Consider the following 92,489-nt stretch of genomic DNA (forward strand, 5'->3'; position numbering starts at 1 on the left):
ACGGTCTTGGAACCCGGAGCCAGGGAGCTCTTCACCCACGGCTTGCGGGTCAGGCCCAGCTTGTTGGCGTTACGGGCAATCAGGCCGGCCGCGACCATGTTGCGCGGGTTGGAGGTGTTGGTACAGCTGGTGATGGCCGCGATGATCACCGCGCCATCCGGCATTTTGCCCTCTTCCAGTTCCCAGTCGCCGGCGATGCCGCGCTTGGTCAGCTCGGAAGTCGGCAGGTGCGCGTGTGGGTTGGACGGGCCAGCAAGGGTGCGGGTGACCTTGGACAGGTCGAACTTCAGCACCCGCTCGTACTCTGCATTCTTCAGGCTGTCGGCCCACAGACCAGTTTCCTTGGCGTATTTCTCCACCAGAGCAATCTGGTCGTCTTCGCGGCCGGTCAGCTTCAGGTAGTCGATGGTCTGACCGTCAATGTAGAACATTGCGGCGGTGGCGCCGTATTCCGGGGTCATGTTGGAGATGGTGGCACGATCACCCACGGTGAGGCTGTCAGCACCCTCGCCGTAGAACTCCAGGTAGGCACCAACCACCCGCTCTTTACGCAGGAACTCGGTCAGGGCCAGCACCATGTCGGTACTGGTAATGCCCGGCTGGAGCTTGCCGCTGAGCTCGACACCCACGATGTCCGGCAGGCGCATCATGGAGGCGCGGCCAAGCATGACGCTCTCCGCTTCCAGGCCGCCCACGCCGACTGAAATGACGCCCAGGGCATCAACCATGGGGGTGTGACTGTCGGTACCGACGCAGGTATCCGGGAAGGCCACGCGCTTTCCTTCCCCATCCGGCCGAGCCTGAACCACCGGAGACATCTTCTCCAGGTTGATCTGGTGCATGATGCCGTTGCCCGGCGGGATCACGTCCACGTTCTTGAACGCGGTCTTGGTCCAGTTGATGAAGTGGAAACGGTCGTCGTTGCGGCGATCCTCGATAGCACGGTTCTTTTCGAACGCGTCCTTCTCGAAACCGGCGTGCTCAACGGCCAGGGAGTGATCCACGATCAGCTGGGTGGGAACCACCGGGTTGACCTTGGCGGGATCCCCGCCCTTCTCGGCGATGGCATCACGCAGGCCGGCCAGGTCCACCAGGGCGGTCTGGCCCAGAATGTCGTGGCAGACCACGCGGGCGGGATACCATGGGAAGTCCAGGTCTCGCTTGCGCTCGATGAGCTGCTTCAGGGAGTCAGTCAGCACCGCCGGATCGCAGCGGCGAACCAGCTGCTCGGCCAGGATGCGGGAGGTGTACGGGAGTTTGTCATAGGCGCCGGGCTGGATGTCTTCGACCGCCTGGCGGGTGTCGAAGTAGTCCAGGTCGGAGCCCGGGAGTTGTTTACGGTATTCAGTGTTCATGCTTAGTCGCGCTCCTCGATCGGCAGCCACTCAGCGTGCTCCGGACCGGTGTAGTCCGCGCTCGGGCGGATGATCCGGTTGTTGGCGCGCTGCTCTTTCACGTGGGCGGTCCAGCCGGACACCCGGGACATCACGAAGATCGGGGTGAACAACTCGGTCGGGATGCCCATGAAGTGATAGGCGGAGGCGTGGAAGAAGTCGGCGTTACAGAACAGCTTCTTCTCGCGCCACATGACTTCCTCGCAGCGGACAGAAACCGGGTACAGCACGGTGTCGCCCACTTCCTCGGCCAGCTTCTCGGACCACTTCTTGATGATGGCGTTGCGCGGATCGGACTCTGTGTAGACCGCGTGGCCGAAGCCCATGATCTTTTCCTTGCGCTCCAGCATGCCCATCAGGCCCTCTTCGGCCTCTTCCGGGGTCTGGAACTTCTGGATCAGCGCCATGGCCGCCTCGTTGGCACCACCGTGCAGCGGGCCACGGAGGGAACCGATGGCACCGGTGACGCAGCTGTGAATGTCAGACAGCGTGGAGGCACAGACGCGGGCGGTGAAGGTGGAGGCGTTGAACTCGTGCTCCGCATACAGGATCAGGGAGACGTTCATCACGCGCTCGTGCAGCTCGCTCGGCTTCTTGCCGTGCAGCAGCTCCAGGAAGACGCCGCCGATGGAGTCACTTTCAGTATTGGCGGTCTCGATGCGAACGCCCTCGTGAGCAAAGCGGTACCAGTAGGTGATAATCGCCGGGAATACCGCCAGCATGCGGTCGATCTTGTCGTCCTGCTCGCTGAAGTCTTCTTCGGTTTCCAGGTTACCCAGCATGGAGCAGCCGGTACGCATCACGTCCATCGGGTGTGCGTTCTTGGGGATCTGCTCAAGCACGGTTTTCAGCGCTTCGGGCAGGACGCGCAGGCTCACGAGCTTCTTCTTGTAGGCGTCCAGTTCCTGCTGGTTCGGCAGTTTGCCGCGCAGAAGTAGGTAGGCCACTTCCTCGAACTGGGCGTTGTTGGCCAGATCGGTAATGTCGTAACCACGGTAGGTCAGGCCGGTACCGGTCTTGCCGACGGTACACAGGGCAGTTTCACCGGCAACCTGGCCACGCAGGCCGGCGCCACCTTGTTTCTTTGCTTCAGCCATTGTTGTTCTCCCTCGTTCTCATCTTGAACTTGATCTTGAAGATGGGGTCAGATGAAGGCTTTCATCAGACCCCTTAAATTCAGGGGACTGCACTGGGGTCTGAAGAACGCTTTCTTCTGACCCCTTTCTTAGTCGGTAACCCGGGGTCAGAAGAAGGTTTTCTTCAGACCCCTTGCTCACTGACCCCTTTTTAGCGGGAAACCCGGGGTCAGAAGAACAAGTTCTTCAGACCCCTACTTATCAGACCCCGACTTCTTCAGCCTTTGCTCTGCTCGAACAGCTGGTCCAGCTTCTGCTCGAAGTCGTGGTAGTTCAGGAAATCGTACAGTTCCATCCGGGTCTGCATCAGGTCTACCACGTCTTTCTGGTCGCCCTTCTCCAGGATGTTCTGGTAAACAGTCAGGGCGGCCTTGTTCATGGCGCGGAAGGCGCTCAGGGGGTACAGGACCATACCGGCGCCGGCGTCAGCCAGCTCTTTTTTGTTATAGAGCGGGGTTGCGCCGAATTCGGTAATGTTGGCCAGGATGGGCACATCCAGGGCCTCGGCGAAGGCTTTGTAGTCGTCCAGCTCGTGTACCGCTTCGGCGAAGATGCCGTCGGCGCCGGCTTCAATGCAGGCCTTGGCACGATCGATGGCCGCTTCCAGGCCTTCCTTCTGGAAGGCGTCGGTACGGGCCATGATGAAGAAATCGTCGTCCTGGCGGGCGTCAACGGCGGCCTTGATGCGGTCTACCATTTCTTCCTTGGAGACAATCTCTTTGTTCGGGCGGTGGCCACAACGCTTCTGGGCAACCTGGTCCTCAATGTGGACCGCGGCGGCGCCGGCACGTTCCATCTCGCGGATGGTTCGGGCGATGTTGAACGCGCCACCCCAACCGGTGTCGATATCAACCAGCAGCGGCAGCTCGGACGCAGCGGTAATCCGGCGCACATCCTCGACCACGTCATTCATGGTGGTCATGCCCAGATCCGGCAGGCCGTAGGAAGCGTTAGCCACACCACCGCCGGAGAGGTAGATGGCCTGGTGGCCCACTTTCTCTGCCATCATCGCGGCGTAGGCATTGATGGTACCCACAATCTGCAGTGGCTGGTTGTCTTTCAGGGCCTTGCGGAAGCGGGCTCCCGGGGAGAGTTTGTTGGACATGGTGTTGGCCTCGTGTTGTTCGGAATTTTGCGTTGGGTTCGTGAAGATGGGGTCTGACCCCGTTCGGGGTCAGACCCCATCTTCAAATCGTCAGGACGCCTTCCTCGATCTTCTTCTCGATGTTTATGCGCGCAGCATTAATGTGTCTTTTCATCAGGAATTCGGCGAGTTCACCGTCCCTCTGGGCGATGGCCTCGACGATACGGCGATGTTCGCGGAGCGCCAGGTGCGGGCGCCCGGCGGAGGTGCTCAGTCGGTACCGGTACATCCGGACCATGTAGTAAAGGTCTCCCAGCAGCATCTGGGCAAGCTTGGCATTGCGGCTGCCGGTGGCGATACGGTGATGGAAATCGTAATCCCCTTCGGCCTGGTAATAGGCCTGGCCCTGGGCTTGTTCGATCATCTTCTCGTGGCTGTCGAGGGTCGCCTGCAGTTCGGCGATTTCCTCGTCGGTCATCCGTTCGGCAGCCTGGCGAGCCGCGAGCCCTTCCATTACCTCACGAATCCGGTACAGCTCCAGCAGTTCAGCGGCGCTGACCGAAACCACCTTCACACCCGCATGGGGCCTGCGTACCAGCAGGCCGCGGGATTCCAGGCGGCCAAGGGCTTCCCGCAGGGGCCCACGGGTCAGGTTGAACCGGGAACAGAGCTCAACTTCACCGATTTTCTCGCCGGGAGCAAGCTCACCCGTTACGATGGCCGTTTGTAAACAATCAAACGCTTCATCAGCTCGGGTCTGGGATTGGAGAGTAACTTCAGCCATGCCTTGTCAACAATAGTTGCTGGATTGGGCACAAATTTACGCCCAGGGGCATTTATTGTCAACAAAACCTCCGAGACTAATGCTCGATTGTTAACATACCCCTGAATTCTAATAGAGTTTACGGTCTTCCGGGGCAGGCGGGGAATACTGGTAGAGCCAGGTTTCGGTAATGGACTCGCCATTCAGGCTCAGATATAGCCGCAGCTCGATCGGTTCCTCGGATTCATCCGGTACCAGGTCAAACATGGCACGGTATCCGTCGGTTGCTGACAAGGGCCGTGCCGCGGTGATCTCCACCCTGCCCCGGCTGACAGAGATCTCGGGAGTGACCTCGGCTTCCTCCGCCAGCATCGGCAGAGACCCTCCGGCAAAATCGACTACAAATCGCCAGGAGAAATACTTGCGCTCCTGCCCGACCACACCGCCGAGGCCGGTCCGGGTTGCCACTGCCGAAGCAAACTCGTAGGGCCGAACCGGCGCCCTCTCTCCCCAATGAAGTCGATAGGAAAAGAGGTATTCCCTTCCCGCCTCCAGGGGCTGCTCGGGATGCCAGAAGGCGACGATATTGTCGAAGGTTTCATCGACGGTGGGGATTTCAATCAGATCAATGCTGCCTTTGCCCCAACTCTCCCGGGGCTCGACCCAGACACCGGGCCTGCGATCGTAAAACACGCCATCGTCCTGGTAGTGATCAAAATTCTGATCCCGCTGGAGCAGGCCGAAGCCCCGGGGGTCCCGGTCGGTGAAACTGCTGAAACCGAGCCGCCGGGGATTCCTCAAAGGTCGCCACATCCACATCCATGACCAGGTTGCGCCCGGGATCGATGGTGAAGGCATAGGCGCCCGTGGTACTGGGCGAATCCAGCAATGCCCATACTCTCATCACCCGCTGGTCTTCGGCCGGCCGCTCCAGCCAGAACGCGGTGAACCTCGGGAACTCCTCTTCTTTACCGGTCCCCGTGTCGATGGCCAGTCCCCTGGCCGAGATACCGTATTGCAACTGCGCACCTACCGCCCGGAAATAGCTCGCGCCAAGGAAGGAAGCCACGTCCAGCTGAAAGTTGGCGTGGTAGTGAATCCGGAAGCCGGCAAACCCCAGGTCCTCGGGAAGATCCCCGAGCGGCTGTTCACCCTCATAGTCAAAGTAATCCGGGTTGTAGGCCAGCTCGGTCGCCCTGCCGTCCTTCACTTCATGGATTCTGACCGGCGCCAGGAAAAACAGGCCCAGGTGGAATAGCTGGACCTGAAAAGAAGATGCCGCCTCATTCCACAAGGCATGATCTTCCCGGAACCGGATCGCCTGATAATCATCCCAGGAGATGTTCTTCAGAACGTCGGGGATCTCCCCTTCGTGATCCTTGTAGGGGCGAGACGCGAGATTTCGGGCCTGCCCCTTGAGCCAGGCATAGCTGAATGGCGTTCCGTCGGCCTCACCGGATGCGCCCGAACCCTCGGGCGCCGCGAACACCAGGGGTGGCAGGCCGTAGCTTCCCGCAGTTGCCAGTAACGCCTTGAGCAAGGTTCTCCTGTCCACAACATTTTCCTCCCCTACAATTTAAGAGTCTTACGCTAGGAATCGTTGTCCTGGGCCAGTCGTTGAATACACCTTCCCCAGTGGCCTGACGGCGGGGCACACCAGGCCTTGCGATGTAACTCGGCGAGCGAGCCCCGGTCCTGCAGGACCTGACTGAGTTCTGCCGCAGAGAGCGCGTCCGGCCCGTTCTGAATACACCGGGTAACGGCGGCCTCGAGATGTCCGGTACGCACACCCTTTCGATGATCTCTGGCCAGTGACCAAAAAAGGCGGTTGAAGCCCGGGCTCAGAACGGCTCGATCGACCGGCCGGAGTCCGGTGTCTGATGGCGTTTGTGAACGGGCCGCGCGGGCATCCTCAAGAATCTCCAGCGGCGCCTGCTCTTCGGGAATTACCAGCAGGCGCCGGACCTTCAGGCTCCGCCCGATGGATACCCTGCTAAGCAAAACAGAGGTTGGCACCGCCAGCACCAGTGGCAAGGCAACCGGAAGGGACCAGAGAAAGAACAAACGATCCAGGGACCAGGCAAAGGCCGACCAGCCTACTCCGATAACCATCCCCGGAAGCTGGTTGCGCAGGGCCTGCGACCAGGTTGTTTCCTCGGTCCGGTTTTGCCCCGCCCATTTGAGGGAGACATTGAACAGTGCCGCCAGCACAAAACGGCTGTGGGCAAGCATGCGCAGGGGTGCCAACAAGACTGACACCGCAATTTCGATCAGTACGCTGGCAGTCAAGCGCACCAGACCGCCGAAACCGCTGGCCAATCGGTGCAAAACGGCATCAACCAGGGCCAGGAGTTTGGGCAGGAACAACAGCGCCACCGTACTCAGGGCCAACGCCAGGGCCCACTCCGGTCGCCATTCGGGCCAGAGGGGAAAGAGTCCCTGGCGCCCGTCGGGAAAGTAATCAATGGGTGCCAGGGTCATCCGGGCGGCCTCGATGGTGGTACAGATCAGGAACAGCAACCACAATGGTGAAGCCACATAGGCCATGATGCCGTTCAGGAAGGCCATCCGATGGGCAAACCGGAGCCCGGGTTCCGTCAGCATGATCCACAGGTGCTGGAGATTGCCCTTGGCCCAGCGGTTGTCCCGGACCAGCTCATCGGACAGAGTCGGCGGCGACTCCTCGAAACTCCCACCCAAACCCGGCTCGAGCCATACTTCATACCCGGCGCGGCCCATATAGGCGGCTTCGACAAAATCGTGACTCATGATCGGGCCACCGAAAATGCCGGGGCCGCGCAACTTTCTCAGGCCGCAATGACGCATGAAGGGTCGAACCCTGAGAATGGCGTTGTGCCCCCAGAAAGCGGCATCGCCCATCTGGATCGCGGCCAGCCCGGTCGCAAACAAGGGGGAATAGAAACGGTTGGAGAATTGCTGGAGGCGGGCAAACAGGGAATGGCCGTTTATGACGTTCGGATTGGTCTGCAGGATGCCAACCCGGGGCTCGAGTTCCATGAGCCGCACCATCTTGACCAGGGTGCGGGCGCTGACCAGACTATCGGCATCAAGCACCACCATGTACTCGTAGCGGCGACCCCACCGGCGCAGAAAATCGGCCACATTCCCGCTTTTGTAGTTCAGGTTCAACGGGCGCCGGCGATAGAACAGCCTGCCCTCGGCCCCCAGTTCCCGGACCAGTTCGTGCCATGCCGCCTGCTCCGCGAGCCAGGTATCGGGATCGCGACTGTCGGAGAGAATGAAGAACTCGAAATGATCGAGTTCGCCGCTTCGTTCAAGATCCCGGTAGACCGCTTTCAGGCCGCTGAATGTCCAGTGCACCGGCTCATGGTAGACCGGCATCACGATGGCGGTCCGGGCAAGAGGAACCGACCCGAGATCCCGCTCCCGATGGCGCCGTAGCAACGAATACCGGTCACCACCCCTGAGTCTGAAGACGAATCCGAAAACCGCAACCCAGAAGCCCACAGCAATCCAGGCGTAGAGCACGGCAAACAGGCAGAGTATCGCCAGCTCCAGCCAGGTTCCTCCATGGTAGGGAAGCACCCACAGCAGGTAATAGCAGGCGACCAGGGTCTGACCAAAAACAAGAATAATCAGAAGTGCCCGGCGAAACGCGGCAACCAGCCGCCACCGGGGGAAGCTTTCTGTGGCCGGAGCTTCACAGAGATCAGGCATCACGGCCATACCCGATACTGCCCCGGCACATTGCAGGGGTAGCCTCCGGAGAAACTGTCTCGGGCAAATCAAAATAGCCGGGGATACGCTCCATGACTGACTCGAGGAGCTGGTCCTCCTGCCCCTCCTTACCCGCCAAGGCAACAGACTCCTCGATCAGATGCAGGAGGGTACGGTATCTCTCCACCGTCATTTCCACTTCGGAGGCCCGGAGATAGGTGAAGGCCCGGTTAAAAACAGCCTGTAAGGAAATGTCCGCCATGGCCTGGTTCCTCCCTGAAATTGGCTATTGCAGCTGTTGTCTCAGCCCCGTGGCGGGGCCGAGCTGATAGGTCCAGGTTTCACTGACCGGTTTCCTGTCGGCCGAAAGGGAGCCCCGCAGCGCCAGCCCCTTCCCTTCTTCCGGCTTGGCCAGTACCGACAGGCGCCAGCCGTGCCGGGCCTCGATGTATTCGGCAAAGTGCTCGATGATCTCGCCCTCGCCACTGACACTGACTTCGCTAACCACGGCTGCATCACGATCCAGCTTATCCATGGCTCCGCCCTGGAAATCGACAATGAAGCGATAGGCTCCTTCGACCTCACCTCCGCCGGGCTGCGCGCCGTCGCCGACAAATGTCCTCGCCGCCTGCCCCAATGGGTGCCCGCTGATGTCTGGTGGCCCGAACGTCAGTGCGTAGGTCAGGTACCGGCTGTCTCCCGCAGCAACCTGCTGGCGGGGCTTCCAGAAGGCAACGACGTTGTCATTCACCTCGGAGTCGGTTGGAATTTCCACCAACACCACCTCACCATTACCCCAGTCTTCTCCCGGCTCGATCCAGGCACTGGGCCTGAGATCATACCTGGCCTCGCTGTCCTCGAACCGGGCGAACTCCTGGTCACGCTGGATCAGGCCAAAGCCACCGAGATTGCGGACCTGGTGAAAGCCCAGCTCGAGTTCTGCCGGATTCAGCAAGGGACGCCACAACCATTCACCGGATTCCTGATCGTGGATCAGCAACCCGTCGGAATCGTGAACCTGGGGCCGCCATTGCCCCCGGGGGCGCAGGGTGTTTTCACCGTAATAGAACATCGAGGTAAGCGGGGCCAGCCCCAGCTGGTCAACCTCCGCCCTGAAAAACAGACGGGCGCCGACCTCAAGCTTCAACGTCGTCCCGGGATGAACCACGAATCGATAGGCACCGGTGAGACTGGGACCATCCAGCAGGCCGTAGACCACCATGGAATCGCTGCCGGCTTTCGGTCGCTCCAGCCAGAACTCCCGGAACACAGGGAATTCCTCACCGGAGGCCAATCCGGTGTCGATCGCGATGCCACGGGCGGACAGTCCAAAACGCTGCCCAGCCCCGACACCGCGAAAATAACTGGCACCACCAAAGACCAGGAACTGGTTATGGGTTTCCGGGTCTTCCAGCGGATAGGTGAGCTTGAAACCCGCGTAGCCCTGGTCCGCCGGCACCCGTTTGGACAGTTCCGTTGACGGATAATCGAACTGGGTTTTATCGAAATCGATTGGATGTACGCCTTCACCATCCACCACGTTCAGGGCCACCGGGTGTCGGTAGAAACTTCCGGTGGGCATCATCATCACCTGGAATTGCGAACGCCCACCACGCCAGAGACTGGCATCGGGCCTGAACCGGATGGACTGGTACTGCTCATAGCTGAGGGTTTGCAGGAAGTCGGGCACTGGCTCAGGGGCCTGGTATTTCTCGGCCGCCAGCGCCTTGGCAGTGGCAGTGACATCGTCAAACCCGAATGCGCCAGCCTGCCCTGCGAGGGCAAACAGCACGATAGCCATGAATGCAGATCTGAGATTTCCGTTGCGGACCATTCTGAAAACTCCCTGTTTTCCGTCTCTTGAATGTAACACTTGTGGCACAAACGGCCACAAGTGACATCTTAGTAACGGCTACTTGAGGATTTTCAGATGCCCATGTGCAGGGACAGCGCAACATCCGGGGCTGAGGGAACGACCACGTCGGAACGGCTGGAATCGAGCAAACGGCCAACGGTCATATTGGCCCGGAACCTGTCTGAATTGATGTTCAACGAGATCTCACCGGCACTGACTGCCGAGAGTCTGTGGTCATCATCTGTATCAGATGGCGCCCAACCGCGCATCACGGACAGGGACAGGGAGGACTGGAAACGGGATGCGAAAGGCACGTGCCAGGACGGGCTCGCCGCGTTGAGCCTGAGCCATCCTCCTTCGGTGCTGGAGACTGACTGGCCGTTGAAACCGGAGATCAGGGCTGACCCGCCGACGGTAATATGCTCCGATCCGGGCAGGTCCTCTGGCGCGAACTGATAACGACCACCCAGGTCCAGGTCCCAGTTCAACACCTGCCTCTGGAACAAAGCTGCAAGCTCGATGCGATGAAACTGGGCCCGGTCTTCCGTTTCACCATCGACATATTCCGTGCTGTGGTATTCCATCCCGCCGACGGCAGTCATGTGGGTCGAGGCCCGGAGGCCACCGATCAGCTCTCGCTCACTGGAAGATTTCAGGCCGATACTGGATAACTGGTGCGAGGAATCGTGAACCCACTCGGACTCCTCGTAGACGCTCCGGGTGCTGCCGGTGTGCCGAATAACCTGGTGCATATCGAGACCGAGGAACGATCCCAGTGACCGGGTCGCCGTTAATCGATAGAAACTCCGGTCTCCACTGGTATCCAGTTGCTGACCCGGCTCTTTGAGCACACCCCGGAACTCGCTTTCCTCGACTTCAAGCTCCAGATGATTCCCGATCAGAGGCATGGCATAGCGAAGTGCGAGGGACTGCTCCCCATCACCTTCCTTTCGGGACGCCGTATCCCGGAAACGAAGCCCCAGCTCATGCCGGGACCAGATGATCCCGTTACCCGCCAGTGCCAGATGACCGGCGGAGCGATCGTTATTCTGAGTGGAGCTGCCGGACACATCGATCCGGTTGGAGAGATAATCTGTCACCGAGTCGAGCATGCTGGCAGCCTGGAACATCCAGGCGCCAGCCGTGCCTCGGTCCTGGGCCGCGAGCACAGTGGCAGGCACAAGAGCGCACAAAAACAGTGCAGCAATGGTCAGCGCTCGCAAACTCCAGCCCTCTTCGATAACCCGAAAAATTACGGTTACGTTATATAAGAGAGGCGGGCTTTCTTACAGCCGATGTTGCCAAACTTTACAATTTTAATCCTGCAATCAGGGCCATATAAACAAAACCTCACACCTTATGTTAACAATCTTGTTGCTTACCCGACGGTAACCTGCGGATTTTCATGTCCATTGTTTCTATACCTGCATTTTGCCCCCTGAATTGGGTTAAACTCGGCACACTTCGTGTTTGTACTGGATCACCCCCAACTCTTAAGGACGACTGGAATGATCAAGAAATGCCTGTTCCCCGTAGCCGGCTACGGCACCCGCTTCCTGCCGGCCACCAAGGCCATGCCCAAGGAGATTCTCCCGGTAGTCAACAAACCCCTGGTGCAATACGGGGTTGAGGAAGCCGCAGAAGCAGGGATCCATGAATTCGGATTCGTCACCGGCCGGGGCAAGCGCGCCATCGAGGACCATTTCGACATAAGCTACGAGCTGGAGCACCAGATTGCCGGCTCCGGCAAGGAAGATCTGCTGACCTCCATCCGGGATCTGATTGATCACAACAGCTTTGCCTTTACCCGTCAGAACGAAATGAAGGGCCTGGGCCACGCCATCCTGACCGGCCGTAACCTGGTGGGTGACAACCCCTTTGCCGTGGTCCTGGCGGATGATTTCTGCCTCGGGCCCGAAGACGGCGAAGGCGTGCTCGAGCAGATGGTGAAACTGTATAACCAGTTCCGCTGCTCCATTGTGGCGATCGAGGAGGTGCCCGCGGACGAGACTCACAAGTACGGGGTGATCGCCGGTGAATCCATGAAGGACGGGCTGTTCCGGATCACCGACATGGTGGAAAAACCGGCACCCGAAGACGCTCCGAGCAACCTGGCCATTATCGGCCGCTACATCCTGACGCCGGATATCTTCGACATCCTCGAGCGCACTCCGGCGGGCAAGAATGGCGAGGTGCAGATCACCGATGCCCTGCTCGAGCAGGCAAAGAACGGTTGTGTTCTCGCCTATCAGTTCAAGGGCCGGCGCTTTGACTGCGGCAGCATCGACGGGTTCGTCGAAGCCACCAATTACGTCTACGAGAACATCTACAAGAAGAAAAAATAAGGTGGGTACGGGCCCTCAGCGGCCCAGCAACTGAAACACCATGCGCCGGTTTTCCGTGGAGGTTCTGCGGAACCGGCGCAGCAGTTCGCTTTCCTCGTCCGTCAGCTGGATGCGTTCGAGCTCCTGCTCCAGCTCCTTCAGTGCCACCGACAGATCATCGCTGTTACTGAATGCCAGGCCCGGCAGTTCCAGTTGACCACCCTCACCCTGGGCTTCCGGATCCAGCAGGTGTTCCAGCGGTGTCTCGGTCTTCAGGCACAGGTCCAACAACTCGACCACGCCCGGGTAACCGCGCTGCCGCGCATCCGTGGCTTCCCAGCTGATCACCCTCGCCTCGTCCACACCACACATTTCGGCCACATCCCAGCAGGATAGCCGACCCTGCTCCCGGAGCTGTCGCAGCCGACGGTTGAACGATTGAAGGTACCGCATAGTTGTTTCCTCTCACCCTTACCGCAGCATCCGATCCGATTTGGCAGACCGCACAGTGAATCAATTGAAAAATGTATCGTACAAATAGCTATACACACAATGAGCCTATACTGGATAAACGACAAAAGTGACGGGAAAATTATGGCTGAGCAGCACCTCGACACAGACCTTGCCTGGCAACTGGTACTGGATGCGGTAAACCGCAGTAACGTCACCCTGCCCCTGCCCGGCGGCGAACCGGCCATCAAACTGAATGGCCGGGGCTGGCAATTGCTGAACGATGCCACCCGCGATGCCCGGGATCTGTTCGAGCTGTTCCTGCCCCTGTGCCGGCCGATCAGTGAGGGGGAATCTCCCAGGGTGATTGGCCAGCTTGGCCAGAGTCTGGATGGACGGATTGCCACGGTCACGGGTTGCTCACGGTTTATCAATGGTGATGACGGGATTACCCATCTTCACCGCATTCGGGCTGTCTCCGATGCGGTAGTCGTTGGTGCCGGCACAGCGGTTGCCGACAATCCCCGCCTGACGGTCCGACGGGTAGCCGGGCGCAATCCGGTGCGGGTGGTGATCGACCGTCGCCGCCGGGTGCCGGACAGTCATCATCTGTTTACCGACGGGCAGGCACCGACTCTCCGACTGGTTGCCGGAGACTACCGCAAAGGTGCCGGCGAGATTCCCGTCAAAGGCGTGCTGGAAATCCCCTGTCTCGGCGATACCGACAGCAACCAGCCCGTGGATCCGCGACTGATTCTCGAGGTGCTGAATGACTTCGGGTTGCGTAAGGTCTTTGTCGAGGGCGGAGGCTTGACCGTATCGGGGTTTCTCAAGGCCCGGTTGCTGGACCGGCTGCACGTGATGGTGGCACCGATGATCATCGGTAGTGGCCGGCCTGCTTTTTCCCTGCCCGAGATCGACCTGCTCGACGACGCCCTGCGCCCCAGGGCCAAGCTGGTGAACCTGGGAAGCGACATGCTGTTCGATCTCGATTTCAGCGATTGATGTCGGTGCCCCTGGCCAGGACCACAAGTCCCGGGAGGCTCGAGATCAGCACCACCACACCATAGCCCACGCTGATGGCAACGCCCTGCTCCGCCGGCAAACCGGCCATGGGCCAGAGAACCGCTGCGGCTCCTTCCCGGACACCCCACCCGGCCACTGTCAGCGGTACGACCATGCTGAGCAGCAGAAAGCTCCCCAGCGCGGCCCAGAGCAGTAAATCCACCGCCCCGGTGACAAACCCGGCACTGGCCGCCAGCAAGAGAAATACCGCCAGGTAACTGGCAAGTACCAGGCATGAACTCAGCACCTGCACCGGCAGCGCAGGCCATTGCCACAGGGCCAACCGGAGGTGCTCTGTCAGGCGGCGAACATAGGCCGCCACCTTCCCGCCCGAACGGAATAACCAGACGGCTGGCACAAGAATCACCAGACCCGCCCCTATCCATAACAAAGCATTCGGGCTGTCCGGACCGGTAACAGTGACTTGCAGAGAACCGGATACAAGCAAACCGGCCAGGGCCACAACCACGACCACAGCCAGTGTTACTTGTCCGGACAATCGCTCAATGGCAACCCCGTGCACCGCCGCAAGCCGCTGGCCCGTCTCCAGGCTACTGCGCCAGGCGCGGTTTATGTCGCCAGCCACGCCACCGGGCAGAATCTGGTTGAGGAAGGTCGCCAGGTAATATTCGCGAACGGCTTGTCCCAGCGGCAGCGACAGGCGCAACCGCGACAAGGTAAAACGCCACCGCCACGCAGACACCACTACCTGCACGACGGTCAGCAGAAACACCGGCAGCAGAATCATTGGCGAGATGGTTCGCAGAACAGCCCAGATCCTGGCCTGATCCAGGTGCCAGAACACCGCGACAATCAGCGCCAGGGTCACCACCCAACGCAACATAAGGCGCAAACGGTCAGGCATCCTGGCCATCGCTCCGGTCGGCTGGCAGTGCCAGGAGGTCCTGATGGGCGACTGACACCTGCAATTCGCCCGATGCAATCTGGCCGAGGCGCCGTTCGAGCCAGGCATCCAGCCAGGCCCAAGCGTCCGGCGCCTGTTCACGTGCTGCCCCCACCCAGCCACGCAGGAGGGACTCAATGGCGACAGCATCATTTTGATCAAGGTGCCAGGGACTTTCCTCGACGTGGACGGTATAGCCCGCCATCTGAAGCAGCTGACGGAACCGGTTTGTGGCTTTCGGCCCCAGCGCGCTGCCACTCCCCTTGTCCCGGTGCTGATGGCTGTTGACCAGTTCCTTCAGCCTGGCGTCATCGGCATCGGGTGGAGACAGGTCAAATTCTCCCGCATAGCTCAATACCATCAGAACAACGGCCTGCCGACGGACCACGGCATTTGTGAGCGACCTCAGCCAGTCTTCGGAGACCAGGTCAATCAGGGCCGAGGCGGTCAGGAGATGCATTGGCGCGGGCAACTGCTGTTCCATTTCGTCAGAGGTCAGCGTGAGGTTATGGCACACAACTGCCTGACCAATTTGCCTGAGGCGAGCCTCACCCAAAGCCAGTAACCCGGCGTCCTGCTCGATCAGGTGCCAAACCCTCGGTACCGATAGTCTCGAAGAAAGATACAACGAATTGGACGCGCGGCCGGACCCGATATCGGCCATCACCAGGGGTTCGGCTTCAGTGGCCCCCACAGGATTTTGGGTTTGCCGCTCAAGCCACTGGTTCAGGCGACCGGTCAGCGCTTCGGAGCGGGCGCGATGGTCCGCCGGTTCCCTCGCTTCAAGCCATTTCTTATCGAAAAGGCTGTCCGGGTCCGGACCCAGCAGGCGCTGCAGAGCCCCCTGGAAGTCGGCCGCGGTATCCCTCCAACGCCGGGCACCCCCGGCAGCCGACTCGGCGTACCTGTGTTCTTCCTGCAGTGTTTGAGGAGACGCCAGCCAACGTAGCAGCTGACGCCTTAATGCCGTGGTATCTCCCGCCGGGTAGAGGGCTACGCCCTCCCGCCCGGTCATTCGGGACAGGGCTCCGCCATTGGAACAGATCACCGGTAGCCCCGCCGCCAAGGCTTCATCCACCGCCATGCCATAACCTTCGTATAGCGAAGGAAAAACGAAAGCATTAGCGCGGCTGTAGCAGGCCGCCAGAGCGTCCTCATCTAATTCACCGGTCAGCTCGAAACGATTCTCAAGACCGCAGGATCGGATCATGTCCCGGAGACGGGAGGCGTACTCCGCATCCCGTTCTGTCGATCCCACCAGAACACAGTGCCAGGGCAAATGCTTCAGTTCGGCGAGTGCCTGCACCAATTGATGTTGTGCCTTGCGGGGGGAGAGCTGAGCCACGCTCAGCAGCAAAGGTTCCTGTCGGTTGGCGGGCCTGTGACGGCGCTGGTTCAACACGTCGATAAAAACATCATCAACCCCGGGTTCCGCGCTACCAATGCGCGCAGATCGCACCCCGAAATCCGCCAGCCTTGCCCGGGTGTAGGGGCTGGTGGTGACCACGGCACGAACCTGCCCGAGAGCTTGACGTTCGCTGTTGAAAAACCATTCCCGGTCCGCCTCTGCCAGACCGGTCTCGTCCGCCAGCGGATGATGCACCAGAGCCACCAGCCTCAGGCGAGCCGAGTGATCTGCCACAACCTCCGGCAAGCCGCCCATGGCCAGGCCATCGAGGACGACCACCTGGCTGTCGGGGCATTCAGCCAGCGCCCGATCCAGGGCAGCGGCGGCTTCGCGGTCAGGTTTCGGGAACTGTCCTGCCACCCCGGCAACCTCGGCGAAAACGCCCTGCTCGTTCAGGACCCGGACCAACTGGCGAACGTACCGGTAGCCACCGGTATTCTGGTCAGGGTCGCCCGGAACCAGGAAGCGAATCTCCCGGATATCAAACGCCGGCATGGTAGCTCGCGTGGGCCACGTGGGACTCGGACAGGGTCACCTTCATGCCGGATATCTCCCTGGCGCCCTCCCCGAGCTTCCCGGCATGGATAGCGGAGGCCATGCGGTCAAAGACCACACCGGCCATGAATTCGGTGGTGGTGTTACGCCCCCGGAACGCCTCGATCTCATCAAGATTCTGCATGTTGAATTCGGCCAACACATCCTTGAGTACCTGCGAGGCCAGACCGATATCCACAACCAGATCGTCCTGATCGAGCTGCCGGCGCTCAAACGTGACGTCCACCACGTAGGTGGCACCGTGCAGCTTCTGCGCCGGTCCGAATATCTCACCGTGAAAACTGTGGGCAATCATCATATGGTCCCGGACAGTGAGGCTGAACATGGGAGCTCCTTGTTGGTTGGGTCGATCAGTAGACGATTCGATGGCAGAGGGTATCCCTGCCGTCGGTCAGGATTCGCGCCATGGTCTCCGGTATGGCAGCAAACCGGGATTCTCCGGAAATCAGGGCATCAAGGCACGGGGCACACAGCAGCGACAGGGCCAGCTCCAGGCGCTGACCATGATTCCAGCGCGGCTGGCGGTGCGGGGGAATCCGCCCGACCTGACTGGATCGCAAATGCAGCCGCCGGGAGTGAAACTGGCCACCCAGCGGAACGGCTACCGGCTGATCTCCGTACCAGCTCATCTCGATGATCCGCCCCTCGGTTCCGGTTGCTGCAAGCGCCGTTTCCAGGCCAGCGGGGTGGCCGCTGGTGTGAAACACCACATCGTGGTCGTCCCGCTCCAGGGCCACGCCAAAATCCAGCCCCAGGGCCTTTGCCACGGCTTCCCGGCCGGGATTGGTGTCAACAACGGTCACGCGGGTACCCGGAATCTGGTTTGCCAGCCAGCCAACCAGTAGGCCCACGACTCCCAGGCCGATAACGGCAATACGGTCACCGATTCCGGGGCCGGCATCCCACAGGCCATTAATTGCCGTCTCCATGTTTGCCGCCAGGACCGCCCGCTCCGCCGGCAGCTCATCGGGTAACGGCGTCACCGCGGAGGCAGGCACCGTGTAACGGTTCTGGTGGGGATACAGACAGAACACCTGCTTCCCCATCAAATCTGTCGGGCCTTCGACAACCTCGCCGACACTGGCATAACCGTACTTTACCGGGAACGGAAAATCGCCTTCCTGGAAGGGCGCTCGCATCCTCTGGTATTCGCTCTCGGGAATGCGACCGTGGAAGACCAGGGACTCAGTCCCGCGGCTCACGCCCGAATAGAGCGTCTGTACCGTGACCATACCGGAGGTTCTTTCCTCCGTCCGATCGACCGGGGCAGAGCGCAGCTCCCCGAGCCCGGGTGCAACACTCCAGAATGCTTTTACATCAGGCAATTACTTTCCTCCCTTCCAGTCGGCATTCCCCGGCCACGGGGCTTTGGCGGTCCGATCTGTCAGCCCTATCGTAAGCAAGAACAGGCCATGCAAACTATAGTCATAGTTGACCGGACTAACCTAAAAACCTATACGCTGGAGACCGGTTATGGATTCCTGCCCACAATCCCGGCAACGGCCGATTCCGCTATGGCTGGACCTGACTTTCGGAATGGCGGTCGCCCTGGTTCTCGCCATGGCCGCCGCCTCCCTGGTCAATCTGCCCGGATCAGCGGTGGCCATTGCAGTGGTCCTGCAAGGGATCATCACAGCCCTGGTGGTGCGCTTCTGGCATACACAGGAAGATTTTGGCTGGGCCAATCGGGCCACGCTACTCCGGGCATCACTGGTGGTGGTGCTCCTGGCCCTTGTTCCCTGGCTTGACCAGCTGGAGAGCTGGCTTTGGGGCTTTGCCGTTATGGCGCTACTGGCACTTATCCTGGATGGCGTGGACGGCAAACTTGCCCGTGCCACCGGCAACAACACGGCCTTTGGCGCCCGCTTCGATATGGAACTGGATGCCCTGTTCATCCTGGGACTGAGTATTGCCGTTCTTGTCCTCGACAAAGCCGGCCCCTGGGTACTTGCCCTTGGCCTGATGCGGTATGCCTTTGTGGCTGCCTCGTGGTTCTGGCCCTGGCTCAACGACCCTCTGCCGGAAAATTTTCGCCGGAAGACCGTCTGTGTGTGGCAGATCGTCACCCTGATGGTCGCCCTGCTTCCCCCGGTTACGGATGGTTTCGCAACCCTGACACTGGCCACGGCACTGGTGCTGCTTGGCTGGTCGTTTCTGGTGGATATCCGCGGGCTTTATCAAAGGAGATACAGCTATGAGTAACCCTCGATACCTTATGGGCACCACACTCGGTGCATCGATTTTTACCACGTTTCTGGTAACACCGCTGGCACAGGCGGAACCAGCAACGTTTACCGTGGATGATGAGCACTTCTCCATGGCCTTCGAGATCATGCATGTTGGCTATGCGCCGGTGATGGGCATGTTCCGGGAAGTCGAAGGCCAGTTCGTCTATGACGAGGAGGCCCGCGAGCTGTCATCAGGCAAACTGGTCTTCAAGAGTGACAGTGTCTTTACCAACCACAAGAAACGGGATAATCACCTGCGGGATGATGATTTCCTGGACTCCTCCGAGTATCCCGACATTACCTTCACTGTTACCGATTTCGAAACGACCGGTGAAAATACCGGCAAGGTGACCGGTGATCTGACCATGCTCGGCATGACCAATCCCGTTACACTGGATGTAACCCTGAACAAGGCGGCGGTATACCCTTTCGGCCACGAGAAATACACCCTCGGGATTAGCGCAATGACCACTCTGAAGCGCAGCGACTGGGGCATGACCTACGGCCTGGACCCCGCCATGGTAGGCGATGAAGTTACCCTGCGATTCGGCTTTGAGGCCTACACCGAGTCCGACTGACTTTGCCCCCGGTCGCTGATGTCCTGAGGGATTGAAGGGAAACCTCCCGGCTCAGGGACGAGCCGTCCTGCCTTCGACTAAACGCCACTTCCTTTTTTAGTTCGCAAACTATACATTGGGCCGTTTTCCTCGTTGAACAAACCGGGTACCCAATGACCGACGCCCATAAATCAGACCTGCTCCTGGTGGTTGTCACCCTGCTTGCCGCCGTCAGCTGGATCTTCTCGAAAGAAGCCATCCTGCTGATGCCACCGCTCATGTTCATGGCGGCGCGCTTCCTGATTGCCGGGATTTTTCTCGCCATCTTCGCCCACAAGGCGATACTCGCCCTGAACGGCGACCAGATCCGTCGAGCCGTGGGCGTGGGCCTGGTGTTCGGTATCGCCATGAGTTTCTGGATCATGGGCCTGGTCAATATCGAGAGTATGGGCGAAGGCGCTTTCCTGACCAGTCTCGGGGTGGTCATCGTGCCTATCATTGCCCGGCTGGTGTTCCGTGAGCCCCAGCCGGCCAGCACCTGGCTGGCTATTCCGATTGCCGTGGCCGGCCTGGCCCTGCTGTCCCTGCAAAACGGTTTCCGGCCTGAGGCGGGGCAGCTATTTTTCGTGGTGGCGGCCACCATTTTCGCCCTGTATTTCACCTTGAACACCCGGGCTGCCAACCAGCGAACCGTGATTAACCGCCGGGGCGAAACCGTCGAAAAGCAACGGGTTCCCGCGCTGCCCCTGACCGCCCTGGCGCTGCTTACCGTGGGTATGGTGACCCTGGTTGAGTCTGCACTAATGGAACCCTGGCAACCCACGCTTTCCGAGCCGGCTCCCCTGTTGATCTGGTGGGTGCTTGCCAGCGCCATCATCGGCACCGCCGGCCGCTTCCTGGTACAAACCTTTGCCCAGAGTATGTCAGTCCACAGCCATGGTGTAGTGATTCTGGTGCTGGAGCCCGTATGGGTCGCCCTTTTCGCCGCCGGGTGGTTCGGCGAGACCATGGAACCCCTGCAACTGGCCGGCTGTGGCCTGATCTTCGCGGCATTGATCGTGAACCGCTGGAACGCCCTGAGCCGGGCCTTGAAGGACTGGATGCGCCGGCGCCGATCCGGAGAAAAATCCGTATAAAAGTGGTTGACCACCACCGTCAAAATCCGTATCTTACGTCCCCGTTGCAGGACACAGGACCATAGCTCAGTTGGTTAGAGCGCTACCTTGACATGGTAGAGGTCCCCAGTTCGAATCTGGGTGGTCCTACCAATCCTGCCAGAGATTCTGAAAGCCGCGCCGGGGAACCAGCGCGGCTTTTTTCTTATGCGTTCTTGCCTTGCGCTCGAGACCACCTCATTCTGTAGCTCATGAAAAAACACGAGATAAAAGCCCTGCGGGAAAAAAGTCAGGTCGACTCCGTCAAGATCGTCAGATCACCCTCGGATGCATGCGAGTGGGTCGTACTCATTAAAATACTCGGCGGCCAAAGCTTTTTCCTGATTTCTGACGACGACGAGGTGTGCAGCTTCGTCTCCCTGGACACTGCCGTCGCGGAACTGGATGAGCTGGGATTTGCTCGGGCTGAGGTTCTCTTTTAATCAACGGGCAGCCATGAGGTTTCTATTTCTGGTCGCTCGCTTGCATCTCCTGCCCGACCAGAATCAATTCCCTCAGATCGAACCCTTCTGCCTTCGCTCGATTTCTGAACGCCTCCAGCGCCTCCTCACTTACCTCCGGTGTGCGTGACAGGAACCACAGATAATCCCTGTCATATCCGGTGACGTAAGCGTAGGAGTAGTCTTCCTTATCCAGCTCGAATACCACGTAGGAAGCGTAGAAGGGTCCAAAGAAAGACACCTTGAGATGACCGGTGTTCTCTCCCTCTACAAACACCGCCCGGCCATCCGCTTCCTTCCACTTGCCGGCCTCGGCATCGTAGCCCCGGTTGATAACCTCGATACTGCCATCGTCATTGAGGCTGTACCGGGCACTGACGTTGCTCAGACCCTCCTCGAATGAGTGATCCAGCCGGGCGATTTCATACCAGGTGCCCAGATAACGCTGGGTGTCGAACCCGGTCACCGGCTCAATGCCCTCCGGGACACCGGTGCAACCGGCCAGTGCCAAAGCCGTGATTCCTGCCAAAATTGTTCTCATGGTCCTTCTCCTGTTCCATGGATTTGAATGTAACTACGCTCAAGACCTCAGGCGGTTTTCTCCGGATGGTATGCAATTTCCAGTATAATCCCGAGAATTATCAGCCCCGTTCAGAGCCCTGGCTTACACCATGCGAACCACCATCGACCTTACTCTTGACCAGGACCAGACCGCCGTAGATGCCCTTGCGGGGGCCTCCGGCTTGCCCAAACAGCGCATCAAGGACGCCATGGCGAAAGGTGCCTGCTGGTGGACGGTGAAGGGCAAGCAGGTTCGCCTGCGAAAGGCCAAGCGCGAGGTGAAGGCCGGCACACGATTGCAGCTGTTCTACGATGATGCCGTCCTGGGGCGAAAGCCGGAGCCGGCGGAGCTCCTGGAGGACTTCGGACGTTACTCGGTGTGGTTCAAACCCCACGGCATGTTGGCCCAGGGCTCCCAGTGGGGAGATCACTGCAGCCTGTTGCGGTGGGCGGAGGTATCACTGAAAAAGCCCTGCTTCCTGATTCACCGCCTGGATGCAGACGCAGCCGGATTGATGCTGATAGCCCATGATGCCAAGGCCGCCGGGGCATTATCACAGTTATTCTCGGGAAGATCGGTTACCAAGGTGTATCAGGCACGGGTGACGGGATTACTGGAGGCCAAAGACCGAACCATTGACGCACCCGTGGAAGGAAAAGCGGCCATCAGCCACATCACCACTCTGGCGCAGGATGACCAACAGCAGACCACCCTGCTCCAGGTCCGGATCGAAACCGGCCGCAAGCATCAGATCCGCCGCCACCTGGCCGGCATCGGCCACCCTATCGTGAGTGACCGGCTCTATGGCAACGCCGCCCCGGTTCCCCTGCAGCTGCTCGCCTGTCTTCTGGAATTCGACTGCCCCATATTCCGACGCTGGGTGTCATTCCGCCTTCCCGAAGCACATCACCTACAGTGATGCGGCCGAACGTGCGGCCTGGTCGTAAAGCCCCGAGATGCCCCGCAGGAAGCTGGCAATGGAGCCAAGGTCGGTATTGGAAAAGCCAAGTGTCCGTAGCGAGTCCACCAGGCAGTTTTCCCGAATCTCGGCATAAGCCTGGCAGATCGCCTCACCCTTGTCGGTGATGGAATAGAACGTTTCCTTGCCACGGCGCTCCGATACAACCACCTCATGCTTCAGGAGCTTCTTGAGAGCGTAGGTGACGGTGTGGGTATCCTCCACATTGAGCACAAGACAGATATCCGCGGATTTTTTTGACCGGCCCCGATGGTTCACGCTGTGCAGCACCAGGATATCAAGGGGGCTCATATCAGGAAGGCCCGCCGCGTTCATGCAGCGCACCATCCAACGGTTGAAGGCATTTCCTGCAACAATCAGCCCGAATTCAAGCTCTGACAGTTCAGCTGCGCGGCCGGAGAGGTGTGCCGAGGACACGATCGGCCCTACGCTTCTTGCGCCTGGCTGCTCTTCCCTGCCCTGTTCGGTCAATTCCTTGTCTGCGCTTTTCTTCATAGGCCCACCACGACAATCCTGTTCGATACCACAAATAACCTGCCCCGCCACTCGGAGCAGGCCGTGAGTCTATCAATTCCCCATTTGACTGGGTAGGTAGGTAACAATCTCCGGGAAGATCGTGATTAACAGCACCCCGGCTAGCAGCAACAGGAAATAAGGTAGTGCGGCCAGTGCCACCCGGATAATGTTTTCACCGGTCAACCCCTGAATAACAAAGAGATTGAACCCCACTGGCGGCGTTATCTGGCTCATTTCCACCACGATGACCAGGTAGATCCCGAACCACAGCGGATCGATCCCCGCCGCCTGCACCATCGGCAGGATGACGGAGGTGGTCAGCACCACGACCGAAATACCATCCAGAAAGCAGCCCAGGAGGATAAAGAACACCGTCAATGCCAGGAGCAGCAGATAGGGGGACAGCTCCAGTGTATTGATCCAGGCCGCCAGGTTCCTGGGAATGCCCGTGAAGCCCATGGACACTGTCAGAAAATGGGCGCCCACAAGAATGAACGCAATCATGGTGGACGTTTTTACCGTCCCCATCATAGCCTGGCCGAACGTTTCCCGGCTCAGGGAGCCGCCACGCCAGGACAGCAGGTGCGCCAATGCCACGCCCACCGCCGCTGATTCCGTGGGTGATGCCAGCCCGGCATAGATAGAGCCGATAACACCAACGATCAGCAGAACAACCGGGATCAGAGGCTTGCTACGCCGAATCTTCTCCGCCAGCGGCAGAGCCTCCTCCTCGTCAGCGGGTACGCCAGATGGGTTCAGCTTGGACCAGATGGCAACGTAGCCGGCGAACAGCACCATCAGCAGCAAACCGGGAAGAATACCGGCCACGAACAACCGTGCAATGGACTGCTCGGTAGCGACACCGTAAACGATCAGAATGATCGACGGGGGAATCAGCAATCCCAGGGTTGCCGAACCCGCCAGCGTACCCAGGATCTGTTTGCGATCGTAGCCACGCTGGGTGAGCTCCGGCACCGACATTTTACCGATCGTCGCTGCGGTGGCGGCCGACGAGCCGGAAATCGCCGCGAAAATACCGCAACCGATAATGTTGGTGTGTAGCAGCCGGCCAGGGATACGACCGACCCACGGGGCAATTCCGGTAAACATTTCCTCGGACAGGCGGGAACGGAAAAGGACCTCGCCCATCCAGATGAACATCGGCAAGGCGGCCAACTCCCAGGAAGCGCTGGCACCATAAAACGATGTCGCCAGGCTATCGCCCACCGGGATGTTACTGAAGAAATGCAAGGCTGCGAGGCCAGTGGCCGTGAGAGCAAAAGCGACCCACAGCCCGGCTCCGAGAAGAATCAGGAGTCCTATCAGGAGCACCAGGCTCATCCAGATCATGTCCATGGTGTTACTCCTGCGGGGCTTCGTCTTTGATGCGGGTAATGCGGCCGGTGATCAGTCCGATCAGCGCGTCGAGCAACGCAATCAACAGCCAGACCAGCCCGACAACCATGACCGTTTGAGGTATCCAGAGCGGCACCGGCACCATACCGATAGACAAATCCCCGAAGTCATAGCTGTCATAGGCCAGCAGTACGCTGAACCAGATACCGTAACCGGTGATCGCCGAAGCGATCACCGTTACCAGAATGTCCAGTGCTCGCTGGACACTCTCCGGCAGAGCCCTGTGCAAGAGGTCCACGCGGATATGACCACCCACCGTCAATGTGTAGGCCAGACCAGTAAACGTGGCCCCGAGCAACAGAAACCCCGCCAGTTCCGCCAATCCGGGAACCTGCAGGCCCAGGGATTTCATCCCCAGGGTCAGCAGGGCCTTGTCGAGAATTCGCCCCGACACCTGCAACACCACCATCACCATGATGATGAAAAGCTGCAGGGCCGAGATATACCCGCCAAGGCGGTACAGAGAGTCCAGAAACCTGCGCATGTAAATGCTCCCGGATTGTTCTTTTCAGGCTGATCAGTAATCAGCGAGCGCGATAGGCTTCGATCAGGGCTTTGCCATCCTCGCCGGCGCGCTCCAGCCATTCCTGCTCCATGGTGGCGCCCACTTCCTGTAGCCGCTCGACCAGTGCCTCACTCGGCTCGGAAACCACAATGCCGTTGTCTTCCATGATCTTGATCTTGGCATCGGTTTCGGCCTTGCTGGCCTCCCAGCCCCGCTTTTCCGCTTCAGTTGCTGCGGTCTTGATGGCTTCCTGCACGGACTCCGGGAGCCCCTCAAAAGTCCGGGTATTGATGATCACCATGTTCTTGGGCAACCACAGCTGGGCATGGTTGAAGTGACTGAGGTAATCCCAGGCCCGGGTGTTGGCACCGGTTGATGGCGATGTGATCATTGCGTCCACGCGACCGGTTCCGAAAGCGGTCGGGATATCCGGAACCTCGACCTGGGTCGGAACCGCACCAAACAGCTCGGCCAGGCGTTCACTCGATTTGTTGTAGGCGCGCATTTTCACACCCTGGAGCTCTTCACCGGTTTCCACGGCGAATTTGGTGTAAATACCCTGGGGCGGCCAGGGCACTGCAAACAGCAGGGTCAGCCGCTGCCGTTCCAGACGCTCTGCCAGCATCTCCTTGGAGGCCTGCCAAAGCTCCCACGCCTCGTCGTAGTCACTCGCCAGATAGGGAACCGAATCTGCCTCGAACAATGGGTCTTCGTTGGCCAGGCGGGACATGATCAGTTCACCAATGGGAACGAGGCCACGGCGAACGGAATTCTTGATTTCGGGGTGTTTGATGAGAGAACCACCGCTGTGAACCGTGATGTTCAGCTCACCATCGGTCGCCTCCCGCACATCTTCTGCAAATTCGCGAATATTGACAGTGTGGAAATTGGAATCGCCATACGGCGTCGGCATATCCCAGTTTGTTTCCGCCTGCGCGGTTCCGATAGAAGCAGTCAGCGCGACTGCGGCAAGGTATTTCGCTTTTATTTTCATCTTTGCCTCCTCTTGGCCCGGTCACATTCGGGCTATTCGTGGTTGTTGTTGTGACAGCGTAAGGGACACACATCGCACGACGCGGCACATGTGCCTGTGCTTAATTTAGCCAAGTTAGTCGCCACTGGCAGCGCTGTCAAACTTTTTACCGCAAAACAATACGTGTTTTACCACCATTTTATCGACATTTTGTATTTATTTTATTTTCAAAGATCAATTTTGATAGAACTGCCCCACGGCAGAATAGAAAATTCTGAAAATCGTATCGTCGAGATTGCGGCTTACTGCAGCAGAGCGGTGGGAAGCTATTCAGGTGCCCGGGGACCAGGCTTCAGGAGAAAGAGGCGGGGAAGCAAAGGTTCCTGGATTTTTCTCCAGGAACCTTTGAGTCTTCTTGAACAGAGAGAACGCTCTGGAATCAGACCTTGTAAAAATCCCGATACCAGTCCACGAAGTTGGCAATGCCCTCTTCCACGGTGGTCGAGGGTTTATAACCCACATCTTCGATGAGGTCGTCGACATTGGCGTAGGTGGCGGGCACATCGCCCGGCTGCAGTGGCAGAAGATTCTTCTCCGCCTTCTTGCCGATTCGCTCTTCAATGATTTCGATGAAACGGGACAACTCCACCGGGTTGTTGCTGCCGATGTTGTAGAGCCGGTAAGGCGCTTTGCTGGTACCCGGGTCCGGACGCTCGCCGCTCCAGTCCGCGTTGGGCTCGGCGACGTGGTCCAGGGTGCGGATGACCCCTTCGACAATGTCATCGATGTAGGTGAAATCCCGTCGGTGGTGGCCATGGTTGAACACGTCGATCGGCTCGCCGGCGAGGATCTTTTTGGTGAAGATGAACAGCGCCATGTCCGGACGGCCCCAGGGACCATACACGGTGAAGAACCGCAGGCCAGTTGTGGGCAGGTTGTACAGATGGCTGTATGTATGGGCCATCAGCTCGTTGGCCTTCTTGGAGGCGGCATACAGGCTCAGGGGGTGGTCGACGTTGTCGTGGACCGAGAACGGCATGGTCTCGTTGGCGCCGTATACCGAGCTGCTGGAGGCGTAGACTAGGTGCTTCACATCGTTATGCCGACAGCCTTCCAGGATATTCATGAAGCCAACCAGGTTGGCATCCACGTAGGCGTGGGGGTTCTCGATGGAGTAACGCACCCCGGCCTGGGCGGCCAGGTGAACCACTCGTTCGGGCTTGTGCTCGCGGAACAGGGCTTCCATAGCGGCGCGATCGGCAACATCCTCACGGATCTCGGTGAAGCCGGGCTTGCAGGTCAGCCGCTTCAGGCGCGCTTCCTTCAGGTTCACATCGTAATAGTCATTGACGTTATCGACGCCGATCACCTCATCACCCCGATCCAGCAGGCGGTGCGCCAGGTGTGAGCCAATGAATCCAGCGGTTCCCGTAACGAGAATTTTCAAGGTCTAATCTCCATAAAACGTTCGTGTCCTCTGCTGCCAAGTTTACCGAATCGGCCGTTCCGGCAACACCACAGAAAATGTTGGCCACAAAAAAAGAGCGCCGCAGCGCTCTTTTTTCAGCCATTCAGCCGGTAATCAATCAGAACGTCAGACCGACACTGGCAAATGGACCGGACAACTCGACATCCATCTTGTCATCGTCATCTTCGTAGTCGATGGACATCTGACGGTAACCGGCGCGCAGTTGCAGCAATGACAACTCGTACTGGCCGTAGACATTGAAGTCGTGCAGGGAATCGCCGTCGAAGCTGATCAGGTTGCCCTCACCGCCCACGGAGACACCGGTAAGCGGAAGATCGAAACGGGCGGCGGCGTAGCCCATGGGGATAACGCCATCGACGGTGGTTTCACTCACGCGGCCAGTGCCGGTGGTGTCACGGACAATCAGCTCACCGTCCAGCTTGCGGGCGGTCAGGCCCAGATCCAGGTTAACCCAGTTATCCAGGACTTCGTAGTAGAAGGTAGCGTCCAGCTGGTCCAGATCCAGCTCGGAATCCACAGACGCACCCGGAAGAATGCCATCGAACTCTTCCAGCCCGATCTGGCCACTGCCGTTCTGGGAAATGGTGGTGTAGTTCACCCGCACGTTTGGCAGCACCGGCACCGGGTGCTCGAAGTAGGCGGTAAAGTTCGCGTTGCTGTCGCTGTCGAGATTCAGATCGTTCTCGATATCAACGGCAGAACCCTTGTTGACCACCTTACCGGAGAGATCAGAGTCCCAGTAGCTGACATTGGCACCAACGCCGACAACATCTGCATTGGCCAGAGGCGTGGCCAGCGCCACGGTGCCACCTACTGCAAGGATCAGTTTACGCATAAGATGCCCTTCTGATGGTTATTGTATTGATTGCGTTTCAGTCGAACTGGATGCCGAGACGGCGACCGACTTCTTCATAGGCCTCGATCACGTCACCGAGTCCCTGACGGAACCGGTCCTTGTCCATCTTCTTGCGGGTTTCCTTGTCCCAGATGCGGCAGCCATCAGGGCTGAATTCGTCGCCGAGGACAATCTCGCCGCCACTACGGCCGAATTCCAGCTTGTAATCCACCAGCAGCATGCCGGCGTCATCGAACAGCTTCTTGAGCACGTCGTTGACCTTGTAGGTCAGTTCCTTCATGCGGGCGAGCTCACCTGCGGTCGCCCAGCCGAAACTCTCGGCGAGGGATTCATTGACCATGGGGTCGTGCAGCTCGTCATTCTTCAGGAACAGCTCGAAGGTGGGCGGATTCAGCTCCTGGCCTTCTTCCACGCCCAGCCGGCGGCACAGGCTGCCAGCAGAAATGTTGCGGACCACGCACTCAACCGGAATCATGTCCAGTTTCTTGACCAGGGATTCGGTATCCGAAAGCAGTCCTTCGAAGTGGGTGGGAATGCCCGCCGCTTCCAGTTTCTCCATGATGAAGGCATTGAACTTGTTGTTCACCATGCCCTTGCGGTTGAGCTGCTCTTTTTTCTGGCCGTCGAACGCCGAGGTGTCATCCCGGAAGACCATTACGAAACGCTCCGGATCGTCGGTGCGGTATACGGATTTGGCCTTGCCTGCGTAGAGTTCTTCGCGCTTTTCCATTGAAATCTCCGGAGGGGATGCGCCGGGCATCCCCATTCAATCAGTAAAGGTATTCAAAGAGTCGGTTGAGCAGATCGGATGTCGTGTGCTCGCCGTCATAGCTTTCGAGCCGCTCGGCCTCAATAAACACCGCGCCGTCGCGCTCTTCCAGGGTCACGGTATGGGTATGCCGCGGTTTTTCCTTGTCGCTGAACCAGTCAAACCAGCCGGATTCCTTCTCATCCGCTGTGCGGAAGTCGACATAGAGCCAGCCCGCACTGCGGTTCAGGTCGACAACCGGGATTTCGGCTTCTTCCAGGGCACGATTGGCTTCCGCCCAGGACCGGCCATAATCCAGGTCCATCCGGATGCCGACAGCTTCCTCGCCCTCGGATTCCAGGCTCACCAGGGGTTCACTGGCCATACCCGAGGCCGCCCTGGAGAAGGATTTACTCTCCTCCCTGGTTTTCAGAAACTCCCCGAGATCAGCAAGCAGCTCTTTCTGCAGCGCCATGGCCTCCGCCGGGGGATTGGCGATGTCCTGCCAGGGCAAAAGTTCTCCCGGGCGATCAGACCGCTCTACCCGGCGAATTTGGATTTCAGTCGTCTTACGGCGGATACCCGGTGACATACGCATCTGGATGACCGTCATGGGTTCATCCGCCGATGCCTGATTGGTCAGGCCCACCAGTTCCCGGGCCTGCTTGCTGAAATTAGCCAGCTCGCTCTGGAGCAGTCCCAGCTGGGGACTGTCATAGGCGACACCCAGGCCCCGCTCGTTCATGTAGGCGGTTGCCTGGGGCCAGAGCCGACCGGGAACGTCGTTCACCAGCAGCCAGATGCGACCATCCAGCTCCTCGATCACATAGTTTTCCTGGAGAATCTCGGAGGTCATGTCCGGCGGCCGGGGAATATCGGACGGATACATTTTCCCGGACTCGGCGGTATTGATCTCGCGGATCGGCATGACCTGGCTGAAGCGGGATTCATCCGCGCTCTCAGGGAGCTCCAGCGGCGTGCCTTCTCTGGCATCGACGTACCGCTCGGAACGGTCTTCCAACAGGCTGCAGCCCGAGGCCGTTGCCAGCAGCAACAGCCCGGACGCAGCACATATCGATCTGTAAATACGGGGGGAACGGGTTCCTGAAAGAACCTGCATCGGGTTACTCCGGTTCAGGGACGTTTTCAGCAAGCTCAGAGCACGCCTGAGGCTTTCAGGGCTTCTTCCACTTCCGCGTGGAACTTCTCGCTCAGCGGCGTCAGCGGCAGACGAATGCCCTCACTGATCATCCCCATGCGATGCAATGCCCATTTCACCGGAATCGGATTGGCTTCCAGGAACAGCTTGCGGTTCAGCGGCATCAGCAGCTCGTTCAAACGCTCGGTCTCTTCCCGGTGACCGGAAATAGCCGCTTCGCACAGCTGGGCCATGGATTTCGGCGCCACGTTGGCCGTAACCGAGACATTACCCTTACCGCCGGCCAGCATCAGTTCGGCTGCGGTAGCATCGTCACCGGAATAGACCGCGAGACGGCCATCCAGGGCCTTGATCAATTCGGCGCCACGGGGAATGTTACCGGTAGCATCCTTGATCGCCACGATGTTCGGAATATCCGCCAGACGCAGAACGGTCTCGTTCAGCATGTCACAGGCCGTCCGGCCGGGAACGTTGTACAGCATCTGGTTCATGCCCGGCACCGCCTCGGCGATGGCCTTGAAATGCTGGTACAGGCCTTCCTGGGTCGGCTTGTTATAGTACGGAACCACCAACAGGCACGCGTCTGCACCCAGCTTGTGGGCTTCGCTGGTCAGCTCGATCGCTTCACGGGTGCTGTTGCCGCCGGTACCGGCAATCACCGGGATCCGCCCGTCGACGCGTTTTATGATCCGGCCAATGGTCTCGATGTGCTCTTCCGGATCCAGGGTTGCGGATTCGCCGGTGGTGCCCACGGCGACGATGCCGTGCGTGCCGTTTTCAATGTGAAAGTCCACCAGTTTGTCCAGCTCCTCCCAGTGGATGTCACCGTTTGGATGCATGGGCGTGACCAGTGCGACAAGGCTACCCGTTATCATAAAAGCTCCGTCCGAATAAAACCGATATGGTAATGTTGGGCTCGAACTGACACAAGGGAATTAAAGGAGATGTCATGTCATCCGTCGAATTGAACAAGCCCGTCCCTGATTTTGAAGCGCCGGCGACCGGAGAGCAAACCGTCCGGCTTGCTGACCTTCGGGGCAAGAATGTTGTGATCTATTTCTATCCCAAGGACAACACCCCCGGTTGCACCACCGAAGGCCAGGATTTTCGCGACCGGATGAAACAGTTTGTGGAGCTGGATACCGAGATTTTCGGTGTATCCCGGGACGGCCTGAAAGCCCATGAGAACTTTCGGGCCAAGCACGAGTTCCCCTTCCACCTGATTTCAGACAAGGATGAAACCCTGTGCAAGCTGTTTGACGTTATCAAGCTCAAGAAGCTTTACGGCAAGGAACATCTGGGCATCGAGCGCAGCACCTTCCTGATCGACAAGGAAGGTGTGTTGCAGGAGGAATGGCGCGGCGTCAAGGTCAAAGGCCACGCCGATGAAGTGCTGGAAGCGGTCAAGACCCTCTGACAGGGCCTCAGGCCAGCTCATCGGTCGGTGAAGGCTCAACCTCCTTCACCGGCCAGGCGGAAAACACCGCCTTGAGCAAGGTTGCCAGCGGAATGGCAAAGAAGACACCCCACAAGCCCCAGATGCCACCAAAGAACAGCACTGCAACGATGATGGCCACCGGGTGCAGGTTGTTGACCTCGGAAAACAGGACCGGCACCAGCACGTTGCCATCGAGCGCCTGAATCACACCGTAGACCACCATCACCCAGATAAAATGGGTGCCCCAGCCGAAGGCAAACAGCCCGATCATGGCAACCGGGATGGTCACCACAGCCGCACCAATGTAGGGAATCACCACACTCAGGCCCACCAGCAATGACAACAGTGCGGCATAGGGCATGCCCAGCAGTTTGAAGGCAATATAGGTTGCTCCGCCGACGATGAGGATCTCCACCGCCTTGCCCCGCACATAGTTCGCGCACTGGAGATTGACCTCATGCCAGATCTTGAGCATCAGCGGCCGCTGGGGAGGCAGCAGACGGCCGATGGATCCCAACAGTACCTCTTTATCCTTCAGGAAAAAGAACACGAGAATGGGCACCAGCACCATGTAGATCAGCAGCGCCACCAGATCCGGAATACTGGACAGTGAGAAGGAAACCAGCCACTGGGTCAGCTGGCCCACTTCCGTGGAAACCTGTTGGTACACGGTATTGACCGCTTCTACGGAAATCAGCTGCGGATACTGCTCAGGGAGCAACTCAAAGTAGGACTGCATTTCCCGGATGATACGCGGCGCCTCCCCGGCCAGGTTGGTGACCTGGGTCCAGACAAGCGGCAGGAGACCGAACAGGAAACCCACCAGCACACCCAGAAACACCACGAAAACCCCGATGATGGAAACGATTTCCGGTATCCCCAGCTTGTTGAGCTTGGTCACCAGACCCTGGAGGATGAAGGCAATGATCAGGGACGCAATGGCCGGCGCCAGCATGGCACCGAACCAGATGACGAACACCGTTCCCGTCAGCAGAATCAGGGAAAGGATGACAGCTTCTTCATCTGAAAAGTATTTGTGCGCGAGACCGCGTAAAATCCTGACCATCAACGTCTCCGAAAGGTTAACCGCCGCACTTTATCACAAACCGGTATTCGCCATTGGCCTCGGTGGAACTCACCAGGGTGTGGCTGGACAACGCAAGGAACGCCGGGATATCCCGGGCCGAGCCGGAATCGGTCGCAATAACCTCCAGCTGCTCACCGGCGGACATCCCGTTGAGTTCGAGTTTGGTTTTCAGCAGAGGCATCGGACAGCGCAGCCCGGAAGCATCCAGTGTACGGTCAACCATAATGTAGACGCACCATCACAATCAGTGGAATTGACAACGCGGCATTATGCCGCGAGATGCCGGGTATTGCATCTCAATAGCTGGTAATCTCATATTCAGAACTTTTCATGGTAAGACACTGTCCAACCGGCAGTCCGAACCAGAGGCAACTTGCAGTACATGAAACTCGATCATGGCCGAACCACCTCCGCCCGGGGGATCCTGAAAGCCGCAGTGTTCGCACTGGCGGCATTACTGACAACTTCTCCGGCTTCCGCCCAGGAATCATCGCTGCCAACGATCGGCGGCACCGGCGGTGGATTGATTTCGGGCCAGCAGGAATCTGAGATCGGCCGTCAGGTCATGGTCTCTATCCGGCGGTCTGCCCCCCGCATCACTGATCCCCTGGTATACGACTATCTGAGCGCTATTATCTATCGCCTGGTGCCCTCGGCTCCGCTGCAGAACCGGGAACTGACGCTGGCGCTGATCGACAGCCCTCAACTCAACGCTTTTGCCGTCCCGGGCGGCATTGTTGGTGTTAATGGAGGGCTGTTTCTGAACGCCGCCACGGAACAGCAGTTTGCTTCGGTACTCGCCCACGAGCTGGCGCACCTGAGTCAACGCCATTTTGCCCGCCGCGTCGAACAGCAGGAAACCAGCGCGCCACTGACCCTCGCGGGCATGATTGCCGGAATTGTACTTTCCGCAGTGACCCAGTCCGACATCGGCATTGCCGCAATTGCCGGTACCCAGGCATTGTCAGTACAGAACATGCTGGCGTATAGCCGATCCCACGAGCAGGAGGCCGACCGGGTCGGCATGGACATCCTTGCCAGTGCCGGCATGGATCCCCGGGGCATGCCGGAAATGTTCGAGATCATGATGCGGCAGAACCGGCTACAGGGAAACCAGGTTCCGGAATACCTGTCCACGCACCCGCTGACCCAGAGCCGGGTAGCTGACACCCGCAACCGGGCCGAGCAGTACCCGCACCTGGAGATAAAGGACGGCCAGGAATACCACCTGATGCGTAGCCGCCTCCAGGTCCATTACTCCCCCTCACCGGATGTGGCGGTGGAGACTTTCGAGTCCTACCTCGATCGGCCGGATGCCAAGCGGAACCATGCCATCCGGTACGGACTCGCCGTCGCTTACCAGGCCAATAACCAGCTGGACAAGGCAGAGCAGGAACTCAGAGACCTGCTGGAGCAGAATCCGGGCCGGATCACCCTGCAGGTCACCCTGGCCGAGGTTTTGAACGCCCGTGACAAAACCGGGGAAGCACGGGCCTTGCTTGAAGATGCGCTCGCCCGCAACCCGGGCAACTACCCTATTTCCTATACCCTTGCGCAGACCGAAATCAAAGCGGGAAACGGAGCTGCCGCGGCAGACCTTCTGAGGGAACTCACTCGTCAGATGCCGGGACAGGAGCATCTCTGGTCACGACGGGCAGAAGCGGAAGGTATGGCTCGCAATATCGTTGGCGTGCACCGCGCAAGGGCCGAATACGACGCCCTGATGGGGGATCTGGAATCAGCCCAGCGCCAGCTGCGCCAGGCCCAGGAAAAACTGCCGGCCGGATCACCCCAGCGCCAGGCGGTTACCGAACGACTGGCTGAAATTACCCGGCAGCTGCAGGTTCAGCGCAACAGCTGACCGGGTAAAGGATTCGCACCAATCAGGCGTTGCCTGCGGCCTTGAGATTCATGTTGGCGGTGAAGTCCAGCATGCGCTGCAGAGGCTTCAGCGCCCTCTCCCGCAGCGCCGGATCCACCAGCACTTCCTGACTACCGGTCTGCAGCACCTGCAGCAGGTTTTCCAGACCATTCATCGCCATCCAGGGGCAATGGGCGCAGCTTCGGCAGGTAGCGCCGTTACCGGCGGTGGGCGCCTCGATGAGGGTCTTGTTGGGGGCCAACTGCTGCATCTTGTAGAAGATACCGTTATCCGTGGCGACAATGAATTCCTGGTTGGGCAGGGTCTGCACCGCGTGGATCAGCTGGGAGGTGGAGCCCACCACATCGGCCATTTCCACCACCGCATCCGGTGACTCCGGATGCACCAGGACGGCTGCGTCCGGATACAGTGCCTTGAGGTCCTCGAGACCTCGGAACTTGAATTCTTCGTGAACGATGCACGAGCCATCCCAGAGCAGCATGTCGGCTCCGGTGGTCTTCTGCACGTAGTGCCCCAGATGCTTGTCCGGAGCCCAGAGGATCTTCTCGCCACGGGCATCCAGGTCCTCGACAATGGCCTGGGCGCAGCTCGAGGTCACCACCCAGTCCGCCCTCGCCTTCACGGCCGCCGAGGTGTTTGCATACACCACCACGGTCCGGTCCGGGTGCTGGTCACAGAACTCGGCAAATTCATCGGCCGGGCAGCCCACATCCAGGGAGCAGGTCGCTTCCAGGGTGGGCATCAGGACTTTCTTCTCGGGGTTGAGGATCTTGGCGGTCTCGCCCATGAACCGGACGCCCGCGACAACCACCGTGGTGGCCGGATGCTGATTGCCAAAGCGGGCCATTTCCAGGGAGTCAGCCACGCAGCCCCCGGTCTCTTCCGCCAGGCGCTGGATATCCGGGTCGGTGTAGTAATGAGCAACGAGCACAGCGTCTCTGGCCTTGAGTTCCGCCTTGATCCGGGCCTCGAGTTCCGCTTTCTCACTCTCGCTCAAAGGCTTGGGCTCCGCTTCGTGGGCCAGGTGCTCCTGAACAAGGATACGGTTTTCTGCTCGTGTCATTCCTGCATCTCTGTGTTGCGTTAACCACCGAAGTATATCACCTCGGCCACTGTTTTCATGGGCCTGCAACGCCAGCGTCACACACCTGAAAACAAACTTTGACCACTCTGGGACTATAAGTGGGATCTTACAGGCAAAAAAAAAGAGCCCGGAGGCTCTTTTTTCCCCAGGATCCCGGGAGATCCTGTTATTTGGTGGGTCGTGAAGGATTCGAACCTTCGACCAATTGGTTAAAAGCCAACTGCTCTACCAACTGAGCTAACGACCCTTGACTGGTGACCAGATAACTTACCTGATCGATACCGCTCGAGCTCAAACGAACAGTACCCGGAATTTGGTGGGTCGTGAAGGATTCGAACCTTCGACCAATTGGTTAAAAGCCAACTGCTCTACCAACTGAGCTAACGACCCAAACGAGGCGCATATAGTACTGATATTTTTCCGGTGATCAACCCTTTTTTGGAGTAATCCCCGGATTTTTTTCCTGAGCCGGATTAACCGTTTGCAGAGGAAAGGAACTTCTTCGCAAGCTCCGCCGCACCGCTGTCCGGATAATCATCAACGACGCTCTGCATGCGCCGGCGAGCCTCGTCAGATTCGCCCAGACGATCCAGGGTCACACCCAGCTTGTAGACCGCATCCGGCGCCTTGCGATGGTCCGGGAAACGGGTCGCCACAATAGTGAAGGCCTGTTTTGCCTGCTCCAGCTGCGGCTTGACCAGATAGACCTCGCCCAGCCAGTAATACGCGTTAACCGTCAGGTCCCCTTCGGGATATTTGTCGATGAACTCGTACAACCGGGTAATGGCCTGATCGTAGTCTTTCTGGTTCCGGATGAGGTCCTGAATCTCGTTGTAGGCCTTGCGCTCCTCGGCATCCGGCTGACGATACTCGCGGGTTTCCACCGCCTGCCCGTCGCCACTGCCGGAAGCGGATGGCGAAGCCGGCGCAGGTTCCGGCTGGCTCGCCATTTTCTCGGACAGATCGAGGATGCGCTGATCCAGATCGATGTAGCGATCTCGACCCTGCTCCTGCAATCGGGTGATCATGTGTCGCTGCTCTTCCACTTCACCCTGCAGCCTTCGCACCTCCTGTTGGAGTTGCTGAATCATGTAGAACAGTTCTGCGGTCGCCTGGTTGCCAGAGGAACTTCTCTGGGCCGGTGTGGAAGATTGCGCCTGAACCGGCCCCACCTGCACAAGCGCAAGTGGAACCAGCAGTAACGCCACGAGCCGTTTTCTCATGGATACACCCGATCTGTCAGTTAGCGGTTCAGTCGAAAACCAGTTCTACCCGACGGTTCTGTGCCCAGGCACTTTCAGAGGAGCCCATGACCGCCGGCTTTTCTTCACCATAGCTTACGGTTTCGATCTGGCCACGTGAAGCGCCGTTGACGATCAGGAACCGCTGCACGGCGTTGGCACGACGCTCACCCAGGGCCAGGTTGTACTCCTTGGTGCCGCGCTCGTCGGCATGCCCTTCCAGGCGAACGTTACGGCCCGGGTTGTTGGCCAGGTACTGGGCGTGGGCCACCAATACGTCACGGGCTTCAGGCTTGATCTCGGCGGTGTCGAAATCGAAGTAGAAGGTGGTGATGTCACGGAGGGCTTCCATCTTCGCCCGCTCTTCAGCGGCCATGCGTTCTTCCTCGGTCAGCGCGGAGGAGGACACACCGCCCTCATCATCACCACCGTAAACCGTGGAGCCGTCGTCTACAGGAGCAACGTCGGAATCGTAAGCGCCATCGCCCACCGTTTCGCCTGTGGAGCTACAACCGGCAAACAGACCGGCAGAAAGCAGCATGGCGAGGACCTTGGAGTGCATAGACAGTTTCATGTTCATTTCCTTTCAGTGGCTTGAGTTTATTGATTGCTTTCGAAAGCCCGGGGCGTTCAGTCGACGATCGGCCCCCAGGCAGGTTCACGGACATCCCCTTCCGAAGCGGGCAGGCTGTATGCCGCACCGCCATCGGCCGAGATCACGGTCAGCACGCTGTTGCCACTCTGCTTGGTGGCATAGATCAGCATGCGACCATTGGGTGACACACTCGGTGATTCATCGGATTCGGTCCGGGTCAGGACCGTTTCCTCACCGTTGTTGAGATTGGTTCGGGCAATATGGAACGCGCTGTTTCTCTGGTGCACGTAATAAACGTAGTCCCCGGTATTGTCCGACCTCGGCCGTGCGTTATAGCGACTGCCGAAGGTAATACGGCGGGGTTCTGCACCAGGCGATTTCATGTGGTAGATCTGCGGTCCGCCGGAGCGGTCCGAGGTGAAGAAAATGCCGTCACCCGAGTGGTCATAGGTTGCCTCGGTATCGATTGCCCAGTGATTGGTCAGCTTGGTCAGCTGCCGGCTCGCCAGCTCCATCCGGTAGACCTCGGCGTTACCGTCCTTGGACAGTGTCATCAGCAGCGAGCGACCATCCTCGGACCAGGCCGGCGCAGAATTGAGACCTTTGAAATCGGCCACCTTGGTACGCTGGCCGGAGGAAAGCTCATGGATATAGATTGCCGGTTTGCCGGTTTCGAAAGAGACGTAGGCCAGCCGTTTTCCATCCGGAGACCAGGCCGGTGACAGGATCGGCTCCTGACTTTCCAACCGGATCTTTGCACGCTTGCCATCCACATCGCTCACCTGCAGACGGTAGCGGGGCTTGCCATTGAAAGTGTCGAGGGTGATGTACGCGAGCTTGGTGGAAAATGCCCCTGGCACACCAGTAATCGCCTCATACACCTTGTCGCTGATGTGATGGCCAAGAGTACGCATGCCATTGACCGACGCTGCTGCAGTCTCACCGAGGATTCGCTTTTCCTGATTCACGTCGAACAGCTCGTAACGGGCAACGACACGGTCACCGTTCCGGCTCAGCTCGCCAACCAGGACGTAGCGTTGGCCAAGCATACGCCAGTCCCGGAAGTACACATCCTCCCGGCGGGACGGCAGGCTCAGCATTTTCTCCGCGGGCAGAGGCCGGAACTCTCCGCTCATGGCAAGATCGTCCCGAACAATATTGGCAACCTTGTCCCCGGGCGGAATCACCCCGTTCTCCGCAAATGGCACAACAGAGATGGGAAGGGCTGCATCAGCGCCTTCAGTGATTCGAATAAGCAGCTCGGCACGCGCCCCGGTTGCCAGCATGATCAGGGCAGCCAGCGCGGCGGTAAGGGCTTTGTGAGAGGTTGTCCAGGTCCGCTTTGTCATGATCTTTCCTGTTTCCTTATCTCAACCGGCGCGGGTTGAATTCAATAGTAAACTGACGGAAATAACGCTCGAAGGTTTCCCTGTCATCCGGTATTGGATACCGGTTAAGCGAGCGTACCGCACTCAGGGCAGAGTTATCGAACGCGGTATTGCCGCTACTGCTGACAAGTTTGACACTGGCCAGTTCACCTGTCGGCAACAGTGTTATCTGCAGCCTGGCTGTCATTTCTTCTGTCGCCGAAGATGGCGGGTACCAGGCCTGGCTCAGCCGCTCCCGGATCAGCGCCTGATACTTTTCGCTTTCGGAAAGCATCTGTGCTTCCTTCGCCCGAGCCGCAGCGGCCTGCTGCTGACGGCGGGCTTCCGCCTCTTTCGCCTTACGCGATTCCTCGGCCAGGGCTTCCAGCTGTTGCTCTTTCAGGCGCCGTTCTGCCTCCAGGCGCTTGCGTTCGGCCTCCTTGCGGGCCTCTTCTTCCTGGCGGCGACGTTCGGCTTCTTCCTGCTTGCGCTGTTCTTCCAGCCGCCGCTGCTCTTCCTCGGCCTGCTTGCGTTCCGCTTCCTGGCGCTTGCGCTCTTCCTCGGCTTTCTGGCGCTCGCGCTCCTTGGCTTCCGCCTCTGCCTTCTGGCGGGCGGCTTCGCGGGCCTTCGCCGCTTCCTGCTCCTTCGCCAGGGCTTCCTGTTTCTTGCGTTCTTCCTCGGCCTTGCGACGGGCCTCCTCTTCCTGAGCCTTCTGCTCCGCTATCTTGCGCGCCTCTTCTTCCTGGCGACGGCGTTCGGCCTCGGCCTTTTTACGTTCCTCTTCCGCCCGGCGCTCCTGGTCGCGATCCGGCTGATCGTCCGGCTCCACCACCGGGCTGGGCTCCGGTTGCTGCTGGGTGACCAGACGCGCCGAAATACTACGGGGTGGCGGCTCATCCACCGGGCTGGTCCAGGACCAGCCTGCCAGAGCGACCACCACAATGAGCAGGTGCAGAAACACCGACAAGGCGACCGGCGATTTCCACGGCGCCGTACCGGTACTGATTACCCTGCGATCCTGATTCGTCACAACAGCTCCGCGCGTTTCTGGCTCACTTCTCATCGGGAGATGGTTCGGTGATCAACCCGATGCTGGTGGCACCGGCACCCTGTAACTCCGCCATCAGACGCACCACCGTGCCGTATTCCACGTGCTCGTCACCGCGCACCAGGACTTCACCATTGGGGCGCTGTGACAGGATCTTGGCTAACTGTTCACTCACTTCTCCCAGAGACATGGGATCACTGCTCTCGTCACCGATCTCCATGTAGTAGGCACCGTTGGTGTCCACCGAAACCACAATCGACTCCACATCCTTGTCAGACTGGATGGGGTCCGAGGTGGTCTCCGGCAAATCCACTTTCACGCCCTGGGTCAGCATGGGCGCGGTCACCATGAAAATCACCAGCAACACCAGCATCACGTCGATGTACGGAACGACGTTGATTTCCGACATCGGTTTTTTCCGCTGCTGCGGCATCATTCCCATGCCTTTCATATCACCCGGCTCCGGTCGTTGCGTTCACTCATCAGGCAGCACTCTGCTCGCTGGCGTGCACGCGACGGTGCAGAATGCTGGAAAATTCCTCGGCGAAGGTCTCGTAGTTCTTGAGCAGAGCATCGGACATGGCCGAGAACCGGTTATAGGCGATGACCGCCGGGATTGCCGCAAACAGGCCCATGGCCGTGGCAATCAATGCTTCCGAAATACCCGGTGCGACCGTTGCCAGGGTTGCCTGCTGTACCTGGGCGAGCCCCCGGAACGAGTTCATGATCCCCCACACGGTGCCAAACAGACCGACATAGGGACTGGTGGAGCCGACCGTGGCCAGAAATGGCAGGTGGGTCTCAAGGCGCTCCTGCTCCCGGGAAAATGCGACGCGCATGGCACGCTGGGCACCTTCCATGACGGCGTCAGCATCCCGGCTCTGCTGTCGCAAGCGCGAGAACTCCTTGAATCCGGCGCGAAAGACCGCTTCCACCCCGGAGAATGGCGTCGGTTCGGCATTGACCTCCCGGTACAATTGCCCCAGGTCCATACCGGACCAGAACCGTTCTTCAAATTCCAGCTGGGCTCGCCTGGCTTTCCGAAAGACCTGCAGACGCTGGAAAATCAGGGCCCAGGAAATCACCGAGGCCAATGCCAGCAACAGCATGACCAGCTGTACCAATAACCCGGCATTTGAAATGAGATGCCATACAGAAAGTTCTGACTCCACCTTTTACTCCTGGCTGGTTCCGTTAGTTGGGTCCGGGTGCTGAACGTTGTGTTTCAGCAGGTCCTGCATATTCTCAGGCAGGCGCCTGGGCCTGCCGGTATCCAGTGCCACACAGGCCACGCGAACATTGGCCTCGCACAATAACGCGCGATCACTGGCACGCAGCACACGCTGCCTGAATTCCATCCAGACTCGCCCGTAGGCCACGGGCTCGGCAGTGACCAACAACTGGTCATCCAGCCGGGCCGGCACCGCATAATGAATGTTCATCCGCTGCACCACGTAGCTGATGTTATCCGCCAGGCCGGCCCTGAGACCGACTCCGCAGCTGCGCACCCATTCGGTACGGGCGCGCTCCATGTAGTGCAGATACTTGGCATGGAAGACAATACCACCAGCATCCGTATCTTCTATATACACCCTGATGGGTAATTCAAAGACCTGGGCGTTGGCTGTATCAGTCAAAGAGGCCCCCCTCGGCGTCCGATCTGCGAGGCACCACGCCGAAGTGCTGGTAGGCGTTGGACGTCACCATTCGTCCCCTTGGTGTGCGAACCATGAAACCCTGCTGGATCAGGAAAGGCTCCAGCACATCCTCGATGGTTCCCCGCTCCTCGCTGATGGCGGCCGCCAGGCTTTCAACGCCCACCGGGCCGCCATCGAATTTTTCAATCATGGCCAGCAACAGCCGGCGATCCATGTGATCAAAGCCCTGGTTATCCACCTTGAGCATGTTCAGGGCCTGATCTGCAATGTCCGCGGTAATCCGGCCGTTGGAGCGCACTTCGGCAAAGTCCCGGACCCTGCGTAGCAGACGGTTGGCAATCCGGGGCGTTCCCCGGGAACGGCGGGCAATCTCGAAGGCTCCGGCTTCGTCAATCGCCACCGTGGACAGACGGGCCGAGCGGATGATGATGTTGGTCAGATCCTCGGTGTTGTAGAACTCGAGCCGCTGTACGATACCAAAGCGATCCCGCAGCGGAGAGGTCAGCAGGCCCGCGCGGGTGGTTGCCCCGACAAGCGTGAAAGGCGGCAGGTCCAGCTTGATGGAGCGGGCAGCCGGGCCCTCACCGATCATGATATCCAGCTGATAGTCCTCCATGGCCGGATAGAGGACTTCCTCAACGGCAGCGCTCAACCGGTGGATCTCGTCAATAAAGAGAACATCGCCCTCTTCGAGATTGGTAAGCATTGCGGCCAGGTCGCCGGCTTTCTCAAGCACCGGACCGGAGGTGGTCTTGATGGCCACGCCCATCTCGTTGGCGATGATATTGGCCAGGGTCGTCTTGCCCAAGCCAGGCGGACCGAAAATCAGCACATGATCCAGCGCCTCCCGCCGGCCGCGGGCGGCCGAGATGAAAATCTCCATCTGCTCACGGACCGAAGGCTGGCCCACATACTCGGACAGCAGCGTCGGACGGATGGCCCGGTCCTGGACCTCCTCATAGTCACCGGCCCCGGCTGTGATCAGTCGGTCGGATTCAATCATGGCATCACCCGTTCACTGGGAATCAACATCGTGCCTGTACGCCTTGCCCTGCCGTTCAACGTTGACCCAATTGTACAAACGGGCCCCTGACTGTCACGTTACGCTCTCGACAGGTTTGGCGCCACTCAGGCGACATATTACCGTCAGGTCATCCGGCGGGAATCATATTGCGCAGGGCCAGGCGGATCAGGGTCTCACTGGTCGCGCCTTCCTCGGCGACCTTGCTGATCGCCTTCGCTGCCTCCTGAGGCTTGTAGCCAAGGGCAATCAAGGCCGCCTCGGCTTCTTCCCTCGGATCCGGACCGGTCGCGACCTGTTCGGCGCCGGACCCACCAGCAACTGTCGCACCCGGCGACACCGGCACAAACTGACCTTCAAGTTGCCCGATCCGGTCAGCCATTTCAATAAGGAGGCGCTCTGCCGTTTTCTTGCCCACACCAGGCAGTTTGACCAGAGCGTTGGCATCCTTCGCCTCGACACAGCGGATGAACTGCTGGGCATCGAGGCCGGAGAGTATCCCGACCGCCAGTTTCGGGCCGACGCCATTGACCTTGATCAGCAGACGGAACAGATCCCGATCCAGCTTCGCCGCGAACCCATACAAGCTCTGGGCATCCTCGCGTACGGCAAAATGGGTATGGAGGGTAACTTCCTGCCCCGATTCAGGCAGGTGGAAGAAGGTGGTGTAGGGAATGTCGATTTCGTAACCCAGCCCGGCGCACTCCACCAACGCCTGCCCGGGGGTCTTTTCGACCAGAATGCCTCGGATACGACCTATCAAGGGGTAGCTCCTGTGGCTCCTGGGAGCCAGTTATTGTTGTCTGACCCGGCCGCTGCGCACCTTGCCTCCGTTCCCCGCCAGGCGCAGCACACTCTGGCTCATATGGGCATGGCAAAGGGCAATGGCCAGGGCATCGGCGGCATCGGCCTGGGGTTTTCGGGACAATGACAGCAGGGCCTGCACCATGTGCTGGACCTGGGACTTGTCCGCCCCACCCTTGCCGACCACCGCCTGCTTGACCTGCCGGGCCGAATATTCATGCACCGCCAGCCCGCTATTGGCGGCACTGACGATGGCTGCGCCCCGGGCCTGCCCCAGTTTGAGGGCGGAATCCGGGTTGCGGGCCATGAAAACCTGCTCGATGGCGAACTCCTCGGGACGATACTCGCCAATGAGCGTGGCCAGGCTATGAAAGATGGTCTGGAGCCGTTCGGCCATGGGTTTTTCCCCGACCCGGATACAGCCGCTGTCGATGTACTCGATCACCCGACCCTCGGCACGAATGATCCCGTATCCGGTAATCCGGGAGCCGGGATCCACTCCGAGAATGATCGGCACGCTCAGGCTCCCGCCATGGTCAAAGGGATTCCATGATTTCTGCGGAGATGTCCGCGTTGTGGTAGACGTTCTGTACGTCATCCAGATCCTCAAGCATGTCGATCAGCTTGAGGATGGTTTCAGCGCCATCCCGGTCCAGTTCGACCCGGGTTGAAGGCACCATGGTGACCTCGGAGTCATCCGGCTTCAGGCCCGCCTCGACCAGTGATTCCTTGACGTCGAGATATTCTTCCGGCGTGGTCACGATCTCGTAGGAACCATCTTCCTGCTCTTGCAGGTCCTCGGCCCCGGCTTCCAGTGCCGCTTCCATCAATCGGTCGCCGTCCACGTCGGGGCTGTAGCTGATAATGCCCTGTTTGGTGAACAGATAGGCCACGGAGCCATCGGTGCCCAGATTACCGCCAAACTTGTTGAAGGCGTGCCGCACCTCGGCAACGGTGCGATTCTTGTTGTCGGTCATCACCTCGACTAAAACTGCCACACCGCCCGGACCGTAACCTTCGTAGGTCAGTTCTTCGTAGTTGCTGTCATCACCACCACCGGCGCCACGTTCAATGGCCCGTTCGATGGTGTCCTTTTTCATGTTGGCCGTCAGGGCCTTGTCGACAACCGCCCGGAGCCTGGGGTTATCGTTGGGATCGCCGCCGCCAAGGCGGGCGGCAACGGTCAGTTCCCGGATGATTTTGGTGAAGATCTTGCCGCGCTTGGCGTCCTGTGCTGCCTTGCGATGCTTGATGTTGGCCCATTTACTGTGACCAGCCATGCCTAACCTCCGTCCATCGTCCGGGGAGCGGGCCAGGCCCGCCCCCGACTTTTCAGAATTTACTCGTCACCCTCTGCCTTGTTGCCCTCAACCGGTTTGGCAGAACGGCGCAGACGGATGTGCAGCTCACGCAGCTGCTTCTCGTCCACCTCGCCCGGTGCCTGGGTCATCAGGCAGGTGGCGCTCTGGGTTTTCGGGAAGGCAATCACGTCACGGATTGAGGATGACCCGGTCATCAGCATGACCAGACGATCCAGACCGAATGCCAGGCCACCATGGGGCGGGCAACCGAACTTCAGGGCATCCAGCAGGAAGCCGAACTTGGCGCGGGCCTCTTCCTCGCCGATACCCAGGATCCGGAACACCGCTTCCTGCATTTTCTCGTCGTGGATACGGATGGAACCGCCGCCAAGCTCGGTGCCGTTCAGCACCATGTCGTAGGCGCGGGACAGCGCATTGGCCGGATCCGCAGCCAGATCTTCCGGTGAGCAGGAAGGTGCGGTGAACGGGTGGTGAATCGCGGTCAGGCCGCCATCCGGGGTTTCCTCGAACATCGGGAAGTCCACAACCCACAGCGGCGCCCATTCGCAGGTCAGCATGTTCAGGTCGTGACCCAGTTTCACCCGCAGCGCGCCCAGCGCTTCGTTCACGACCATGGTCTTGTCGGCACCGAAGAACACGATATCGCCGTCTTCCGCACCCACGCGCTCCATGATGGCCTGGACCACGTCGTCACCGAGGAACTTGATGATCGGAGACTGCAGCCCCTCCACACCCTTGGCTAGCTCGTTGACCTTGATGTAGGCCAGACCCTTGGCGCCGTAGATGCCGACAAACTTGGTGTAATCGTCGATCTGCTTACGGGTCAGCTCGCCACCCTTCGGTACACGCAGGGCGGCAACACGGCCCTTCGGATCCTTGGCCGGACCGGCGAACACCTTGAAGTCCACGTTTTCGACCAAGTCATTGACGTCCACCAGCTCCAGCGGGATACGCAGGTCCGGCTTGTCAGAGCCGAAGCGCTGCATGGCCTCGGAGTGCGGCATGCGCGGGAACTCCGGCAGGCTGACGTCGAGCACGTCCTTGAACAGGGAGCGAATCATGTCCTCGTTAAGCTCCATCAGGATCTGCTCATCGATGAAAGACGCCTCGATGTCCACCTGGGTGAATTCCGGCTGACGGTCGGCGCGCAGGTCCTCGTCCCGGAAGCACTTGGCGATCTGGTAGTAACGGTCGACACCGGAAACCATCAGCAGCTGTTTGAACAGCTGCGGGGACTGGGGCAGCGCGAAGAAGGAACCTTCGTGGGTACGGCTCGGCACCAGGTAGTCTCGGGCACCCTCCGGGGTTGCGCGGGTCAGGATCGGGGTTTCCACGTCCATGAAGCCGCGGCTGTCCAGGAAGTTGCGGATGTAGCTGGTGACCCGGGAGCGGAACCGCAGGCGGTTGATCATCTCCGGACGGCGCAGGTCCACGAAACGGTAACGCAGACGTACGTCCTCGCCCACGTCCACATGCTCATCGAGCGGGAACGGCGGTGTGGCGGCAGCGTTCAGGATGGTCAGTTCCTTGCCCAACAGTTCCACCTGACCGGTAGGCATGTTGTTGTTCTCGGTACCCGCCGGGCGACGACGCACGCGGCCGGTGACTTTGATGACGAATTCGCTGCGGACCTTTTCAGCCAGGGCGAAGCTTTCAGGGGTGTCCGGGTCGACAACCACCTGGGACATACCATCCCGATCTCGCAGATCCAGGAAGATAACCCCACCATGGTCACGACGGCGGTGTACCCATCCGCAAAGTGTGACTTCCTGATCGATGTGGGATTCGTTAATCCCACCGCAATAATGACTGCGCATACCGGTTCCCGTTACGTTAGATGTATTCGAAACTTTTTCGTGTCTTGCCGCCTCAGGTGGGGTGACCCATTACGAAAAACGCTGGGAATACGTCACTGTACGCTCTGCTCCGCCATCCATGGCTCCGCAAGGTTTCGGAAAGGGTCACCCCACCTGAGGCTACTTGATTCGTGGCCGCTAAAATTTTTGCGACCTTACTGGAAAAGCGGCCCATTATAAACACAATGGGGCCGAAAATCAGGCGTGCTGGTATGCAAATCCGCCGCCCGGATGACTGTATGGTTCCAGCCGGCTAGAATGCCCCTCTTCTCACCAACAAACGGAGTCTGACGTTGGCCACCAGAGCGGAGCAAAAACTGAAAACCCGACGCGCATTGATGGACGCTGCGCTCTCGCAGCTGAGTGCCGACCGGGGGTTTGGCAGTTTGAGTCTGAGAGAAGTGGCCCGCGAAGCCGGCATTGCCCCCACCTCCTTCTACCGCCACTTCTCGGAACTGGACGAACTCGGACTCGCCCTGGTGGACGAAGGCGGTGTCGCCCTGCGCCAGTTGATGCGTCAGGCCCGCAAACGCATCGCCCGTGATGGCAGCGCCATTGCCACCTCGGTGGACACCTTCATGGAGTATCTCGGCAACAACGCCAACCTGTTCCGGTTGATGCTGCGGGAGCGAACCGGTGTTTCGAAGCCGTTCCGGACGGCGGTGAAGGCGGAGATCGACCATTTCGTAACGGAATTGGCCGACGACCTGCGGCGCTTTGCCGAGGAACAGGGCAAACCACTGTCTGACGCGCGTGTGGTGGCCGAGGCGATGGTGACACTGGTTTTCAACCAGGGCGCGGAGGCGCTTGATGCCACCCCGAAGGAAAGGGAAGAGCTGAAGGTCAAGCTGAAAACGGAGCTTCGAATGATCCTGCTGGGCTCGCAAACGCTGGCTCGGAGGCGCTGACGCCGATTCAGGCCAGACTCGCCAGCACCGGTTTCAGTGCCTGTTTAATGCGGGCAAGCTCATCCTCTTCGTAAGGCACCGGAGCCTGTGTACCCCAAACCGGCCCCGGCCAGGCCGGATCCCCCTCAAAGCGCACGATGTGGTGGATGTGAAGTTGCGGCACCATGTTACCCAGTGCCGCAACGTTCATCTTGTCCCCCTTGAAAGCCTCCATCATGGCGCGGCTCAGCGCGGACGACTCCGTCATCAGCCTCTGCTGCTGAGCTTCCGGAAGCTCATAGATCTCCCGGATACCGGCGATCGCCGGCACCAGGATAACCCAGGGCCAGGTTTTCTCGTTCATCAGCCGCACTTCGCACAGGCGGGTTCTGCCCAGCAGGAAGGTGTCCGCGGACAGCCGCTTATGTAACTCGAATTCCTGGCTCATCGATCACACCACCGAGTGGAACTGGTTACGGCCGCGGCCGATGGCGTAGTAAATCAGGCCATAGCGCTCGAGCATCTCCGGTTCGTACAGGTTGCGGCCATCAAAGACCACCGGGTCCCGCAAATTGGCGGCCACCACATCAAAATCGGGGGAGCGGAACTCTTTCCATTCGGTGCAGATCGCCAATACGTCGGCACCCTTGAGTGCTTGCTCCTTGGTGCCGCACAGGGTCAGGCCCGCCTGGTCGCCATAAATACGCTGGGTCTCTTCCATGGCTTCGGGATCAAAAGCCTGTACCGAGGCGCCAGCCTTCCAAAGATCTTCCATCAGGGTTCGGGCAGATGCCTCGCGCATGTCATCAGTATTGGGCTTGAATGCCAGGCCCCAAACAGCAACGACCTTGCCCTTGAGGTTGCCCTGGAAGTGGTGGCTGATCTTGTCGAACAGCACATGCTTCTGGGCATAGTTGACGTCTTCCACCGCATTCAGCAACCGGGCGTCGTAGCCGCAGTCGCGGGCGGTGCGGGCCAGTGCCTGCACGTCCTTGGGGAAGCAGGAGCCGCCGTAACCGCAACCGGGGTAAATGAAGTGGTAACCGATACGGGGATCGGAACCGATACCGCGGCGTACCGCCTCGATATCGGCGCCCAGGCGCTCGGCGAGGTTGGCAATTTCGTTCATGAAACTGATCTTGGTCGCGAGCATGGAGTTGGCGGCGTACTTGGTCAGCTCCGCAGAGCGGATATCCATGAAGATCATCCGGTCATGGCTGCGATTGAAGGGGTAATAGACTTCCCGCAGCAGATCCGCTGCCTTCTCGCTGTCGGTGCCGACTATGATGCGGTCCGGCTTCATGAAGTCATTGATGGCCGCCCCCTCTTTGAGGAACTCGGGGTTGGAGACCACATCGAATTCCAGTTCCAGGCCACGGTGGTCCAGTTGAGCCCGCACCGCTGCACGAACCTTGTCGCCGGTGCCGACCGGAACCGTCGATTTGTCGACCACCACTTTGTAGTCGTCCATGTGCTGGCCAATGGATTTGGCAACGGCGGTCACATACTGCAGGTCTGCCGAGCCGTCTTCATCCGGCGGTGTTCCGACAGCAATAAACTGCAAAACACCATGTTTGACCGCTTCTTCGGTATCGGTGGTGAAAGCCAGGCGGCCGGCCTCGACAGTATGCCGGACAATCGACTCCAGGCCCGGCTCAAAGATGGGAATCTGGCCGTTCCGGAGTTTGTCGATCTTGGCCTGGTCCACGTCCATACACAGGACATGGTGGCCTACGTCCGCCAGGCACGCGCCGGTTACAAGCCCAACATATCCCGTACCAAAAATTGTGATCTTCATGGGTTACTTTTCAAACCTGTCCAAATGGGTAAAAGGTGTTAATTCAGTGTTCGCCGGAGGCTTTTTTCTTCTGCCAGATGGCTTCCCAGACCAATGCCGTCCGAACAATGGTCTCGAGATCGTCGTAATCCGGGCTCCAGCCCAGACTGTCACGGATCAGGGTGTTATCAGCCATCAACGCTGCGGGATCGCCGGCGCGCCGGTCGGTCTCGGTCACCGGGAAATTAACGCCGGACACCTGCTTGACCACATCGATCACCTCGCGAACGGTGAAGCCCCGGCCGTAACCGCAGTTCAGGACCTTCGACTCGCCGCCTTTCGCCATGTAATCCAGCGCCATGACATGGGCCTTGGCGAGGTCTTCGACGTGGATGTAATCGCGAATACAGGTCCCATCCCGGGTATCGTAGTCCGTTCCGAACACGCTCATGCCCTCCCGTTGCCCGGTAACGCACTCGCAGGCCACCTTGATCAGGTGAGTCGCCTCCGGAGTCGCCTGCCCCAGCAAGCCGTCAGGGTTGGCACCAGCGACGTTGAAATAGCGCAGAATGACGTAATTCAGACTGGACGCAGCCGCCAGATCCATGATCATCCGCTCGCTCATCATCTTGGACGCCCCGTACGGATTGATCGGAGCCAGCGGCAGATCTTCGGTGAGCACCTGCTGGTCCGGCATGCCATAAACGGCTGCCGTGGAAGAAAACACCATGTACGGAACCTGATATCGCTCAACGGCCTTCAGCAGGTTCAGGGTGTTGCGGGTGTTGTTACTGTAGTACTTGAGAGGATTGGCTACAGATTCCGGCACGACAATATTGGCGGCAAAGTGCAGAACGGCCTCAAAACGGTGCCCGGAGAATAGTCGGTCAATGGCCGCCTCGTCCGCGAGATCCCCCACCACCAGCTCGCCGGCGGTCACCGCCCAGCGGTAACCGGTGGAGAGGTTATCAAAAACAACAATATCGTGGCCTGCTTCACCCAGCTGCCGGACCACGTGACTACCAATATATCCGGCTCCGCCGGTGACAAGCACTTTCATGGGTAAAGGCTACTCCTTCCCTGGGGATGATGACTGACGCTGACGCCGGATTTCCGCACGGCGCCGGCTGAAAAATTCGCTGATGATTTCGCTGCACTGCTGTTCAAGGATGCCACCGGTCGCTTCCACAGCCCAGTTCAGATGTGGCTCGGCCAGGGTTCGGCGGGTGGATTCCACAGCCCCTGCTTTGGGCTCCGTGGCACCGTACACCAGACGGCTGATGCGGCCGTGCACAATCGCTCCGACGCACATGGTACAGGGCTCCAGCGTTACGTAAAGGGTCGCCCCTGACAAGCGGTAATTGCCTACCCGGGCCGCGGCGTCCCGAAGCGCCCGGATCTCGGCGTGGGCGGTAGGATCACAACCGGAGATGGGGGCGTTGAACCCCGCGCCGATTTCTTTGCCATCGAGAACCACAATGGCGCCAACGGGGACCTCTCCTGCCGCTGCAGCCTGTGCAGCCAGTTGCAGGGCGCGAGACATCCATTGTTTGTCGTTCGAGATCTGGGGCATTGTCGTCTGTTTGGTCGATTTGAGCTCGGGATCAGGAAAATACCATTATTCATAACTTCATGAAAAAAATTCTGAATGTGGATGGCATTTCCTGTTTGACAAATTTCAATGCCAGATCCCACTGCCCGTGACAACGTTCGAAACGGCAAGGACTGACAGCGTGGAATTATATGATGGCCCAACCTGATCCAATAGAGTCAGCCAACCTCATGGAACCATTTTCCATCAAGGACTGCGCGTTGGTAGCACTGGCTACCGGCAGGAAAGCACGCGTTTTACAGGAGTTCCGTAGTGAATTGGTCAATATAGACGCCGCCAGCATCTATAACCATTTTTGGGGCGGGCTCCTTCAATCACGTTTCGGAGAACGCGAGTACAACAATGACTTCGCTTCCTGGGTTCGACATGGTATCCATGACGGTATACTTGCGGAGCGTCTTTCGGCATTGGCACCCACCACCTTTTCAACCCTCGAAGCACTACGTCAGGAAATCATCGAACTTATCGACAATCGCCTTGATGAGGCTGAGCACCTGGCCTGGACACGCGCAACCCAACAGTTCGAATTCATCTGCTCACAGATCGTGGTGTTTGATACAACAATGCAGTTGCAGCACCCGAAAGAACTTGCCCCTGTCATAACCACTCTGTCCATAAGCAGTATCTTCTATCATTTTATCGATGCCCGGCGACGCACCCCTGATGAGCGGGACGATTTCAGTGACTGGCTGACCACCTTCGGTGACGAGTTCACCCCACTCAAGGAAGAACTGGCCGGTATCGATCCCTATTTTGGCAGTCTCAGTGAGTTACGTGACAAACTGGGACAAGTGTTCACCTCGCATTTTCAGGAGACCACATCATGAGTCTCCTGGAAAGCTATGCAGAAGTTGCCGGAGCGGATGTCATCGCTCAACTGCGTCAGCTCGCTGCAACGCTAAAGGGCGCAAAAGTCGTTCATATCAATTCAACGCATGTCGGAGGTGGCGTTGCCGAGATCCTCTCCAAGCTGATCCCCCTTAAACAGGAGTTGGGTATCGACACCCGCTGGGAGGTCATTACCGGCGATAGTGAGTTCTTCGAATGCACCAAGGGCATACACAATACCCTGCAAGGCAACCGGATCCCCCTGGGTGAAAGCCTGCTCAGGGTTTACGAGGCAACCAACGCCCACAATGCGGAAACACTGCGGCCCGTACTGAAAGACGCCGATTTCGTATTCATCCATGATCCGCAACCTGCCCCTCTGCTTAAATTTTTCCCGGAGCGTAAAGGAAAATGGGTCTGGCGATGCCATATCGATGCCAGCCACCCTTATCGGCCGGTATGGAAATATTTGCGCCAGTTCGTGGCACCTTACGACGCGAGCATCTTCTCTCTGGCCGCCTTTGCCAAGGAATTGCCACATCCGCAATATCTGATAGCGCCGAGTATCGATCCACTGAGCGACAAGAATGTCGACCTGAAGCCAGATGTAATCCAACAGACATGCGACAAATACCGGCTTGATTGCGAGCGCCCTCTGGTTGTTCAGGTTTCACGCTATGACCGGTTCAAAGATCCCATCGGGGTCATACAGGCCTACCATTTGGCCAAACAATACCTTCCCACGCTGCAGCTTGTGCTGGCCGGCGGGGGGGCCACCGATGACCCGGAAGGTGAAGCGGTATTGAGTGAGGTACAGGCCGCCGCCGGGGACGACCCTGATGCGCATGTATTGTTGCTGCCCTCCGATGCCCACCTGGAAATCAACGCATTGCAACGCGCAGCCGATATCGTGCTGCAGAAATCCATCCGGGAAGGGTTCGGCCTGACCGTCACCGAAGCCATGTGGAAGGGCAAGCCCGTCATCGGCGGTGATGTCGGCGGCATCCGTCTTCAGGTCATCAACCACCACACCGGCTTTCTGGTAAACACCCCCGAGGGAGCCGCATTGCGTACTCGCTATCTATTGCATCAACCAGAGATGATTGCGGCGATGGGTGGAAAGGCACAAGCCTTCGTGTGCGAGAATTTTCTGATTACTCGCCACCTGCGTGAATACCTGACGCTCATGGTGGCGTTGTTGCACGGCGCGCAGGACCGGATTGAGCTGAACTGAGAACCGGGAGAGGCATCTGTGGGATCGGTTAAGCGCCTGCATCGTATGCCATTTGGTGCGGAACTGCTCGCGGACGGACGCGTGAGTTTTCAGCTTTGGGCACCAGCGGCCACGCACGTGGATGTATGCCCACAAATCGGCGTCGCCGACCACAGCAGTCAGACTGTCTCGAATGAACAGGCATATCTCCCGATGAGGGCCGAACCCGGGGGCTGGTTTCGAGTCACAACCGATAAGGCCGCCAGCGGCATGCGTTACCTTTTCCGAATCGATGGGCGGATACTGGTGCCCGACCCCGCTTCACGTTTCCAACCCGAGGATGTTCACGGACCGAGTGAGGTAATCGATCCTGGAGGCTGGAGGTGGAACGATTCAGACTGGCGCGGACGGCCCTGGGAAGAAACCGTCATTTATGAGTTACACGTCGGTACTTTCACACCTCACGGCAGTTTCGCTGCCGTGCAGGATAGACTCGATTATCTGGTGGACCTGGGCATTACCGCGATCGAACTCATGCCGGTAGCGGACTTCCCTAGTGAGCGCAACTGGGGTTATGACGGTGTCTACCTGTTCGCCCCCGACAGCCAGTATGGGCGACCCGAGGACCTGAAAGCGCTCGTCGATGCCGCTCACGGGCGTGGCCTGATGGTGTTTCTGGACGTTGTGTATAACCATTTCGGGCCAGAAGGCAATTACCTGACTGTCTACGCCCCACAGTTCTTTACGGAACGGCACCTGACACCGTGGGGGGCCGCCATCAATTACGATGGCGAGCACAGTGACCAGATAAGGCAGTTCTTTATCGACAATGCGCTTTTCTGGCTTGAGGAATACCACTTCGACGGCTTACGTCTCGACGCGGTGCATTCGATCGTGGATGATTCGCAACCCGATATCCTTGTCGAATTGGCACAACGCGTTCACGAACACTTTGGTGATGCCCGACACGTTCATTTGATCCTCGAAAACGATCATAATGCCGCGCATTACCTTGCCCGAAACAATGCCCTTCAGCCACTCTTGTACACGGCACAATGGAATGATGATCTCCATCACGCTTTACATGTGTTGCTGACTGGAGAGTCAGGCGGTTATTACCTGGATTATACTGACAGTCCGATTCGCCATTTGGGCCGTTGCCTGAGTGAAGGCTTCGCCTATCAGGGTGAGCATTCGGCCTATCGTGACGACCAACCACGCGGTGAATCCAGCAGTCATTTACCTCCTGTTGCCTTTGTGTCGTTCCTCCAGACCCATGATCAGGTGGGCAACCGCGCTTTTGGCGAGCGGATCACCCGGCTCGCCAAACCTGAACAGGTCCGCGCCGCACAGGCCATGTTGTTGCTCGCTCCCTCGCCCCCGCTGCTGTTCATGGGCGAAGAATGGGGGTGTACGCAACCTTTTGCGTTTTTCTGCGATTTCGGTCCGGAGCTGGCAGACAAGGTCGTCGCCGGTCGCCGAGAGGAGTTTGGCCGCTTTCCAGAGTTCAGCGATCCTGTATCGCGCGCAAGAATTCCGGACCCGACGGATCCGGAAACCTTTGAGCAGGCAAAACTCGATTGGAATTCCTGCGATCTTCCAGAGCACAAACAATGGCTGGCGCTGCACCGGGAGCTGCTCGCTCTGCGGCGGCGTGAGATAGTTCCACGACTGCACCACATGACAGAATCGCAAAAAGCCTTCACACAATTGGGAGATCGGGCCCTGTCCGCGCGCTGGGTGCTGGGTGACGATTCCGAGCTTGTTCTCATTGCCAACTTCGGCGATGAGGCCCTCACCGGTATCAACCTTCCGCAGGATGACGCTCTGTATACGACGCATAAAGAGGTAATCGAGCGCCACGACACCGGCCACCTGCCGCCCTGGTCAGTGATCTGGTATCTGCATACCGATAGGACTGCACCATGAAGGCTCCAGGGACACCTACTGCAACCTATCGTTTGCAATTCAATCGCGATTTCACCTTCGCCCACGCAAGCAAGATCATCCCCTATCTACATCAACTCGGCATCAGTCATGTTTATGCCTCACCGTTTCTGAAGGCACGCGCCGGCAGTCCTCACGGTTATGACATCGTCGATCATAACGCCCTGAACCCGGAGATAGGAGATGAGATCAGCTTTGCCAACTATGTTGAGACACTGCATGAACATGGCATGGGCCAGCTTCTTGATATCGTCCCCAATCACATGGGCGTAGGTGGGGATGACAACGCCTGGTGGCTGGATACGCTGGAAAACGGCGAGGCTTCCGACTATGCCGGCTTTTTCGACATCGACTGGCATCCCGCTAATCCTGCCCTGCGCAATAAGGTACTGCTACCCTTCCTGGGTGATCACTATGGAGCCATTCTCGAAGAAGGAGGATTGAAACTCACACTTGATTCCGAAAACGGTTCCATCGGCGTTCGTTACTATGAACACCTGTTTCCGATTGATCCGCGAACCTATCCCCAAGTCCTCGGCTTTCGGATAAAAACATTAGCGCAACGCCTGAATAATAATCATGAAGTCCTGGATGAACTTATCGGCCTCATCACCGCTTGTCGGTCCTTGCCACGCCGCACTGAACTTTCAGCTGCACGCCGGCAAAAACGTCGCGACAGCGGCTCCGCGTGCAAGCTTCGCCTGGCCCGGCTTTATGGGAAAAGTTCCGATTTTCGGGATTTTCTTGATGAAAATATCCAACAGTTCAATGGCATGCCAGGTAACCCTGAATCCTTCGATCTGCTTCATCGCTTACTCGAAGAACAGGCATATCGGCTGGCCTACTGGCAGGTCGCAGCCGATGAAATCAATTACCGGCGCTTTTTTGATATTAATGAATTGGCCGGGATACGCATGGAAAACAAGGCGGTCTTTGAAGCCACCCATCGTCTCATCCGGCGGCTGATAGCAAATGGCGATGTGAACAGCTTGCGTATTGATCACCCGGATGGCCTCTATGATCCATTCAAATACTGCTGCGACCTTCAGACAACCTTCGGAGAAGCACTCAGTGCCTGCGGGCAAAACGCGAACGGTTCATCCTATTTGTTGGTCGAGAAAATACTGGCGAGCCACGAAGACTTGCCATCCCACTGGCCTGTTGCCGGCACGACCGGCTATGAGGTAGCAAACCGGCTCAATGGCCTGTTCGTCTATCCGGATACTGAGCGTTCGCTCACTCAGCTCTATCAACGTTTCACCGGCCGAACCCATGACTTCGACGAGTTGCTGTATCAATGCAAAAAGCTGATTATACGCAGCGCACTTGCCGGTGAGTTAACCGTACTCGCCAATCTGGCGAGTAGCGTCGCCCAGACCAATCGCTACACGCGCGACTTCACCTACCACGCCCTGCGCGACGCCCTGGCCGAGGCCGTAGCCTGTTTTCCCGTTTACCGGACCTATATTACCCAACAGCAAATCAACAAGGACGATCGCCGTTATGTTCACTGGGCGATTGTTCAAGCAAAGAAACGCAGTCCCGCGGCTGATATTCAAATCTTCGATTTCCTGGAAAATTTAATCACCCTGAATCTTCCGGAGGCAGTCAATTCAAGAGTGATTCGGTTCACATTACGGTTCCAGCAATATACCGCCCCGGTGATGGCCAAGGGTATGGAAGACACATTGTTTTATGCCTTTAACCGCCTTGTGTCACTGAATGACGTTGGCTTCGACCCGCGTTCATTCGGTCTGTCAATCAATGCGTTTCATCACAACAACCGCCAACGGCAGGAAACCTGGCCGCAGTCGATGGCGACGACCTCAACCCACGACAGCAAGCGTGGCGAAGACGTGCGGTCGCGAATCAATGTCCTGTCCGAACTACCCCATGAATGGTCTCATCATCTGAGGCGCTGGAGCAGAACAAATCGCCCCAGAAAACGTATGGTGGATGACACACCTGCACCATCTCGTAATGACGAATATCTGTTCTATCAGACCCTGGTGGGCTGCTGGCCTCTGGAGCCCCTCAATGCGGATGGCCTCGATGCCTTCCGGGCACGTATCGAGGCCTATATGTTAAAGGCTATAAAAGAAGCCAAAGTCCATACCTCCTGGATCAATCCAAACCTCGAATACGAGGAGGCGATGCAGGATTTCGTGAATTCGGCGCTGTCCACACTCGAGAACAATGCCTTTCTCGCCGATTTCATTCCGTTCCAGGGACGGATTGTCCGTTACGGCCTGCTCAACAGCCTGTCGCAAACCCTGCTCAAGCTCACTGTTCCCGGCGTGCCCGACCTGTACCAGGGCAACGAAATGTGGTCTTTCAACCTGGTCGATCCCGATAACCGCAGGCCGGTGAATTACCATCATCGCCAGGCCGAGCTACAGGCACTCATGGCAGCTTGCCAGATCGATTCAGAACTGCCTGGCGTTCTACAGAACCTGATGGAGCGAATCGAAGACGGTCGCGCCAAACTCTACCTTACGTGGAGAACGTTGACCTTCCGCCGCGAGCAGCCTCAGGTTTTTACTGACGGCAGGTATCTCGAACTGAAGTGTCAGGGCCCGAAAGCCGAGCATATCTGCGCTTTTGCCCGCTGTTTTAAAGAAAGAGAAGTCCTGGTCGTAGCCACGCGCTGGTTCGCGCGCCTGGCGGGTGAAACCGGAGAAATGCCACTCGGAACGCGACCATGGGAGGGCACGCGGGTCGAGATCCCTGCAGATTTGCGAACTGGGGGCTACCGCAACATCCTTACCGGCGAGTCCGTTAAGGCTAGCGAGCTAGAAGACGGAAACTGGATCGGGGCCGTTGACTTGTTCAGGCACTTCCCTGTGGCCCTGCTCACGAATGACTGATTACCGGGCCGAGCGAATATTACGGTTATTTTGAGTCACTACCATACCTGACAAGAACCAGAGAATATGGCTCGACGTTCAACGGGCTTTTCACAATTTTTTCTGAAGCCTCCTGCGGGTTGAGCGCGGTATCTATCACAAGTGCCCGGTACCAAAGATCTTCCAGCTCCGGCAAAACATACTCGACGGTCCCATCCGATGCGTTAAGCATCAGCAGAAAGGTATCATCAGGTTCCCGCTCGCCACGCTCCGTCAAGTGGTATTGGCCGGCTTCACCGCTGACCAGCAATGCCAATGACCTTGCTGCACCATCATCCCAGTCTTTTTGCTCCATTTCTTCACCATCCGGCCTGAGCCAGGTGATGTCCTTGGTATTTGTACCGGGTATTGCCTGTCCCTGAAAGAAGCGATGACGATGGAAAACGATATGCTCACGCCGCAATCGAATCAGGGATCGCACAAAGGCCAACAGTGTTTGTTCTTCACTACTGCACTTCGACCAGTCAAGCCAGCTGGTTTCATTGTCCTGGCAGTAAACATTGTTGTTTCCCTGTTGGGTATGCCCGAACTCGTCACCCGCCAGTAACATGGGCACTCCTTGCGAGAGCATCAGCGTTGCCAGAAAGTTGCGTTTTTGCCGCTCCCGTTGTCGCAAGACCTCAGGATCATCTGTCGGTCCTTCCGCGCCGCAGTTCCAGCTATAGTTATGTTTCATTCCATCGCAATTATCTTCCTGATTCGCCTCATTGTGTTTTTCGTTGTAGCTCACCAGATCATGCAGTGTGAAGCCATCGTGGGCCGTCACGAAGTTCACGCTTGTCCAGGGCCGCCGGCCACGCTGACCATAGATATCACTGGAACCGGCCAATCTCGATGCAAGTTCCGGCAATTTTCCGCCATCACCGCGCCAGAATTGTCGCAACGTATCTCGGTAACGATCATTCCACTCCGCCCAGCCCGGCGGGAATCGGCCCAACTGATATCCATCCTGACCGGAGTCCCACGGTTCGGCGATGAGCTTGACCGTGGACAGGAGAGGATCTTGCGCCACTGAATCCAGGAAACTCGCATGTTCATCGAACTTGCCGTTAACCCTGGCCAGGGTGGTCGCCAAATCGAATCGGAAACCATCCACTCTCATCTCTTCGATCCAGTAACGCAACGAATCGGTCACCATACGCAGGACATAGGGGTGCCGTAGCTCAAGGGCGTTGCCGGTCCCGGTGAAATCATGGTAATAACGCGGGTCGCCGTCCAGCAGATAATAATAAGACTTATTATCGATGCCTCGCAGAGACAGGGTTGGCCCCAGATGGTTGCCTTCAGCCGTGTGGTTATAAACCACGTCCAGGATGACCTCGATATCAGACTTGTGCAGCAGCTGGACCAACGTTTTGAATTCGTTGACACCGTCAACGCCAACGTATTCAGGGTGTAACGCAAAAAATGCAATGGAGTTATAACCCCAATAGTTTTGGAGGCCTCTTTCGATCAAATGCCTGTCATGCAAAAACGCGTGCACGGGTTGTAATTCGACCGCTGTAATCCCCAGTTCCTTGAGATAGCCCACGACTTCATGGCTGGCAAAACCGCCAAGGGTACCTCTCCTCGCTTCCGGAACCGCTGGATGGCGCATGGTAAAGCCGCGTACATGCGCCTCATACACAATCGTTTCGTGCCACGGCCGTGCTGGAGGCCGGTCCAGCCCCCAGGTGAAAGCAGGATCAATGACCTCACATTTGGGCATGAACGGAGCGCTGTCCCGCGTATCGAATGACAGATCCTGTTTCTCGTGCCCCACGACATAGCCAAACAGGGCATCATTCCATTCGAGTGCTCCACGCAGTCGCTTGGCATAGGGATCCAGCAGCAACTTGTGCGAGTTGAACCGGTGCCCCTCTTTTGGCTCGTATGGGCCGTAAACCCGGTAGCCATAGAGCTGACCTTCTCGCACATCGGGCAAGTAGCCGTGCCAGATTTCGTTGGTGTACTCAGGCAGTGGAATGCATGCGATCTCGCGCTGACCCTTATTATCGAACAGGCATAAATCAACCCGTTCAGCGTGCGCAGAAAACAGGGCAAAATTTGTTCCCGACCCATCCCAGGTGGCACCCAAGGGATAAGGGCTTCCCGGCCAAACTCGTTGTTTTTGGTGCACCATTTTGCAGCCAACGCATGCCATCCCCAAAGTAAAATTATTGGTCGGAGCAAGCACCTTGCTCATTGAAATTTATCAATGACACCCGGCCCATGACCTTTAGCATCAGTTATATCAGGGTGAAAAGCTCACCATCCGTTCCTGAATGCAGGTGCTCACTGACCGTAACGTCGGCACAAACCCGGAACCACACCAGACAAGGAGAAAACCATGTCTACCCTTAAAGTCATCGAGGTCCTTTCCCAATCCGAGAAGAGCTGGGAGGATGCTGCCAACGAGGCCATCATCAAGGCCTCAAAAAGCCTGAACAACATCAAGTCTGTCTACATAAAGGAAATGGAGGCCAAGGTGGAGAACAACAGGATCACCGAATACCGAATAAACGCCAAGATATCCTTCGAGCTTGATTAGCAGTCCGTTTCCCACCCTTTATAAAGGGTGGGGCCCGACTTCCAATGCCAGTCCACAACAATGAAATCGCCGACATCTTCGAGGAACTCGCCGACCTGCTGGAGATCGAGGAGGCCAACCCGTTCCGGGTGCGGGCCTACCGTAATGCGGCACGCACGGTCCGCGGTTACGGCAAGAGCATGTCGGATCTGCTGAATCAGCAGAAGGATCTTTCAACACTGCCCGACATCGGCGAGGACCTGGCGGAAAAGATCAAGATTATCGTGGAGACAGGCAAGCTTCCGCTACTGAAGGAGATCGAATCGCGTACCCCCTCGGCACTGAGCGATCTGATGAAGATCGAAGGCCTTGGCCCCAAGCGAGTACAGCTCCTCTACAAGGAGCTCAGGATAAAGAGCCTTGACGACCTCAAACGCGCCGCCCGCAGTGGAAAGATCCGCGAGCTCAAGGGCTTTGGCGAGAAAACCGAGCAGCGTATACGCGAGCGGGTGGAGCATTTCGCCGGGGAGGCGCCTCGCACCAGGTTGATAGAGGCCGAGGAGATCGCCGCTACCCTGGTCGAATATTTGAGAAAAACCGAGGGCGTCAAGGATGTCATCGTCGCCGGCAGCTACCGGCGCCGCAAGGAGACGGTGGGCGACCTGGACATCCTGGTTACCACCAGCCGGAACTCCCCGGTGATGGACCGGTTCAGCGATTACGACGAAGTGGACGAGGTAGTCTCCAAAGGCAAGACCCGCTGCACAGTGCACCTACGTTCCGGCATGCAGGTCGATTTGCGTGTTGTGCCACAGGTAAGCTATGGCGCCGCCCTGCACTACTTCACTGGCTCCAAAGCCCACAACATTGCCGTGCGCAAGCTTGGCGTCAAGAAAGGCTACAAGATTAACGAATATGGGGTCTTTCGAGACGACGAGCGCATCGCCGGAAGAACCGAGGAGGAGGTCTATGAGCAGGTCGGATTGCCTTACATCCCGCCCGAATTGCGCGAAAACCGTGGCGAAATTGAGGCGGCTCGGGAAGACCGGTTGCCTGAACTGATCCGCCTGGAAGATATCCGCGGGGACCTGCACTGCCACAGTAACGCGAGCGATGGCCATCATAGCCTGAAGCAGATGGCGAAAGCAGGGGCCGAATGCGGCTACGAATACCTGTCCATTAATGACCATTCCAAACATGTGACCGTCGCCCATGGCCTGGACAAGAAACGATTGCTCGAGCAGATCAAGGAAATCGACAAACTGAACGAAAGACTCGACGGCATAGTGCTGCTCAAGTCGATCGAACTGGATATCCTCGAAGACGGTTCCCTGGATCTTCCGGACAGCGTACTCAAGGAACTGGATTTCACCGTCTGCGCCGTGCACTACAAATTCAATCTGTCACGCAGCAAACAGACTCAGCGCATCCTGCGCGCCATGGACAATCCCTATTTCAACATTCTGGCTCATCCCAGCGGCCGCCTTATCAACGAGCGGGAGCCTTACGAAGTTGATCTGGAAAAGATCATGGAAGCGGCCGGTGAACGCGGCTGTATCCTGGAGCTCAATGCCCATCCGGATCGACTGGATCTGACGGATGAACGCTGCATGATGGCCAGGGAGATGGGTGTGAAAATGTCCATCTCCACCGATTCCCACAGCACCTCAGATCTGGATTTCATGCGTTTTGGTATCAACCAGGCCCGCCGCGGTTGGCTGGAAGCGAAAGACGTCATCAACACCCTTGGACTTGCAGAGCTGAAAAAGCTACTGATGCGAGACGGCTAAGAGAAAAAATCATCGGTCAGGGCATTCAAGCACTGGTAGTGGATCTTCTCGACGAGCATCGATCACCTATGTGATTCACGGAGATAGCGCGTAAACCATTCCCGGGTCAGGCGGGCGACCTCCTCAAGCTTCCCGGGTTCCTCGAACAGGTGCGTCGCGCCAGGTACTATTTCCAGGCGAGGATCTATCTGCATTTGCTGAGCGGCCTGCCGATTCATCTGGATCACGGCATGATCGAGACCACCCACGATCAGCAACGTGGGTGCCCGGACCTGAGGCAAATCATCTCCGGCCAGGTCCGCCCGCCCTCCGCGGGAAACCACCGCGGCCACGGATTCGGGGCGCTGAGCGGCCGCCACCAGGGCCGCAGCGGCGCCTGTGCTGGCCCCGAACAAGCCTATACGCAAGGACTGCAGCCGCTCCTGCTCACTGAGCCAGTCCACCGTGCCAATCAGGCGCCGGCTCAACAGCTCAATATCGAAGCGCAGTCGCCTGGTCTGCACATCAATTTCATTTTCCTCTGCAGTCAGCAGATCGAACAGTAACGTGGCAAGTCCACCCTCGTTCAGGAATTGAGCAACGGCACGGTTACGAGGGCTAAAACGGCTGCTACCGCTACCATGGGCGAAAACGACTATCCCCTGCGCCTCTCCGGGAACGTTCAATGTTCCCTCCAGTTCAACCCCTTCAGCCCGGACCTTGACCTCGCCAGTGTAGTCGTTCTTGTTCATCGATCCCTTCCATCTGTCACCGGATGTCACTGAAACGAAGCTAATCGCTAATGATCTGCCATCGAGCCGACACCTTTCCAGCTCCCCTTGGCCCAGGCCTTGGCCAACTGCTTCGTCACCTCCTCATCGGAGACCTGGCCGAAGTCCACGTACCATAAGCCTATGGCCGTAAATGGTTCGGGCGTGGCCAGGCAGACCACGTCGTCGGCCTCGTTGCGCAGTGTTTCGATGGTATCCGCAGGGGCCACGGGGACGGCAACCACCAATTCTTTGGGCTGCTGCCCGCGCAGTGCCTTGATGGCCACGCGCATGGTCGCGCCGGTGGCGATACCGTCATCGACCAGAATCACGCACTTACCCTCAATTTCGGGCCGCGGGCGATCACCACGGTAGGCCTGCTCCCTGCGCTCCAATTCCTTCTGTTCCATGGCCACGACCTGTTCGAGTGTCTCTTCGGATATATGCAGATACGACACCAAGTCGTCGTTGAGCACACGAATTCCTCCGCTGGCTATTGCGCCCATGGCCAGTTCCCGCTGTCCCGGTGTACCCAGTTTTCGAACCAGCATCAGGTCCATGGGAGCATGCAATGCCTCGGCCAGTTCATACGCCACCGGGACACCACCGCGCGGCAGCGCCAGAACAAGCAGATCTTGACGATCGCGATAGTTTTCCATGGCTTTCGCCAGGATCTGGCCCGCCGTAACACGGTCCGGGATTGGCAGTTCCATCAGCGGTATCCCGTCTCTAAAGAATTATCTTGCCCTCATGATAATGCAGTACTGCAGCATGATCCGGCATTGAGATTTTTCAATGACCGCAGCTGGCCCGGCACATGATCAGGATTCGAGATAAGGGCCTCTTTTCGACAGATTCCTGCCCTGAACGGATGCAGACAGGGTCTGTCAGGGAGATGGTGGCAATGTACTGCCCTGCTCCCTCTTCTGCCTGCCTTCAGCGTCGGCAACGATGGTCTTTACGTTGAGAAAACTATCCGGACTCACGGAGATGCTTTCTATGCCATGCTCCACCAGGAAGGCGGCGAACTCGGGGTGATCGCTCGGTGCCTGGCCACAGAGACCAGTGTGGACTCCGCTCTTGCGCGCGCTGGTGAGTAGCTGCGAGATGGCCGATTTCACCGCCGGGTTCTGCTCATCGAACAGCCCGCTCAGCCGGTCACTGTCGCGATCGATGCCGAGCACGAGCTGGGTCAGATCATTCGAGCCGATGGAAAACCCGTCGAATCGCTTCGCGAATTCCTCCGCGAGGAAGACGTTGGCGGGCAATTCCGCCATAACATAGATCTCGAGACCCGCCCGCCCCCGGACCAGACCGTTATCGGCCAACACCTTGAGGACATTGTCCGCTTCGCCGATCGTTCGGCAGAAGGGGATCATGATGACAATGTTCTTCAGGCCTATCTCCTCCCGGGCCCTGCGCACAGCGCGGCATTCCAGCGCGAAGCCCTCACGATACTCCTCGCTGTAATAGCGGCTCGCGCCGCGCCAGCCGAGCATGGGGTTTTCCTCCTTGGGTTCGAACTGGCCACCGCCGATCAGATCCGCGTATTCGTTGGTTTTGAAGTCGCTCATGCGGACGATGACCGGATCGGGGTGGCGGGCGGCGGCGATACAGGCCATGCCGCGGGCGAGGGTATCGACGAAAAACTCGCACTTGTCGTCATACCCCTTTGTCAGCTCGGTGATCAGGCGACGGGCCTTCTTGTCCGAGAGCTCGTCGAATCGGACGAGGGCCATCGGGTGGATCTTGATCTGGTTACCGATGATGAACTCCATGCGCGCCAGACCCACCCCGTCAGCCGGCAGGCTCCACCAACGCAGGGCGGCAGAAGGATTCGCCAGATTCAACATGATGCGGGTATAGGTCTTCGGGATCTCTGCCGTGGCGATCTCGCGCACATCGAAATCCAGGATTCCCTCGTAGACCCGCCCCTCCGAGCCCTCGGCGCAGGAGACGGTAACCTCCTGGCCATCCTCCAATACCTTCGTTGCATCGCCTCCCCCCACGATAGCGGTCAGGCCCAGTTCCCGGCTGACAATCGCGGCGTGACTGGTGCGCCCACCATGGTCGGTGACGATCGCCGAAGCCTTCTTCATGATTGGCACCCAATCCGGATCGGTCGTTCCCGTTACCAGTACCGCACCTTCCTTGAACTGGCCTATCTCCTTCGCGCTCTTCAGGCGACAGACTTCGCCGGAGGCGATGGAGTCACCGATCGCCTGACCGCGAACAAGCTCTCGCCCTTTTTGATTGAGGTGGAAACTCCTGAGCATGCCGGTCTCGCGGCGCGATTGCACGGTTTCGGGGCGGGCCTGCACGATGAATAGCTCACCCGACTCGCCATCCTTCGCCCACTCCATATCCATGGGCTGGCCGTAGTGCGATTCGATGGCACAGGCCCAGTGGGCGAGCTGCAGGACTTCGTCATCGCCCAACACGAACAAGGTGCGTTCCTTCCGGCTTGTGTCCACCAGCTTGGAGGTGGAGTCGCTGCCTCTGGCGTACACCATCTTTTTCTCCTTGGCACCCAAGGTCTTCGTGATAATCGGTCGGAGCGAAGGATCCTCGAGTAAGGGTTTGAAAACCAGATACTCGTCCGGCTCCACCATGCCCTGCACCACAGTCTCGCCCAGACCCCAGGCACCGTCGACGAGCACGGTACGGGGAAACCCGGTTTCAGTGTCGATGGAGAACATGACGCCAGAACCGGCCTTGTCAGAGCGGACCATTTCCTGAATGCCCACCGAAAGTGCGACTTCCATGTGCTCAAAACCATGATTTTCCCGATAGATGATGGCCCGGTCTGTGAACAGGGAGGCGAAACACTTTTTGCAGGCCTCGAGCAAAGCCTTGTCGCCGCGAACGTTGAGGAAGGTTTCGAGCTGGCCGGCGAAGCTTGCCTCGGGCAGGTCCTCCGCGGTCGCGCTACTGCGCACCGCCACGCTGGCGAGTTTGCCTGCGCTGCGGCCAGCCATCTCGTGATAGGCGCGCAGAATCGCCTCGGCCAGCGGGGGCGGGAACTCAGCATCGAGTATCATTTTTCGCAAGGCTTTGCCAACCTCGGCCAGGTTGCTCTTGTCCTTCTTGAGCGCACCGAGTTCGTCGGCGAGCGGTTCAGCCAGGCTGTTTTCCTTGATGAAAGCCCAATAGGCATCGGCCGTCGTTGCAAATCCACCCGGCACGCGGATACCCGATTCCCGGAGCGCGCCAATCATTTCGCCGAGCGAGGCGTTCTTGCCGCCGACAATAGCTGTGTCCGTCCGACGCAGGTCGGCAAGCGGGCGTACCAGCACATTGGTCGTCATGATTTATCCCCACTCGCGTGTGTCCACTGCCACTCGCGGATCTCCGGCATGTCCTGGCCGTATGCGCGGATGTAGTGGCGGTGTTCTGTGCGCTTGTCGCGCATGTGCTGACGCAGTGACGCCGCGCGGTATCCGAGCCCGGGCACGCGATCGATCACATCCATAACCAGGTGAAAGCGGTCAAGGTCGTTGAGCACTGCCATGTCGAACGGGGTGGTGGTGGTACCCTCTTCCTTGTAGCCACGCACATGCAGGTTGCGATGGTTGGTACGCCGGTAGGTGAGGCGATGAATCAGCCAGGGATAGCCGTGGTAAGCGAACACGATCGGCTTGTCGGTGGTAAACAGGGTGTCGAAGTCACAGTCCGACAGCCCATGAGGGTGCTCCTCCTGCGACTGCAGCGTCATCAGGTCCACCACGTTCACCACGCGTACCTTGAGGTCCGGTAACTTCCGGCGCAGGATGTCTACCGCCGCCAGTACCTCTATGGTGGGTACATCGCCCGCACAGCCCAGCACCACATCCGGCTCGCCACCGACATCGGTGCCGGCCCACTCCCAGATGCCGATGCCGGCGCTGCCGTGTTTGATAGCAGTATCCATGTCCAGCCATTGCGGCTGCTTCTGCTTTCCGGCGACGATCACATTCACCAAATTGTGCGAGCGCAGGCACTTGTCGGTCACATACAGCAGGGTGTTGGCATCTGGCGGCAGGTACACACGGATTACATCAGCCTTCTTGTTGACCACGTGATCGATAAAACCCGGATCCTGGTGAGAAAAGCCGTTGTGATCCTGGCGCCAGACATGGGAGGTGAGCAGGTAATTGAGCGAGGCGATCGGCCGACGCCAGGGAATCTGGCGACAGGTCTTAAGCCACTTTGCGTGCTGGTTGAACATCGAATCGACGATGTGGATGAAGGCCTCATAGCAGGAAAACAGACCATGCCGACCGGTGAGCAGGTAGCCCTCAAGCCAGCCCTGACAGGTGTGCTCGGAAAGGATCTCCATCACCCGCCCATCTCGCGCCAGATCCTCGTCCTCCGCCAGGGTTTCCGCCATCCACGCGCGACCGGTCACCTCGAACAGCGCGCCGAGACGATTGGAGGCGGTCTCGTCCGGCCCGAACACACGGAAGTTTCGGCGCTCGCCGTTGCGCCTCATTACGTCGCGCAGGAAGACGCCCATGACGCGCGTGGCCTCAGCCTCGATCGCGCCGGGGCCCGGCACTGCCACAGCGTACTCACGAAAATCGGGCAGACGCAGATCCTTCAGCAGCAGACCGCCGTTGGCATGCGGGTTGTCGCTCATGCGGCGTGATCCGCGCGGTGCCAGGGCTGCCAGCTCCGGCTTGAGCGCGCCTTGCTTATCGAACAGCTCCGCGGGCCGATAGCTCAGCAGCCACTCTTCGAGCAGTTTGAGATAGCCGGGGTTGGCGGCGATCTCGCCGAACGGCACCTGGTGCGAACGCCAGAAGCCCTCTATTTTTTTGCCGTCGACCTCTTTTGGCCCGGTCCAGCCCTTGGGCGTGCGCAGCACTATCATCGGCCAGCGCGGCCGGGACGTGACGCCGTTTGAGCGCGCCGCCCGCTGGATCGCTTCGATATCGCTGATCACCGCGTCCAGGGTCGCGGCCATCAACTGGTGCATTTTCTGCGGATCCTCACCTTCGACAAAGTAAGGCTGATAACCGTAACCGGTGAGCAGGCTCTCCAGCTCTGCGTGAGGGATGCGTGCCAGCAGCGTCGGATTGGCGATCTTGTAGCCATTGAGATGCAGGATCGGCAGCACCGCACCATCGGTAACGGGGTTGAGAAACTTGTTGGAGTGCCAGGCAGTCGCCAGCGGCCCGGTCTCGGCCTCTCCGTCGCCGATGACGCAAGCGACAATCAGCTCAGGGTTGTCAAACGCTGCGCCAAAGGCGTGTGATAGCGAATAACCGAGTTCGCCCCCCTCGTGGATTGAACCCGGGATCTCCGGTGTGACGTGGCTACCGATGCCGCCGGGGAAGGAGAACTGGCGAAACAGCTGCTTCATGCCTTCGTCATTCTGCGGCACGTCGGGATATTGCTCGCTGAAGCTGCCCTCGAGCCAGGTATTGGCGGCCAGCCCCGGGCCGCCATGGCCGGGCCCGGCGATGTAGATCATATTGAGATCCTGCGCCGTGATAATACGGTTGAGATGGGCATAGATGAAATTTAGCCCCGGGGTCGTGCCCCAGTGGCCGAGCAGCCGCGGCTTGACATGTTCGATCTTCAGGGGCTCATGCAACAGGGGGTTATCAAGCAGATAGATCTGCCCGACGGAAAGATAATTCGCTGCGCGCCACCAGGCGTCGAGCCGCGCGAGCTCGTCGCTGGTCAGTGCGGGCAACCCGTTGCGCTTCTTGTTGGGTACCCGGCTTTGGCGGTCCATCATTTATCTGCGTAATGCTTGGCCACTAAAAGGCGTTTATTCTTCAGCGCTGCCAGCAACTGATCGTAGGAATCCGCAAACTTTCGAACCCCTTCTTGCTCCAGCTCCTGCGTTATCCGGTCTAGGTCGATCCCGAGCACATCCAATGAGTCGAGTTGCCGTTTTGCGGTTCTGATGCCCCTTTCCAGTGTGCCCCGCAGCTCACCATCGGCCTGAAATGCGTCCAGAGTCTCAGGTGTCACAGTGTTCACCGTGTCAGCACCGATCAACTGCTCTACATAAAGCACGTGCGAGTATTTGGGGTTCTTGGTGCTGGTACTGGCCCAGAGCGGTCGTTGTGGACGAGCGCCGCGCCGGCGCTGTGCCTTGTACTGCTCGGAATCGATTGTTTCCCTGAAATACTGGTATGCCGACTTGGCGTTCGCTATGGCGATGCAGCCCTTCAGACTCTCGGCCTCCGACGTACCGATTTCGTCCAGGGCAGCATCCACCTTGGTATCCACCCGGCTGACAAAAAATGAGGCGACCGAGGCAACCTTTTCCGGATGAGGATTCAGCGAGAGCCCTCGCATATAAGCCTCTGCCACAGCCTTGTAGCGCTCGACTGAAAACAACAACGTTGCATTAACGTTGATGCCCTCGGCAATAAGGTGCTCAATTGCCGGCAGACCCGCCATGGTCGCAGGCACCTTGATCATGAGATTCGGTCGATCCACGGAGTGCCACAGATGACGCGCGGCCTCAACCGTGGCATAAGTATCAAAGGCGAGATGGGGAGACACCTCCAGGCTGACAAAACCGTCTGTTCCATCGCTGCTAACATAGACCGGTTCAAGGACATCCGCCGCCATTTGCACATCCTGGATGGCAAGCCACTGATAGAGGGTGACATCATCCATCTCATGATCGGCTTGCAACAGGTCCCGGATCGCGTCGTCGTAATCGTCGCTCTCCTTAATCGCCTTGAGGAATATGGTGGGGTTGCTGGTGACACCGCGCAGTCCCTGTTCGATCAATGCCTCAAGCCCGCCCCTCAGCAACAGATTTCGATCAATGTAATCCAGCCAAATGGACTGACCATATTCGCTATGAAGTATGGGAAGTTTCGTCATCAGGTTGTTCCATCCCTGTTTTTCCACCCGGATTCTGTGCCAGCGTTAGCGCTTCACGGTCAAGTTACTGACCGGAATCACTCTACGCATTGCAAAATATCAATGACCCAATGCTCCCCGCCGATGATGATGGAACCATTCCTCGTTCCTGAACCGACGCTTCACAATGGACTTCAAAGACAAGCCCAACACCAGATTCAAAAGTGTCGACACGCTAAACAAGAAACAGGCTGCAGAAGAGATCAGCGCCCTGCGCGAGGGTATCAATTATCACGACTATCTCTACTATGTGGAAAATTCGCCGAAAATCTCCGATTCGGTATACGACAAGCTGTTTCAGCGGCTTGAGGCACTGGAGGCGGCTTTCCCTAGCCTCAAAACGCCCGATTCCCCTACCTTCCGTGTCGGCGCCGAGCCCGTCAGCAAGCTGGATAAGATCGAGCACAAAGCTCCGTTACTCAGTTTGGAGGCCACGCTCGAACAGGATGACATCGAATCTTTTTTGAAAGCGGCGCGCAAACAGGCACGTAAAAAATCCATCACATACATGCTGGAACCCAAGTTCGATGGCTTATCCGTTGAAGTCGTCTATAGGCACGGCCACTTCGAATATGGGGCCACCCGCGGCAACGGCGAAGTAGGCGAGGATATCTCCCATAACCTGAAGACCATCCGTGCGCTCCCCCTTTCGCTACAGCACCTGGATAACACACCCGCTTTGCTCGCCGTGCGCGGTGAAGTCTTCATGCCCAAAAAAGGCTTCACGGCCTTGAACAAGCAACGTGTAGAACGTGGTGACGAGCCGTTCGCCAATCCCCGTAATGCAGCCGCCGGCTTGATGCGCCAGTTCGAATCGCGCCATGTAGCCGACAAGCCCCTCGACATCTTTTTTTATGAGATTTTGGCGAGTGATGGTGACTTACCGTCGACTCATCAGGACGTATTGGAACGGCTGTCCCATTGGGGATTGAAAAGTTGTCCATTGAACAAAACCGCCTCCACCTTCGGGCAAATCGAAAAATACCATCACAAGCTTGCCGGGCAGCGCGACGATATCGACTATGAGATCGATGGTATCGTGATCAAGATAGACGACCATGGACTGCGCGAAGCATTGGATACGCGCGAACGTAGCCCCCGTTGGGCGCTCGCCTGGAAATTCGAGCCACGCGAAGAAGTCACCATGGTTGAAGATATCGTGGTACAGGTTGGCCGGACCGGCATTCTGACACCGGTCGCGCTGTTGCAACCGCTGGATGTGGGCGGTGTCACCGTGAGTCGGGCTACCTTGCACAATGAGGATGAGGTGCACCGCAAGGACATCCGCAGAGGCGATCGTGTGCGCGTTATCCGTGCCGGGGATGTGATTCCAGAAGTCAAGGAACGGATCAAGCAACCTGGCAAGAAGCGCGGTAAGCCGTTTCACATGCCCAAACACTGCCCGGTATGCGATGCCAGGGTCGCACGAGAGGGCGCATACTATCTTTGTACAGCGGGACTATCCTGTGCCGCCCAGTTGACCGGCCGAATCCAGCATTACGCAGCCCGAAATGCCATGGACATCAATCATCTTGGGGCGAAGTCTGCTGCAGAGTTGGTCACACACGGCCTGGTGCAGGATCTTGCTGATCTCTACACGCTGGACGTAAAAGACATAGAACATCTGGAAGGCTTTGCGACTAAATCCGCGAACCAGTTGCAGAATGCCATTCAGGAGCGCAAAGAGCCGCGCCTAGATAGATTCCTGTTTGCCTTGGGTATACGCCATGTGGGCCGCCACATAGCACGTGTCCTCGCCACCGAATTCCGCACCTTGGACAGACTGGCTAACGCTGAAACGCAGGAAATCGCGCAGATACCCGGTATCGGCGAAGGGATTGCCACATCGGTGGCCAATTTCTTTTCGGACAAAAAGAACCAGAGCGTATTGAACCGACTGAAAAAGGCCGGATTAAAGATCCAGCCCATGCCGAAGCGGAGAGAACATCCCCTGACAGGAAAAACTTTCGTCTTCACCGGGTCATTGGATGGATTTACCCGCGACGAAGCAAAAGAACAGGTAGAGGCCCTCGGTGCCCGGGCAACATCCAGTGTGAGTGACGAAACGGATTTTATCGTGGTCGGCAAAAACCCCGGCAACAAACTGGACGAGGCCGAAAAGCATGGCGTAAAACGGATCAATGAAGCAACATTTCAGGAAATACTTGACGAATCGTGAAAATAACGCCTTTAAAACATCCGAAACCGCACAAGAACAGTAGCTTTGCCATGCCTGACCGCAAATTTCCCAGGCGCCGCTTCCTGACTCTGCTGACGACTTTTCTATCGTCGTATTTGCTCTTGGGATCATCTGTGCGAGCCAACGAAAAGCCACGATCTGCGCATGAACCTTCCGGTCGCTCTGATGAGGGCAAGCCCAGAGTCGGTATCGCACTGGGCAGCGGCGGCGCCAACGGGCTTGCGCACATCCTGATGCTGGAAGCCCTGGACGAGTTATCGATCCGACCATACCGCATCGCCGGTTCAAGTATCGGTGCAATCATCGGTGCACTCTACGCCGCCGGTATGACCGGCAGGGAGATCCGCGAGCTGGTTGAACAGTTCATCATAGCGCCCGAAGAACGCCTGGCCCATGAGCTTCTCAACGAGGATGCCTTGCGCTGGGTCGAGTTTCTCGAAATCGACCTTGGCAATGGCGGTCTGCTCAGTGGCGAAGGTTTTATCTCTTTCCTGTACGACACACTGGAGCGTGAAACATTCGAGGAACTGGAGATTCCGCTCAGGATCGCCACGGCCGATTTATGGAGCCGGGAACAAATTGTCCTGCAAACAGGTGCACTACTCCCCGCCGTCAAGGCAAGCATGGCACTGCCCGGCGTGTTTAAACCGGTAATACTGGATAACCGAGTGCTTATCGATGGCGGCACGGTCAATCCTGTACCTTACGATTTGTTAACCGAAGACTGCGATCTTGTCATCGGCATTGACGTTATCGGTGAGCGAACGAAACCGAAGGCGCTGATGCCCAGCTATTTTGAAACAATCTTCAATGCGCCCAAAGTCATGCAGCACGCCATCATGAGTGAGAAGCGTCGACATAAGAAACCTGCGATCTATCTCGCCCCGCGTATTGTTGACGTTCGTGCCCTGGAGTTCTACCGCGCCAATGAGATTTTCGCGCAGGCCCGTCCCGCCAAGGAAGAACTGAAGCACCGGTTATCAAAACTGTTAAAAGTCTGAACAACACCAGGGCATTTTCTCCCATTGATATTTTTCAATGACCGGGACTGGTCTACCACGTGATGGTGCTTTGAAAAAGCGAATATAGTGGCCGGAGCGTCGCAATGTGGCAGCGCGCGTACGACAATCTGACAGAGCACGAGAGTCCACCGTGAACAAGACAGACACCGCCGGTGTCGCTCTCTCATCAGACCGTTTCGATGCCGTGGTGCTTGATCTCGATGGCGTGATCACGCAGACGGCCAAGGTGCACGCCACGGCATGGAAGACGACATTCGACGACTACCTGGCGAAACACACGGCGGAAGGCGAGCATTCCGAACCGTTCGACATCGAGACCGATTATCACCGGTATGTGGACGGAAAGCCGCGCTATGACGGTGTGCGCAGTTTCCTTCAATCACGCGGTCTCGACCTGCCCGAGGGCAAGCCGGATGATGGTTCCGATCAGGAAACGATCTGCGGCCTTGGCAACCGCAAAAATGAATTGTTCCAGGAAAAGCTGCGCCACGAGGGCGTTGAGGTTTATGCATCAACCATTAGCCTCATTCGCACATTACGCCGGGCCGGACTCCGCACCGCCGTGGTCTCTTCAAGCCGCAACTGCCGGGCGGTGCTGGAAGCCGCCGGAATCATCGACCTGTTCGACACCCGCGTCGATGGCGTGGAACTGCAAAAATGCAGGCTGGCGGGCAAACCGGCTCCGGACATTTTCATCGAGGCCAGTCGTCGCCTCGCAAGCGAGCCGCATCGTTGTATAGGGATTGAAGACGCCACGGCAGGCGTACAGGCGGCCCAGGCCGCAGGCTTCGGACGTGTCATCGGCGTCAATCGCGGCGACCAGGCGGAGGCGTTGCTCGAACATGGCGCTGACGTTGTCGTCGCTGATCTTGGTGAATTACACATAGTGACGGCTAGTGGGGATACGCCACCCACCAGACAACTGCCTTCAGCCCTGGACCATCTGAACGAGATAGTCCCGACCCATGATCGGGAGCCGGTGCTGTTTCTCGACTATGACGGCACCCTGACGCCTATCGTGCCCCATCCGAATGACGCGATATTGAGCGACACCATGCGTGCAACCCTGCAACGGCTAGCCAGGCTATGTAAGATCGCCATTGTCAGCGGTCGGGATCTCGGTGACGTGCGCAACCGGGTTGGCATAAAGGGCATCTGGTATGCCGGCAGTCACGGCTTCGACATCTCCGGACCAAAGGGCGAGCGCACCGAATATCAGGAGGGTCGTGACTATCTGCCAGCGCTCGATGCCGCGGAACACAGCCTGCGCGAAAAACTGGGCGCGATTCCGGGTTGCCTGGTGGAACGCAAGCGATTTGCTGTCACCGCGCACTACCGTCAGGTAGCGCAAGACCAGGTGGACAGCGTCAAACAGGTGGTCGATCAAATAAACTCCTCGCATACCGGGCTTCGCCTGACGGCTGGCAAGAAAATCTATGAGCTACAACCGGATATCGATTGGGACAAGGGCAAAGCACTACGCTGGCTAATGCGGGCCCTGGACACGGATCCGGCCCGCTTTATTCCTCTGTATATAGGGGATGACATAACCGACGAGGATGCTTTCCGCGAGTTGGCGGCAGACGGAATAGGCATTCTGGTAGCAGAGAGAGACCAGCCGACCTGTGCTGCCTACCGCCTTGACGACCCCGACGCGGTGCAACAATTTCTCAATCAACTGAGCGACAAACTGGCGAGACTCGGCCCATGAACGGCTGGAAACTGGTCTACGAGGAATTCAACCCCCAACAGGAGGCGCTGCGAGAGGCGTTGTGCACACTGGGTAATGGTTACTTCGCCAGCCGCGGTGCCGCGCCGGAGTCGTCGGCGGGTGGGACCCACTATCCCGGCACCTACATCGCCGGCTGTTATAACCGGCTGCAAACCCAAATCGCCGGTGAAACCATCGAGAACGAAAGCCTGGTCAACGCCTCCAATTGGCTGGCGCTTACCTTCCGCATCGAAAACGGCAATTGGTTCGACGTCGGCAACGTCAATGTCCTTTCCTACCATCAAGAGCTGGATATCAAACAGGCCATTCTCACGCGGACGATTCGCTTTTGCGATCCGGACGGGCGACATACCCGCGTCGACCAACGACGCCTGGTCTCCATAGAACATCCGCACCTCGCTGCCCTGGAAACCAGCATTCATGCCGAGGACTGGAGCGGTAGCATTGAAGTACGCAGCGCACTGGACGGCCAGGTCGTCAATGCCGGTGTTGAGCGCTACCGTGATCTGAACAAACGCCACCTGAATCCTGGGACAGCCGAATCCATTGCAGATGATACCTTCTGGCTGGAAGTCGAAACCAGCCAGTCCCGCATTCGTATCGTCCAGGCCGCAACGACTCGTCTGTGGCGCGGTGAACAATGCATCACTCCGGCACCGGCGGTGGACCAAGCCGAAGGCTACATTGCCCACCACTACCAAACCCGGCTCAACCCGCAGCAGCCTTTGCGCATTGAGAAGGTCGTTGCATTATATACCTCCCGCGACCATGCCATCAGCGAGCCAGGGTTGGAAGCGCGCAAGGCGATTGCCCGAGCCCCGACGTTCGATGTTTTGGCCAGCTGCCATAACCTGATGTGGAAGCAATTGTGGCAGCGTTTTGACTTCGACATCGAACATGATGATCCAGAAGAGGAAGAAAAAACCGAACGTAATCTGCGGTTGCACATCCTGCACCTGGTTCAGACCATTTCACCTCATGTTATGGATCTGGATGTCGGGGTGCCGGCACGCGGTCTGCACGGGGAGGCCTATCGCGGTCATATTTTCTGGGACGAGCTATTCATCTTCCCCCTATTCAACCTCCGTATGCCGGAAATCACCCGCGCGCTGCTTCGCTATCGTTATCGCCGCCTGGATGAGGCACGTCGCGCCGCGCGCATCGCCGGATATCGAGGCGCCATGTATCCCTGGCAGAGCGGCAGTAACGGTCGTGAGGAAAGTCAGCGGCTACACTTGAACCCGAAGTCAGGCAATTGGATACCCGACAACTCCCACCTCCAGCGCCACATCAATGCAGCGGTGGCGTACAATGTCTGGCAGTATTATCAGGTTACCCGTGATATGGAGTTTCTGTCTTTCTATGGGGCGGAAATGTTCTTCGAGATCGCCCGCTTCTGGGCCAGCATTGCTTCCTATAATAAAAGACTCGAACGTTACGAAATTCTCGAGGTCATGGGCCCGGACGAATATCACGATGCCTATCCAACTGCCGAAACCCCCGGCCTGAACAACAACGCCTACACCAATATCATGGCGGTGTGGGTACTGCTGCGCGCGCTGGAACTTCGGGAAATCCTGCCGAGCAAGCGTTTTACCGAACTTTGCCAGCTAATGAATCTGTCATCAGAGGAGTTCGAGCACTGGGATAAGGTAAGCCGCAATATGCATGTGCCTTTTCATAAGGATGATTCTGACAACGACATCATCAGCCAGTTCGAAGGTTACGAGGAACTGAAAGAGTTCGGTTGGGAAGGTTATCGTGAAAAGTATGGTGATATTCAGCGACTGGACCGGATCCTGGAAGCCTCGGGGGATAGCGCAAATAATTATCGGGCTTCCAAGCAGGCCGACGTTCTGATGCTTTTCTACTTGTTTTCGTCAGAGGAACTCGGAGAACTGTTTACGCATCTCGGCTATCCCTTCGAGTACGATACCATTCCCCGCAATATCGACTACTATATGCGGCGCACTTCCCACGGCTCCACTCTGAGCCGGGTGGTCAACTCCTGGGTATTGGCGCGGGCAGATCGTCCAGGCGCCTGGCCACTCTTCGCCAAAGCGCTCGACAGTGATGTCGCCGACATCCAGGGAGGCACTACGTCGGAAGGTATCCACACCGGTGCCATGGCCGGCACTGTAGATCTCATCCAACGCTGCTTTACTGGTATCGAGACCCGAGGCGATGTCTTGTGGCTGAATCCGAGTCTGCCTGAGGGGCTGAGTAGCCTCACACTCAATGTCCGTTACCGCCAACATCTGCTGGGATTGTATGTTACACCCAGCCGTTTGCGGATCAGCACGGAGCCTTCCGAAGAAAAGCCGATCCGAATTGGTATTGTCTCGGATATCCACGAGTTCAAACCGGGGGAAGTCCGCGAGTTTCAGTTGTGATCCCACAGACCACCTCCGACCCCCTCACCCCCACATTCGGGATTAATGTGCCGCTGAATGATTACTGTCGAGCTTCGTGCTGAAGTTGCTCGGCTTTTATTTCGTATACCTCGTCCAGGTGGTCGCTCATTCTGTGCAAGATATCGTTGCGTTTGAACTCTGCCAGAATCCGGCTCACGCTTTCCGGCGTAACCCCTAGCATATCCGCCATTTCATGAACCGTTAACAGCTCGACCCGGTTAGCTGCTTCACCATATTCAAGCTTGGCAAGGAAATCCACCAACCGCGCCACCCGGGACCTGATTCCTCCGGTCGAGAAATCCGCGAGGCACCTGTCCGCCAGGGCCAGATTTCTGTAACCCTGTTTGAGCAGCTCGCAGTATTGCCGCGGATTGTCCCGTTCGAGAAGATGCAGGTCATTCATGGACACGTAAACCATCTCCACATCTTCAACGGCGATGGCAGTGTGTTCGTAAGGCTGGTCAAGCAACGCTTCCAATCCAAGCCAATGGTTGAGACTGTGCAATCGGACGATACGCGCACGACCGTTTGGCAGATAACTGAGCAATTTGGCCATACCGTCAAGAATCATGAATACCTTGTCGGCCTGATCACCCTCGCGATAGATCACCTCCCTGGCCGTAAAAACTTTCTTCCTGGCTCCCTTATCTATGATCGCGGAAACAAACGCTTCGAAATCTCCTTCTTTCGCGTCTCCATTCAGGCCATGCATAGCGCTGCGGCGAAGTCTCGTGCTTTTTTTCTTCCGTGTGGGCATAAGTCACCTCTTCAACATTATTGAAATGTCGATAGTCCATGGCTTTCTCCGGTATGACCTCAATGCTGGGAAATGATTTCTTTCATCTCCTTTACGATCTCCAGGTCCGCATTAAGAATTTCCAACGAAGAACCCTTGCCGTAATGTTTTGAATCCTTACCAAAAAGCGATGGTTGTGAGACCGAATCGTTCTGTGACGTTATCGATACAAGTCGACAATTGACCTTCATTGGCTTTGGAGGATCTATAGCACACCATGGGAATCCAGCCAAAGTTTTAAGAATGATCGATCCACGTGAGTCATGCCGGGGCAGGGACGGTCACCGATGCATGGCAGGATGACTTCAGCAAGGCTGTCGAGCGGCCTCAAACAAATCCTAGATTATTTCACGATTCTCAAGTTTCACCATCAATAGACCATTCACGATAGAAAACCCTAGCAGGTACAAACAAAGCACCAGGGTGTAGGCGGTGCCAAAATAGTGAATCATGAGTGGCAGCAGCGGCAGTTTGACTGCACGACTATAAAGAAAAACAGTAGCTATCGACGCGCGCATCCCTTTCTCGCGAAGCTCCCCCACCAGGGCATACCAGGCATAAACGGGACCAGAGGCAAACACCCCACCAACAGCAGCCAGCAGCCAGGCTCTTACGCCCGCCTCCCTGCCAAGATTGCGCCTGATCCATTTTGGTTGAAGCAAAAGGTCCGCTGCCAGCAGCAGAAAAAATACAATCACCAGAGCTGGTACTACACTGCCCATCACTTTTGCGAAAAAATGAAGCGCCTCCGCATCGATGGCTGCAGTTACTCCGTAAGCTGCGAGCACCAGCGCCAAGAACAACCAGCCACCTAGCCCCGTTTTCTTTTTGGAACGTACCATTGGCGACCTACCCGATAACTCTCAGCGTGTAGACGCAAAGAAACGAAATCGTGATCGCGCTGAAGAAGCAGATCACATTGCGGTAAATTGCGAAGCGCGGACCAAGCATTAACATCTCGGCCGGAAGTTGAACGATGCCTACGCTGACCCAGCTTACAACCAGGGCGGTCACGGCAATCAGGCTCACGCCACTTCTGAGCAACTCCCCACCCAGAACATAACTGGTCAACGGATGACCTGCCGCAATGCTGCCAATCGAAGCGCCAATCAGGCTATCCAGAATGTCGCTGTGACCGAACAAGCCGGCCGAAAGACTCTCCGGAAACAGGGTTACTGCCAGACTTGTCAGTAACAGCATGCCTAAGACGATCGGCAGCAGATTCACGAATGTCCGCGTAGTCTTATTGAGGCTGGTTTTCAATCGACGAGCTGGCATGTGCTATTTCCCCTTTTTGTCCTGGGCATAGTCTTCATGCCACCCCTCTGGCACAGGTATCTTCTGGTACCACTGTTCTCGCTCCGCCTCCAGTAGTCGCCGCGGCTGGCCCATGTAATCGGCAGCGCAATAGACCTGCCTGCCAATGGTGTTTGACAGCGCATCCAGCCACTCGGCGCCTTCCCGGCTTCTCATCAAATGGTGATCGAGGATGACCACCTCGATGTGTTGCGCCAATCGCACCGCATTATTCCAGGCTGTTTCCCGCAGGGTGCTGCTTAAGCGATCGAGATAGAGCGGTGGCCCGGCAGCCAGGACAACATCTGGTCGCCAGTCAATGAGCAGATCGATCGTCGCAGCATCCAGCAACTGGATATCGGAGGCATGGACGAAAACGCCATCATCCATTTCCACCCGGGTCATCATCACTGTACCCCTGTTGCTGTCCGGCGCTCCATGAGGCACAGCCCGGGAGAAAGACAACCTCCCCGCAGTCACCCCTTCGGCATCCCGCATGTTGTTTCCCAGCAGTTCGAGCAGGGCCTGGCGTCGGTCGCTCATCACTTTCGAAAGATCGTCACCTGACTTGCTCCAGGCACGTAATTCCCGGAAACCGGGTGGCAGGCTGTGAACCGATAGCTGGTATGGATTTGCATTTACCAGGGGTACGTGATCACCATGAAAATGACTGAACACCACATCGGTTGCATCCTCCAGCGCCTCGAGGATTCGCTCCCGTATCCGCCGCCCGACGGCGATCTGCTCGGGATGGGGCAGCAGCCCGTAACGTACGTACCCGAGCGCCACCCCCGGATCAATGACAACCCGCTGCTCCGGCAATGTCACCCGGCAACACAGGCTGCGTACCCCCATGGATTCCGCGCCGATGATCTCAAGCATCACGCTGCCCGTTCTCTGTAGCCACCCCATGATGTAGTGTAGACAACAACCCTGTAACCGCATCCATCCATGTTCCGCCAGAGTCAGCCGGGAGCACAGCGCGTTGTCTATTCGGGCACAAAAAAGCCCATTGATCACAATGGGTTTTTAATTGATTCACTGCTTTGTGGAGCCATTCGGTTCCAGAGGTGGAATCACTCCCACTCAATGGTCGCCGGCGGCTTGGACGAGATGTCATAGGTCACCCGGGATACACCGCTGATTTCGTTGATGATCCGGTTGGACACCTTCTCCAGCAGGTCATACGGCAGATGCGCCCAGCGGGCGGTCATGAAATCGATGGTCTCGACGGCGCGCAGGGCCACCACGTATTCGTAGCGGCGGGCCCTTGGCGCGCACTTTCACCTGGGCATAGCCGAATTCCCGCTTTTCGGAACTGGCCACACGACCACCGAGCTGTTCAGCCATGGTCTGCATGCCGTAGCAGATGCCCAGCACAGGGATACCACGATCGAACAGGTCTTCCGGAGCCCGGGGGCCACCCAGCTGGGTCTTTCTTAACCGATACGGTAGTTGGGCGTTTCCTTGGCGATGGTCACGTCGTGGACGTGGCTCTCACGCATGCCCGCATTGGTGATGCGCACGAATTCCGGCTTGGTGCGCATTTCTTCCATGGTCGCGCTGCCGGTGGTGATTGCCTGGAGCCGTTCCTTTTCGGGCGGGGATTGCCAAAGCGTAAACAGCCTTACCAAAGTGCCAATGACGTCAATTGCGGTTCCCGGGTCATTAACGCCGGGCGACAGCGCCTTGTCTGCAATTTCGGACAAGACGATGAGCCCGAAGCGGGGGTCGTCTTCAAAGGTACGATTAGTGGCCTGACCCATAAGCGCTCCTTGATCCGACTAAAAACAAAACGCAGCCGGTTCGCAGCCATCATGGTTCTCCGGGAAGTTGGGGACGCGGACAATCGAGATCCGCTCGAACCGCCAGCATTTATGGATTTTCATGTCACTGCTGCAAGCTGTCCCGGGCTCCAACCTCACCAAATCAGCGCTTTAACGTGCTTCAGAAGTTGTAGCCCAGGCCTACGGTATAGGCCCAGATTCCGTCGTCCTGGAACGCATCGGTGGCATCATCGGTGTCGCTGAACAGGAATTGATACTCAGCGCGGGCGAGGAAAAAGGTCTTCTTCAGCACGTAGTACTTTAAACCCGTTTCCAGGCCAGCGAAGGCACTGTCCTTGACCCCATCACCGTAAATGCCGCCAAGGCTGGCGCCCACGAAGGGTCGCGCACGATCATCAAGAAATTGATAGTTGAGGTAACCACGAGTTGAGCCGTTCCAGAAATCGTCCGTGACACCTTCCCCTTCGATGTCGGCGTAATTGATGCTTTGGCGGACGCCGGCAACCGTATTATCCCTCAGATACCAACCAAGATCGCCGGTGATTCCGAAGCTGCCGCTGTTGAAATCCCGGTCGTTACTACCGGTACCAGAGAGGGAAAACTCCCGCTCGCCTTCCTGTGGGCCGAACTCTGAGGACTGTGCGGATGCTGCCATGGGTAGTGCGCCGAGAAGGCAGATACTGATTACCGCAGTTTTGACTCTGATCATGACAAATTCCTTGTCTGGTTTACCGAATTTGCGCCTGTTCACTCCTGGCGCGGACCATGTCCCAGCGGATACTGCGGTATTTAACCGCCGCGAACTCACACCCTCAGGATCGGTGCCCGGGCACCAGTGCGTCTGTGCGAAAACACACATAAGAGCATGAAATGAGAAGAACCGACGAGTAGCCTGGCCGCTACCGACTACGAGCCGCCCAGGTCTACTTCGACAAAATGCTCCTGGCGGTCGTCGGTTAGCGGAATGCGTGTATCGGAAAGCCTGTTCCCGTCCACAGTTACACAGGTTACCCGCCCTGAAGATTCACCAATGCGCCTGACGGTGATGTGGTAGACGGTATCTACGTAGCGGTAGTGAATATTGTAGCTTTCCCAGGCAGCGGGAACACAGGGTGCAAGGTGCAGGTGGCCGCCTTCCAGATGCAGACCCAACAGCGTTTCTACAGTCAACCGGTACATCCAGCCTGCCGCCCCCGTGTACCACGTCCAGCCACCACGGCCGATATGCGGCGACACACCGTAGATATCCGCACACATAACGTATGGCTCAACTTTGTAGCGTTTGATTGCCTCAGAGTTGCTACCGTGGTTAACAGGATTGAGCATGGCAAAAAGTTCCCACGCACGCTCGGTGTCGCCCAGCATGGCAAACGCCATCGTAGTCCAGATTGCGGCATGCGTGTACTGGCCCCCGTTCTCCCGTACTCCAGGTATGTAGCCCTTGATGTAGCCTGGCTCGAGGGATGACTTGTCGAAGGGCGGGTCGAGCAGCTGGATGATCTGTTGGTCACGGCGCACCAGGTGCTGGTCTACCGCCATCATCGCCTGTCGGGCCCGCAGCGTGTCACCGCCTTTGGAGATGACGGACCAGCTCTGACTGATCGAATCAATCTTGCATTCGTCGTTGCTGGTTGAACCCAGTGGAGTGCCGTCGTCGAAATAAGCGCGCCGATACCAGCCCCCATCCCAGGCCTGGGCCTCTATGTTGCTGCGCAGTTCTGTCGCCTGGGTACTGCACAGCTCGGCAAAATCCTGATCATTGCGGTCGCGGGCCAGGCTGGCAAACAACTCGAGATTCTCGACCAGGAACCAGGCCAGCCATACGCTCTCACCGCGGCCGTCCTTGCCCACGAGGTTCATGCCATCGTTCCAGTCGCCGCAGCCCATCAGCGGCAAATGATGGGGGCCAAAGCGGAGCCCGTACTTGAGCGCACGCACGCAATGCTCGTACAGGCTGGCCGCCTCAGGAGAGCGTTGCGGCTGGTCGTAGTAAGCCTCCTCCTCTGCATACAACTCACGCCCTTCCAGGAAATGGATAGGCTCGTCGAGCACGCCGGTATCGCCGGTCGCCCGCACATAGCGGCAGGTAGCATAGGGCAGCCAAAGGTAGTCGTCGGAAAAATGGGTACGTACGCCCTGCCCGCTCGGCGGGTGCCACCAGTGCTGCACATCACCCTTGAGGAACTGCCGTCCGGCATGGAGGATCAGCTGTTCGCGAGCCAGCCACGGTGTTGCGTGAATCAACGCCATGGTGTCCTGTAACTGATCACGGAAGCCGTAAGCACCGCCGGACTGGTAGTAACCGCTGCGCCCCCATAACCTGCACGACAAGGTCTGGTAAACCAGCCAACCGTTGGCCAACACGTTCAACGCGGGGTCCGGAGTGTCGACATTGACCGCGCCCAGGGTGTGGTTCCAGTGCTCCCAAACCGCTTCCAGTGCCTGACGCGCGCCGGCCTGTCCACCAAATTGCTGGACAAGATGCCGGGCCTGGTCAGCGTTGCCGGCTGCGCCGAAGACCAACACGATTTCGTGTTCCTGGCCGGCGTCGAGTTCGATCCGGGTCTGGATCGCGGCGCACGGATCGAGGCCGGCGCCGGTTCTGCCCGACAGCCGCTTCCGACGCATCGCCGCCGGACTGGCCAGCGCACCGTTACGGCCGATAAATTCGGTGCGGTTTCCGCTCACCGTCCGCTCGCGCTCGCTGATCTGTGCGAACACCACCCGGTTGGCACATTCGCGACCGTAGGCATTGCGGGCGAACAGCGCGCCAGTATGCAGGTCGATTTCGGTGACGATGTGCATCTGGTTAGCATGCCGCCACTCGCCCAGCACCAGCTCCCAGAACCCGGTGAGCGACAGGCTGCGCGTACGCTTCGACTCGTTGCTCAGCTTGACCACTACAAATTTGACCGGCGCATCCATGGCGACATAGGTGTAGAGCTCCGAGGCGATGCCAGCCTCAAAGTGCTCGAACACGCTGTAGCCGAAGCCGTGCCGGCACACGTAGCCGGAGCGGCCACGGGCAGGCAGCGGCATTGGCGACCAGAAAGCACCGGTTTCTTCATCGCGGATGTAGAACGCCTCGCCGCTGCTGTCGGAGATCGGGTCGTTGTACCAGGGGGTGAGGCGGAATTCATGCGCATTTTCCACCCATGTATAGGCACTGCCGCTCTCACTGACAACAGTGCCAATGTGAGGGCTGGCGATGACGTTAGCCCAGGGCGCCGGCGTAGTCTGTCCGGGTTCGAGGGTGACGACGTATTCGTGACCATCGGGGGTAAAGCCACCAACGCCATTGCTGAAAATCAGCTCGCGCGGCTCCAGCGGATAAACAGTTTCGGCGCCCGCCTGCTGCGAAGGTTTCAACAGGTCTGATCGGCGTCCTGTTGACACACGGCGATCCACCTGCTCGATCAGGGTCTCGGCGGTGTCGCTGAAGACGATGCGGGACACGGTCTGCAGCAGCACACGCTCATCCTCGGTAAGCTCTTCGGCACGCCGCACGAAAATCCCGCCCGGTTTATCGATTACCTGCGCTTCGGGTCCCGCATTGATCAGCCCCATGATCAGGTCCTGCAGCTCCGCCCGATAGCCGGAGAAACCTTCGTTGACTATCACCAGGTCGGCGGCCAGGCCCTTCATTCGCCAATAGGCGTGCGCCTGCACCACCTGCTTGACCAGATTGATGCGGTTGAGGTCGCCGATGAACAGCAGGACGATGGGCAGATCTCCCGAGATGGCAAAGCGCCACAGTCCTGACTGCCCCAACTGGTTGCGGGCGATAATATCCGGCGCCGCACGGCGCAGGGCATTGCCGTAAATGACAGAATTGGCCAAGCGGCCAAATTTCTGGGCATCGGCTTCGGTCGCGTTAAGGTGCCGCAGCACCTCCTCGCTCTGGAACCAGGCCATCTCGAACGCGCGCTCGACGAAGTGGCGGTCGCAGTATTTCTCGAGCAGCGTCAATGCTGCCTCGCGCGTTTCAGCAACACCGGAAATGATCTGTACCCTTGCCGATTCATCCGGGGTCAGGGTCAGCGTGCTACGGATTGCCACACAGGGGTCAAGCACCGCCCCCTGCGTGTTCGACAAGGCTGATGGCCGGTCTTCGCTGTCCATCACCATCGGATTGGCTGCCGTGCGGCCTCGTCCAATGAAACGGGCCCGGTCGGTCTCACAGGATGGCTCGTCGGCTACCGAGCCGGGCGTGGCCAGCAGGTGAAACATCCAGGGCACCTGCTCGCCTGGCGTGCGGGGGCGTCGGGTACAGAGGATTGCCCGCCGCCCGGGCAGGATTTCAGTCTGTACGAACAGATTGCTGAACGAGCGATGGGCCAGGTCCGCGTTGAGCGGCGCCAACACAACCTCTGCAAAGCTTGTCACCTCAATGTGGCGGGTGCGGGACGACTGGTTAGTAAGCTTGACGCGACGAATCTCAACATCGTCTTCCGGTGACACACAGAGCTCAGTGTGTGCTTCGATCGCATGGTCACGCCGCCGGTATTCCGCGCGCCCCTGCACAAAGATCGCTTCATAGTGATCGGCCTGGCGCAGGGTCGGCTGGTGCGCCGTCGACCAGTATGTTCCGCTGTCGCGGTCACGCAGGTAGATAAAGGTGCCCCAGTTGTCGGAAGTGGCGTCCTCGCGCCAGCGGGTAACGGCAAGGTCACCCCAGCGGCTGGTGCTACCGCCAGTATGGGTCGCCATCACGTGATAACGGCCGTTCGACAGCAGGTGAACTTCGGGGAACCGGGTTTCGGTGTCGGTAAACACGCGCATGGTTGCACCGGCTTCTGCGCTGGGAGGACGGGCGGCGGCGCTGGCTTCGGCCGCGTGCGGATGCAGGGTTTCGCCTCGCTTCGGTACCCGCTCCTGCAGCAGCAATTCGGTTGCCCGCGCGAGCGGGTCGGACATGAAGCGGCGCTGCATTGGCTGGTTGAACAAGACATGGGCAAAGGCCAGCAGGCTCATGCCCTGGTGATGGGCCATGAAAGTCTGCACGATGGCGTGCGGCTTGCCCCGCGGCACACGCGTGGGCGTGTAGTCGATCGCCTCGTAGAAGCCGTAGGCGCCAAGGAACGCCTGATCAGCCAGCGTCTGCAGATTGCGGCAGGCTTCCTGCGGCATCACCGTCAGTGCCAGTGCGCTGGCGTAGGGTGCGATCACAATGTCGTCGCCCAGCCCACGCTTGAGGCCGAGGCCAGGTACCCCGAAGGCCCGGTACTGGTAAACCTGATCGAAGTCGGTGGCATTATAGCAGGACTCGGAAATACCCCAGGGCACCGCGCGTTGACGGCCGTACTCGATCTGGCGCGACACGGCAGCCTTGCAGGTCTGCTCCAGCAGGGTACTGGTGTAGCTGGGCATTATCAGCTGAGGCATCAGGTATTCGAACATAGAGCCGCTCCACGAAATCAGGCTGACGTCGCCACCATGACTGGTCAGCAGACGGCCGAGCGTGAACCAGTGCTTCTGCGGCACCTGTCCCTGAGCGATAAGCAGGAAGCTGGCCAGGCGAGCTTCCGAAGCCAGAAGGTCGTAGCAGGCAGGATCGCGACGGCGTTCACTGACGTCGTAGCCGATGGTCAGGAGACCGCGTTCGGCATCGTAGAGAAATTCGAAATCCATGACTGCCAGATCCTGGCAACGATTCATCAGGTCATCGATGAGGTCGAGTTGTGCCTTCGCGCCGGCGCCACCGGTGCGACCATCTGTAGCGACCAGCTCCATCCGGGTTGGAAGCGCACTGCCCTGCCACGACTTGGGCACCAGACTTCCGAGTTCATCGCGAAGCGAACGGAATTGCTGGTCGAACGCCCGCGCCCAGTAAACCAGTTCGCCATCAATGTCGACATCCGCCGGCAACCAGGAAAACAGCGCTTTGTCGGTGCGAAGAATCCGGTCCAGCGCGCTGACGGCGGCAGCCAGCGTCAGCGGCTGTCCCTCACGTGTTAGGTCGCGCAGGGTGTCTTGCAGCGCGCCGATGTGTTCCGCCAGTTCGGGGGCCGGTGAGGCAGGCAGCTGTTCGGCCAACACCTGCAGGGTGTCCTGCAAGCCCTGCAGCGCGCTGAGCGACAGCACCGGCTGGTCTTTCAGCTCGGCCAGCCCTGCCTGCAGGGTAAGAAGGCTGCCGGCCAGGTTGCCGCTGTCTACTGAAGAGACGTATCGAGGGTGAAGCGGCTCCAGCGTTCGGGTGTCGTACCAGTTGTAGAAATGGCCGCGGTAGCGTTCCAGCTTTTCCATTGTGCTGAGTGTATTGTCGATACGGTGCAGACACTCCCCCACCGTGAGATAACCGAAATCGACCGCAGCCAGGTCGGCCAGCAGCGACATGCCGATGTTGGTGGGTGAAGTTCGCGACGCAATGGTCGGCGCAGGATAGACCTGGAAATTGTCAGGTGGCAGCCAGTTGTCGTCCGGGCCGACGAAATCCGCAAAGTAGCGCCAGGTGCGACGGGCCGCAACGCGCAGAAAGACTTGTTGCTCCATGCTCAAGCCGGGACTGGCGGCGACCAGCGGCCGGCTGATCCACCAGCCGACGACGGGCGACACCAGCCACAGCAGCAGGATGGGGCCTGCGACCAGCCCCGCCGCCAATGTGCTCCCCGCCAGAACCAGGGCCACGCCCACTGCGATAACCGGTGCAACCCACATTTCCCGGATAAAATCAGTCAGCGACCTGCAGGCGTTGCGGCGTGCGTAGCCGGGCAATTGCCATATCAACAGGCCACGGCGCGTGAACGGCATGCGCGCGCCCGAGCGCCAGATCGCTCCCAGGACAATTCGTGTGTCATAGGGCAAGAAGACCAGGGTCAGGAGGGCAAGCGTGATCGGACGGCCGGCGGATTTACCGGTCAGGCTCAGGTGCAGCAACCATTCAGATTCTTCCGGCTTGCGAATCAGCTCGATCAGGGTGGACAGGATGGGCGGAAGGAACACCACCGCCACAACCAGCACCGTCCACACCCACACGGGGCCCGGACCAACAAGCCATCCCCCTACCAGAAGAGCAAGGAGCGCCGGCGCCACCAGGCTGCGTCGCAGGTTGTCGAAAATCTTCCACAGCGACAGCGCTGACAGCGGATTCGCCTGCCGCTTTGATCTCGCGCCAATTACGTCAGGTGGTCCTGGCACGCGTGGCAGCAGCCAACCAGCAAGCTGCCAATCGCCGCGAATCCATCGGTGGCGCCGACTGGACTCGGTGGCAATACTGGCCGGTTGCTCCTCAATGAGGTCGACATCGGTCACCAGGCCCGAACGCGCGTAGCCGCTTTCCAGCAGGTCGTGACTGAGGATGAGATTCTCCGGAAAGCGTCCATCAACAGCCTGACGAAACGCATCGACATCGTAGATGCCCTTTCCGATGAACGAGCCTTCCCCGAACAGATCCTGGTAGACATCCGACACTTCGCGCGTGTAGGGGTCGATGCCCGAGTCACCCCCGAAAAGTCTGGAAAATCGAGACTGGCCAGCGCTGGTCAGGCTGATCGAGGCGCGCGGTTGCAAGATCGCATAACCTTCTACGATACGCTCCCTGGCGTCGTCGTAAATCGGCCGGTTGAGTGGATGCGCCAGGTTGCCGACCAGGGTGTGCGCCGTGTCGCGGGGCAATTGCGTATCGGTGTCCAGGGTGATGACGTACTGGATCGAGGCAAGGATGGACTGATCGCCGACGATGTCCGAGAAAGCAGTGTCCGCCCCGCCCCGGAGCCGGGCGTTGAACTGCTCGAGCTTGCCGCGCTTGCGCTCGTAGCCCATCCACACCCGCTCGAACGGGTTCCACAGGCGCGGCCGGTGAAAAAGATAGAAAATGCAGGGACGGTCATCGCGGTAGGTTTCGTTAAGTGCTTCGACCGCTGCGCGCGTGTACGCAATCAAAGCCGCGTCTTGCGGCAGGGTTTGCTCGGGCGCATCGGGGAAATCTGTCAGCAGGGCGAAGTACAGATTGGGATCGCGATTGCCGAGATAGCGTATCTCCAGGGCTTCGATCAGACGATCGACCTCATGCTGACTGCCCAGCAACGTGGGTACCACCACCATGGTGCGGTGAACGTCGGGAATACCCTGTGAGAAATCCAGTCGTGGCAATACACGCGGTGGCAACAACAGCGTGACGACGAGGTTTACCAGCGCGACCGCCAGCGCCGAGGTACTGACCATGGCCGTGGTTGCAATGAACCAGTAGCGCCAGTCAGTGGGTTCGAATCCATCAAGCGTATAAAGCACGCCTGCCGTCGTAAGCAACGTCAGTAACAGGATAGCGCCGAGATAGAGTGGCAGGCGGAAAGGCCGGCTCGCCCGTTTCACGCGGGTTGTAAACGATGGGCAGCAGCCGACCGCACGCTCCAGATGTGTGCGTCCCCGATCGATCAGATAGTAACCTACATGCGCGCTGCGATCTTGCCGGCCCCGCTGTGCGGCAGCCGCCTGGGCGAGAACAATGGCTTCCCGTGCGACCGCCGCTTCGTCACTCCCGCTGCCCCGCGCAACATCCTCGATAACATGTCGGTAGCGGTCACGGGTGGCGAAATCCTGGTGGGCGTGCATGCTTGACGGGTCTTCGCACAGGGTCTTTTCGACGACACTCAGCGACTCCACGTAATGCTTCCAGTCCATGGCGCCGATGAAGCGAAGGCTGCCAATGCTGTTGGCGATGGATATCTGGTTGGCCGCGGCCGTCCGCCCGGCAGCCTCCGACAACTTCGTTGCGGTGGTACCCTGCTCGAGCAATTTCTGTTCGACCCAGGTTTGCACGAAGGCCATGGCGGGCTCCTGCGCCTGGAGCCGGTCGTAAAACTCTTCCACAAACGACGCGGTCAGCGGTACATCGGCATGGGCAAACTCGGCCAGCAACTGGATCAACTGCTTGGGCTCACTTTCTGCCGCTTCAAGCATGCGGTCCGCCCACCTGATGGCGGCGTCGCGCTCCTCGCGCCGTTGGGCGATGCGTACGCCGACGCGGCGCAGATTTTCCAGCAGCGCCAGCTTCAGCATAATGGGGAAGGCCCACAACTCGCCCAGTTTCAGAGTTTCCACACTCTGGTAGGCGGCGATGAACTGAGTGACATTGTCGCTGTCGACACGACCGTCCATGTGGGAGATCAACTCCAGCGCCAGGTCGTATATCCGGGGAAAACCGGCAGATTCTCCATCAGCCAGGCGTGGCAACTGGCGGCTGTACCCGCGTGGAAGATGCCGTCGCGCCAGGCCGATCTGCTGTTCGATCAGATAGAAGTTGTCAAGCAACCAGGCTTCAGTGGGCACGATCCGTTGCCCCGTCGTTGCGGCCGCCGTAACGACGTCGTAAGCTGCCAGCAGAACACGGGCGTTGTCCGCCAGGCGCGGCAGCAGCCGGTCCGCCCCAGGCCGCGGATCGATTTGATGCCGCCCCGCAAGGGTGACCGCATGACGCTTCAACTGCTCAATACTGAACAGCTCCGCGCGCAACAGCTCGGTATCCCGATCATGGCGCAGCCCATTCCCTGTGCGTGCCCAGAATCTGAACGCTTTGATGGTTATCGCTCCCTGCTAACCCTCTGGATGGTCAGGGGCAAGCCCTGGCCATATCACCGGTATCTACGGAAAATGCACCAGTGTTCCGTCTGGCTTTAAGTGGCGGTCGATTCAGTCTTAATGAATCATATGTTGTTTCGGCTGGTATTGGGGTCGTCTAGATAAAAAAACGTAGCATAGGAAGGACGTTTCAGCCACCAGAGCCGCTACCAACGCACATTTTTAGAGAGTTACAGGGATGGCATACCGGGCACTCAATGGATGGGGCTTTTTTTGTACCTCTAAACTCCAACGATCTAGTGGTCAACAAATCCCGGACAATAATCTAAGGTTTTTACGCAGCAGCAGAAATGCCACCGCTGAATGAGCGAGGTCGATCCAATGGATTCGGATGCCGTGGCAGTGGATACGGATCTCGCCGATCGCAATAACATACTCTACAGGGGCACCAGTATCTCAATGTGCTCACCGATGTCTTTCCCGCCCTCGCTCTTGGGCTGGGGCATGGTTGGTCGGGATTCTGGTTGGTGAAAATGGGGTCAGAAGAAGGCTTTCTTCTGACCCCGGGGGCTGCTCAGGACTGGAAGGATAAAATTGGGGGCGGTGAAAATGGGGTCAGATGAAAGCTTTCATCTGACCCCGTCTTCATCCCTGCCCGCTCAGCCCGGACTACAGATCATTCCCACTCAATGGTTGCCGGCGGCTTGGACGAGATGTCATAGGTCACCCGGGATACACCGCTGATCTCGTTTATGATCCGGTTGGAGACCTTCTCCAGAAGGTCATACGGCAGATGCGCCCAGCGGGCAGTCATGAAATCGATGGTCTCGACGGCGCGCAGGGCCACCACATACTCATAACGGCGGGCATCGCCGACCACACCAACGGACTTGACCGGAAGGAATACAGCAAAGGCCTGACTGGTCTTGTGATACAGGTCGGCACGGTGCAGCTCTTCCAGGAAGATGGCATCGGCACGGCGAAGGATATCCGCGTATTCCTTCTTGACCTCACCCAGGATGCGGACACCCAGGCCCGGTCCCGGGAACGGGTGACGGTAAACCATGTCGTAGGGCAGGCCAAGCTCGAGACCAATCCGGCGCACTTCGTCCTTGAACAGCTCCCGGAGCGGCTCCACCAGCTTCATCTTCATGGTTTCCGGCAGACCGCCCACGTTGTGGTGGGACTTGATCACATGTGCCTTTCCGGTCTTGGAAGCAGCAGACTCGATCACATCCGGATAGATGGTGCCCTGGGCCAGCCAGTTCACGTCCTTGATATTCGCGGCCTCATCATCGAACACGTCGATGAAGGTATTGCCGATGATCTTGCGCTTCTGCTCCGGGTCATCCACGCCTTTCAGCTTGGACAGGAACAGGTCCTCGGCATCCACGCGAATGACCTTTACGCCCATGTTACTGGCGAACATGTCCATGACCTGATCGCCCTCATGGAGACGCAGCAGGCCGTTATCGACAAACACACAGGTCAGCTGCTCGCCGATGGCCTTATGCAGCAGCGCTGCGGTTACCGATGAGTCCACACCGCCCGAGAGACCGAGAAGCACCTTATCGCTCCCGACCTGCTCGCGGATCTGGCGCACGGCATCGTCCACGATCTTGGCCGGCGTCCACAGCGCCTCACAACCACAGATATCCATCACAAAGTGCTCGAGAATGCGCTTGCCCTGGAGGGTATGAGTTACCTCCGGGTGGAACTGCACACCATAGAGATTGCGACTGGTATCCTGCATGGCTGCAATCGGCGCACTCTCGGTGGAGGCCAGCAGCTCAAAGCCTTCCGGCATGACCACAACCTTGTCACCATGGCTCATCCACACGTCCAGCAAGGACTCCCCGGCTGGCGTCAGGTGGTCGGTAATATCCGCCAGCAGCGGGCCCTTGGCGCGCACTTTCACCTGGGCATAGCCGAATTCCCGCTTTTCGGAACTGGCCACACGACCACCGAGCTGTTCAGCCATGGTCTGCATGC

78 protein-coding genes, 3 tRNA genes and 3 pseudogenes are annotated in these 92,489 nt (G+C 58.4%); 21 read left to right on the forward strand and 63 right to left on the reverse strand.

The genetic code is table 11. The annotated features are described in order from the left end of the window. From ACESMW_RS01750 to ACESMW_RS01795, 10 genes are all read right to left on the reverse strand, one after another. Positions 1-1,355, reverse strand: a 1,355-nt coding sequence (locus ACESMW_RS01750) for an aconitase family protein (RefSeq protein WP_372985369.1), incomplete at its 3' end; no start/stop codon positions are given. Between the two features lie 2 nt (positions 1,356-1,357). Beyond that, a complete protein-coding gene (prpC, locus tag ACESMW_RS01755) occupies positions 1,358-2,491 on the reverse strand; it encodes a 2-methylcitrate synthase (protein ID WP_372985370.1) in 1,134 nt (377 codons plus the stop codon). A 256-nt stretch (positions 2,492-2,747) separates the two neighbouring features. Beyond that, entirely contained in the window at positions 2,748-3,635 is an 888-nt protein-coding gene (gene prpB / locus ACESMW_RS01760; RefSeq protein WP_372985371.1) for a methylisocitrate lyase, read from the reverse strand. Positions 3,636-3,717: 82 nt separating this feature from the next. Continuing rightward, entirely contained in the window at positions 3,718-4,398 is a 681-nt protein-coding gene (locus ACESMW_RS01765; protein WP_372985372.1) for a GntR family transcriptional regulator, read from the reverse strand. Positions 4,399-4,506: 108 nt separating this feature from the next. Further along, a complete protein-coding gene (locus tag ACESMW_RS01770; protein WP_372985373.1) occupies positions 4,507-5,190 on the reverse strand; it encodes a glucan biosynthesis protein in 684 nt (227 codons plus the stop codon). After that, complete coding sequence (locus ACESMW_RS01775) at positions 5,090-5,932, reverse strand: glucan biosynthesis protein (RefSeq protein WP_372985374.1); 843 nt, start codon at positions 5,930-5,932, stop codon at positions 5,090-5,092. Before ACESMW_RS01775 ends, ACESMW_RS01770 begins: the two co-directional genes overlap by 101 nt. A gap of 35 nt (positions 5,933-5,967) precedes the next feature. Further along, positions 5,968-8,076: a glucans biosynthesis glucosyltransferase MdoH gene (mdoH, locus tag ACESMW_RS01780; protein ID WP_372985375.1), complete on the reverse strand. Its 2,109-nt coding sequence runs from the start codon at positions 8,074-8,076 to the stop codon at positions 5,968-5,970. Further along, the gene (locus ACESMW_RS01785; RefSeq protein WP_372985376.1) at positions 8,069-8,338 is read right to left on the reverse strand and encodes a hypothetical protein; all 270 of its coding nucleotides are present in this window, start codon (positions 8,336-8,338) and stop codon (positions 8,069-8,071) included. The genes mdoH and ACESMW_RS01785 overlap by 8 nt, the downstream gene beginning before the upstream one ends. A gap of 24 nt (positions 8,339-8,362) precedes the next feature. Beyond that, positions 8,363-9,910, reverse strand: coding sequence for a glucan biosynthesis protein G (locus ACESMW_RS01790; RefSeq protein ID WP_372985377.1), 1,548 nt, complete (start codon positions 9,908-9,910; stop codon positions 8,363-8,365). A gap of 92 nt (positions 9,911-10,002) precedes the next feature. Then, the gene (locus tag ACESMW_RS01795) at positions 10,003-11,154 is read right to left on the reverse strand and encodes a ShlB/FhaC/HecB family hemolysin secretion/activation protein (protein ID WP_372985378.1); all 1,152 of its coding nucleotides are present in this window, start codon (positions 11,152-11,154) and stop codon (positions 10,003-10,005) included. 285 nt (positions 11,155-11,439) lie between these two features. Between ACESMW_RS01795 and galU the strand changes: the two genes are divergently transcribed. Then, positions 11,440-12,276: a UTP--glucose-1-phosphate uridylyltransferase GalU gene (gene galU, locus ACESMW_RS01800; protein ID WP_372985379.1), complete on the forward strand. Its 837-nt coding sequence runs from the start codon at positions 11,440-11,442 to the stop codon at positions 12,274-12,276. Positions 12,277-12,291: 15 nt separating this feature from the next. Here galU and ACESMW_RS01805 read toward each other — a convergent pair whose 3' ends face one another. Continuing rightward, positions 12,292-12,708, reverse strand: coding sequence for an XRE family transcriptional regulator (locus ACESMW_RS01805; RefSeq protein WP_372985380.1), 417 nt, complete (start codon positions 12,706-12,708; stop codon positions 12,292-12,294). A gap of 141 nt (positions 12,709-12,849) precedes the next feature. Between ACESMW_RS01805 and ACESMW_RS01810 the strand changes: the two genes are divergently transcribed. Beyond that, positions 12,850-13,710 carry a RibD family protein gene (locus tag ACESMW_RS01810; RefSeq protein ID WP_372985381.1) on the forward strand — a complete coding sequence of 287 codons (861 nt, stop codon included), beginning with the start codon at positions 12,850-12,852 and terminating at the stop codon, positions 13,708-13,710. On the opposite strand, the gene ACESMW_RS01815 is transcribed toward ACESMW_RS01810, so the two are convergent. Genes ACESMW_RS01815 through ACESMW_RS01830 form a run of 4 tightly spaced genes read right to left on the reverse strand, consistent with a single transcriptional unit; the run spans position 13,700 to position 17,962 of the window. Then, a complete protein-coding gene (locus ACESMW_RS01815; RefSeq protein ID WP_372985382.1) occupies positions 13,700-14,635 on the reverse strand; it encodes a lysylphosphatidylglycerol synthase transmembrane domain-containing protein in 936 nt (311 codons plus the stop codon). The genes ACESMW_RS01810 and ACESMW_RS01815 overlap by 11 nt on opposite strands. Beyond that, a complete protein-coding gene (locus tag ACESMW_RS01820; protein WP_372985383.1) occupies positions 14,628-16,577 on the reverse strand; it encodes a glycosyltransferase family 4 protein in 1,950 nt (649 codons plus the stop codon). The genes ACESMW_RS01815 and ACESMW_RS01820 overlap by 8 nt, the downstream gene beginning before the upstream one ends. After that, a complete protein-coding gene (locus ACESMW_RS01825; protein ID WP_372985384.1) occupies positions 16,564-16,962 on the reverse strand; it encodes a 6-pyruvoyl trahydropterin synthase family protein in 399 nt (132 codons plus the stop codon). Before ACESMW_RS01825 ends, ACESMW_RS01820 begins: the two co-directional genes overlap by 14 nt. 25 nt (positions 16,963-16,987) lie before the next feature. After that, a complete protein-coding gene (locus ACESMW_RS01830; protein ID WP_372985385.1) occupies positions 16,988-17,962 on the reverse strand; it encodes a zinc-dependent alcohol dehydrogenase in 975 nt (324 codons plus the stop codon). Positions 17,963-18,110: 148 nt separating this feature from the next. Here ACESMW_RS01830 and ACESMW_RS01835 point away from each other — a divergent pair, with 148 nt between their 5' ends. The 5 genes from ACESMW_RS01835 to ACESMW_RS01855 all read left to right on the forward strand — a co-directional run bounded on the left by ACESMW_RS01835 (position 18,111) and on the right by ACESMW_RS01855 (position 21,019). Beyond that, positions 18,111-18,839: a CDP-alcohol phosphatidyltransferase family protein gene (locus ACESMW_RS01835; protein ID WP_372985386.1), complete on the forward strand. Its 729-nt coding sequence runs from the start codon at positions 18,111-18,113 to the stop codon at positions 18,837-18,839. Positions 18,840-18,852: 13 nt separating this feature from the next. Beyond that, complete coding sequence (locus ACESMW_RS01840) at positions 18,853-19,443, forward strand: YceI family protein (RefSeq protein ID WP_372985442.1); 591 nt, start codon at positions 18,853-18,855, stop codon at positions 19,441-19,443. A 152-nt stretch (positions 19,444-19,595) separates the two neighbouring features. Then, complete coding sequence (locus tag ACESMW_RS01845; RefSeq protein WP_372985387.1) at positions 19,596-20,558, forward strand: DMT family transporter; 963 nt, start codon at positions 19,596-19,598, stop codon at positions 20,556-20,558. A 55-nt stretch (positions 20,559-20,613) separates the two neighbouring features. Beyond that, positions 20,614-20,690 (forward strand) — tRNA-Val (locus ACESMW_RS01850). Positions 20,691-20,788: 98 nt separating this feature from the next. Beyond that, positions 20,789-21,019 carry a hypothetical protein gene (locus ACESMW_RS01855; RefSeq protein ID WP_372985388.1) on the forward strand — a complete coding sequence of 77 codons (231 nt, stop codon included), beginning with the start codon at positions 20,789-20,791 and terminating at the stop codon, positions 21,017-21,019. A 22-nt stretch (positions 21,020-21,041) separates the two neighbouring features. Here ACESMW_RS01855 and ACESMW_RS01860 read toward each other — a convergent pair whose 3' ends face one another. Beyond that, positions 21,042-21,578: a lipocalin family protein gene (locus tag ACESMW_RS01860; protein WP_372985389.1), complete on the reverse strand. Its 537-nt coding sequence runs from the start codon at positions 21,576-21,578 to the stop codon at positions 21,042-21,044. Positions 21,579-21,708: 130 nt separating this feature from the next. Here ACESMW_RS01860 and ACESMW_RS01865 point away from each other — a divergent pair, with 130 nt between their 5' ends. After that, entirely contained in the window at positions 21,709-22,518 is an 810-nt protein-coding gene (locus tag ACESMW_RS01865) for an RluA family pseudouridine synthase (RefSeq protein WP_372985390.1), read from the forward strand. Here ACESMW_RS01865 and ACESMW_RS01870 read toward each other — a convergent pair. The 9 genes from ACESMW_RS01870 to dapA form a co-directional block, all read right to left on the reverse strand. Beyond that, entirely contained in the window at positions 22,510-23,073 is a 564-nt protein-coding gene (locus tag ACESMW_RS01870) for a winged helix DNA-binding protein (protein ID WP_372985391.1), read from the reverse strand. The genes ACESMW_RS01865 and ACESMW_RS01870 overlap by 9 nt on opposite strands. Before the next feature lie 72 nt (positions 23,074-23,145). Continuing rightward, a complete protein-coding gene (locus ACESMW_RS01875; protein ID WP_372985392.1) occupies positions 23,146-24,450 on the reverse strand; it encodes a TRAP transporter large permease in 1,305 nt (434 codons plus the stop codon). A 4-nt stretch (positions 24,451-24,454) separates the two neighbouring features. Then, complete coding sequence (locus ACESMW_RS01880) at positions 24,455-24,994, reverse strand: TRAP transporter small permease (RefSeq protein WP_372985393.1); 540 nt, start codon at positions 24,992-24,994, stop codon at positions 24,455-24,457. A 40-nt stretch (positions 24,995-25,034) separates the two neighbouring features. Further along, positions 25,035-26,009, reverse strand: a complete 975-nt coding sequence (locus ACESMW_RS01885) for a TRAP transporter substrate-binding protein (protein WP_372985394.1) — start codon at positions 26,007-26,009, stop codon at positions 25,035-25,037. A gap of 418 nt (positions 26,010-26,427) precedes the next feature. Next, positions 26,428-27,435 carry an NAD-dependent epimerase gene (locus tag ACESMW_RS01890; protein ID WP_372985395.1) on the reverse strand — a complete coding sequence of 336 codons (1,008 nt, stop codon included), beginning with the start codon at positions 27,433-27,435 and terminating at the stop codon, positions 26,428-26,430. A gap of 139 nt (positions 27,436-27,574) precedes the next feature. Beyond that, positions 27,575-28,312: a TIGR04219 family outer membrane beta-barrel protein gene (locus ACESMW_RS01895; protein ID WP_372985396.1), complete on the reverse strand. Its 738-nt coding sequence runs from the start codon at positions 28,310-28,312 to the stop codon at positions 27,575-27,577. A 37-nt stretch (positions 28,313-28,349) separates the two neighbouring features. Then, positions 28,350-29,063 (reverse strand): phosphoribosylaminoimidazolesuccinocarboxamide synthase, encoded by a 714-nt coding sequence (gene purC, locus ACESMW_RS01900; protein ID WP_372985397.1) that lies wholly within the window; start codon positions 29,061-29,063, stop codon positions 28,350-28,352. A gap of 40 nt (positions 29,064-29,103) precedes the next feature. Beyond that, positions 29,104-30,201, reverse strand: a complete 1,098-nt coding sequence (gene bamC, locus ACESMW_RS01905; RefSeq protein WP_372985398.1) for an outer membrane protein assembly factor BamC — start codon at positions 30,199-30,201, stop codon at positions 29,104-29,106. 35 nt (positions 30,202-30,236) lie between these two features. Continuing rightward, positions 30,237-31,115 carry a 4-hydroxy-tetrahydrodipicolinate synthase gene (dapA, locus tag ACESMW_RS01910; RefSeq protein WP_372985399.1) on the reverse strand — a complete coding sequence of 293 codons (879 nt, stop codon included), beginning with the start codon at positions 31,113-31,115 and terminating at the stop codon, positions 30,237-30,239. Positions 31,116-31,189: 74 nt separating this feature from the next. On the opposite strand from dapA, the gene ACESMW_RS01915 reads away from it, so the two are divergent. Beyond that, positions 31,190-31,657, forward strand: coding sequence for a peroxiredoxin (locus ACESMW_RS01915; RefSeq protein WP_372985400.1), 468 nt, complete (start codon positions 31,190-31,192; stop codon positions 31,655-31,657). Between the two features lie 7 nt (positions 31,658-31,664). Here ACESMW_RS01915 and ACESMW_RS01920 read toward each other — a convergent pair whose 3' ends face one another. Together ACESMW_RS01920 and ACESMW_RS01925 are read right to left on the reverse strand one after the other, a co-directional pair. Beyond that, the gene (locus ACESMW_RS01920) at positions 31,665-32,744 is read right to left on the reverse strand and encodes an AI-2E family transporter (RefSeq protein ID WP_372985401.1); all 1,080 of its coding nucleotides are present in this window, start codon (positions 32,742-32,744) and stop codon (positions 31,665-31,667) included. Positions 32,745-32,760: 16 nt separating this feature from the next. Continuing rightward, a complete protein-coding gene (locus ACESMW_RS01925; protein ID WP_372985402.1) occupies positions 32,761-32,988 on the reverse strand; it encodes a sulfurtransferase TusA family protein in 228 nt (75 codons plus the stop codon). A gap of 159 nt (positions 32,989-33,147) precedes the next feature. Here ACESMW_RS01925 and ACESMW_RS01930 point away from each other — a divergent pair, with 159 nt between their 5' ends. Further along, positions 33,148-34,626 (forward strand): M48 family metalloprotease, encoded by a 1,479-nt coding sequence (locus tag ACESMW_RS01930; protein ID WP_372985403.1) that lies wholly within the window; start codon positions 33,148-33,150, stop codon positions 34,624-34,626. A 22-nt stretch (positions 34,627-34,648) separates the two neighbouring features. Here the strand turns inward: ACESMW_RS01930 and nadA are convergent, their stop codons facing one another. The 15 genes from nadA to aspS all read right to left on the reverse strand — a co-directional run bounded on the left by nadA (position 34,649) and on the right by aspS (position 46,604). Next, positions 34,649-35,710 carry a quinolinate synthase NadA gene (nadA, locus tag ACESMW_RS01935; protein WP_372985404.1) on the reverse strand — a complete coding sequence of 354 codons (1,062 nt, stop codon included), beginning with the start codon at positions 35,708-35,710 and terminating at the stop codon, positions 34,649-34,651. 192 nt (positions 35,711-35,902) lie between these two features. Further along, positions 35,903-35,978 (reverse strand) — tRNA-Lys (locus ACESMW_RS01940). 67 nt (positions 35,979-36,045) lie between these two features. Next, positions 36,046-36,121 (reverse strand) — tRNA-Lys (locus ACESMW_RS01945). Between the two features lie 83 nt (positions 36,122-36,204). Then, positions 36,205-36,954 (reverse strand): tol-pal system protein YbgF, encoded by a 750-nt coding sequence (gene ybgF / locus ACESMW_RS01950; protein ID WP_372985405.1) that lies wholly within the window; start codon positions 36,952-36,954, stop codon positions 36,205-36,207. Between the two features lie 28 nt (positions 36,955-36,982). Then, positions 36,983-37,546, reverse strand: coding sequence for a peptidoglycan-associated lipoprotein Pal (gene pal, locus ACESMW_RS01955; RefSeq protein WP_372985406.1), 564 nt, complete (start codon positions 37,544-37,546; stop codon positions 36,983-36,985). Positions 37,547-37,602: 56 nt separating this feature from the next. Then, on the reverse strand, positions 37,603-38,916 hold the full coding sequence (gene tolB / locus ACESMW_RS01960) for a Tol-Pal system beta propeller repeat protein TolB (RefSeq protein WP_372985407.1): 1,314 nt from the start codon (positions 38,914-38,916) through the stop codon (positions 37,603-37,605). Between the two features lie 16 nt (positions 38,917-38,932). Continuing rightward, positions 38,933-39,964 carry a cell envelope integrity protein TolA gene (gene tolA, locus ACESMW_RS01965; protein ID WP_372985408.1) on the reverse strand — a complete coding sequence of 344 codons (1,032 nt, stop codon included), beginning with the start codon at positions 39,962-39,964 and terminating at the stop codon, positions 38,933-38,935. Between the two features lie 22 nt (positions 39,965-39,986). Continuing rightward, complete coding sequence (tolR, locus tag ACESMW_RS01970) at positions 39,987-40,433, reverse strand: protein TolR (RefSeq protein WP_372985409.1); 447 nt, start codon at positions 40,431-40,433, stop codon at positions 39,987-39,989. Positions 40,434-40,464: 31 nt separating this feature from the next. Continuing rightward, on the reverse strand, positions 40,465-41,154 hold the full coding sequence (gene tolQ / locus ACESMW_RS01975; RefSeq protein ID WP_372985410.1) for a protein TolQ: 690 nt from the start codon (positions 41,152-41,154) through the stop codon (positions 40,465-40,467). A 3-nt stretch (positions 41,155-41,157) separates the two neighbouring features. Further along, the gene (gene ybgC / locus ACESMW_RS01980) at positions 41,158-41,619 is read right to left on the reverse strand and encodes a tol-pal system-associated acyl-CoA thioesterase (RefSeq protein WP_372985411.1); all 462 of its coding nucleotides are present in this window, start codon (positions 41,617-41,619) and stop codon (positions 41,158-41,160) included. Continuing rightward, a complete protein-coding gene (gene ruvB, locus ACESMW_RS01985) occupies positions 41,612-42,643 on the reverse strand; it encodes a Holliday junction branch migration DNA helicase RuvB (RefSeq protein ID WP_372985412.1) in 1,032 nt (343 codons plus the stop codon). The genes ybgC and ruvB overlap by 8 nt, the downstream gene beginning before the upstream one ends. Before the next feature lie 148 nt (positions 42,644-42,791). Continuing rightward, positions 42,792-43,424 carry a Holliday junction branch migration protein RuvA gene (gene ruvA / locus ACESMW_RS01990; protein ID WP_372985413.1) on the reverse strand — a complete coding sequence of 211 codons (633 nt, stop codon included), beginning with the start codon at positions 43,422-43,424 and terminating at the stop codon, positions 42,792-42,794. Positions 43,425-43,454: 30 nt separating this feature from the next. Continuing rightward, the gene (ruvC, locus tag ACESMW_RS01995) at positions 43,455-43,982 is read right to left on the reverse strand and encodes a crossover junction endodeoxyribonuclease RuvC (RefSeq protein ID WP_372985414.1); all 528 of its coding nucleotides are present in this window, start codon (positions 43,980-43,982) and stop codon (positions 43,455-43,457) included. A 19-nt stretch (positions 43,983-44,001) separates the two neighbouring features. Next, positions 44,002-44,745, reverse strand: coding sequence for a YebC/PmpR family DNA-binding transcriptional regulator (locus ACESMW_RS02000; protein WP_372985415.1), 744 nt, complete (start codon positions 44,743-44,745; stop codon positions 44,002-44,004). A gap of 59 nt (positions 44,746-44,804) precedes the next feature. After that, positions 44,805-46,604 (reverse strand): aspartate--tRNA ligase, encoded by a 1,800-nt coding sequence (gene aspS / locus ACESMW_RS02005; RefSeq protein ID WP_372985416.1) that lies wholly within the window; start codon positions 46,602-46,604, stop codon positions 44,805-44,807. Between the two features lie 332 nt (positions 46,605-46,936). Here aspS and fabR point away from each other — a divergent pair, with 332 nt between their 5' ends. After that, positions 46,937-47,551, forward strand: coding sequence for an HTH-type transcriptional repressor FabR (gene fabR, locus ACESMW_RS02010; protein WP_372985417.1), 615 nt, complete (start codon positions 46,937-46,939; stop codon positions 47,549-47,551). 7 nt (positions 47,552-47,558) lie between these two features. On the opposite strand, the gene ACESMW_RS02015 is transcribed toward fabR, so the two are convergent. From ACESMW_RS02015 to tadA, 4 genes are read right to left on the reverse strand one after another with little or no spacing between them, the layout of a single operon-like run. Then, a complete protein-coding gene (locus ACESMW_RS02015) occupies positions 47,559-47,978 on the reverse strand; it encodes an HIT domain-containing protein (protein ID WP_372985418.1) in 420 nt (139 codons plus the stop codon). Positions 47,979-47,981: 3 nt separating this feature from the next. Then, positions 47,982-49,328, reverse strand: coding sequence for a UDP-glucose dehydrogenase family protein (locus ACESMW_RS02020; RefSeq protein ID WP_372985419.1), 1,347 nt, complete (start codon positions 49,326-49,328; stop codon positions 47,982-47,984). Between the two features lie 43 nt (positions 49,329-49,371). Beyond that, positions 49,372-50,367, reverse strand: coding sequence for a UDP-glucose 4-epimerase GalE (gene galE, locus ACESMW_RS02025; protein WP_372985420.1), 996 nt, complete (start codon positions 50,365-50,367; stop codon positions 49,372-49,374). Positions 50,368-50,376: 9 nt separating this feature from the next. Then, positions 50,377-50,880, reverse strand: a complete 504-nt coding sequence (gene tadA, locus ACESMW_RS02030; RefSeq protein WP_372985421.1) for a tRNA adenosine(34) deaminase TadA — start codon at positions 50,878-50,880, stop codon at positions 50,377-50,379. Positions 50,881-51,053: 173 nt separating this feature from the next. Here tadA and ACESMW_RS02035 point away from each other — a divergent pair, with 173 nt between their 5' ends. The 4 genes from ACESMW_RS02035 to treY are packed head-to-tail and all read left to right on the forward strand — an operon-like array spanning position 51,054 to position 57,774. Beyond that, positions 51,054-51,746 carry a DUF5752 family protein gene (locus ACESMW_RS02035; RefSeq protein ID WP_372985422.1) on the forward strand — a complete coding sequence of 231 codons (693 nt, stop codon included), beginning with the start codon at positions 51,054-51,056 and terminating at the stop codon, positions 51,744-51,746. Beyond that, positions 51,743-52,981: a glycosyltransferase gene (locus ACESMW_RS02040; protein ID WP_372985423.1), complete on the forward strand. Its 1,239-nt coding sequence runs from the start codon at positions 51,743-51,745 to the stop codon at positions 52,979-52,981. The genes ACESMW_RS02035 and ACESMW_RS02040 overlap by 4 nt, the downstream gene beginning before the upstream one ends. A gap of 45 nt (positions 52,982-53,026) precedes the next feature. Beyond that, the gene (gene treZ / locus ACESMW_RS02045; protein ID WP_372985443.1) at positions 53,027-54,889 is read left to right on the forward strand and encodes a malto-oligosyltrehalose trehalohydrolase; all 1,863 of its coding nucleotides are present in this window, start codon (positions 53,027-53,029) and stop codon (positions 54,887-54,889) included. Next, positions 54,886-57,774, forward strand: coding sequence for a malto-oligosyltrehalose synthase (gene treY, locus ACESMW_RS02050; RefSeq protein WP_372985424.1), 2,889 nt, complete (start codon positions 54,886-54,888; stop codon positions 57,772-57,774). Before treZ ends, treY begins: the two co-directional genes overlap by 4 nt. 25 nt (positions 57,775-57,799) lie before the next feature. On the opposite strand, the gene glgX is transcribed toward treY, so the two are convergent. Beyond that, entirely contained in the window at positions 57,800-59,935 is a 2,136-nt protein-coding gene (gene glgX, locus ACESMW_RS02055; protein ID WP_372985444.1) for a glycogen debranching protein GlgX, read from the reverse strand. A 207-nt stretch (positions 59,936-60,142) separates the two neighbouring features. Here glgX and ACESMW_RS02060 point away from each other — a divergent pair, with 207 nt between their 5' ends. Both ACESMW_RS02060 and polX read left to right on the forward strand, forming a co-directional pair. Then, positions 60,143-60,343, forward strand: a complete 201-nt coding sequence (locus tag ACESMW_RS02060) for a dodecin family protein (RefSeq protein ID WP_343810150.1) — start codon at positions 60,143-60,145, stop codon at positions 60,341-60,343. A 44-nt stretch (positions 60,344-60,387) separates the two neighbouring features. Then, positions 60,388-62,112, forward strand: coding sequence for a DNA polymerase/3'-5' exonuclease PolX (gene polX, locus ACESMW_RS02065; RefSeq protein ID WP_372985425.1), 1,725 nt, complete (start codon positions 60,388-60,390; stop codon positions 62,110-62,112). 62 nt (positions 62,113-62,174) lie between these two features. Here the strand turns inward: polX and ACESMW_RS02070 are convergent, their stop codons facing one another. The 5 genes from ACESMW_RS02070 to tal form a co-directional block, all read right to left on the reverse strand. Continuing rightward, positions 62,175-62,843, reverse strand: a complete 669-nt coding sequence (locus ACESMW_RS02070) for a dienelactone hydrolase family protein (protein WP_372985426.1) — start codon at positions 62,841-62,843, stop codon at positions 62,175-62,177. Positions 62,844-62,890: 47 nt separating this feature from the next. After that, positions 62,891-63,574, reverse strand: coding sequence for a phosphoribosyltransferase (locus ACESMW_RS02075; protein WP_372985427.1), 684 nt, complete (start codon positions 63,572-63,574; stop codon positions 62,891-62,893). 174 nt (positions 63,575-63,748) lie between these two features. Beyond that, complete coding sequence (gene ppsA / locus ACESMW_RS02080) at positions 63,749-66,169, reverse strand: phosphoenolpyruvate synthase (protein ID WP_372985428.1); 2,421 nt, start codon at positions 66,167-66,169, stop codon at positions 63,749-63,751. Beyond that, positions 66,166-68,586 (reverse strand): phosphoketolase, encoded by a 2,421-nt coding sequence (locus ACESMW_RS02085; protein WP_372985429.1) that lies wholly within the window; start codon positions 68,584-68,586, stop codon positions 66,166-66,168. The genes ppsA and ACESMW_RS02085 overlap by 4 nt, the downstream gene beginning before the upstream one ends. Beyond that, positions 68,583-69,695: a transaldolase gene (gene tal / locus ACESMW_RS02090; protein ID WP_372985430.1), complete on the reverse strand. Its 1,113-nt coding sequence runs from the start codon at positions 69,693-69,695 to the stop codon at positions 68,583-68,585. The genes ACESMW_RS02085 and tal overlap by 4 nt, the downstream gene beginning before the upstream one ends. Before the next feature lie 166 nt (positions 69,696-69,861). Between tal and ligA the strand changes: the two genes are divergently transcribed. From ligA to ACESMW_RS02110, 4 genes are all read left to right on the forward strand, one after another. Next, positions 69,862-71,913: an NAD-dependent DNA ligase LigA gene (gene ligA, locus ACESMW_RS02095; protein ID WP_372985431.1), complete on the forward strand. Its 2,052-nt coding sequence runs from the start codon at positions 69,862-69,864 to the stop codon at positions 71,911-71,913. Beyond that, entirely contained in the window at positions 71,910-72,935 is a 1,026-nt protein-coding gene (locus tag ACESMW_RS02100; protein WP_372985432.1) for a patatin-like phospholipase family protein, read from the forward strand. Before ligA ends, ACESMW_RS02100 begins: the two co-directional genes overlap by 4 nt. Positions 72,936-73,086: 151 nt before the next feature. Further along, on the forward strand, positions 73,087-74,667 hold the full coding sequence (gene otsB, locus ACESMW_RS02105; protein WP_372985433.1) for a trehalose-phosphatase: 1,581 nt from the start codon (positions 73,087-73,089) through the stop codon (positions 74,665-74,667). Next, on the forward strand, positions 74,664-77,081 hold the full coding sequence (locus ACESMW_RS02110; protein WP_372985434.1) for a glycoside hydrolase family 65 protein: 2,418 nt from the start codon (positions 74,664-74,666) through the stop codon (positions 77,079-77,081). The genes otsB and ACESMW_RS02110 overlap by 4 nt, the downstream gene beginning before the upstream one ends. Before the next feature lie 61 nt (positions 77,082-77,142). Here ACESMW_RS02110 and ACESMW_RS02115 read toward each other — a convergent pair whose 3' ends face one another. The 11 genes and pseudogenes from ACESMW_RS02115 to guaA all read right to left on the reverse strand — a co-directional run. Then, positions 77,143-77,859, reverse strand: coding sequence for a Crp/Fnr family transcriptional regulator (locus ACESMW_RS02115; protein ID WP_372985435.1), 717 nt, complete (start codon positions 77,857-77,859; stop codon positions 77,143-77,145). A 377-nt stretch (positions 77,860-78,236) separates the two neighbouring features. Further along, entirely contained in the window at positions 78,237-78,740 is a 504-nt protein-coding gene (locus ACESMW_RS02120) for a hypothetical protein (RefSeq protein ID WP_372985436.1), read from the reverse strand. Between the two features lie 7 nt (positions 78,741-78,747). Continuing rightward, positions 78,748-79,176, reverse strand: coding sequence for a hypothetical protein (locus ACESMW_RS02125; protein WP_372985437.1), 429 nt, complete (start codon positions 79,174-79,176; stop codon positions 78,748-78,750). A 3-nt stretch (positions 79,177-79,179) separates the two neighbouring features. Then, positions 79,180-80,076, reverse strand: a complete 897-nt coding sequence (locus ACESMW_RS02130) for an MBL fold metallo-hydrolase (protein WP_372985438.1) — start codon at positions 80,074-80,076, stop codon at positions 79,180-79,182. A gap of 194 nt (positions 80,077-80,270) precedes the next feature. Next, a pseudogene (locus ACESMW_RS02135) lies at positions 80,271-80,459 on the reverse strand (GMP synthase (glutamine-hydrolyzing)); the annotation flags it as partial. Continuing rightward, positions 80,377-80,622 (reverse strand): glutamine amidotransferase-related protein, encoded by a 246-nt coding sequence (locus ACESMW_RS02140; protein ID WP_372985445.1) that lies wholly within the window; start codon positions 80,620-80,622, stop codon positions 80,377-80,379. The pseudogene ACESMW_RS02135 and the gene ACESMW_RS02140, both read right to left, overlap by 83 nt. 11 nt (positions 80,623-80,633) lie before the next feature. Beyond that, a pseudogene (locus ACESMW_RS02145) lies at positions 80,634-80,765 on the reverse strand (IMP dehydrogenase); the annotation flags it as partial. A gap of 27 nt (positions 80,766-80,792) precedes the next feature. Beyond that, positions 80,793-80,942, reverse strand: a pseudogene (locus ACESMW_RS02150) (DUF2254 family protein); the annotation flags it as partial. A 199-nt stretch (positions 80,943-81,141) separates the two neighbouring features. After that, entirely contained in the window at positions 81,142-81,690 is a 549-nt protein-coding gene (locus ACESMW_RS02155) for a hypothetical protein (protein ID WP_372985439.1), read from the reverse strand. Between the two features lie 197 nt (positions 81,691-81,887). Then, positions 81,888-90,431, reverse strand: coding sequence for a GH36-type glycosyl hydrolase domain-containing protein (locus tag ACESMW_RS02160; protein WP_372985440.1), 8,544 nt, complete (start codon positions 90,429-90,431; stop codon positions 81,888-81,890). A gap of 742 nt (positions 90,432-91,173) precedes the next feature. After that, positions 91,174-92,489: glutamine-hydrolyzing GMP synthase (guaA, locus tag ACESMW_RS02165; RefSeq protein ID WP_372985441.1), on the reverse strand; the 1,316-nt coding region annotated here is incomplete at its 5' end.

It is taken from the genome of Marinobacter sp. (assembly GCF_041690455.1).
Classification (GTDB): domain Bacteria; phylum Pseudomonadota; class Gammaproteobacteria; order Pseudomonadales; family Oleiphilaceae; genus Marinobacter.

What these genes read in the sequence shown, in the direction of transcription:
- ACESMW_RS01895 (WP_372985396.1), bottom strand. Translation starts at nt 28,312, where the DNA reads ATGCGTAAACTGATCCTTGCAGTAGGTGGCACCGTGGCGCTGGCCACG.
- pal (WP_372985406.1), bottom strand. Translation starts at nt 37,546, where the DNA reads ATGAAACTGTCTATGCACTCCAAGGTCCTCGCCATGCTGCTTTCTGCC.
- ACESMW_RS01835 (WP_372985386.1), top strand. Translation starts at nt 18,111, where the DNA reads ATGGATTCCTGCCCACAATCCCGGCAACGGCCGATTCCGCTATGGCTG.
- aspS (WP_372985416.1), bottom strand. Translation starts at nt 46,604, where the DNA reads ATGCGCAGTCATTATTGCGGTGGGATTAACGAATCCCACATCGATCAG.
- ACESMW_RS02075 (WP_372985427.1), bottom strand. Translation starts at nt 63,574, where the DNA reads ATGGAACTGCCAATCCCGGACCGTGTTACGGCGGGCCAGATCCTGGCG.
- ACESMW_RS01845 (WP_372985387.1), top strand. Translation starts at nt 19,596, where the DNA reads ATGACCGACGCCCATAAATCAGACCTGCTCCTGGTGGTTGTCACCCTG.
- ACESMW_RS02040 (WP_372985423.1), top strand. Translation starts at nt 51,743, where the DNA reads ATGAGTCTCCTGGAAAGCTATGCAGAAGTTGCCGGAGCGGATGTCATC.
- ACESMW_RS01790 (WP_372985377.1), bottom strand. Translation starts at nt 9,910, where the DNA reads ATGGTCCGCAACGGAAATCTCAGATCTGCATTCATGGCTATCGTGCTG.
- ACESMW_RS01860 (WP_372985389.1), bottom strand. Translation starts at nt 21,578, where the DNA reads ATGAGAACAATTTTGGCAGGAATCACGGCTTTGGCACTGGCCGGTTGC.
- galE (WP_372985420.1), bottom strand. Translation starts at nt 50,367, where the DNA reads ATGAAAGTGCTTGTCACCGGCGGAGCCGGATATATTGGTAGTCACGTG.
- ACESMW_RS02110 (WP_372985434.1), top strand. Translation starts at nt 74,664, where the DNA reads ATGAACGGCTGGAAACTGGTCTACGAGGAATTCAACCCCCAACAGGAG.
- tadA (WP_372985421.1), bottom strand. Translation starts at nt 50,880, where the DNA reads ATGCCCCAGATCTCGAACGACAAACAATGGATGTCTCGCGCCCTGCAA.
- ppsA (WP_372985428.1), bottom strand. Translation starts at nt 66,169, where the DNA reads ATGACGACCAATGTGCTGGTACGCCCGCTTGCCGACCTGCGTCGGACG.
- ACESMW_RS01855 (WP_372985388.1), top strand. Translation starts at nt 20,789, where the DNA reads ATGAAAAAACACGAGATAAAAGCCCTGCGGGAAAAAAGTCAGGTCGAC.
- ACESMW_RS02115 (WP_372985435.1), bottom strand. Translation starts at nt 77,859, where the DNA reads ATGCCCACACGGAAGAAAAAAAGCACGAGACTTCGCCGCAGCGCTATG.
- treZ (WP_372985443.1), top strand. Translation starts at nt 53,027, where the DNA reads ATGCCATTTGGTGCGGAACTGCTCGCGGACGGACGCGTGAGTTTTCAG.
- ACESMW_RS02060 (WP_343810150.1), top strand. Translation starts at nt 60,143, where the DNA reads ATGTCTACCCTTAAAGTCATCGAGGTCCTTTCCCAATCCGAGAAGAGC.
- ACESMW_RS01770 (WP_372985373.1), bottom strand. Translation starts at nt 5,190, where the DNA reads ATGTGGCGACCTTTGAGGAATCCCCGGCGGCTCGGTTTCAGCAGTTTC.
- ACESMW_RS02130 (WP_372985438.1), bottom strand. Translation starts at nt 80,076, where the DNA reads ATGCTTGAGATCATCGGCGCGGAATCCATGGGGGTACGCAGCCTGTGT.
- ACESMW_RS01880 (WP_372985393.1), bottom strand. Translation starts at nt 24,994, where the DNA reads ATGCGCAGGTTTCTGGACTCTCTGTACCGCCTTGGCGGGTATATCTCG.
- ACESMW_RS02070 (WP_372985426.1), bottom strand. Translation starts at nt 62,843, where the DNA reads ATGAACAAGAACGACTACACTGGCGAGGTCAAGGTCCGGGCTGAAGGG.
- ACESMW_RS02020 (WP_372985419.1), bottom strand. Translation starts at nt 49,328, where the DNA reads ATGAAGATCACAATTTTTGGTACGGGATATGTTGGGCTTGTAACCGGC.
- glgX (WP_372985444.1), bottom strand. Translation starts at nt 59,935, where the DNA reads ATGGTGCACCAAAAACAACGAGTTTGGCCGGGAAGCCCTTATCCCTTG.
- ACESMW_RS02085 (WP_372985429.1), bottom strand. Translation starts at nt 68,586, where the DNA reads ATGATGGACCGCCAAAGCCGGGTACCCAACAAGAAGCGCAACGGGTTG.
- ligA (WP_372985431.1), top strand. Translation starts at nt 69,862, where the DNA reads ATGGACTTCAAAGACAAGCCCAACACCAGATTCAAAAGTGTCGACACG.
- purC (WP_372985397.1), bottom strand. Translation starts at nt 29,063, where the DNA reads ATGGAAAAGCGCGAAGAACTCTACGCAGGCAAGGCCAAATCCGTATAC.
- ruvB (WP_372985412.1), bottom strand. Translation starts at nt 42,643, where the DNA reads ATGATTGAATCCGACCGACTGATCACAGCCGGGGCCGGTGACTATGAG.
- ACESMW_RS01805 (WP_372985380.1), bottom strand. Translation starts at nt 12,708, where the DNA reads ATGCGGTACCTTCAATCGTTCAACCGTCGGCTGCGACAGCTCCGGGAG.
- tolR (WP_372985409.1), bottom strand. Translation starts at nt 40,433, where the DNA reads ATGAAAGGCATGGGAATGATGCCGCAGCAGCGGAAAAAACCGATGTCG.
- tolB (WP_372985407.1), bottom strand. Translation starts at nt 38,916, where the DNA reads ATGACAAAGCGGACCTGGACAACCTCTCACAAAGCCCTTACCGCCGCG.
- ACESMW_RS01870 (WP_372985391.1), bottom strand. Translation starts at nt 23,073, where the DNA reads ATGAAGAAAAGCGCAGACAAGGAATTGACCGAACAGGGCAGGGAAGAG.
- ACESMW_RS01865 (WP_372985390.1), top strand. Translation starts at nt 21,709, where the DNA reads ATGCGAACCACCATCGACCTTACTCTTGACCAGGACCAGACCGCCGTA.
- ACESMW_RS01920 (WP_372985401.1), bottom strand. Translation starts at nt 32,744, where the DNA reads ATGGTCAGGATTTTACGCGGTCTCGCGCACAAATACTTTTCAGATGAA.
- ACESMW_RS02125 (WP_372985437.1), bottom strand. Translation starts at nt 79,176, where the DNA reads ATGCCAGCTCGTCGATTGAAAACCAGCCTCAATAAGACTACGCGGACA.
- nadA (WP_372985404.1), bottom strand. Translation starts at nt 35,710, where the DNA reads ATGACACGAGCAGAAAACCGTATCCTTGTTCAGGAGCACCTGGCCCAC.
- prpB (WP_372985371.1), bottom strand. Translation starts at nt 3,635, where the DNA reads ATGTCCAACAAACTCTCCCCGGGAGCCCGCTTCCGCAAGGCCCTGAAA.
- ACESMW_RS01815 (WP_372985382.1), bottom strand. Translation starts at nt 14,635, where the DNA reads ATGCCTGACCGTTTGCGCCTTATGTTGCGTTGGGTGGTGACCCTGGCG.
- ACESMW_RS01915 (WP_372985400.1), top strand. Translation starts at nt 31,190, where the DNA reads ATGTCATCCGTCGAATTGAACAAGCCCGTCCCTGATTTTGAAGCGCCG.
- tal (WP_372985430.1), bottom strand. Translation starts at nt 69,695, where the DNA reads ATGACGAAACTTCCCATACTTCATAGCGAATATGGTCAGTCCATTTGG.
- ACESMW_RS01885 (WP_372985394.1), bottom strand. Translation starts at nt 26,009, where the DNA reads ATGAAAATAAAAGCGAAATACCTTGCCGCAGTCGCGCTGACTGCTTCT.
- dapA (WP_372985399.1), bottom strand. Translation starts at nt 31,115, where the DNA reads ATGATAACGGGTAGCCTTGTCGCACTGGTCACGCCCATGCATCCAAAC.
- ACESMW_RS01925 (WP_372985402.1), bottom strand. Translation starts at nt 32,988, where the DNA reads ATGGTTGACCGTACACTGGATGCTTCCGGGCTGCGCTGTCCGATGCCT.
- ACESMW_RS01875 (WP_372985392.1), bottom strand. Translation starts at nt 24,450, where the DNA reads ATGGACATGATCTGGATGAGCCTGGTGCTCCTGATAGGACTCCTGATT.
- ACESMW_RS01930 (WP_372985403.1), top strand. Translation starts at nt 33,148, where the DNA reads ATGAAACTCGATCATGGCCGAACCACCTCCGCCCGGGGGATCCTGAAA.
- ACESMW_RS01840 (WP_372985442.1), top strand. Translation starts at nt 18,853, where the DNA reads ATGGGCACCACACTCGGTGCATCGATTTTTACCACGTTTCTGGTAACA.
- prpC (WP_372985370.1), bottom strand. Translation starts at nt 2,491, where the DNA reads ATGGCTGAAGCAAAGAAACAAGGTGGCGCCGGCCTGCGTGGCCAGGTT.
- ACESMW_RS02035 (WP_372985422.1), top strand. Translation starts at nt 51,054, where the DNA reads ATGGCCCAACCTGATCCAATAGAGTCAGCCAACCTCATGGAACCATTT.
- treY (WP_372985424.1), top strand. Translation starts at nt 54,886, where the DNA reads ATGAAGGCTCCAGGGACACCTACTGCAACCTATCGTTTGCAATTCAAT.
- ACESMW_RS02000 (WP_372985415.1), bottom strand. Translation starts at nt 44,745, where the DNA reads ATGGCTGGTCACAGTAAATGGGCCAACATCAAGCATCGCAAGGCAGCA.
- ACESMW_RS01785 (WP_372985376.1), bottom strand. Translation starts at nt 8,338, where the DNA reads ATGGCGGACATTTCCTTACAGGCTGTTTTTAACCGGGCCTTCACCTAT.
- polX (WP_372985425.1), top strand. Translation starts at nt 60,388, where the DNA reads ATGCCAGTCCACAACAATGAAATCGCCGACATCTTCGAGGAACTCGCC.
- ACESMW_RS02155 (WP_372985439.1), bottom strand. Translation starts at nt 81,690, where the DNA reads ATGATCAGAGTCAAAACTGCGGTAATCAGTATCTGCCTTCTCGGCGCA.
- galU (WP_372985379.1), top strand. Translation starts at nt 11,440, where the DNA reads ATGATCAAGAAATGCCTGTTCCCCGTAGCCGGCTACGGCACCCGCTTC.
- ACESMW_RS01825 (WP_372985384.1), bottom strand. Translation starts at nt 16,962, where the DNA reads ATGTTCAGCCTCACTGTCCGGGACCATATGATGATTGCCCACAGTTTT.
- ACESMW_RS01810 (WP_372985381.1), top strand. Translation starts at nt 12,850, where the DNA reads ATGGCTGAGCAGCACCTCGACACAGACCTTGCCTGGCAACTGGTACTG.
- mdoH (WP_372985375.1), bottom strand. Translation starts at nt 8,076, where the DNA reads ATGCCTGATCTCTGTGAAGCTCCGGCCACAGAAAGCTTCCCCCGGTGG.
- ACESMW_RS02120 (WP_372985436.1), bottom strand. Translation starts at nt 78,740, where the DNA reads ATGGTACGTTCCAAAAAGAAAACGGGGCTAGGTGGCTGGTTGTTCTTG.
- ACESMW_RS01820 (WP_372985383.1), bottom strand. Translation starts at nt 16,577, where the DNA reads ATGCCGGCGTTTGATATCCGGGAGATTCGCTTCCTGGTTCCGGGCGAC.
- bamC (WP_372985398.1), bottom strand. Translation starts at nt 30,201, where the DNA reads ATGCAGGTTCTTTCAGGAACCCGTTCCCCCCGTATTTACAGATCGATA.
- ACESMW_RS02015 (WP_372985418.1), bottom strand. Translation starts at nt 47,978, where the DNA reads ATGAGCCAGGAATTCGAGTTACATAAGCGGCTGTCCGCGGACACCTTC.
- ACESMW_RS01765 (WP_372985372.1), bottom strand. Translation starts at nt 4,398, where the DNA reads ATGGCTGAAGTTACTCTCCAATCCCAGACCCGAGCTGATGAAGCGTTT.
- ybgF (WP_372985405.1), bottom strand. Translation starts at nt 36,954, where the DNA reads ATGAGAAAACGGCTCGTGGCGTTACTGCTGGTTCCACTTGCGCTTGTG.